Below are 112243 nucleotides of genomic sequence, written 5' to 3'. Positions count from 1 at the left end.
GGTAATTCGTGGAGTAGGCAAAAAAGGCCGGCCCACCTGGCGCTGCTGTCCAACGGGACAGAGGATCGGTGAGCGAAATTTTCTTGGGAAGAGTTTCTGCCAGCGCCTCTTCATCAAGGGCTTCGAGGTACTCGCGCACTGCGCGGCTGCTGAGCTTTGGATCGTTCCAATCGACCTCATCACCCGCCACGCCACGTTGGCGGCTAGCGTCGGCCTTGATGATGCTGGCGTCCACAGCGAAGCCTTCGCCTTTGACCAGTCCGATCGCCATGCAGCGGCGCAGCACTTCATTGAACAACCAGCGGAACAGATCGCTGTCGCGGAAACGTCCATGGCGATTCTTTGAGAAGGTGGAGTGATTGGGTACTTCGTCTTCCAGACCCAACCGGCAGAACCAGCGATAGGCCAAGTTCAGGTGCACCTCTTCGCACAATCGCCGCTCGGAACGGATGCCATAGCAGTAGCCAACGACCAGCATGCGCACCATTAATTCCGGGTCAATCGAGGGTCGCCCGATGGGGCTATAGAAATCCGCCAGGTAGGCGCGCAGATCACTGAGATCCAGGCACTGATCGATGCTACGCAGGAGATGCTGGGCTGGGACGTGATCTTCCAGGTTGAACGAGTAGAACAGGCGATGCTGTCCTCCCGGTAACTGTCCCATCATGCTGTTTGCCCCCACGCTCGCTGACAGAGCAATTTTGCCAACGGCATGGGGTGACAGCTACTTTTTCAACAGAGTCGGCCAGAAGCGGACAGTCGCGCCAGGCAGAGTCGACCCAGAGTTGACGCTCGTTAGTATCAATATCGTGGTCTGCCGATATTTATTGACGAATGCAGGAGAGGTGCGTCCGTGATGAGAGAAAAGGCTGCCGCGAGGTGCTCGCGGTGGCCAAGAACACAGAAATGAGCGTTGATCTGAGCGTTTTGAACGATTGGCGCTTTTATAATCAGCGGAGACTGAAGTCAGCCAGAAATACATGGCTACTTCAGAGGCTCCTCAGGATATGGACTCCATCATCTCTTGGAAATGGTTGCTATCCATTTCGTCAATCCAACTGAATACATCGGTTATAACTGCAACACTTTCGCCAGCGACATTTTCGGCGAAGTTATGATCAGTATCAATGAAGTCGCTATGAGAGTATTGATTAATAAACTTCCTGATCCTTTCTTGTGTGTCTGCATCAAGAATGGCTGATGTACCAATTGCATGATTGAAGAGGCTGGCAAAGTTCCCGCGGTTTTTGGGAAATTTGAATGTAAGAAATGACTCAAGTAGCTTCCTTGAAAGATTGGCAGCAAGAAAATGATCATCGGTTTCTAACGACTCTTGCTTTTTGAGTGCATTTAGCCTGGAAAATATGTAGTGATACTCTGAGTTGTATGCAATCAGCGCTTTGTCAGCATCACTTAGTGTGGAGGATCGTGGCGTGTCGTTGTTGGCGCGCACTATGTAAAATCTAGAATTATTTGTTTCTGCCTTGGTATTGAGGCGCGCTATCCAATCACGAACTAGCTTAAAGAAAGTAAAGTTATGGGTTAACACAAAAAGTTGTGATGCTTTTTCACAATTAGCACGAAGATATGAATATGCATGAAATAAATGGTTTGAGTCGAAGCTGGAGATTGGGTCGTCAATAACGACTATTGTTTGGGTGATATCGTTGTCATTTTCGCTGAGTTTAGTGATGAAATAAACGAATGCTATGGCGGTCTTCTCGCCCTCGCTGAGATTGCCTTTTACATGCTCCGTTTCATTGCGGAGAATCACGTAACCTTTTTTCGCTTGATTGAAGCTTAGTGATAGTTCAGTCCGGCCTAAGAATCTATGAAGCGCCAAGTTGAATTGATCGGCGCCTAGACTTTCATTGGATAGTGAATCTTCTATTTTATTGATTTCGATCCTTCGGGCGTTAATTTTGCTCAACAGCTGCGAGTTGGTACTCATTCGAGATGTGATTTCATTTTTTTTGTTGTGATAGTCGAAGACTGTAATTTCCTTTGTTGTGTAGTGTAGTTCTAGTTGTTTCTTCGCTTTGGTGGTTTCCTGCTTGAAATTCTGCGATTTGTGGTTGTGTTGAAAAATCACATCCGAAATCTTTTGAATAGCATTGTTATGCGTATTGATGGCTAGCTGGCTTACTTTTGTTATTGTGATTGAAGTATCAAGTGGGTTTGAAATCTTCGAGTTGAGCGCCTTCTGCCAATCTTGAATTTCAATATTTAGTGTTTCGATGGCTGTGCTAAATTCGGCACATGCATCAATGTATGGTTGCCTGAGTTCGTCATAAAATTCTGTTTCCGCTGGCAGGGGTGGGGGAGTTATAAATTGAGCTGCGAGCCATGCTTCTGCACTTTTCAGTCTGGACTGGAACGTTTTGTATTCATCATTGAAATGCGCATCGAGTTTCTGAAGTCTTTCTGGCGAAATCTTGTTTCCACAAAATTCACAGTTCCCGACTGAATGTCCTTTATGCAATGCCAATCCGGTTTCCACCCAGGACTTTATATCTGGATTTTCCGCGAGGCGCGTAATTACTTGACTCACAACGCTCGTTTTGAGAATTTCATCAAGGCGCGTTTTTGCCTTGCCTAATATTTCACCGCCAATAGTCTTTGCCTGGAAGTTTATTGGTGCTTTTTGATCAGGCTTGGCGGCTTTAATGAGTTTTAGTATCTGGTCGTCATTAAGTATCGGCTGGCCACCCTGAGTTTCAGCTTGATTCTCTGATATGAATCGTTCAAATTTGCGACGATCATAATTCAGGTAGTAACTATCACTTGTGTCAATTGACTGTAGACTTGTTTTTATATGTCTAGCACTGTCGGTTCCAAATTTCGAAATTGCGGCTTCTAGCTTTTGGATTTCTTGTTGCTCGTTGAGATAATTAGCTTCATCCAATTTGTTTTGGGCGCGAAGAGTTTCGAGTTGCTGGCGCTCGACAATCTTCTCTTTGTCAACTAGAAGGATGCTTTTGACGGCATCGTTCCAGTTGATGTTTTCTTCTATGAAGTCACGATTGAATGTATAAATATTGAGATTGGAAGCGGCTAGATTTGTAGATGTGATCTGGCTGCCGTTATCTAGTTTTAGCGCAAACTCTGCATCTGGAAAAGCGCTACTCAGAGAGCGATTCTGAATTGAACGAAATAGACTGGATAGTGTTGACTTGCCGCTGCCGTTCCACCCGTAGATTAAGTTGTATCGTCCAAAGTCATTAATCTTGGGGGTTGCGATATTTCTGAGAATTCCGTGGTTTTTGATTGAAACGATTTTTTGGACTGGCATGACGTTCCCTGTAGGCAGAGGCAGGTTTGAGTACGGGCGAGCTCCATCGATGACTGCAATAAGACTATGCCCTGGCCGGTGTCTACAAGGTAGTACATAGGGATTTGCCTGGCTACGATCTATGAATGGCGGGGGGTATAGCTAGGCGTTCTGTTCGTTACTATGACGCCTACAGGCGCGACTGCGCTATGCCCCCCCCCTGCTGGTCAGCGACTGCCATGTCACCATCGAGACGGGCTGGCATCTCCACAGGGCAACAGCCGATAAAACGCAAGCTACACTCCGATTTGGGGTTCGTCTCGTCGCGGCTGTTGGCCCCTTCCCAATGATCAATTATTGATGGAGAAAGCCATGGATGCAATCACCTATGCGCATGCACGTTCATATAATGCGCTAAACCCAATTTCCGAGGCTACTAGGATTCTCGCGGATTTAGGCGAAGAAGAAACTGTAGGAAAGCTCTTATCTGTCATTCAAAGGTATAGATTGCAGGGCGAGCTTGGTATTCGCCTGCTGCATAAGCATAATGACATCCTCGACGATGAAATAATGTATGAGAGCGCGTTGTTTGATACTGATGGTTTTGCTCTTGAAACCAAAGCAATACCTAAATCTGAGTGTCAGGCGCTGGTAGCAAACAGCTGGCAATTAACTGGCCACGTGTTTATGCCTGTTGAGTTTTCTGATCCCGCGCTGCTAGTTTGTCCAAGCTTCGATATAGCACGGCATCCCGATGTTTTGCGTGAGCTTGCACAGGTGCTGCATGAAACTGGAGCCGAATACTTATTGGGGCCATGTCTACTGTATGGAACGTTTGTCGAGAGTCACGCCCCGTACCAAGACTCGGCCTTCCTAGAGAAAACAGACACTGAGAACCGTGCCAATGTTGTGCGATATGTCGAAATGAAAGATATTTCTTTCAGAAATAGCGCAAAAACAAAATGGCGGGCGGTGCAAGCAATAGATGATGCAGGAAATTTGTTCTGGACAACTGCATGCAATTGTTTTTGCAGTGTGTTCCCAAGTGGTGGTCATCAAGGTACAACAAGCCACCGCTATACCCCATAAATAAATAAGGTAGTACCCTGGCTTAGCCGGGGGACTCCTTGAGGTTTGATCGTGTGATACGGTCATCGGAAACCTTCTGTCTCGACCAAGCATAACAATCGGGGACAGACCACGATATTGATGCTACCGAGCGTCAGCTCTGCGGCGACTCTGCCTGTCGCAGACTGACTGCTTCTGGCCGAAATTGGTTGCTCTGAACTACAAGCCACATTGTCCGATTTTTGCACGGAATTAATTGACATAAATATAATCGCCAGTTGGAACTACTCAAGGCCAAGCCAGGAGCGTCTTAATTATGCTGGAGTCTAAAATTGATAACCTAGAAGCGCTTGAGATGCACTTTGCTCGATACAGCGCAGGTTATTTTTTTCGCGGACAAGTGAAACACTATGTTGATGATGCAGGCCTAGTGAATATTCCAACGTCATTTAGTCGGCACGGATGCGTGCCTGACATTATGTTTAAGTGGTCTCACTATGCGAAGGCAATGATTAGGGCATTTTCAGGGTCTGGTTACTTTGATATCAGCCTTGAGGTCTCGCAGGCTATTTTGCAGCATTATGGCTGGAGATCATTCTACGTCGATTTAACTAAGTCCCCTCAAATTGCCGCTTGGTTTGCTGCGAATCAGTACGAAGAAAGTCGGTGCATTCATATGGGGGAAGATTTATATGAAGATCCTGTGTGGCTTGTACATAAGGAGGCCAAATACAGCGAAGTTGATGGTTGTGGGCATATTTATACAATCGATCAGCTGGCATTAGAGAGCCTAGAAGTCAAAGTGCATGATCTAACCCTGCTTGGGGGAAGCGAAGGTAGGCTAAGGTTTGAAGCACAACAAGCATGCTTGGCCGGAAATTTAAAGGATAGGCTGCCACCTCAGGCCGTCATATCTCATATTGAGGTGCCTGGCGAAATTTTACGGTCATATTGCAGGAAGCATGGGCTTGACAAAGTTACGGATGTATTTCCTCAAAAGGAGGAAGACTTTATTTTGAATGCGCTGCTGGCTTTACCTTGGGAGCGGATACGGATTGACTCTCCGATCCCTACATTTAAAAGGGGTCTAGAAATACCTGACTATGACACTAAATTTGTAAAGCATCTCCCACCTGAGATTACATTATTTGAAAATTTTTGGGTATCCGAGAATAGAGGGGGGGAGGATAGTCCTTTTAAGTCCCTGACATTCTATAAGCTTCCACAGTTCTCTTACTATGCGAGCACTAATGAAGGTTTTGACCTAAGTCTTGTTGATGAAGCGCTCAAGCGTCATGGTGACTTTGTTATTGAGATAGATGGATTGATCAAGGTTATAGAGGATCAACGGCCCTATGAGTACGAAAAGGGCATTCATGTTTCTATAGATGGGGATGGTAGTATTTCTATTTCTGGGCTTGTCATAGAGCATCCTGGAAATGTAGTCGAGGGTGTCGGGCTAAATCGAGGGTGGTACTACAAGTCACGTGATGAAGGCTGGGAGAAAATCCACCACAAGGAGCAGTGCCCTTGTAACAATGATTTGCGGCATGAACTGCAATTCTCGCTTCTTAGAATGCTTAATGAGGCACTAAAAAATGGAGAATTGGTGAAGGAGGACGCTCTTAGCTATCGGCACACCTCAATATCAAAGCCATAATTAATCTGGCAAATCGAAATTCATGACGGTTTAGCAAGCCCAAATCGCGGAGCAGCAGAAGCGCCTGGAAGCTCTCGAAAGCGACGGGAAGCTGCAAAAAGAAATTGAGTTTGAAACCAAGCTGCGCAATCTCTTGGCAGAATACGGCTACTCCCTGCGTAATGTAATCGCCGTGCTTGATCCGATGGCAGGGAAAAGTGCCGAAGCGCCTGTGAAAGGCGCACGTCGTGAGCGCACTTTGAAACGCTACAAGAACCCGGAAACCGGCGAGGTTGTCGAGACCAAGGGAGGCAACCATAAGGTGCTGAAGGCTTGGAAAGCTGAGTACGGTGCCGACAAGGTCGAAAGCTGGCTGCAATAACTGGTCAGGTTACTTGGGAGGGTCGCATCCGCGGCCCTTTTCTTTTTAGAGAGTCTTACAAAAAGGCATCCACAGGAACACCGAAACGATCCGAAAGTGCACGAATGTGGCGCACGTTCAATTGGCGTTTACCAGCAAGCACCTCGGAAATGACTGACTGGGTAGCGATCTCTGGTAGATCCCCCTGACGCAGGCCATGCTCCCTCATCAGGTAACGCAGCACCTCTGCCCCGCCTGCTTTCGGCAACGGCCGACGAAGCTCGTCGTAGGCTTCAATCATGTCCCCGACACGTGATGCAAGACTAGCCAAAGGGTGATTCTCATCATGGCCCACCAAGCCCAGCAACTCATCCAAGGCCTCGACCAGAGCATCATAGTCGTCCTCGTTCGTTGGCTTGCTCAGCAACGGGGCTACGTAACGCCAGTGCTCGCAGGCCTGCTTGATCAGTTCAGTCATGGTTGCTCGCTCCTCTTGCTGCATTCAGTATGATCCAGGACATGCTGGGTTAACACTTACTGCTATCAGCACGGAACGCTGGCCTCGATCAAGAAGGCTAAGCTTCGCGCCAATTGAGCGCTTAGGAGGTTCAAACGAATGGATTCGAAAGTAGGCACGCAGGAACGCAGCAACCTGCTCGACCAGAGCGAGATATCTGCATACCTATCAGCATTTGGTGACAAGCAAGTATGCATGCGTGAAGCCTTACTACTGCCTTCTGTAGACAAAGTGTACGCTTTGTTAGACGTTAATCTCCGCTCTATGTGGGAGGCGACCAGAGGGTTACGCAAGGGACTCCCGACGAGCAAAACAGCGCTCAAGCACCTATCGAAAGAGGCAGAGAAATGCTCGATCAGAGCACAAGAAAAGTTCATCCGGGCTCTCCCTTTCCCTCGACAGTCAGCTGAGCTCACTAAAGCTCAGATTGAAATGGGCTTTAGCGTTCCTACCATCACAAGCTGGCTCGGCATCCTGGAATTGGGTTGCTCTAACCCCGCAGTTCTGAATTATTGGAAGCACAAGCTTTACGCACTCTCAGATCTCAGTGGGCAAGTGATTCGCTCTTTGCCTAATGTGCGCGACCGGCTCAAAGCGTACGACTCGTCTGAGGTGGTCGCTCAGCTGGGATGTCCAGTAAGCCGCCAATCATTTTCAGACCAGCTTGCGAAGCTGGCCGATGACGAGCTTGCTCGCAGCAAACCTCTCGCTCAACTGATGGCAGCCGACGCTCTAGCGGCGCTGCTCAGGCTGGCCGCGTGGCTTACCGCAGAGTCGCAGGTGGCCAGCTGGGAGGTCGAGGTGCAGGAAGGCACGCAGAATGTCATTTGTGCAGCCTGGGCAATACCGAACTGGTGCCCAACCACTCAGTCATGGTCAAACCCCATGCAAACCGCACTTGAAAAATTAGCAGCCCTTGCAGGCTCAACAAAGAAAAGACCAGGGCCTGTCACTCACCTCGGGAAGCTTTGGGCTGCACATGACGGCATGGAGGCTGGATCACGAATCCGCTTGCTTCGGAATTGGGTACAGCACAAAGGAGGACGACCTTCCTTTCAAATGCTCCGTGACCTCGTGACGATATGTTTTGATTTTCACATCAAGGAAAGGGATGACCTCCCGGCTGACGTCATACCTGCTTATTGGGAGGGGGCCTGCATGCTTCGCTTCGCGGAGACAATGTCGGTCATCATTCGAGATTTGCAGCGCGCTGGATGGCCGAGGGAGCTGGTGACTTCGGTGATGGACGTGTACGCGATAGAGTATCGAACCGCGCGCCATCTTATGGGCAAGCCTATTGAAAATTGAAGGCGCCACTCAGGCGCCTTCAATTCCGATTGCTCAGATTCGATCATCCCAATCCTCAGGGCGATCATCGTACCCTCGGGACTCCCAGTAGGCGTCATTGTTCGGGTTCAGCTGGTTAGCGTGGTTGTCTTGGTCGCTTTTCTGGCTCATGGCCCTCTCCTTTTTGATGATGCCCGCAGGGATTAGCGTGCGGGGCCAGTATCGGGAACGGCCAAGGCGCGAAATAGGGAATTGAAATGGAAATTTCCTGTTCAAGCCCCGCCGCGTAGCGCAGCACAACTTTCATACGCCCCTGATCCTTTGGTGCAGCTGCAATGGGCCCGCCAAGCGAGAACATTGAATCACCAGAAAGACCGGAGTGACCCAACGAACCGGCACGAAAGCGATGCCTGGCTGCCCTGTGAACATAGTGCACTGCTAGCTAAGGCAGGCAATCGTAAACGGTTCAGGCGTGGGCCTCCTTTGGATCGCTCAGGGCCGGTTTGCCTGATGCGACCAGCAGCATTGGATTGATAGCTGCGATCGAGAGCGGCAGCTATCGGCCAAAAGCGACCAGTCGTAACGGGCAATCATCGGCCAACTATTTAGTGCTTCACAATCACCCAGAGCAAGAATAGAGTAAAGATTACTACCTAATAGGTATTCTACTCTACATGAATAGTTGGCTATCTCTGATCATCGCCTTGCCGACCGCTAACGCCACAGAGCGGATGCGTGCCTGGCGTGCCCTCAAGAGCAGTGGCGCAGCGGTACTGCGCGATGGTGTCTATTTGCTGCCTGATACTCCCGCCTGCCGGGAAGCGTTGGAAGCTGTTGAGCGCGACGTGCTGGGTAGCAATGGCACGGCCTTTCTGTTGCCCATCAATGATCCGCAAGGCGAGCGCTTTATCGAGTTGTTCGACCGTAGCGAGGACTACGCCAAGCTGCGCGTCGAGATCGAGGCGTGCCAGGCTCAACTGACTTCGGATAACGCCCTCACTAGCACCAAGCAGGTACGCAAGCTGCGCAAGGCATTTGCGCAGCTTGCGGCCATCGACTTCTTCCCTGCGGCAGCGCGGAAACAGACCGACACGGCCCTCAAAACACTTGAAACGGCCATCAGTCGGGCACTTTCGCGGGATGAGCCGAGCAGTCAGGATCAGCCTATCGAACAGCTGGATCGCCGCGACTACCAGGGCCGCCTCTGGGCTACGCGCAAGCGGCCCTGGGTCGACCGCCTGGCCAGTGCCTGGCTGATTCGGCGCTGCATCGATCCGAGAGCCCGCATTCTCTGGTTGGACACACCGAATGATTGCCCTGCTGACGCGCTGGGCTTCGATTTCGACGGTGCGACCTTTAGCCATGTCGGCAGTCGCGTCACCTTCGAAACCCTGCAAGCCAGCTTTGCACTGGTCGAGCCAGGCCTAAGCCGCATCGCGGCTCTGGTGCATTACCTGGATGTCGGTGGCGTTCAACCCGCTGAGGCTGTTGGCATCGAGCGTGTATTGGCCGGGCTGCGCGAAACCATCCTCAATGACGACCAGTTGCTAACGGCTGCTTGCGCCATCTTCGATGGGTTGCTGGCGGCATTTGTGAAAGAAGAGACCCCTGATGAATGAAACCACACTGCCGCCTGTAGAGCAGGATCTGCCACGTGCCGAGCCTGTCAGTTTGTTCCAGGCTTTTCTGTTCTGGCTCAAGCTCGGTTTCATCAGTTTCGGCGGCCCAGCCGGACAGATCTCGATCATGCACCAGGAGCTGGTGGAGCGTCGGCGCTGGATCTCTGAGCGGCGTTTTCTGCATGCGCTGAACTACTGCATGCTGCTGCCCGGCCCGGAGGCCCAGCAACTGGCCACCTATATCGGCTGGCTGATGCACCGCACCTGGGGTGGTGTGATTGCCGGGGTGCTGTTTGTGCTGCCCTCGCTGTTTATCCTGATCGCGCTGTCGTGGGTCTATATCGCTTTCGGTGATGTGCCGGTGGTGGCCGGACTGTTCTATGGGATCAAGCCCGCCGTGACCGCCATCGTGGTGCAGGCCGCTCATCGCATCGGCTCCCGTGCCCTGAAGAACAACTGGCTGTGGGCGATAGCTGCCGCCTCGTTTGTGGCGATATTCGCCCTCAACCTGCCGTTCCCGCTGATCGTGCTGGTCGCCGCAGTGATCGGTTATTTCGGTGGGCGTTTCGTCCCAGAGAAGTTCAGCATCGGCGGTGGTCATGGCGCGGCCAAGCAGTCTTACGGCCCAGCGCTGATTGATGATGAAACCCCGACACCGGAACATGCGCGCTTCCGCTGGCCACGACTGCTCTTGCTGGCAGCGATAGGTGCAACGCTGTGGGCGTTGCCCATGGGGCTGTTGACCGCTCTATTCGGCTGGGAAGGCACGCTGACGCAGATGGGCTGGTTCTTCACCAAGGCCGCACTGCTGACCTTCGGCGGTGCCTATGCGGTACTACCCTATGTCTACCAGGGTGCAGTCGGCCACTACGGCTGGCTGACCCCGACACAGATGATCGACGGTCTGGCTCTGGGTGAAACTACGCCAGGGCCACTGATCATGGTGGTGGCCTTCGTCGGTTTTGTCGGTGGCTACGTGCAGCAGGTATTCGGTGCCGATCAGGCCTTCTTGGCCGGTGTCGTGGCCGCCAGCCTGGTCACCTGGTTCACCTTCCTGCCGTCCTTCCTGTTCATTCTTGCGGGCGGCCCGCTGGTGGAATCGACCCACAACGAACTGAAGTTCACCGCGCCGCTGACGGCCATCACCGCCGCCGTGGTCGGGGTAATCCTCAATCTGGCGCTGTTCTTTGGTTATCACGTGCTCTGGCCGCAAGGCTTCGAGGGGGCTTTCGACTGGCCTTCGGCGCTAATTGCCCTGGCGGCAGCGGTAGCCTTGTTTCACTTTAAACGCGGTGTCATCCAAGTGCTGATGGCCTGTGCTTTGGCCGGACTGGTGGTACACCTGCTGCAAAACTGAGAGGTAGAAGATGAGCAGAATCTCGATATGCGAACTGGCGGAATGGCAGGCAGCAGATCGGGCGTTCACTTTGCTGGATGTGCGCCGTACGAGCGTGCGGCTTGCCGATGCCGAAGAAATTCCCGACGCACACTGGCGTGATCCCGAGGCTGTCTTCACCTGGAAAGATCAGGTTTCACGGGACAGGCCAGTGATTGTCTATTGCGCCAAGGGGCATGAAATCAGCCAGGGCATCGCCGCCACATTGGAGGCCATGGGCCTGGATGCTCGCTTCTTGATCGATGGCTTTGCTGGCTGGTACGGCGCTGGCCGGCCCACCCGTAGCATATCGAGGTAGTGGATCTCCGCCGATATGACGCGATAGTCGCTGGCACTAGCCGAGCGAGCGGATCATGTGTAGTACGGCCAGATGCCCGGGGTAGAACCAATAACCCCAGCGCTTGACCGGCCAGACCCTGAACTGGCGCAGTCGGCGCAGCAGCCACAACCCAAGCAAGGGTGCGACAAACGCAGTGATCACGATCAGCAAGGTATAGGGCTGCAATTCCCACTCGGCGAGCCAGCGGTTGCGACTATTGGCCAGTACGCACAGTGCGGCAGGCAATAGCCACACAAGCCCTGGGCGCTGAATGGCCAGCAGCAACGCTGCCGGCAGCAGTGCGCCGAAAACGCCGTACATCAGGCGCTCTTGCATCAGCACCGCGACAGTCACGCCGGCCAGAGCCAGGATCAAACCGTCGCGACCACGGTGATGTGCTCCCCAGGTGATAAGCAGGCCCAACAGCAGCGAAGGCATAACGTTGAGCGTGCTGCTGTCGTTAGAAAGCAGGCGATAGGGCAACTCCGAGATCACTGCAAACGCAGTCATCCAGCACATGTAGCGAACGTTGTTATCGGAATACAGCTCACCTGTTTGCGAGCGCGCGACATTGGCGGCGATCCCCAGGCAGAACATTGGAAAGGCTAAGCGCCCAACGATGAACAACCATCCGTTGTCAGGCCAGATGTAGCGCAGGTGATCCAGCAGCATGGTCAGCATCGCCAGCCACTTGATCAGATCCAGGTTGGTGTCGCGCTTCTGCAGGCTCACCCAAACCACCCAAGCGTCATGGCAGCTAGTGCCAGATAGCGAGTGGTCTTAGCCAGCATCACGATCAACAGAAAGCTCCAGAAGGGTTCTCGCATGACACCCGCGACGACTGTGAGTGGATCACCAATGATCGGCACCCAACTGAGCAGCAGTGACCAGCGACCGAAGCGGTGATAAGCCTGCTGAGCCTTTTCCAGTTTGCCCTCGCTGACGGGAAACCAGCGCTTGTGTCTGTAGCGCTCGATAGAGCGACCCAGCAGCCAGTTCAGTACCGAGCCCAGTACATTACCCGTGGTGGCGACCGCCAGCAGCGCCCAGACCGCATAGCGGTCAGTCAGCAGCAACCCGACCAGCACCGCCTCCGACTGCATGGGTAGCAACGTGGCAGCACCGAAGGCAGCGAGGAACAGGCCGAAATAACCGGATAACTCCCACATCGGCTAGGCGTTCAGGCCGATCCAGCCGTGGAAGCCGACGTAAACCCCCACACCAATGATCAGTAGGCTGGACAGGTAAGGAGCGCGACGGGCCACAGCACCCAGCCAGGGCCAACGATTGGATGCCTGGCGTGCGCCGATAGCAGCGGCTGCACCAACGGTAACCAGAGTTATAGCCAGACCGATGCTGAAACACAGCACCAGGACGGCACCCAGGGTGACTTCTTTCACTTGCAGGCAGAGCAGCAGCACGGTGATCGCTGCCGGGCAGGGAATCAGTCCGCCAGTCAGACCGAACAGGATGATCTGGCCGGTGGTGACATTGCGATTGCTGAAGCGTTTACGGATGTCGTTGGCATGCGCTCGCTCATGGGCATCCTGGTAGCCCTCCAGCGACAGCTCTAGCCCCTCCAGCTCGGAATGATCATGCTCATGACGGTGGCTTTGCTCGCGGAACTCCAGGTCATAGTCGTGGGAGTGATCAGCATGGCCGAGGCTCAGGCGCGCAGTGAACTCATGGGGCTCGGGAATATCGTCCAGTGACTCTAGGTAGTCACACCGGTCGACGAAGCGAAACTGCTGGGCCAGGCCATCGGGGCGAGTCGTCAGCAAGCTTACTTCAGCAGCCGGCCAGGCATGACCACTCAAGGTCTTCAGCCGCCAGCGCGGAGGGGCGCCTTCTTCGAAGATCGACAGCTCGATACGCCCGTGCCCTGTGTCGATACGCTGCGTTTCATCGTGGTGGTGATGGTCGTGTTGATGCTCATCACCTTCCTCGAAGCGCCACATCTGCTCGCCACGCCAGGTGCGCCAGAGCATCCACAGGGCGATGGTGATAATGATTACGGCGGACGCTAGCTGGAAATAAGGCTCGGTAGTTTCGGCATCCAAATTCTGCCCCAGGTACATGCCGCCCATGGCCACCAGCCAGACTACGGCGGTGTGCGAAAGCGTTGCGGCAAGGCCTAGCAGAATGGCCTGCTTCACCGTGCCACGAATGGCCACGATAAACGCCGCCATCATGGTCTTCGAGTGCCCAGGCTCCAAGCCGTGCAAAGCACCCAGCAGAATGGCGCTGGGGAAGTACAGCCAGGCCTGCGAGCCCCCCTGTTGCAGCAATTCGGCGAAACTCGACATGGGAGGGGCCTAGAGGTACTTGGTGATTTGCTTGAAGTCTTCGAGTGAAGCGCGCTCGCCTACCGCAAGTGCTTCGACTGTATGTTCCAGACAGTGGTCGATATGGTCTTGGATAAGCACACGCTTGGCCTGGCAGACGGCTTTTTCCACGGCATGTAGCTGCTGAGCAATGTCGACGCAGGCCCGGCTGTCTTCAATCATGGTGACGATGCTGCGCAGGTGGCCCTCCGCACGCTTCAACCTTTTGATGATGTCGCCATGACTTTGGTGCTGGTGGCCGTGTTCGTGATCGCTCATGCCTTGAGTCTCGTGCGTCGATGAATTACGCTCTCATGCTATCCCCCTGGGGGGGATATGGTCAAACCGGCTACCTCTCCATAAAAGCCACTCGCTTAGGCATCGAAAGAACCACAACATGCTCAGCAATCCCATTAGCACCAAGGTGATTTTTGCCCTTGCTCTCGCCATATTGCTGGCTTGGGCCGGGCATACCTCTGCGCTGTTTATGGGATCGAGCCAGCCTTCCTTGAGTGGAAATGACAGTGCTCATTCGCATGCGCATGGTGATGAGACGCAGGCCTGTGCTGCGTACGGGGATCACTGCCACTCGCCGCTGACAGCCGACCACTTGCATGAAACACCGCATCTGACCGCGCTGCTGAGAATAAGCACGCTGCCAGAACGTGCGCAGCCGATACTCGCCCCTCGCTACTCCATTCCTCCAAGCCCGATCTTCCTGATCGAGCGGCCACCGCGCGCCACATTCGTGCTCTGACACAGGCCGCTGTGCGGCCCAAGCCCCCTTTAATTTAGGACTCAACCATGCATTCGCTATCTATGGGCGCAATGGACTCATCTGTCGTGCGTCCGAATCGCTCGTTACTACTGTTGCTGCTTTTCATGGCATTGCTGTTTCTAGGCATGCCTGAGGCGCTGGCCCACGCCGTTGCCGAGGGCGACAAGGGCTTTATTCAGGAAAGCTCCGGGGTGATGGTGCTGCCGTTTATCTACATGGGCGCTAAGCACATGATCACCGGCTACGACCACCTGCTGTTCCTCTTCGGAGTGATCTTCTTCCTCTACCGCCTGAAGGATGTTGGGCTCTACGTCACCCTGTTCGCCGTGGGCCACACAGTTACGCTGTTGTTCGGTGTGCTGGCAGAAATCAGCATCAGCTCCTTTGTGATCGACGCCATCATCGGTTTCTCGGTGGTGTACAAGGCGCTGGATAACCTGGGCGCATTCCAGCGCTGGTTCGGCCATCAGCCGAACACCAAAGCGGCCACGCTGATTTTCGGCCTGCTGCATGGCTTTGGTCTGGCGACCAAGATTCAGGAATACGAGATCTCGGCAGATGGCCTGATCACCAACCTGATCGCCTTCAACGTCGGCGTCGAAATCGGCCAGCTCCTGGCCCTGAGCGCCATCCTGATTGTCATGGGCTACTGGCGACGCACCGCCAGCTTCTGGCGCCATGCATATACCGCAAACGTCGCCATGATGAGCGCCGGTTTCCTCTTGATGGGTTACCAGCTCACCGGCCTGATCGCCTCTCAGTAAGGAATTCTCAGCATGTTCAATACCAAGCTTCCGACCCAAAGCGAATTGCCTACCAGCCGCCAACTGTTGCGCTCCACTGTGATCGCCGTGGGCGTTGCCGCAGCCTTACTGGTCACTGTAGTGATGCCTTCGGAGTACGCCATCGACCCAACGGGCGTTGGCCGCTTACTCGGCCTGACCCAGATGGGCGAAATGAAGAAAACCCTGGCCGAAGAAGCGGCTGCGGATGCAGCGGTTCAACCCGCTGCATCCCCCGTTGTGCAAGCCCCCGTGCCTGTTCAGCCGGTAGTTCAAGAGCAAGTCGCGGCAGTGCCTGTGGCTGAACCAGCCGCAGAGCCACAGCCAGCCCTGAAGTCTGACGAGATAACCGTCACCCTGAAGCCAGGTGAGGCCAGTGAAATCAAGCTGGAGATGCTGAACAAGGCCACGGTCAGCTACGAGTGGGCAACCAATGGCGTACCGGTCAACCACGACACTCATGGCGAGCCTTACAACGGCCCCAAGGGCTACTACCACAGCTACAGCAAAGCCAAGCAGATCAAGGGTGACAAAGGCGAGTTCACCGCCATTTTCGACGGCACACACGGTTGGTTCTGGCGCAACCGCAGCAACCAGGACGTGACCATCACGCTGAAGACCAAGGGCGAGTACCTGAGCGTCAAACGCGTTATCTGAGGCACATAGCCCCTGCGTCAGCCGGCACAGGGGCTTCTACTTTCATGATCGAAACAGAAAGGATTACATGATGAAAAGCACAACTACCCTGAGTCGCTCCCTGCTGTTGGTTTGTCTGCTTGGTCTGCTGTCGGCCTGTGGCGGCGGCGAGCCGGAAACCCAGTCCGAAGTCGAAAGCCACGGTCACGCTCACGACTAAGATCTGAAACGCTGTGTTGTCACGAGCGAGGAGCCTACTTGTTCGTGACAATCAGCAAATGCCTCTTCTTCTCGGCTACCGCTACATCATGCACTTTAGGTGTGACTGCTTTTGGCCGATGGCAGCCTAATGTGGGCGTTGTTGCTAACGGCTAAACTTCGCTAGCCTGAGTAGCTGGGGCATACGCCTATTCGAGGCAATCTCGCCAGGGCCTAGCCTTTTCCTCACGTAAAAACGCCATGCTGTAGACGCCCTATCAGATCCAGGGCTAAGCGAAGCTCAGCATCGCTTCCTGTCATATCGACGGGCTTGCGGCCATTAAGCGCCTTGGCAGGTTTGTTCAGCCACTCGACAGCGCTTTGCTCATCACCGGCAAATAGATCTGTTGCTGCCTTTCTGAGCTCGATCTCTAGCGCTGATCTAACCATCATGAATCCCGCCTTAAGATCCCAGCATTTCCATCAGACAATGCAGCGCAAACGATAGCTAACGAGGTAGCACAACTCAGCTGAAACTAACATCGCTCAGCACCGTCAGCAGCGGCCATCGATCATGGATCCACTCATATTCGGCAGGTGGCGTCGTAGTCACGACATATACCCTCCGCTGCTCCCCTTCGCCAATGACCAGGCACTCTAGCGCAAAGCCCTTTGGGACATCGAACCAGTGCGATGTCCGTTTCTTCTCGCCTGGCCGACCTTCCTTCTCCATATACCTCTGAACCATGCCGAACCCACGGCGGGGCCTGTATTTCTCCCAGCCGCCAGACTGCACGGTGCTGAGCCTTGCCCAGCCGCCCTGAGGGCCGTTTCCTGGCTCCTCCTTCCTCCTGCCCCAAGGAATCCAATCGAGCTGGCCGCTTTCCTCAAGCAGCACCGGAATGGCTGCTTTGGGATTGGGAAAATAGATCTTCCAGACCTTATCGGCCTCACGGGCCTCTACGCCTCCGCACATGCTTGTTACCTCACACTGCTTACGCTGCCTTATGTTCTAGACTCTGCTCGCCAGGAAGGCATTCCCCTCTCGAATGGAGTTCGAAGATGCGGTATCTCCCATACATCGCGATTGCCCTCGCCTCCTCACTGCTCTCTGTTTCCGCCACGCTCTGGCACGCAGCTCCGAAAACTGCCGAATCCTCTCACTCCGTCACACGCCCCCCGCTGAAGGTTGAGCATCAAAACGGGAACCTACTGATTTGGGGCGGCTGGGAAACTACGAAGGGATACCAAGCACCAGGTATCAACGCAGTAGAGATCCGTTGTGATACAGCCAGCTCCCGCTGCGTAGAAGCCTATGCCTCGATCTTGCATCACACCGAGGGAGAGGATCTCGAAGCGCAGGTATTCGACTACGTGGTGCAAAACTGGACAGAGACCGAAATGCTTGCGGTGGCTGGGCAAGCGATGGAGTGTTTAGATCGGAGACTGATCGTTGATCTGGTTGCTCAGCAGGCTCGTTTGGAATGGAGTCCCAGCGCGGAAGCGGGCTGCGAAGGCGACATAGGTGCCGCTGTGCTAAGCGGAGATCCGTTGTAGATCCGGCCGCTTGTCCACCCTGATTGACCTCTCTCAACGGTTCGCGAATACTGTTTGCATATACAGTATTCCTTGGATGTTGCGATGTCATCTCTTTCGATACTGGCCCGGTGCGAACGCCTGCGGGAGCGTCTTCTCACCGATGTGGCCAACGGCCTGCGTATTACTGGCTTTCAGTCACCCGCCGAGGATGAGAAGGACGACGGGCTTTCTCTCGACCTTCTCACTGGCTTGGGGGCGCCTCACGTTTGGGCTGTGCAAGTCTTGGACGATAGTTTGGTCGGCTTCGGCATATTCCGTGGTGATCGGCTGATCGTGAACCGTGCGGCCACTCACCTGGACGAAAGGCTGGTGGTGGTTGACCTTGCGGGAGACTACCGCGTGCGCCTGGTTCAGCGTGACTTGTTGGGGGGCCGCTGGCTGAAAGCAGCTGACCCCACCGTACCGGGCGTACAACTGGACGGCGATGAGATCATCGAAGTTTGGGGTGTCGTCACCTGGGTGGTAAGTCGTGTGGCGACATGAGCATACCGCCGAAAGTATTCGCGCTTATAGATTGCAACTCGTTTTACTGCAGCTGTGAGCGCATCTGTCAGCCGGAGCTCAAACGTAAGCCGGTCGTAGTGCTATCCAACAATGACGGCTGCGTAATTGCTCGCTCAGCCGAGGCCAAGGGGCTTGGTATCGCCATGGGGGCGCCCTACTACCAAGTGCGCGAGCAGATGCGCCGACAAGGAGTGGTGGCGCGCTCCAGCAACTACACCCTCTATGCAGACATCAGCAATCGGGTGATGCGTGTAATGGCTGAGATGCTGCCAGGCATTGAGGTTTATTCCATTGATGAGGCTTGGGGCGACATGACCGGAGTTGCCGACCCGGCTGAGCTGGGCCGAGGCATTCGCAACCGTCTAGCCCATGAAATTGGGATGCCGGTCGGAGTAGGCATCAGCACCACCAAGACGCTGGCCAAGCTCGCGAATTGGGCAGCGAAGAAATGGAAGGCAACTGGCGGTGTACTTGACCTGACCGACCCTATCCGCCAAGAGAAATTGCTTCGGTTGGCTCCTGTGTCGGAGGTGTGGGGCGTGGGGCACCGCTCGGCTGCCAAGCTAGCAGCTCTGAACATTTCTACCGCTTGGGAACTGGCTCAGTTCGATATCGGTACATTGCGAAAGACTTTCGGCGTGACCATGGAGCGCACGGCGCGTGAGCTGCGTGGTGTGAGCTGTATTGGCTTCAATGACGGCCCCCCTCCCAAGGAAGCCATCTGCTCGAGCAAGATGTTTGGAGCGCGTCAGACAGACCTGCCGCCGATTCGGGAAGCACTAGCTGCCTACGTGGCTCGAGCAGCCGAAAAGCTGCGCGGCCAGAACTCGCTGTGCAGCACTATCCAGGTCGGACTCCAGACCCAGCTGGCTGATCGCAATGGGCCACGTTACGCCGATGCCATCACCTTAGCCTTACCCTCTCCAACAGATGACACTCGCGAAATTTTGGCTATGGCCCAATACGGCCTTGGGCGAATCTACCGCCATGGCTACCCTTTCTCGAAGTGTTCCATCTTGCTCATGAATTTAAGTCAGCGCGGCGAGCTGACACCGGATCTATTTGCACCCAAACCACGCCATGGTGCCGAGCGGCTGATGGCAGTTATTGACCAAATCAACCGCAGAGAAGGAAGAGACACTGTGCGTATTGGCCGAGTGCCTGCGACACCGGTTTGGGCTATCCGTCGGGAGATGTTGAGTCAACGGTACACGACGCGCTGGGATGAAATTATTGGCGTGCGAGGATAGTCTTTGAATGGAGGCGTCTTCTTGCGGCTAAGGAAGGACGTTGGTAAATGCTGACAACCCCCCTTTCTTGTAGGCGTCGCCCCGAGACTAAGCTGGCTCTGGGAAGTGCGTGCCGTTCACAGATGCAGTCAGCTAATATCTGCTGAGTTATCTGAGGCCGTGAAGGGAAATCAACATATGGCTACCCAACGCCCGATGCCGAGGCTTGATGCCGCGAAGCTTCGGGAGAACGCGCTTACCTCTATTCGGTTAGGCGTTGAGGACTTCGAGCGCTGCAGACATCCAGCGGGCGATCCAGCGCGGGCGCTCTCGGCAATTCGAAACCTCTTCGCAGGCGTACTGCTCCTATTCAAGTACAAAATCGCTACGTGTGTCGATGACCCCGCTAATGCTGCGGCGCTAATCTTCAATCCACCGGAGGTTTTGCCTCATTCAGATGGGGAAGGGGGTATCGCATGGGTGCCGGTGGGCAAGTTCAGGCCCACCACAATCGATGTGGGAACGATCCAAAAGCGTTTTGAAGCTTTTGAGATAGATGTTGATTGGGATGTGATCGAAAAACTGCAGGCGTGCCGCAACCATCTTGAGCATCTCCATCCCGCTCACACGCTAGGTGAGGTAGCCGAATTCGTGGCGGAGCTGTTCCCGGTGTTACGGGATTTCATTCAGACGGAGCTGGAGGAGTCACCAGCAGCTATCCTCGGGGACGCTTGGCAGCTCATGCTGTTGCATCACAACTTCTTTGTAGACACCACAAAACGATGCGAAGAGGCTTGGTCTGAGGCCTACGTGCCTGAAGGAATGGAGCCTTGGCTGAAGGAGTCTAAGTGCCCGGAATGCGGTTCAACTTTATTAGCGCCTGCGCAAGAAAGTCTGGACGCAGGTGATACTGTTAAACGCAACGATGACCGCTTTAAGGCTATCTGTATCGCCTGTGGATACACAGACTTGGTTGCCCCGCTCATGGTCGTCGCGCTGGAGAACGCCCATAGTTACGACCCGCGTGACGGAGGCGAGGCCAGCCTTGAGGGCTGCAATCAGTGTGGCCGTGGAGCGTTCCTCATCTATGAGCAGTCCTGCCTGTGGTGTGCCGCTGAACTCGAATACACGGAATGCGAGATGTGTGAGGAGCGTCTGGGGCAAGAAGACCAGCACAATGGTGGGCTGTGTTCCTATCACGCTCACTCTTATGAGAAATTCATGCGTGAGGATTGACTCTGCCGTGGAGCGACCTGGCTTAGCACTGCAAACAGCGAAGCACTAAGGAAACTCTGAAGAAGACTTCCTAATTTTGGCAAAATGTCCGGACTCCACCCGCCGAGTTTTCCGATGAAGCAGATGACCTTCGCCGACGCCGAGTACGCCGGCAAGCGCAAACAGACCCGTAAAGAGCTGTTCCTGATCGAGATGGATCAGGTGGTGCCGTGGAAGGGTTTGATTGCCTTGATCGAGCCGCATTACCCCAAGGGTGAAGGTGGTCGTCCGGCGTATCCGCTGATGGCGATGCTGCGCGTACATTTGATGCAGAACTGGTTCGGCTACAGCGACCCGGCCATGGAAGAAGCGCTCTACGAGACGACCATCCTGCGTCAGTTCGCCGGGCTGAGCCTGGAGCGCATTCCCGACGAAACCACCATCCTCAACTTCCGTCGCCTGCTGGAGAAACACGAACTGGCTGCCGGTATCCTGGCCGTCATCAATGGCTATCTCGGTGACCGCGGTCTGTCGCTGCGTCAGGGCACTATCGTCGATGCTACGTTGATCCATGCACCCAGTTCGACCAAGAACAAGGACGGTAAGCGCGACCCGGAGATGCACCAGACCAAGAAGGGTAACCAGTACTACTTCGGCATGAAGGCCCACATCGGTGTGGATGACGAGTCGGGGCTGGTGCATAGCGTGGTTGGCACGGCGGCCAACGTGGCGGATGTCACCCAGGTCGACAAACTGCTGCATGGCGTGGAGAACGTCGTCTGCGCCGATGCCGGTTACACCGGGGTCGAAAAGCGCTCAGAACATGCGGGCCGCGAAGTGATCTGGCAGGTCGCGGCGCGTCGACGACGGCTCGTTGCCACTCGCTCACATCAATCGATGATGGGGATGGGTGATCCTCTGGATGGGTATGCCATTCCCCTAAATAATTTTCGGCACCCATACTCACAGCCCAACGCTTCTTGAGCGCTTCAGCATGCCCACGCTCGACACGCTCGAATCTGAATCTAGTTCTCTTATCGTCTACTTGGGGCATCGTGGCAGCAGTAATCTCGAAATGCTCCCCTCTTCGCAGACCAATCAGAATCCCGCCAGACTCCGGGTCACCCGCTTTCAGCTGCTTATACCGAGCAACAAGCTCAATCACCAAAGCGCTCACTACTACAAGCCGCCCCGACCCCGGATCAATCAGTGCGAGCGGCTGCATACTTCGCAGTTTGCTCTCTGTCTAGGCGAAATCGGCTTCACCTGTTTTCCATTTGCATAGTCCAAAGTAATACTTCGTAAAGTAGGCTTGAATATTCCACTTGACCAATCAAGGGCGATTTCAGCAGCTAGAGCTGCCGCATGCAGTGCAGCAGGCGCGGAGAATGGAACAAGCCAATCTCCGCATGCACCTGCATTCTTCACTTTCATCTCATACTCTCGCCGCATAACCGAAAGCTGGCCGCCTGGTTTAGTATGCTCCAAGCAACTTACGCAGGCTTGTTCGCGTTCATGCAATAAATAGGCTTGAGCACCACAGCCCGCTCCGACAACCCATGAAAATACTATTGGAGGAAGATTTCCGGAAATAAAATTCTCGCCTAAATACTGAGAAAATGCCTCACTACCAGTTGCATCGACGACCAAGTCCACCTCTGAAAAAACACTCAGATTTTTCACTCTATCGCTGTATGCGTGCAACTTCACCTCCGGGTATTTGTTACGTAACTCTAAACTAAGAGCGGAAGCCTTGTCCTGGCCAATATATTCAAAGCCAAGAAAGTGACGCCCCAAATTACCCATAGACAAATCATCATCATCAATAAGTATTAACGAACCACCTAAAAAACCAGCACCAGATTTCACAAGTAAATCTGACAAATATCCACCAATCGCACCACAACCAACTAAAGCAATATTTTTTCCTGCAAGACTTTTATATCCCTCCATAAGATTGCGCGACAACCACGACTCCGCGTCAATCGGAATCGGACTTAGCCGGCTAACCTTTACATTTCTAGGGTAGCTCCGGAGAACAGAACGCATAAACTGATCTGGAGTCCTAGCCTTAACGATTTTATTCACAACAGAAAGATTAAGAAGAACTGCGCAAGAGCAATTAGGTGCCCGAACCAAAAGAAGAACAAGATTTTGGCGAAGCCTGTATGCATCTTTCAGCACAGACATTAGTCCACCATGGGCTTTATAATCTGCAACCTTTAACCACGTAGATAATTGTTGGAGATTAGTGGGCGGCCACTCTTCAGAAACACCAAGCAAAGAAACTGAATCCACGACCCGTAATATCAAGTTTGAATAGGCTTCTTGGCCACCCCAGTTCTCGTAGCGAGCAACTAGAGCCTCTTCGTCGCTCCCCAAAATCCATATTTCCTCGCGAGCATCATTTTTGGGGAGAGTAATTATTGAACAATGCTCATACAGTCCCTCAGATCTTGATTGGGGAATATCAAGAAGTAGATCGCCACCACCCCAATAGACCAAAAATTCATCACGAGTATCTATCAGAGAATCGCCATCGAGAAGTCGTTCGAGAAGCCGCTGGGCTAACTCAAGACAACCTACAACCGCTCCACCAATATTACCTCTCGGAAGATAGGCTTGATCACGCCCCAAGTAACATAAAAATCCATACGGATTAATGTGAGCGCACACCTTTGGCAGCCCTACCGGACGCTCAACAAGCTCAATGGATGGAAGAGAAACAAGTGATACATCCGAAAAATGAATACGGATGGGGACTTCTTCGCCCTTCGGGCGAAGAAGTCCCTTGTATATTGGGTACGGCATACTTTGCTGAAGCTCGTAGCCGTACCCGATTAATGCCGAATGGATCCTACTCAGTTCCACTGTTTAACCCGCCGTCATAATACCGACAGGGGACACTGCTTTCGTCCTCTCTAGAGGAGTGCTTTGAACTGTATCAATCACCACTCGCCCTGGATCGAAGGGCATACGATGACCGAATGCTTCTTGCAGAAGCTTGCATGCTTGCTCCGGAGTACTAGAGCGATAAATTGCCTCGTCCAGTTGCTGTGCTAAACGAGTGAGGCGAGCCACCACGTCGGCACGAATGCCATCCTTATCCAAACGCGCAGCAATATCTTCTTGCTCCTCGATGGGTTTGTTAATTGTCGTGGGGTTCATGACCTTGCCTTGGAGAATTTTGGGCAGTTCCTTTGCAACTTTCAGCAAGGCTAAATCATCGCGTCGAGGTAGTGACACATCGAGCGCTTTCGCAACTGCGACCATCAAGAGAATGGACTTGGGATCCTCACCACTCCATACCTGATTGTCACGCCACCCCTTTATGTAGCGCATGACCCGACGTAACTGCTCGGTCTTTAAAGCAACTTCGGATTCAACCCAATCCTTAATTGGCCGAGGATCATTATCGCGCCAGCCGCGATCTTTGGTGGCCATGAGCACACCATGAGTAGGCATCAAATCCCACTTATCGTCTTCGTCTAGCTGGGCACTCGCCAAGATGCTGTCGAGCGCTTTGCAGACAGCCATCGACCGGATCTCCCTAAGCTTTTCGAACTCAGCATCCGGAATGCTGTAGGCCGGCACATCAATGTGCTTGTCGCCGGCGATCTCAAGGCGCGTGCAATTTGGATTGTCGTCAATGAGTTTCCAACCCTTTTCATCCGCCAAGCCTTGCAGCACTTCTTCAACGCAGGCAAACAAGACATTGCTCATAACAGACGGACGGGCCGCTTCAAGATAGCTAAATGGGAGATAGGTTCCATCGTCGAGATCCGCTTGCTGGGGATCCCGGCAAGGGGAATTCAAGGTCTTGTAAGCCCACGAGCCTTGGGTGAAGAAACGCGGCTTGCGCACCTGTTGCTCACTACCGAGTGCTTTCTGAAGCATGCCGGGTAGCTTAGAACGGAGCCGATCACGTATTTCGGTGCGAGCGCTCTGCATCTCGTCTCGCTCATCGCTGGAAAGCGTCAGTCGGTCTAGGTAGGTGGTCGCGTAAACCGTACTGTCCAACAGACTGTGCAGGTTGAAAGCTGGCATCGACATCGCTCCGTTGACCCAATGACGACACCACTATATGGTGTGCCAATCACGGATGTCTACCACAACATAGGGGGTTGAGATGTATGCCGTTTTCGGCCTGAAAAGCCTTGTGATAGGCGTACTGGCACTGATCCTACTTGTTTTTCTTGGTGTCACCTGGCAGGAAAGGCCCGATGACGTGACGGAGCTCGTTTCGCTCCTTTGGAGAGTCGCCAGTCTTACCATTGGGGCCATATTCCTTCTAGGCAACATCCGTCCAGTGTTTCGCTGGATATGGAAAGCAGCAGAAGCATGCTCTGATAGCTTGTTCCCTGACCTGACCGGCATTTGGAAAGGACAGCTTCGATCCAACATTTCTGTCCATGAAGCGCTTCAGAATGCTGCTAACTCACGTGAGCGGACATTCAATGCTTTTGATCCCAATGACGTTAATAGCGTCGAGCTTGAGCAGTTTGAAGCGGTAATGAGTATTAAAGCGACCCTCAACCGGATCACTGTGAATATGACCGTCCAAGGGCGAAATGGGGAGTCGCGCTCCTACAGTTTGATGTGCAAGCCCAGGGTTTCGGCTCATGACGAACCCCATCGTCTTACCTATGTTTACGTGTCGCAATTGTCTGAACCCTCGGGAGATGACGAGTCGAACCACATAGGAGCAGCCGAACTGGAAGTGCTACGCAAGGACGATCAGCTCATTCTTTCTGGTTTCTACTGGACAGCACGAAACTGGCGTAATGGCCGCAACACCGCAGGAACACTGCGCTTCGTGCGCACATAGCGAATCAGGTCAGCAAAGGCCGACAAAACGTAAAAAAAATTTCAGCGGCACTGCCGTATACTTTCACGCCGAAAAGGAGCCTGTTTATGCCAAAATGTATACGCTTTCGTTCATCAATGACCCTCCTCAACAGCCACCCCCCTTACTACTCGGGCCGCGCAGAAATGTTTACGATTATGGCATCGGCGTTTTGTCAATAAGAAGTTAGCTGGCGCACGGATCTGAGCGGACCGCGCGTTGTTGTCTACCAAGCCGGCCCCCATCACGTACAGGCGTACGCTCAGGGGCTCCGACTTGGCAGACGCCTAGCGCTGCCTCGCTCAGCTTCGCGCTCACACCGAGCTGAAGAAGCAAAGGCGAAATTGCAAATGCGAGGGAACGCTGCGTTCTCATTCGCGAAGTGGAATCACATTGTAGGAGCGAGGGGGGCGCCTAGCCCTTGCTCGCGAAGCGCTATCCGCCAACTCACCACCCGAGTTAACGCATAGCCCGAGGCCACCGCCAATCCAGTCCCCTCGCCCCTCTGGGGAGAGGCCTAGGGTGAGGGGCCGACCTACCAGACAACACAAAGGCCGGGACCAAACTCCCGACCATCCCCTCGCCCCTCCGGGGAGAGGGCTAGGGTGAGGGGCAGCCCCACCAGACAACACAAAAGGCCGGACTAAACCCCGACCTAATACAGAACACCAGGGCGCAGGGCACCACCACCCTCCCCCAACCAAACACCCGCTTTTGCGTGCACACACAAAAGCCCAGAACATTCCCGACCGGCCACACCGGTCCCCAATCAGGAGAAACCGCCATGCTGAGCTGGGACGAATTCGACGAAGAAGAAACCACTACCACCGCCGCGCCCGCAGCCCCACAAGCCGCTGCCACCAGCAACGAAGCCCCCGCCAAGCTCGACCAGGACGCCGCCGGCTCCGTCGAAGAAGCCCGCGCCGTAGCCGCTGACGACTCCGCTGCCATCGCCCGCGCCAAAAAGGCTCTGGACGACCTCGACATCCAGGAAGGCCTGGACGACCTCGAAGGCGCCTCCGCCCGCGTTCACGTCGGCGACAAGCAGATGATCAACGCCCGCGCCGACCTCAACCAGCTCGTACCCTTCAAGTACGACTGGGCCTGGCAGAAGTATCTGGATGGTTGCGCCAACCACTGGATGCCGCAGGAAGTGAACATGAACGCCGACATTGCTTTGTGGAAGAGCAAAGACGGCCTCAGCGAAGACGAACGCCGCATCGTCATGCGCAACCTCGGCTTCTTCTCCACCGCCGACAGCCTGGTCGCCAACAACCTCGTGCTGGCCGTGTACCGCCTGATCACCAACCCCGAGTGCCGCCAGTACATCCTGCGCCAGGCCTTCGAAGAGGCGATCCACACCCACGCTTACCAGTACTGCATCGAATCGCTGGGCATGGATGAAGGCGAGATCTTCAACATGTACCACGAGATCCCGAGCGTCGCGAAGAAGGCCTCATGGGGCCTCAAGTACACCCGCTCGATCTCCAACCCCGAGTTCAACACCGGCACCGTCGAGACCGACAAAGAGTTCCTGCGCAACCTCATCGCCTACTACTGCGTACTGGAAGGCATCTTCTTCTATTGCGGCTTCACCCAGATCCTCTCCATGGGCCGCCGCAACAAAATGACCGGCACCGCCGAGCAGTTCCAATACATCCTGCGCGACGAGTCCATGCACCTGAACTTCGGCATCGACGTGATCAACCAGATCAAGATCGAAAACCCACACCTGTGGGACGCCGCCATGAAGGACGAAGCGACCCAAATGATCCTCCAGGGTACGCAGCTGGAAATCGAATACGCCCGCGACACCATGCCCCGCGGCGTGCTCGGCATGAACGCCGCGATGATGGAGGATTACCTCAAGTTCATCGCCAACCGCCGGTTGACGCAGATTGGCTTGAAGGAAGAGTACCCGGGCACCACCAACCCGTTCCCGTGGATGAGCGAGATCATGGACTTGAAGAAGGAGAAGAACTTCTTTGAGACGCGGGTTATTGAGTATCAGACCGGTGGGGCTTTGAGTTGGGATTGATTTTTTCTACCCAACCACACCGCCAATAACACGTAGCTCATACGGCTTATCTTCGGGCTAAAGGCCTTGCGCAGTCGCAAGGCCTCAAAAACTACTTGAGCTTGACAGCTCAAGCTCAGACCTGACAAACATCAATATTATTACTCAAACTGTATCAACGGGACTGATTTATTTACAGGTCCGCAAACGGTCCAACGAATTCTCGGCCGTACAATATCTAATGCTTTTATAATATTCGCCAAAGTACTTAATCATGAGCTGGAAAGAAAATAGCCATGTTATCACCGCTTCAATAAGCGCAGCAGCAGCGATTGCCTTTGCTATTGGGGTATATGAACAAGCTTTAATCCCAACAAGGATAGCGAGCACTACAAACGAGCTCACCGAAACGAAGAGAAGGCTAGAGAAGATAACGGCAACGAACTTAGAAGAAAAATCTCAACTTGCATTGCTTTCATCTGAACTCAAAAGAACAAAAAAACAGCTAACAGACGCAATCAACTCGGCATTATTTCAGCATAACAATCCTTATCCCAAGGGGGCAGGAAAAGTTCGCATTGGTGACAACGCAAATTCAATTGTCGAAATCTACGAAAAAGAACGAGTTGATACAAAGACACCAAGCTATTACAGCGTAACATTGGAAGGCCTAATTTCAGGCGCGACATATTATTTTAATGAAGACGACAACGAAAAGATAATAACGCACATCTTATTTACATTGAATTACATCCCGCAAGATGACGAAAGCGACCTTTTTTTACAACCATTACTGGAAGAGGCGCTCGGGCAGCCATCTGAACTGTCTCGAGAAAGTTATTTTTTTTGGAAAACCCAAAATACTAACGTTTTCAAAAATTCTGAAAGATCCTACTTAGTAATGGCGCCAGGCTATGTACCGGGAAGCTGGCCGGCTAAGCTGCAAGATGAAGTGATCAATATACTCCAGACATCGGCTAGGTAGACGGAATATCCGCGCGACGTGTCAAGGCTGCGCTGCTTCCTATGTAGTGGTCAACTCATGCCGGACACGGTTTTAAGTTTTCTTCCTTTTTTGCTGGAGCCAACCCATCGTTAAATTGATGAGGGCGGATCCAGTTGTAGCGAGGTAGCCTGGGAGTGACGTGTGGAAAAGGCTTCGCCGTTTTCCACCCTACATGCCGATGCGTCAGGCGAATTGCGTGGGTGCGGTGGCGTAGGGTGGATAACGCTTTGTTTATCCACCGATACGGACTTTCTACCAGCCACACGCTCAAGGATGAGCCGCCATGTCTCGATACCGCCGCGCCCAGGTGCCGGGCGCCACGTATTTCTTTACGGTCAATCTGCTTAACCGCCGCAGCGACCTGCTAGTTCGCCATGTCGACCTGCTACGCGAGACGGTCCGTGCCACGCGCTCGCGTCACCCATTCCATATCAATGCCTGGGTCGTTCTGCCGGACCATATGCATTGCGTCTGGACGTTACCGGAGGGCGACGCGGATTTTTCGCTGCGCTGGAAGGTCATCAAGTTCGCGTTTGCCAGGCGACTACCAAAAACCGAAGTGCTGACGACAACGCAGCTCTCTCGCGGTGAGCGCGGTATCTGGCAACGGCGATATTGGGAGCATCTGGTTCAGGATGAACGCGATTATCGGCATCACGTCGACTATGTGCATTTGAATCCGTTAAAGCACGGTTTGGTGGAGCGCGTCGTCGACTGGCCCTATTCGAGTTTTCATCGGGCGGTCGGGGCCGGTGTTTATACAGTTGATTGGTGCGGTGATGAGGCGCAGGGGTTCGCAGGTGATGCGGGCTGACGCGTGGAAAAGGCTTTGCCGTTTTCCACCCTACGTGCCGATGGGTCGGCGGAGTAAGTGGGTGCGGTGGCGTAGGGTGGATAACGCTTTGCTTATCCACCCAATCGACTTTCCCGCCTGCTCCACGCCAAGGAGCGACCGTTAAAGGCTGGGCGCCGCTTCGCCAGTTGCAGCGAGGTAGCCTGGAAGAAACGCGCGGAAAAGGCTTCGCCGTTTTCCACCCTACGCTCCGGCAACGTCGATGCGTCGACGGTGTGTGCGGTTGAGATGTCGTAGGGTGGATAACGCTTTGCTTATCCACCGATACGGACCTCCCGCCAACACAACGCTCAAGGATGAGCCGCCATGTCCCGCTACCGCCGTGCCCGTGTCCCGGGCGCCACGTATTTCTTCACGGTCAATCTGCTCAATCGTCGAAGCGACCTGCTGGTCCGCCATGTCGACCTGCTACGCGAGACGGTGCGTGCCACCCGCTCACGCCATCCATTTCACATCGATGCCTGGGTCGTCCTGCCTGATCACATGCATTGCGTCTGGACACTACCCAATGGCGACGCCGATTTTGCGCTGCGCTGGAAGGTCATCAAATTTGCGTTTGCCCGCCGCTTGCCGAAAACAGAGGTACTGACAGCAACGCAACGATCCCGTGGTGAGCGAGGGATCTGGCAACGGCGCTATTGGGAGCACCTGATCCGAGACGAGCGCGACTACCGCCATCACGTCGACTATGTCCACCTAAACCCGCTGAAGCACGGCTTGGTTACGCACGTCGCCGACTGGCCTTACTCCAGCTTTCACCGAGCCGTCAGGGCTGGGATTTATCCCAACAGCTGGTGCGGGAAAGAGCTGTCTGTTTCTATGTCCTAAACAAGCCCTACTCTGTGCCCCAATGCCGGACCGCGAGATGCATATTGCAGCTCTCCGCTCGCTCCCGTAGCGTGGCCGCCTTCGAATCGGCTTCAAGGATGACGTGATGCAACAGCGATGGATCGACCAGCCAGCGTCAGATGAAGACGTGTTTGACCGCTTTCTTGAATCATCCAGCGGGTTTCTCGATCAGCATATATCGGTCATTCTCAAGGCCGGCCCACCACTGTTTGGCTTCGCGATATTTGTCTTCTATTTCTACCGCCACCAGTTTTATCCGAGCTTCGATCTGTTTCAATTTTCCTCGCTACTAATCGCCGCGGCCGCTATCGGATTTACCATCATTGGCTTGCTAGTTTTTGCTCTGTTCAGCCCAGGCATATCGATCTACCAACTATTCATCCAGCACAAACATGTAAAAGGCGATCTCAAGTCCTCACTGCCATATCTAGAGGACCGCCGAGGTTGGTGGGTTTTGAAGCTAGGAAGTCTGGTCTTTTGGCTGCCATTCATAGTTTGTACGTTAGGCCTGATGGCGGTGCTGATGCTGGCGCCATCACTATTCCCGTTATCAGTCGTTCTGGTCCCGATAGCGGTAACTCTTTTGTTCGGCCTGATCATCCAAATGGTCTTCGAACTGAAGCCGTTCAGCTTCCTTCGATACATATGGGCGGCCGACGTTGGGGTGATGATTGCGGGCCTTCTGGCGACCTTTACGCTCGGTCAATCCGCTCCGATCATCGAAGGCTATCAGATTGGTGTGTGGAAGTGGGCAATCTACGTAGCTGTAGTTCTAGTCGTTCCACTCATTGCAGCGTTGTGCGCGTTCTTTCTCATTGCGGGTTGGAACGCCGCTTTGCACTTTTCCATTTTCTTCGCACTAGTTATCGCTCTTTACAGTGGTCTGCTAAGGATGGTCTGAAGTAGTCAGGTATTTCTGGCTGACTCCAGCCCTTGCCGATTTCAAAACGGTGATTCGGCTAAAAAACGATCAAATCATCCCCTCTTTCCGGATTTATAGCCGGCGCGAGCACCTCGCGCCGGCCATTTCCCGCATTACAAACGCACCTCTCCTGCATTCGTCAGCAAATGTCGGCGCGCCATCCACAGGTTCGACAGCGCGAACAGTGTCACCAACTGCGCGGTGTTCTTCGCCAGGCCACGGAAGCGTGTCTTCACGTAGCCGAATTGGCGCTTGATCACCCGGAACGGGTGCTCGACTTTGGCGCGCACCTGGGCCTTGGATTTCTCGATCTTGCGCTTGGCTTTGTACAGCGCACTGCGCTTACTCAGCTTCTTGTACGTACTGCGGCGGGCCGCAATCTGCCAGATCACCTCCCGGCCTTCATGTTCCGGGCGTTTCTCTACGCCGGTGTAACCCGCGTCGGCGCCGACCATGTTTTCCTTTCCATGCAGCAGTTTGTCGACCTGGGTAACGTCAGCAACGTTGGCTGCCGTCCCCACCACGCTGTGCACCAGGCCAGACTCGGTATCCGCGCCGATGTGGGCCTTCATGCCGAAGTAATACTGATTGCCCTTCTTGGTCTGGTGCATTTCCGGGTCACGCTTACCGTCCTTGTTCTTGGTCGAACTCGGCGCATGGATCAGCGTGGCATCGACGATGGTGCCCTGGCGCAGCGACAGGCCCCGATCGCCCAGGTAACCATTGATCACCGCCAGAATCCCGGCCGCCAACTCGTGCTTCTCCAGCAGGCGACGGAAATTGAGGATGGTGGTTTCGTCGGGAATACGCTCTAGGTTCAGCCCGGCAAACTGGCGCAAGATTGTGGTCTCGTACAGCGCCTCCTCCATCGCTGGATCGCTGTAGCCGAACCAGTTCTGCATCAAATGTACGCGCAGCATCGCCATCAGCTGATACGCCGGACGACCACCTTCACCCTTGGGGTAGTGCGGCTCGATCAGGGCAATCAAACCCTTCCACGGCACCACCTGATCCATCTCGATCAGGAACAACTCTTTGCGGGTCTGCTTGCGCTTGCCGGCGTACTCGGCGTCGGCGAAGGTCATTTGCTTCATCGGGAAACTCGGGCAACGGGATCGGCGTATTTCACCAGATTCGGGAAGTCTTTTTCAGACCATCCCTAACCACTTTGCCCGATAAGACTGTGCATGCATTGGGGTTGGGTAATTTTCAAGCCGAATCGATTCTGTTCGAACCTGGCTTTTGCGACGATTCAGTGGAGCCTCTGTACTTGGATGGCGCTTGCGCTGTGAATAACATCCAAGTCATATGGGCTCTTGGCGAGACGTTGATCTTGCGGCGCGACGACCGCGTTCTACAAATCCCTTCCAGGTTCGTTCGGGCAATAATCAAACCAGCTGAATAACGCATTGGCTGGCAACGTAGCCTGCAGCAAGGGAAAAGGGACAGATTTATTTCCTATCCCAGCCCGTCCGCATTTGCGCCACACGTTACTCGGCGCCATCCACGGTTTTGCAAGGCACAGCGAGTCCCTTTCTCTTCCCTGGCCAAGAGTGAGGCGCTCGAGGGGCGCAATGCCTTGATATTGGCGACTCAAAGCTGCGGCCGAACGTCAGCCGAGGTGTACCTGCGATAAACAGAGGGACAGACCACATTTCTCAAGATTGGATAGCGCAGCCAGCGTTCTACTCTGCTCAAATTCCTCCAAAGCCCATCAGCGCTCTAAATCGACTTCGAGGAATAAAACGCGTATGGACACCCGCTTTCTAAGCCTCATGGAACTCCAGAACGTCTTTTTCTACCGATTCGTTACGCTCGCCATTTTCGTGGCAGTCGGCGTTATGTTGTTGTTCGCGTTGCCCGACATGAAGCGCGCCGAAATATGGGTAGTTGTTCCGGTGCTTTTCATAATGTGGGGTCGCTTTGCCGTTGAATATGTCCGAGTCAGCAAATGTGGCCCAGCGTTTATCCATAACGATGAGCTGGTGATTACCCGCGACGCGGGTCACCGGCAAATACCCCTGACCCGCATTCGCTCGGTCACCTCCAAACACAGCCTGTTCATGGTGCGCCGTTATCGCTCGTGGACGGATCACCTGGCATTTCTGGAGGTCACGCTGAACAACGGCGAGCGCGTTTACACCCTGGCTGAGAGCAAAGTGTTTGAATACCCGGCGGGCAAGAAAACGCTGAGCGCAATTCAGGCCGCTGTTCTTGCGGCCAAGAGACACAGCCTCACATCACAGCCAAACCATGATGCGGGACTTTCGGTTTAGCGAGGTAGTCTGAAGTAACGCGTGGAAAAGGCTTCGCCGTTTTCCACCCTACTTGCTCACATGTTCCTCGACCCAACTAACAGGTTAGGCACCGCTCGGTGCCCCTAGAACAGCGAGGGAACCCGCCGAGGCCGGCGGGACCCAGGAGTAAGATTCCCTGACCATTCTCAGGGGAAGTCGGCTGGCTCTGCCTCGTAGGCTTTGTGCAGGAGCTCGATAAAAGGTCTTGCCTCTTCAATAGTGTGGGAGGCAATAGCAGTAACGGGAATCCCCGGCGTCCATGAGTTCATCACCGCTGCACCGGAGAGTTCGTTCAAGCTTTCAAGCGTGATGAACTCGTGACGCTGCGGCACCTCGAGGCGTGCAAGTTGACGCTGAACCATGGCCATCATGGTGCCTTTCAGCATTTCGGCCCTAGGCCAGATCACCGTAGCTCCATCCCAGAACACCAAGTTCCAGATAGTGCCCTCACTCAGGTGCCCGCGATCATCGAGAAATGCCGCGTCGTCAAAGCCCTGCCGTATGGCCTGGTGCAGGTAATAGGTCTTGCCTACTTCACCGACATGCTTGATTGCGGCCAGAGGCCTCTGGTGCGCGATGGCACTCAAGCGTAACGGGCCTTTCGGCCCATCAGACGGAGCGGCGGTACGCACGAGCACGCCAGGCTCCAGATCCATGCTATCGGCAGTGAATTCGCCATGGGGAGAGAAGACGGTGACCGTCAGCGACTGGTCTCTCGTCCCCTCTTGAATCGCCATCCGAATGTATGAGCGCAGAAGCGCATCGGACGGCGCCCGGCCAAAGAACTCTAGAGAGGCATTGCGCAGACGGTCGAGGTGAAGATCCAGCGCCTTGACCTTGGCGTCTCTCACCTGCATCGCCGTGAAGTGTGCAAACCCAGCAAAAGCCAGAGGGCTGAGTTGCAAATCGGTGACAGGTTGCCCATTGATGATTGCAGGGTAAGAGTTCGGTTGGGTCGCCATGAGAACAGCTCCTGATGGTGCTCGATTGATCGAGCACCTATCATCGACTCTGACAGCGCTGTCAGAGTCAAGGCGAAACAAACGATGAAAATAGGCGAGCTATCCAAGCGTTCTGGCGTCAGTGTCAGAATGCTCCGTTACTACGAAGGCGAAGGACTGCTGAAACCCAAACGCACAGCCAGCGGCTATCGCGATTATGCCCCGGAAGAATTACGCACCGTCGAGCGCATAAGGTTACTGGGCGCGGCCGGCATGACCCTAGCGACCATATTGAAGTTCTTGCCATGCGTGAGAGGCGAAGGCCTCGCGTTCGAGCCATGTGACGAGCTGCGTAACGTCCTATACGAGCAAATCCGCGTTGCCGATCAGAAGGCAGCGGAGCTGGCTCAAAGCCGAAAGGTTCTGGAGAGTTTTCTGCACGAAGTTGAGCGAGACTGAGCGAGTAGTCTGGAAGAAATGCTTGGTAAAGGCTCCGCCGTTTCCCACCTTCGGCCCTCACGCATGGGCGCTGCAGTATTAAGCAGTCACTTCACACAACCCACCCGGCACCGCCATCACCCAGTCCCTCACCGCCTGAACCGTCGGATCATCCCGCCGTCCCTCCGGATAAACCAGATGAAATGGCTTGCCCTCCATCACCGGCCCAAACGGCTGAACCAGCCGCCCTTCCCTCAATTCGTCCTCGATCAATTGACGACTCATCAACGCCACGCCCTGCGCGCCAACGGCGGCTGAAATGGCGTGGGTCTCGTCGGAGAAGACCAGCCCGGCGCTGACGTCCAGCCCCGGCACGTTGGCCATTTTCTGCCATGACGCCCAGTGAATCGGGGCGGATAAGGCGCGCTGGGCTTGGAAGTGGATCAACGAGTGTTTGGGCAGCTCGGCCACATCATGCAAGCCAAGCCGCGGGCTGCAGGCCGGAACGAACGTGTTGTCGAACAGCTTCTCCGCCACCAGCCCGGGCCAGCGGCCGTCGCCATAACGGATGGCGATGTCGGCCGTTACCCCATCCAGCGCGACGGGCTCATGGGAGGTATGGAAGCGCAGATCGATATCCGGATGGGAGTCACGCAGCATGCAGACCCAGGGCACCAGCCAGCGCACGGCAATGGCCGGTGTGGTGCTGAGGGTGATCGCCTGACGACAGGGTCCCGCGCTGAGGCGTTCGACCGTTGTGCTGATGCTGTCGAACGCCGTCTCAAGCGTCTGGTGCAGCTCACGGCCTTGGGCGGTCAGCTCCAGCTTGCGCGGTTTTCGCACAAACAACGCCACGCCGAGCGATTCTTCCAGCGAGCGAATCTGGTGGCTGATCGCCGTAGCGGTGACGTTCAACTCCTCGGCGGCCTGCTTGGCGCTCTCATGGCGGGCGGCCGCTTCGAAGGCCCGCAGGGCGGAAAGCGAAGGCAATCTTCGGTGCGCCATGGCTGAGTTTTCCTCATCTGTAGCCTAAAGAAATGGTCGTTTGTCGCCCGTAGAGGCTAGACCTAGTCTGGGCCTACCGCGAATGACAGATGAATTCAGTCACAGAGGAGACCCACCATGACGCACCTTCTGCACCTTGATGCCAGCGCCCGCCCCGGCCTCGCCGGTAAAGACAACCACGGCTCCCACAGCCGCAACCTCACTCACCGCTTTGTCAGCCAATGGCAGTCCCGCCGCGCGCAGGACAGCATCAACTATCGGGATATAGGCCAGAACCCGCCCTCCTTCCTCAACCATGACTGGATCGCTTCAGCCTTTACGCCGCCAGAACGTCAGGAGCCCTGGATGAAGGACGCGCTGGCCGAAAGCGACCAATTGGTCGATGAGTTGATCGCAGCCGATGTGCTGGTCATCGGGACGCCGCTTTACAACTTCGGGATGCCCGCGCCGCTCAAGGCCTGGATCGACCAAGTGGTACGCCTGGGACGGACGGTTGGGATCGACGAAACCAAACATCCCGACCCTTACGTCCCATTGCTGGGAGACCGGCCACGGCATGCGGTCATTCTCACCGCCAGGGGCGGCATAGGCTTCGGTCCCGGCGGGGAAATGGCTCACATGAATCACTTGGAGCCGAACCTGGTAACCGCGCTTAACTTCATCGGGATTACTCGCATTCATCAGATCGCGATTGAAGGTCAGGAAACGGGAGGTGACGTGCTGGCGGCCTCGGTGGCTCAGGCGCTACGTCAGGTTGATGTCTTGGTGACTGAGCTTCAGGCAGCCCTTGATGCCAATCCCAAGCCCCTCGTCACCGAACACGTCCCTCGTGCTGCTCCGGCACAAGCTTCGTGAACAAGCGCTGATCGGCCGCCGCCATGAACAGATAGACTGCGGCCCGATTCAGCAATACAAGGAGATTTGCATGGGAACGGACACCCTTAAAGACGCGGCTTACCCGCTTGATCAGGGCTGGGACTTGGACACCGGCTGGAGGGCGGACAGCACCGGCAGCCGCGACTTCAGTTGGATGCCTGATCGTGGCTGGGGCCGCCAGGCCGAGTTGCCGAAGACCAAGCCAGGTAACGGCGGCGCCTCCTTTGCTGCCTGGGAAGAGCATGTCGAAAGCACTCCTGAGCTGTCGGATTGGCCGCCGCCCGACATGCTCAGGCTCCCCGAGCCCCAGCCGCCGGGTTTCTACATCGTGCCGCGCAGCATGTCCGGCGAGCAGGTGCTCGCCAAGTTGTTTGCCGATGCGCCCCATAATCACTTGGTCAGCCGCATCAAGGCGCTAAACCCCACCTTCGCGAAAGGCTTCAAGGCCGGCGAAATGTTCGTCTTGGGTAACCTGATCAACCCGACCGCTTGCCTGCGCGAAGAAGCCGACCTGATGGCGGCTGCCGCCAAGGTTCGTACGGCTTTAGAGCCGCTGAGCGAGAGCGAGGCGGATTTCATGGCGAAGCATCAGGCCGAAATCGCCTTGATGGTCGGTGGTGCCAGCCAGTCGCTAGGGCTTGGCACCGACATGCTAAGCATGGGTTTGAAGCAGATCGATGGCACCCTGCGCGATATCGAATTCCTGCACCAGCGCGAATTCACCACGCATGGCCACCTGCAAAGTCCGCAGTTCTTCGCTTCGCGCCAACAGCTGTACCGCCAACTCGACAACCAGTTGAAAGCAACCTTCCTCGGCAAGCAGCTGGGCCTGGGCAGCTACCCGACGCTGCGCCAAGACCTAGGCATTTCCACCCGCAGCCTGGTGCACCACTGGAGCAAAGGCGGCGCACCGGGCCAGATTCCCGGATACGCGACGCATATGGATAAAATCGCGAAGGCGGCGAAGTACCTTAAGAACGGCACCTATGTTGGTATTGCCTTGGGCGGTACGGCCTCCGCTTTGAAAGTCCAAGAGGTGTGCCAAGCAGGCGAAACCCAGGCGTGTCAGAAGGTTCGTTTTACCGAGACGGGAGGGTTTGCTGGAGCGCTGGGTGGTGGGGCGCTCGCCATGGCTCTAACTAGTCCCGTAGCGGGATCTATTTGCGTTGCACTCGGAGTAGCCTCAGGCGGCCTCGGCGGCGTTGTTTGCGGGCTGGTAGTGGTTGGAGGAGCTTCGGTGGCGGGTGGGGCTGGGGGCGCCGCAGGTGGCGAGTGGATGGGGGAATTCATGTACGAGCAGACCAAGCCATGACTGAGTTCTGGAACTCTTGGTGGGCATTCTTTTTTATGCTGGCCCCCTTCGTAATCGGCTCTTTGGGCATGGCCATGATTCTTGTCATGGCATACCAAAATCTGGACATGATCCTCGACACGTTTCCAAACAGTGAATACGTCCAAAGACAGAAAATGCTATGGGGCAATAGCGGTCTTTACTCGCGATTTATTCTGACCAGCAGTTTGGCAGCGGTGGCCCTGTTGCCGAAAGGCCACATTAAACGCGGAGAGCTTGATGAGAATGAAGTACGAAACCTGCCTCACTTCATCAAGCGCCGAATGCTTATCGCCTGGTGGCTTTGCTTTGTCGGCATGGCGTGGCTGTGCCTGGCGGTTGGCCTGCTAAAACTCACCGGAAACTGAACGCATCAGTCCGGCGGCTTGTTAAACATGCTTCCTTCAAGTACGCGAGATAGCCCTAGAAATGACGCGTGGAAAGAGCACGGAATGACTGCATGGACAGCGCTTCGCTAATTACTCGAATATGCGAGGATCGACCTCCACGCCACTGGCCGATCAACGCACCCCTGAGCGACTCCGTCACGCTCGATTTTAGGAGTTCAGAAATGAAAGCCCTTCCGATCCTGGCCCTCGTCCTGCTAGCGCCCTTGGCGCACGCTCAAGAGCTAAGCGTCACACTCAATGGCCTTGAGCATGACAATGGCCAGGTTGCCGTGGCGGTGTACGCCGACCCGAAAACCTTCCGCAAGGACGACCAGGCTTTCGCCGCGCAGAAGGCCAAGGCTGAAAAAGGTGCCGTAACGCTGGTATTCAACGATGTGCCGCCCGGACGCTACGCGGTGCTCGCCTACCATGACGAAAACGACAACGGCAAAATGGATCGGCGTTTCGGCATGATCCCCACGGAAGCCTATGGACTGTCCAACAATCCCAAGGTGATGGGCCCGCCTTCTTTCGAAGATAGCGTGTTCGAAGTGACCGTTGACGAGCCCGCCAAGGTCACCCTGGAGATGCGTTACTAGGAAAACCACTTTCACGCCACATTGCACGGCTCGACTGCGGCCCCCCCTTCCAACCCGCTCGGTGCGCATCGATCGGTACAATGCGTTCTTTGCCATACCGTCCCGGAGCCACCTCGCCTATGTTCACCCTCGCCCACCTGGACACCCCGCCACCGGAATCGATGAAAAGCCAGGTGCTGCAGATGGTGGTGGACTACCTCGGCGACATCAGTCCGGTATCGCTCACATCCAGCAACCCGCTGTATCAGCTGTATCAATACGTGGTGGGTTTCGAGGTGCATCGTTATCTGGACAGCATGGACGGCGCGCAGGCGGGCAAGCCCAAACTGATCATGGCGCTGGATGCTGACGATCCGGGTCTCCTGCTCGGCTTCGCTCTGTATCTGCCGTATGTGGACGATCCCGATGCCTGTACGCTGATCTATCTGGCGGTGCAGGCCAGCCATCGCCGGCAGGGCATCGGTAGGGCCATGGTCGAAGAGATGGTGGCGCGCTATCCCCATGCGGAAGTGGCGTGCGTGGCCGGCAAGGTGCCGTACTTCGAAGCGTTGGGCTTTATGCCGTTGGTGGCTCGCGGCCCGCAAGTAGTGTTGAACACTCGGAGCCAGCCGTCAAACGGCATGTTGGCGGTGCAGGATCTGGAGCCGATCTTCCAGTCAAAAGAAGTGCGGCAAATTCACAGCTATCTCGTGAAACAACACGGTGAAAAAGCCATGAGCGACGCGGAGAAAGAGCGCGATGGCCTGCTGGATAAGCTGGCCGAGCAGGCGCAGCATTTAGTCCAGGCATACTCTCCAGCTAAGCGCTTGCATTGATCAACCTGAAGAAATCGTTGCGGTCCGCGCTACGTAATCCCGATGCCGACAAGACGAGCCACTCCGCGAGGTCAGTAGCGAGTCAGGTCACCGATGAATGAATGCCGGATACTGGCGTTAGAAGTATGTTGGGCGTAGCGCAGTCTGATAGCGCACTTGCATGGGGTACAAGGGGCCGAGACGTTCTAATCACTCCATCCTCGCGCCATGTTGCGCCGTGCATCAAATCTTCACACAGGCAAATATCGCGTTCCCTGAAGTCCCGTTCCAAGGAACGATCCTTTCGTAATCGTGCTCTAGCACATGAACATCGAAGTACGGCTTTAACAGCTCGATCAATTCCCCAAAACTCACGGCCACCATGCGGTGTTCGTCGAGCCATACCTGGCTTTCATCGGCGATCAATTTTTCGATGCGTAGCTTTAGCGACTGCTGCTCGCCAGCGCCGGCGTAGTACCAACCGGAACTGAAGTTGAACACGCCGTCTGGGTGACTAGCGGTGTGCGATACGAATGAATCATTGTCGATGGCGTGCTTGTCGACGGCGTTGAAGCAGAAGAGCCCATCGTCGGCCAGTGCGGCATGCACGCTGGCTATACAGGCTTTCAACCGCTCGATTCCTGCGCTGTAGTGGATGGAATACAGAAAACAGGTGATCAGGTCGACCGGGCTTTCCACCGTGAAGCCACACATATCTTGTAAGGAGAACCGTGCTTCCGGGCAGCGAATAGACGCTCTGTCCAACATGGGCTGGTTGATATCTAACCCGCTGCTTTCATAGCCCGCATCGATGAAATGGCGCACATGCGGCCCGGTTCCGCAGGCCAAGTCCAGATGCCTCTTTCCCGCATTACCGAACAATTGCTGGAGCCGTTGGATACAGTGGCTTTGCGCCCGATAGTCGATATCGGCACACATCAGATCGTAGTAACCCGACAGATCGGTATAAATGGCGAGCATGGTGGCCCTGAAGTTTGAGCTGGAACGTTGAGGGCGCGCATCATATCCGGGCTGTATGGAAATCACCCCTCATCGCGGGCGGAAAAACAGCCGGAATTCCGACAATCGGTCAATACGCCCTTAAATAACCAGTCGTTCAGCCTATTTCCTTCTCTGGTCAATCCTCAAGAATCCGACTTCCCACGACTCAAAGGATTCTGAAAATGTTCATGCGCTCCCTTCTCGCTGCCGCCGTGTCCCTTGTCTTAGCCGGGCAGGCTCAGGCTGTTGATCAAACGGCTTCCATTGAGCAAAACGGAAACAACAACACCGCAGAGGTCACTCAGTTAGGCGGCACCTATATCTGGACGGAACTGACTCAGAACGGCGATTCAAACGAAGCAACCGTCACTCAAGCCGGCACCAACGTGTCGGTCGAAGCGACACAGCAAGGCGTTGCGAACCATTTGACGACCACCCAGGAAGGATTTGGGACATGGGTTCGGTCTCACCAGGAAGGCGAAGGCAACCTGCAAAGCATCGTTCAGCGGTCCGAAGGCGGGGTAACGGCGTACGTCTATCAATACGGGGTCGATAACGAGGCATATGTTGTACAGAACGACGGCGATTACAACGATGGCAGGATCAACCAGCATGGCCAGCAAAACGTGCTCCGGCTGGAGCAGACCTACATTCTGAACAGTCTCGACGCCACACAGGAAGGGACTCGCAACCTGGCTAATGTTCGCCAGTCCGGCCATGTAACAGCCCAGATCAATCAAACCGGCCTGGCAAACGAAGTAGATCTTCAACAAGGCGCGTATTCGCGGGCGAATGCCGTCATCAGTCAGACAGGGGAGTACAACGAGGCGAGCGTTAGCCAATCGGAGGGAAGTTATGACTCAAGTAGCGATCTGTATCTGACTCAGACTGGAGCAAGTAACAAGGCTGACGTCTATACAGGCACGGCTGAGGGTCTATTGGATTTCACCCAAATTGGTACGGGTAACGAGCTGATCGCGCGTCAAGGCGTCCGCAACGGCAGCGTTACCGGTATTTCCAAGGGAGACTACAACGAAGTCTTCTTCGTCCAGACGGGTGACGGCAACTCACTTGACCTGGCTCAAAGTGGCTCGGATAACGTGATTGAAGCGTTTCAGATGAAAGATGGGGCTTCAGGAGACGTAGGCATCATCGATCAGACCGGCACCGGCAATTACGCGCGCTTGACCCAAGGAATAGACAGCCTTGGCAGCGGTATGGACACTGCGGCAATCATGCAGAACGGGATGAACAACAGCGCGACTGTCACCCAGCGTTAGTAGGCCTTTGTAGCCCGAACGGCCTTATTCTGCCGGAACGTAAAGCGCCCGATGCACCGCATCGGGCGCTTTCGTTACGAAGCGCCTGTGACGCGCATGCAAAGGCAGCTGCGTCCTCCACGGCTGCGTGAGCCTCTCTGCCCATGCAGCGTTGACCGCAACGGCTCCTGTTCGCGTCTGCAAGGAGCGACATCGCTACATCAATTCGTGCCTGGCCCGAGCCGCGAACGAGACATGTCCGTATACTCGCCGCTTCCCGCGAGTCTTCCGTGAGCAGCACACTGTGAGCAACAAACGATATGCATGCATTGGCCTGAGCAACCCGAAATCGCCGTCCAATGTGGGAGCGATCATGCGCGCGGCGGGCTGCTATGGCGCCGCCTCGGTGTTCTATACCGGCACCCGCTATGACCGCGCGAAGGATTTCATCACCGACACCAAAAAGGTCCATCAGGACATTCCGCTGATCAATATCGATGACTTGCGCAAGATCTTGCCGCTCGGCTGTGTGCCGGTGGCGGTGGAGCTGGTCGAAGGCGCGCGTTCCCTGCCTGAGTACACTCACCCTGATCGCGCCCTGTACATCTTCGGCGCCGAGGACGGCTCGCTCAGCAAAGAGATCCGCGACTGGTGCGAGGACGTCGTCTACATCCCCACCAATGGCTGCATGAACCTCGCAGCGACCGTTAACGTGGTGCTTTACGACCGGCTGGCGAAAGGCAACAACACCCGCTCCGGCCCCGAGTTCGGACGCCAACCCCAACAAACCACTTAGCTCGCCGAACATTCCGGCGATAGCCGGCTGCGTTCAGGCCTGCCCGTTCGATCCCGCAAGCGTGCGTAAGCACAGCTGCTCCATGCAGCCGGCCCATTCGTCGATACGCTCCGGCTCGAGCTGCACCAGCATGGCGTAGCGGCGCCCACCCCAGACCGACAGATGAAGCGCCTCCAGGGTCGCGGCATCCGGGCGTACAGGCAGATCGGTCGCCGCGTCGATGACGCGATGCCAGGCGCCCAGTAAGTCTTCATAAACCCGACGCTGGTGTTTGGGCTCTGCAACCAGCGCTTCCAGCTCAAGCATGTCCGGATGAAACCAGGGCAGATGCGGTTCGACGCCAGCGAGCAATCGCACCAATCGCTGGATTCGCACCGGCCAGCCGATCGCAGCGGGCTTCACTGCATGCTCGTCGATTGCATCAAGCAGCTGCTCGATGCAATACCGCACGTAGCCCGAGTGCAGCGCCTGCTTGCTGGGGAAGTAGTCGTACAGGGTGCCGATCGCAACGCCGGCTTCAAGCGCAACGGCACGGGTCGTCAGTCGAGACCAGCCATCGCGCTGCCAGATCCGAACATAACTGTCGTAAATCGCCTGAACCGTGAACTTGGCGCGCGCCTGGATAGGCCGTTTGAGCGGCTTGGCGCTCGGCAATCGTGTGCTCATGAAATCCGAACCCGGCGGTAAAACGAAAGGGCTACAGTCGATGCCATCTCAATATGTCCCCAAGGTGCCATCGATGAGCGTCATTCACCAGCTGCAAAACAACAAGCGAAGCATGGAGCAAACCCGCATTCAGACCCAGCCCATGCCCAGACTGAAGGCCGGCGAGGCTCTGTTGCGAATCAGTCGACTGGCGCTGACCACGAACAACGTCACCTACGCGGCCTTCGGCGAAACCCCGCACCTGCGCTACTGGGACTTTTTCCCGACCGGCGATGCCGAGTGGTTCCACATGCCCGCGTGGGGGTTCGCCGAGGCCGTCGAAAGTACGGTCGAGGGATTGGCCAAGGGCGAACGCTTCTATGGCTTCTGGCCGATCGCCAGCCACCTCGTCATGCAGCCGGTGCGGGTCAGCGAACGCGGCTTCTACGACGGCGCCGAACATCGTCTCGCGCTGACCTCGGCGTATAACCAGTACCAGCGCATCGGCACCGACGCTGCATATCGCGCCGAGAGCGAGAACTACCAGATGCTGTTGCGGCCGCTGTTCATCACCTCGTTCATGCTGGCCGACTTCTTGGAGGACAACGGCTTCTTCGGCGCGCGGCAGATCGTGATATCCAGCGCATCGAGCAAGACGGCGTACGGCACGGCGTTCTGCCTGCAGGACAACCCGGCCGTGACGATGATTGGCCTGACCTCTCCCAGCAATACCGACTTCGTGCAAGGGCTGGGTTGCTATCGCCAGGCGCTTGGCTACGACCAGCTCGGCTCGCTGGACCCAAGCGTGCCAACGCTCTACGTGGACTTCTCCGGCAGCAGCGGGCTTCGCCAACAGATCCACGCACATTTCAAAGACACCCTGGTGCATGACTGCTATGCCGGATCGGCCCAGAACCAGGACTATGCCGAGCTCGACCAGACGCTGGCCGGCCCGCCGCCACAGCCTTATTTCGCGCCCTACCAGATCAAGAAACGCAACGCTGATTGGGGCGCTGCTGAGGTCACCCGCCGTTTCAACGAGGCGCAGCTGGCCTTTATCGCTCGGGTGAGTGATGCGCAGCAGCCATGGATGCAGGTGAACGAGCATGCCGGCCTGGAAGCCGCTCAAGCGCTGGCCGAATCGCTGATAAAAGGCCATATCAACCCGCTCGCGGGGCACGCGGTGGTACTCGACTGAGCCCGCCTTCGGGTTTCACATGCAGCGAAGAATGAATGCTTACAGCCGTGGCGGTGTCAGCTCTCCGCTCACGGCTTGCACGCTCCCACGCCTGCGCGAGGTTCGCCGCGGCTGCAGCTGATCCAGCGCCGCGGAGTTTTGCCTGGCCCACTCGTAGATCAACTCGATTGGCTGCACCATGAGTTTGCCCAGCGGCGACAGCGCATAACTCACCGCGGGAGGCACCGAATCGAGGGTGTGCCGCTCGATCAGCCCGCTCTCCTCCAGCTCCCGCAGCGTCTGAATCAGCATCTTTTTCGAAACACCCGGCACGCTCCGATGCAGCGCCCCACTGCGGGCAATGCCGTCATGTCGCGCATGAAGCGTATGCAGAATCATGCTGGTCCATTTGGTGGAGAAGATTTCCAGCACGCGCCGCGGGGCGCAGTCTTCACGCCATTGTTCTTCGTCAGAGCCCGTGTTCATGGGGATGGTTACCATTTGGTGCCGACTTGGATCGGCATTTTCGAGTGGTTAAGGTGCAGGCCTGTTTCATTGTGTGAGGGTCTGAACATGACAAATCAAGCGCTGGTGGTCGGGGCGAGTGGAATCGTTGGCTCGGCGGTTTCGCGCCTACTGGCCAAAGAAGGCTGGGCGGTCGCCGGGCTGGCGCGCCGCCCCAACGCCGAGGTGGGTATCACGCCGATAAGCGCGGACCTGCTGGATACATCGTCGCTAGGCTCGGCGCTGAGCGGTCTTGCACCCACGCACGTGTTCCTGACGACCTGGGCGCGCCAGGCCAGCGAAGCGGAGAATATCCGCGTCAACGCGCAGATGGTGCGTAATCTACTCGAAGCTTTGCGCCCGGCTGGCTCGGTTCGCCATGTCGCACTGGTGACGGGCCTCAAGCATTACCTGGGTCCGTTCGAAGCCTACGGCAAGGGCTCGCTGCCACAAACACCCTTCCGTGAAGAACAGGGGCGGCTGAACGTCGAGAACTTCTACTACGCACAGGAAGACGAGGTGTTCGCCGCGGCAGCCCGCGACGGTTTCAACTGGAGCGTTCACCGGCCCCACACCGTGACCGGTATTGCCGTCGGCAACGCGATGAACATGGCGACCACGCTGGCTGTCCATGCTTCCATCTGCCGTTTTACCGGCCGACCTTTCCGCTTTCCGGGCTCGGAAGTGCAGTGGAACAGCCTGACCGACATGACCGACGCGGGTCAGCTTGCCAGGCATCTGCGCTGGGCCTCGACAACGCCTGCGGCGGCCAACCAAGCCTTCAACATCGCCAACGGCGATGTGTTCCGCTGGAAGTGGATGTGGTCGCGCATCGCCGAGTGGTTCGATATCGAAGCGGCGCCCTTCGACGGCCAACCCGCACCGCTGGAACAGCAGATGGCGAACGACGCCGAGACCTGGGCAGACATGGCGAAACAGTTCAACCTCGCCGAGCCGGATATCGGCAAGCTCATTTCGCCGTGGCACACCGATGCGGACCTCGGTCGTCCGATCGAGGTCGTAACGGACATGTCGAAAAGCCGCAAACTCGGGTTCCTCGATTACCAGGCGAGTGACGAGGCCTTCTTCAAGGTCTTCGCCGATCTGCGTGCGAGCAGACTCATCCCCTGAGTGAAGGCGTCAAAGGAAGCCTTCCCAGGCGAGCCGGATCACGGAGGCGAGCCCTTGTGGCTTTCCTCAGTAGGCCGACCTTCCTTAATTCAAAGGAACCGGCCAGCCGGAATAGACGCATCGAGCAGTACGGCGATGCTCGCAGTACGGAAACTGGAATTCCCTTTGTCGCGTGTAAGTGATATCACGCAGCCATCACAAAAAGGATGGCGAGATGAAACCAAGGATCCGCGCGATACCCTTCATAACCGGTGCAGCTCTTGCGCTGGCTCTTTTTGCTCTTGCGCCTTCCGGCACCAGCCAAATCGCCGAAGCCGCCTCGTGCGGCCCAAGCGGAGCGAACTTGCAGCAGGGACCACGGGGTGGCTGCTTCTACATAAACCGAAACGGTAATAAAACTTACGTGGATCGCACTTGCTGCTAAAGGAATCCACACCTGGCAACGCCTGAGCTAGCCTGAATCGACGTGCTCCCTAGGCGGCCGAACGGCCCTAGCCACACTCTTCCCCTATTCAGGTGTAACTACATGACCATTGCAGAAGCCTGTGTCCTTGTTGCTTGCCTTCTTCCCCTTGCCTGCGCATGGATCGCCAAGTCGAAAGGCCTCGGTAAACCGCGCCGCGACGGTGGCTTCGACAATCACAGTCCACGTCAATGGTTGGCCAGTCTGGAGGGATGGCAGGCTCGAGCAAACGCCGCGCAGTTGAACAGCTTCGAAGCGCTGCCGATCTTCATCGCCGGCGTTCTGGTGGCCGAGCACCAGCAAGCCTCACAGCCGCTGATTGATGGCCTTGCCGTTGCCTTCGTCGCGGCCAGAGTCGGCTATATCGGCGCTTATCTTGCCGATTGGGCTAACGTGAGGTCGGTGCTCTGGGCGCTGGGACTCGCCTGCTGCATCGCCCTATTCTTCATCGGGTAAGCGGTAAGCCCTCTGTCTGGCCGCGGTGGCGCATTGGTCGCGCTACCGAGCCCCAGCAGCAAGCACGACGCTACGGAATAATCCCTCCAACAGCTGGTTGCGCACGAACAAGCCCTTGACGCCAGCAAGCGCCAAAATCTGGCACATTTGGTGAACAACGGCACCAGGCAGTGGCCAGGCACGCTACCGGAACAGTACGCTTCAACCCCCTCTCGATGATCGCCCCAATGAACGCCCAACAATCGTTTCTGCTTCGTTACCCATCTGCCAGCCTGTTGCTCATCCAGTTACTGGGCATCGTGCTGTATCCCTTTCTCGACGAGTTGCCGCGCGGTCGGGCGATTATGGGGACGTTCGGTATCGTAGTGCTGGTGGCGGCGTTGCGTATGGTGCGGCGCAGTCCGCTGATCCAGTGGGTGGCCTTCACGCTGGCGGCGTGCATTCTGGTGTTGACCATCATCGGAGAAGTGCGCGGCGGGCCGGAGTTGAGTCTGACGCTGGCCGCGCTGGAGGCGGCTTTCTATTTCTATGCAGCGGCCAGTCTGATCGCCTACATGATGGAAGATCAGCGCGCCACTACCGATGAGCTGTTCGCGGTTGGAGCCACCTTTACGCTGCTGGCCTGGGCCTTCGCCTACAGTTTCATGGTCTGCCAATTGTTGCTGCCGGGCAGCTTTACCGCGTTGCTTGATCCCGAAGCACCGCGCACCTGGCTGGAGTTGCTGTTTCTAAGCTTTTCCATCCTCTCGGGCGTCGGCATTGGTGACATTCTGCCGATCACGCCGATGGCGCGGGCGCTGGTGATGCTCGAGCAATTCGCAGGAGTGATGTACATCGCGCTGGTGGTCTCGCGCCTGATCGGGCTGACGATTCGGCGCTAGTGCCTCTGAAAAACGAAGAGCGGACATGGCGTCTGGCACACCGGTACTCAATTGATAGCCCTTTGTTTTAGCCGGGCCGTTTGGCACCCAAGAGTATCGCCATTATCACCATACCCATCCCCACGAGATGTCCGAACGACAATAATTCTCCCAGAACAAGAAAACCAACCAGCGCCGCGCTGAGTGGCATCAAACCCGTGAACAGGCCTGCAATATTAGCGGGCACCTGTGAAACGCCTCTATACCAGAGCAGAAAGGACAATACGCTTGCGGTAAGTGAATAAAACACAACCCAGCCCCAAAGTTCCCATCCAGGCCCAGCCCAAGCAAAGTTCATAGCTTGCACAACAGCCAAAGGAGCGAACAGGAAGAAGCCTACAATATTTACGCCAAAGGCCATGCTCCAGGGATGCACCGTAAGAGATAAGCGCCGCGAGAAGACTGCAAATAACGCCTCGGCTAAAACGGCTCCCAGGACCAATAAATTGCCCAGCACATTGCTCTTTCCAGAAAGATCCGCATCCTGCAGGTTCAGCACGGCTATTCCTACCGCGGCAAAAACAACAGCCACTATTGCATGACGGCTGAGGCGCTCGCGAAGCCATAGCCATGCCAATAATGCAATGAGCGACGGAAGAGCGCTGGTAATGATTCCAGCACTCGTGGCAGTGGTGTAAATGACGCCATAAAGCATCAACAAGCTAAACAGGAAACACCCAAAAAAGGACTGAAGGAATAAACCCCGCCACGCAGGCCTGTCCAGGCCTTGACGAAATGATGGGCGGAACATTCCCGGAAGCAGAACGATACTTGCAATCAAGAAGCGCATCGCCGCAAACAGAAACACCGGCAGTTCAGTAACGATCAGTTTTCCTATGCCGATATTGCTGCCCACCATGCACATCGACAAACCGAGACATAAGTACGCGAACAAAGGCACCCTGGATGAATCGTTGTGCATTTCTTGCTTTCTGTCCTATGACCTTCTGCGTATCACGAGGAATGAAGACATCGACGGCGCAGAAGGACCCTTCCTTCCCATCACATCAATGCACCCTGAACAGCGCCGTCCAGTCGATGCCGCCATCGCGCTGCGGATCGACCGCAAAGGCTGCCCCCAGCTCGCTGAATCGCGTAGTCATTAGGCGCACTTCGGCGCGATAGAAGTTGATCGACTCGACGAGCCGGGCCTCCTCGGCAGCACTGGCAGCACCAGCGCATACCAGCCCCAGCACCGACAAGGCGAGACGTACAAGCGATGACTCGATGCGCATGGATAAGCTCCCAGACCTGACCGCCCAATGACGCCTGTACTGTGCACCTGAACCAGGCTGAGTTTGCAATGGTTCACGCATTCTGGAACGGGTAGCGTCCAGGCGAACCCTTGCGTATCAAACCACTATCAGCTGCCCGACCTGGCACGCGTCTTGAGCAGCGACAGCAGTACACCGCCGGCCAGCACCAGAGCGTCACGCTGAGCGACAACAACGCGGCACCTTGAAAAAGCCATGCAGGAAGATCTTGCCGCCGATGAAGATCAGCACGATTGCGAGTGCGTACTTCAGATACACGAAACGGTGCATCAGGGCCGCGAGCGCGAAGTAGAGCGCGCGCAACCCGAGAATGGCGAAGATGTTCGAGGTATAGACGATAAACGGACCCTGGGCAATGGCGAACACGGGCCGGCACGCTGTCCAGGGCGAATACCAGATCCGCTGTGCAGGCGCACCAGAAAACGCCCCTCGTAAAGATCGCCGGTCACGCGGATGTGCCGGCGCAGGAATACCAGCAGTCGATTCTGCGTTAGCAACGAATCAATGGCGTGGGCAGCGGATCGATGCCATGAGAACGTGCATCCCGATTTTCCGCATCCAGCGCGCTGACGAAGGCAGTCCTCTCCTGCAATCGCTGCCAAAACGCCTCGGTGAGCGGTTGAAACTGCGGCCTTAGTCCGAGGAAGTCAGCCAACATCAGCGCGTAGCCGACAGCGATGTCGGCGTTACTGAATCTGTTCTGACAGAGGTATTGATTACCTGCCTGCAGGGCGTTTTCAACTCCACGCAAGCGGCCCAGGAACCAACGCGTGTAGTCCTCGACAACCTGGGGTTGCCGTCGCTCGGAGGGTTCGAAGTAGGCGTAACGGAGGATTAGTGTTTGAGGAAAAGTCAGCGTCGCATCGGCCGCGCTTAGCCAGTTCAGGTACTGACCATAATCGGCCTCGCCTTTATCCACCGACAACGCACCACCGCCGTACACCTGACTGAGGTACTCGCAGATAGCCGCCGACTCGGTTAACACGCCATTGCCATCGACAAGCGCAGGGACCGTGCCCAGCGGGTTGATATCAAAGAACGCTTTGTCATGCAGACGAGGCGGAAACGCCATAGTTGCCAGCCGGTAATCCAGCCCGAGTTCTTCCAGCGCCCACAACACACGAAAAGAGCGGGCGCTAACGCAGTGGTACAGGGTGAGTTCAGTCATCGTCGCCTCGGCTCGTCGTTCGAGTGCATGGCCGAAACAGCCAGAAGGGACCAGTGTGCCGTTTGACAGTCGTCGTCTCGCTGTTCAGCACCACTCAGGGGACTTCTAGTAGGATTATTGGCGACCGACGAGCGCCGGCCAATGTCGAAAGGCTCCAACCGTTGCGAGCGCTTAGGACAACGAACGATGCCGATTCGAACACATGCGGTTCCCTGGCATCAAAAGCCCCGGCGCAACCACCGCATCAACCATTGAATTGATTGATGGCAATGTGGCACTCCGCTACAGTCGCCAGCACACCTGCAGGGACGGACCGATGCTTAGGATCTGTTCCCGTTTCGTACGCGGCCGCGCCGGAGCCTGCGTCCCGCGCCTTGCCTGGCAAGATTTGGCGCAGCAACGCGGCTAGCGACGAAACAGGAACAGACCCTAATGGAAGCCTCGCCGGACAGGGTTTCGGAGGAATCACCATGGCTATCGGACAGCGTGTGTCGAACGATGAAGTTGTTACCCAAGCGAGCGAAACCATCAGGCGAGCGGACCCGGCATTTGACCATGGATGGAGCACCGCTCGGATCCGCGCGCAACTGGTGCCGCCGCGAATATGGGTGCTCTTGTTATCGGCAACCGTCATCGCCATTGCTGGCAATGCATTGACGATCGAAGGGTCAGCAGAGCATTCCGCGTCCGCCAAACCCTTGCCTGTGCTGTTGATGATGACCGAGAAGCCGGTACGCCATACCAGCCCATGACGCTGGCGTCTCGCTGACCATCAGCTGACGCCTATGCGTAGTGGTTATGGCCAACAGCGCGAAACCACGCAAGCTGTCACGCTTGCTTCATCATTACCAGCACGAAGCCCACCACGATTCCCGCCAGCGCGATCGCCCAGCCAATCCGGTGCGCATGGTTCTTTTCTGCCTGCCGGACGGGGTCCACGGGCTTTTTCTTTTTCACGATTCACCTGCCTTTCGATCAATCACATGCATGCCTGAAGCGCACGCCTCGCTGCGCGCGCCTTTTTAGGCCGTGGGGATCGAATTGTCCAGCAGCTCGCCTAGAACAGACCGTCGGTTTCCGTTGCGGACGTTCAGCCGAGCGGGCTTTCGCCGGGATTCGGCTCGTCCTTCGGATCAGTGCCCGCTTCCGGCTCGGTGTTTTCTCCCGACTCGGGCACATCGCCATATTCATCAAAATCCGGCGGAGTCAGGCCATCCTTGAGCGGGTCGTTTGGATCGATCATGTCAGCGGTCCTCATCACGATGAAAAGACCAGAGTGGTCATCCATTGGAGTACGCGAGCTGCGCCAATGTTCGCGGCGAGCGCCAACAGAGCTGATAGATGTGCGAGTCCTCTCCATGTACTCGTAACCACGTACCTGGATTCCCCTCCAGCCGCACTAAACCGTATGTCGGCGATGATCCCAACAATGAGAACCAGTACCGCAGACGGAGAACTAGCCAGCATGGGTGATGGCAATATGACGCTAAACTCCGCCGCGCCCAAGGATGGCTAAAGGATCACTCCACAGAGAGCGCCGACGATCATCCACGGCAAGCCAACACTTTCTGCAAATCTCAAGGATGCTTCATGATCAAGTTGAAATACCTGGCCGCTGCGCTGATGGGGCTGGCGCTGACCGGCTGCGTCTCCTTTACCCCATCCGGGCCTATCGGGCTGCCTGCGCAAGTCCTCGAACACTCGGTGCCTGCCGGCGCAATGCTCAAGGAGGTGGAGGTTTCCGACACACGGCTGAACGAAACCCAGCGCCGAAACATCAGCAATACGCTGACAGCGCAGATTGCCCAGCACATCGAGCGCGGCGAATACTTCGAACGCATGATCAGCTTCCCCGCTACCCTGGGCGAGCAAGACGTCCAGCTGCAATTCAATTTCACCTCGCTCAAGGGCAAGCGCACGCCGCATCCCGGCTACTTTCCGGGAGCGCTGCTGACGCTGACCGTATGGATCTGGGTCAACGGCCCCATCTACGTGGACAAATATGACCTCGCAGCCGAGCTGGAGGTCGTCGACGCCGCCGGTAAGCAGGTGGCGCTTTCTCAGAAGACGCTGGCACGCAATCAGAACACCGGTCTGTGGGATTACGACTACTTCAATACATCGTTGGGCTCGCGGCAGCTGACCGAGTTAGTCGAACAGCTGCTGCATGACGCCACTCAGCAACTTGCACACTGACAAGGACGCCCACATGAAAGCGTTGATAGCCCTTCTCGCCATTACCGCATCCCTGACCTTGCAGGGTTGCATGACGTACTCCCACAACACCTTGCCTGACGTTGAACAATGGCCACTCGCCGAATCGGCTCAGACAAAACCGACCGCATATATCAACGTTCAGACCGAGTACTCGGTGAACGGCACGCCCACGGCGAGCAATCCCGACATTGCCAAGCTGGAAAACCTCGTCAAACAGTCGTTTACCGACAGCGGGCGCTTCTCCCGAGTCAGCACCGAACAGGAGGCCTCGGATCTCTATGTCACGGTGACGCTGCGCAATCAGGAAACCGCCAATCTCGGACTAGCGGTGTTAACCGGCGCCACCTTATTCCTGGTTCCAGGCACCTTCGACAACACCCTGATCATGGACATGATGTTCCGCGATGGCGGCGGCAAGAAGCTTGGCCGGGTACAGAAGCAGGAAACGCTGACGACCTGGATGCATTTATTTCTGATCTTCGCTTTGCCATTCAACGAGTCGGCCGATGCGCTATTGACCGAACTCACGAAGAGCAATCTGGAAGAGGCGGCAAGCAAGGATCTGATCTGATCAGGCAACGCCGCTAAGGGACGCTGCCGGGCCAAGGATGGCCCCACAAGTGGTTCTGAGTTCGACTCAGCGCGACAGGTAGCGCAGGTCGGCTCAGCCCCCGAGTCGCTTTGCACATCACTGCCTGCCAAACACTCCCAATAATCCCGCATCGCTTTGCGGATCGACCGCATAGGCAGCGCCTGGCTCGCTGAGTCGCGAGTTCATCACATCGGCGTAATGCTCTGAGCTGGCTAGCCAGCCTTCGACCACCTTGCTCTTCGGTCCATCGCTGCAGCGATGTTTTGCCCTATCTGGGTGCCGCTGTGACCCGCCAGCTCCACCCGATCGCCAGGTGTACGGCCATCGTTGTCGAGCAGGTTGAAGAAGTTGCGAAAGTGCGTCTCAAGTCGAGCCGCCAGCGACCGCATACCGGCGCAACCTGTCCTCAGCTGTAGCTGAGCCTATTGCCTCGTCGGCATGCCACCAATCTATAATCATTCTTATTTGCACCGGATTCCTTCGTAATGCTCTCTTCCGCCGCCCGACAGATTCTTGCAATCGAAGACGACCCGGTTCTCGGCACCCACCTGAAAACATCCCTGGAAAGCCGTGGCTTTCAGGTCACGCTCGCCGATGACGGGTTGACCGGCCTGACCTTGGCCAGCGAGTCGGCTTACGACTTGATCCTCCTCGACGTGATGCTGCCGGAACTCAGTGGCATGGAATTACTGACCCGGTTGCGGGCGCAGCGCCGTACACCCGTGCTGATGATGTCCGCGCTGGGCAATGAAGAGCATCGCATCCAGGGCTTCGATAGCGGTGCCGACGACTACCTGCCCAAGCCGTTCAGCATCGAGGAATTGCAGGTGCGCATCGCCGCCATCCTGCGCCGTGTGGCGTACGAGCGCAGCGTGCAGCCGGCGGCGAACGATGAGTCGATGCGCTTCGACGACCAGCGCTGCGACCTGCGTTACGAGGGACGCTGGGTCGGCTTGACCGGCACCGAGTACCGGTTGTTGAAGGTACTTCACGACGCGGCTGGCGAGGTGCTGAGCAAACCCTTCCTGTACCAGCAGACGCTGCGCCGCGGTTACTCGCAGCATGATCGCAGCCTGGACATGCACATCAGCAACATCCGCCGCAAACTGGCGCGCGAGCAGGTCACGGCATTGCGTCTGGAGTCGGTATGGGGCAAGGGTTACGTGCTGGAACTGCAGGCCGACTAATGCCCAACCGTCATTCGCTGTTCTGGCGTCTAGTGATACTGGTCGCCGGGTTTTGCCTGTCGATGATCTGGGTCAGCGGTTATGTCGATCAGAAGGTTGCGTACCACAGCTCCTTCTTGTCAGCGCAAGCACTGGAAACCCTGGACGGCTACGCTAAGCAGGCTCATGTTGCGGCCCGCCGAGGCCCCGCCGCGGTGGATAGCTGGATCGCCGCCTTGCAGCAGGACGAGCCTGGGCTGGCGATGGTCGTGGATCGTCATCATCAGTCGCTTGGCGACCGTGAATTGGATGAGCGGGAGCGCAGCCTGCTGCGCTTCGCCCGGCCATACGATAGTCCCATGAGCCGGCGCGCCGGACCGCGCCCAATGATCGCCATTCCCTTCAACGGAAGCGGCGACCAGTTGGTCATGCAACTGCCCGAACGCCTCAGTCCCTGGCCTCACCAGGCCCTGCTGATCGTCCTTATCGTATACCTGCCCCCCGTGGTGTTGTCGGTCCTGTTCGGCTGGCTGCTCTACCGGCTCCTCATATCCCCCCTCGACCAGCTGCGCCGGCAAGCCAATACGTTGCGCGGCAGCCGCCTGAGCTCACTGCTGCCGCTCGCGCTAACCCGCCGCAACGACGAGCTGGGAGAGCTTGGCCGCTCGCTCGAATATCTGACCCGGCGCTTGCACGACTCGATCCGCCAGCAGCAACAGCTATTGCGCGACCTGTCCCACGAATTGCGAACGCCATTGAGCCGACTTCGGGTCGCCTGCGAAAGCGACCTGCCTCAAGCGGTACTGCGCGAGCGCGTGGAGCGAGAAGTCTCAGGCATGCAGCGCCTCGTCGACGACACGCTGGAGCTGGCCTGGCTCGATAGCGAGCAGCCGCAGCTCGAGCGAGAAGCTGTCGATGTCGAGTCCCTGTGGAACCTGATCTGCGAGGACGCCTGCTTCGAATCCGGATGGCCTAGAGCGCGCCTTCACAGCGATATCCCAGAAGACTGCCAGGTTTTCGGCAACCTCAACGCCTTGGCCCAAGCGATGGAGAATGTCCTGCGCAATGCCATCCGACATTCTCCAGCCGACGGCACCGTACGCTTAACCGCCTGCCGCGAAGAGGCCCACTGGCGTCTTTGCATCGACGATCAAGGCCCCGGCGTACGGCAGGATCAGCTAGACGTGATGTTCCGCCCGTTCTCTCGCCTGAGTGCCGCCCGGCCGGGTGGCGATGGCTTCGGCCTGGGTCTCGCCATCGCGCGCGGCATGGTGACACTGCAAGGCGGCCGCATCTGGGCGGAAAACATCCATCCAGGCCTGCGAGTGAATTTTGTTTTGCAAGATGTATAGATTGTAAATGCGCTTTACTCTCAGTTGAGAATGACTAGCATTCGTGTGCCTGCGCAACTCGACCACATCTGCGCAGGCTGACGCACGCTTAGTTATCCGTTCCCACAGCCCAGCCCTGCCGTTGATCCAGGCACGTTAGGCACGCCCTGCAATTACGGGCCGGGGGATATTCGAACAACCAGAGATAAAGACATGCCCATCGTCAAAAGCCCGTTCATCACAACGCCACGTCCCACGTTCCAGAAAACCCTCATCGCCGCCGCGCTGGCCTCGTTGGCGTGCTCGGCCTCCGCACAAGAGCGATTGGAACTGGATTCGGTTGTAGTTTCCGCCTCGGGCTTCGAGCAGAACATCAAGGATGCTCCGGCTACCATCTCTGTCATTACCGCAGAAGAACTGAAGAAGCGCTCCTACACGGATATCACCGATGCGCTGAAGAACGTTGCCGGTGTGCAGATTTCCGGCGGTGGCGTCGAGCAATCGATCATGGTCCGTGGCATGACTTCGGCCTACACCCTCTTCCTTATCGATGGCCGCCCGGCCCAAGGCAACGATGCCTTTTCCGAGAGGGGATCACAGGCCGGTACGCCGATCAACTTCCTTCCTCCGCTCGAGTCGATTGAGCGAATCGAGGTCATTCGTGGCCCGGCGTCCGCTCTCTATGGCTCCGATGCCATGGGCGGCGTGATCAACATCATCACCAAGAAAGTATCCAACGAGTTGACCGGCAGCATCACCGCCGAATACACCACGCCCGGCAGCGGCAACAAGCTCAACGAAGATACCGTTCAGACCAGCGCCTATCTGAACGTACCGCTGATTGAGGACGTTCTGGGCCTGCAGCTGACCGGAGCTTTGCACAATCAAGACGAAAGCAACTTCGTCGGTGGAGGCGACAGCGCGGCCACCGATCCCAAATACGAAAAGCGCAATGCCGGCGCGAAACTCTCCTGGAATCTGAACGACCAGAACGCGCTGACGATAGGGCACACCTACACCAAACAGGAGCGTTGGCATAATCCGGGCAGAAGTCTCGCCGAGCAAACCGAGGCAGGCGTCGACATAGAGCCGACATACAGCGAGTCAATCAAGCGTAACTACTTCATCGACCATGAAGGGAACTACGACAACCTTCTGCTGAAGTCGTACATCAACTACGACCACTCGGAAAACCCGACCACCGCAAACGCCGAGACCGGCAAAGGCATCGACTACGAGGTCATCACGGCCAACACGCAGGCGACCTACTTCCTCGGCGCTCATGCCATCACGGGCGGCTTGACCCACAAATACGAAAACCTGGAGCACAACTCCAATGGCTTGCGAGAGCCGGTAGTTGCAGATGCAAATGCCACGGTTGAGATGGATCGTTATCAGAACTCCATCTTCCTCGAGGACAACTGGAATCTGACCGAAGATTTCATCCTGACCCTGAGCGGACGCTACGACGACAACCAGGCATTCGGTGGTCAGTTCAGTCCAAAGGTCTATGGCGTCTACCACCTGAACGAAAGCTTCACCATTAAGGGTGGTGTCACCACTGGCTACAAGGCGCCTGACCTGCGCTCCAGCGCCACCGATTTTGGCTCCACGTCCATGGGCGGCGTGATCATCGGCAACCCCGATCTAACGCCGGAAACCAGCGTAAACCGCGAGATCGGCATCGCCTACGAAGATCAGGACCTAGGCCTGCTCACCACCCTGACGGCCTACGTGATCGACTACGAGGACAAGATCAACCGTACCGGCCGAGTCTGCCTGCAGAACGAGCCCTGTAATTACAACGGCACGGATTATCCTGCTCACCCGTTCGGCTACACCGCCTACGAGAACGTGGACGAGGCGGAACTGCGCGGCATCGAGTGGACCCTGGACTATCGCCTGCTCGACAACCTGAATTACCGCCACAGCTACACCTATACCGAGACCGAGCAGAAATCCGGCGACTTCAAAGGCGAGCCGCTCAACGATATAGCCAAGCACATGTTCAACGCCTCATTGGACTGGCAGGCCACCGACCGGCTCAATGCCTGGACTCAGTACAACTATCGCGGCAAGACCTCCGGCCGTTGGCAGACCGGTACCAGCGGTTCCAGTACCAATGGCATTCGCTATCCGGCCTACAGCTTCGTGGACGTCGGCGTGGCGTTCAGAGCAACGGACGACCTGAGCCTGAAAGCGGGCGTCTACAACATCGGCAACAAGGAAGTTTCCACCGATGGGGATTACGCCTACAACCTGGACGGCCGACGCTTCATCTTCTCGGTGACCCAAGCGTTCTGATCGGATGAAACGATGCTCCCTGGCGGCTCTATCCGTCAGGGAGCGTTCGTGTGTATGGAATGCGCACGAGGCGCAATCGGACCCGCTCCGGTCGGTCGGACAAGAGGCCAAGCAACATGACTAGAAACGATGGCTATGTGATGGATGTGGCCTACCCGCCGCACTTTCATAAGGAAATCCAACCTGTCTGGCTGACCAGTCTGGTTCAATTCCTCGGCTCGGCGGCGCCCGACATTTCCAAGCCTTACTCCTACTGTGAATTGGGCTGCGGTATGGGTATCAACCTACTCATTGCCGCAATAACGAACCCGCAGGGGCAGTTCGTAGGTGTTGATGCCAACGACAAAGCGCTGCACATCGCGCGCTCGGCCGCGGCAGCAATGGACGTCAAAAACATCCGTTTCGTCCAGGCTGATTTCGCCCAGTTTACTCAGAGCAACAACCTGTTCTTCGACTTCATCGTCAGCCATGGCGTCTGGTCATGGATCGCGGAAAGCCAGCAGAAAAGCATCCTGCAATTGGTAGCGAAGTCGCTCAAACCCAAAGGGTTGTTCTATCTGCACTACATGTGCCACCCAGGCGCGACTCAAATGATGCCGGTGCAGAAGCTGCTGAACGACCTGGCTCGACAGTTACCGGGTTCCTCGGAGCAGAAGCTTCAAGCTGCGCTGGATTTCGTCTGTGAGCTGGACGTCGCCGGCACTTTCATAGACCAGCCCAACCTGAGCGAAAAGATAAAGTCACTCAAGCAGAAACCTGCTTCTTATCTCGCCCACGATTTCCTGACCGACCATTGGACTCCACAGCACTCGACCGATGTTCATCAATCGGTGGCACAGGCCGGCGTCACCTATCTAGGCAGTGCCAACGCCTTCGACAATCTGGACAGCCTGTCCGTACCGGGTGCCGTACAGCCGCTTCTCGCAAAGCTGGCCTCGCCAGCACTAAGGGAAACGGTCAAGGACCTAGCCAAGAATCAGCATCAGCGCAGCGATCTGTTTCAGCGTGCTCCAGTACGCCTGAACCAGCAGGACGTTCTACAGCAGGTCGATGCGCTTCGGTTTCAGCTTATGCCCCAAGCGCCACGCTCAGGCGCGCTGTCTTTCCAAACGCCAATCGGGGAAATCCAAGGCCCCGGCGACATCTTCTCTCCTCTGCTGGAAAAGCTAGCCGAACGACCCGCCACTTTTGCCGAGCTAAGACAGTTGCCAGCCTTTACCGAAAAGCTCGGCACGCTATCGCAAGCGCTACAGATGTTGATGTGGCAGGGCCATATCCATCCCCAACGTCCGGATGGCCTCAGCTGCACTGAGCAAGTGAACAAGCTGAAGGCCTGGATCGAACGGAGCCAACTGAAGTTGAACGTTGTTGAGGACTGCGGAACAGCCATTCACCAGCCGACCGGCAACTCATGAACAACCATGGCGCGACACACCGGAGCGTTCGTTTCGGTCCTTACACCTCGCCCCACTCCACCTCCACGTCCTGTTCCAACATGAAGAGAACGCACCGATGAAAGCCCCTTCACAACCTTGGCCGGTAGTATCGCGAACCCTCGCGGCCGTGCTGGGCGGCTACGTGTTCACCTACTGTTGCACGGCGGCACTGGCGCGCCTGCTTCCCTTGGCAAAATCCGATGCGGTGGTAGTCGCGACGCTGGCAGCTTTCATTATTTATACGGCGGTCATCCTCTGGGCTTTTGGCTGCCGCAGCGCATGGCGTGCCTGGGCGGCGCTGGCATTCGCGGCGCCCTTGGCGGTCGTCGGCTTCTGGCCACAGCTGCTGGAGCGCCTCGGATGAAACACAAGACCGTCACGCAATCCATGTCCTGGCTGCACACCTGGTGCGGGCTTTTGCTCGGCTGGGTGCTGTTCGCTATTTTCCTCACCGGCACCCTGGCGGTGTTCGATAAGGAGATCAGCTGGTGGATGCAGCCGGAGCTGACCGACCAGAGCCAGTCGCCTGCAGCTGCCGCCAATGTCGCTCAGCGCTGGCTGATGGAACACCACGCCGATGAGTCGAACTGGAACATCAGCCTGCCGACCGAGCGTTCGCCGGACCTTGGCGTATCGGTCGGGGAGCGGCGGCGCGGTGCCGGTGGCACGCAGTTGGACCCGCTCACGGGCGAGCCGATCGAGGCGCGGGAAACCATCGGCGGCAACTTCTTCTTCCATTTCCACTACACGCTGCATATGCCGCGACTGCTCGGTATCTGGGTGGTGGGGTTCGCGGCGATGGCGATGCTGGTGGCGCTGATCAGCGGGATCGTCATCCACAAAAAGATCTTCAAGGAATTCTTCACCTTCCGCCCGGCCAAGGGGCAGCGCTCGTGGCTCGACGGCCATAACGCCAGCGCCGTCCTGCTGCTGCCGTTCCACCTGATGATCACCTACACCGGACTGGTGATCTTCTTCCTGATCTACATGCCTGCTGCGGTCGATGCCCTGTACGACGGCGATCGTCAGGCTTACTTCCGCGAGGCGCAGCCAGCCCGTGCTGCCGAAGCGCCGCGCGGTGAAGGTCGCGGCAGCAAACCCGTCCAGGCACCAGCAGCGCCTATGCTGGCGTTGGACGAGATCGTCAGCCGTGCCGAGGCGCACTACGGTGCAGGCATGATCGGTGGCCTGGCCGTGAGCAACCCTGGCCGAGCCAATGCTCAGGTCACCGCGCGGCCGGTGCTGGGCAATCGCATGGAGCTGACGAAGGGCGAAGGCATGGTCTTCAACGGCGTTACCGGTGAGCTGATCCAGGCGCCAGAGCCGTCGCGTGCCAGTCAGCTGACCCAACGCGTGATGGCGGGTCTGCATTTCGCCCAGTTTGGCGGTTACCCGATGCGCTGGCTGTATTTCATCTGCGGCCTAGTCAGCTGCGCCATGATCGCAACAGGGCTTGTGCTCTATGCGGTCAAGCAGCGCAAACAGGCCAAGGCCAACGTGCAGTTTCTGCGGATGGTGGAGAGCCTCAACGTAGCCGTGGTGGCCGGACTTTCGCTGGCCTGCGTCGCGCTCTTGTGGAGCAATCGCCTGCTGCCAGCTGAGTTGGCCAATCGGCAGGATTGGGAGTTGCGGCTGTTCTTCAGTATCTGGGCCTTGAGCTGGCTGCATGCCTGGGTACGCAAGCCATTGCAGGCATGGCGCGAGCAGCTCTTCGCCGCCGCGGCGTTGGCGATGACCCTGCCGCTGCTGGACCTGATGACAGCCAACATGGAGCTGGACGGCATCCGGTTGTCTGTCCTCGCGGCCGTGTTTGCGATGGGCCTGCTGTCCGGCTGGACCGCCTGGAAAATCCCTACGATCGTCGCCGCGAGAAAAGCTCGCCAACCCCAGCTCGCTCGCCCAGTTCCGGGAGTCTCGTCATGAACGGTTCATCAGCCCTGCTCGCCAGTCTTTTGTTGGCCTACGCCGGCATGCTCGGCTTCTGCCTGGGCAAGGAGCGCCATTGGAAGCAGTTGGTCAATTCTCGCGTTCCCGCTCAACTGCGTCGCCTCTGCTTTCCGGCGGGAGGCCTGCTGCTCGGCCTTGCCGTGTATACCGCAACCCGCGTCTGGCCGGGCGGCATGGCGCTGGTTGGCTGGTTCGGCCTGATCTCCCTTGCCGGCTTCGCCTTGCTCCTGCTGATCCCCTACGCCCCTCGCTTGGCGACTGGGTTGCCGGCGATGGGCACTCTGCTTTGGGCCGTTGGGGCACTGCTGTGATTTCCTGCCCTGCCTCGCTAAGGCGACCGGCGCTCTCGCAGGCGTGAATACGAGCATTACGTTCGCCTTTAGCCTCGTCCTCAGACCGCGAGTCCCGACGCGCCTGCGTTCATGACCTCTTTCAACGAAGCAGATGCGCTGTGTAACGTGGCGGTCTCTTGCCTTAAGCTGCCGGCCATCTCACGTCTATTCTGTGACCGTCATGACCCAGCGTGCCGTATCGCCCTTCCAACTACTCATTCTCGTGCTCTCGATTTACGTGTTGGGCGCATTGATCGCCGACGTCCTGTTCGACCTGCCGCCCGACGTATCTGAGTTGCTCAGTTACATAGACAACATTGTCTGCCTGTTCTTTTTCATCGACTTTGCTAGACGTCTGCAACTCGCGGAGGATAAATGGCGCTTCATGCGCTGGGGCTGGATCGACCTCCTGGCCAGCGTACCGGCGGGCGGACTGCAAGCGTTCAAGATGGTGCGCGCCGTGCAGGTGTTGCGTGCGCTGCGTGCGATCAAGTCGACCCAAATGATCTGGCGCCTGCTGTTTCGCAACCGTGCAGAAAGCATCGTCGTGTCCGCCGCTACGGCCACGTTGCTACTCGTGGCATTCGGTGCCATCACTATGTTGCTGGTCGAGGCGCCTAACCCGCAAAGCGCTATCAATACGCCGGAAGAAGCGCTCTGGTGGGCCTTCGTGACCGTCACGACCGTCGGTTATGGCGACTACTACCCGGTCACGACCCAAGGCCGTATCGTGGCGGTGCTGCTAATGGTGTCCGGGGTTGGCCTGTTCGGCAGCTTCGCCGCCTATATCGGCTCGCTGTTTATCGCCGACAAGCATGATGAAAACATCGAGCAGCAGGAAGCGGACCGAGCCGTGCTGCACAACCTGCTTGAGCAGGTAGAAAAATTGACCACCGAAGTCCAGGCTTTACGAGGGCAACTGGAGGAACGGGGACAGCCGCCACGGAAGTAATTGTCAGTGGCACCGGTAGCACTCTTGGCCTGTCCGCCCAGGCTACCGCCGATCCTGAAGACCGGCACAATCCGCGATACGTACCGAGCGTGCGGTAACGTCCGACGCGATCTCCCGCGTCAACCTCTCGAAAACGCCCGGCGGCCAAACCCAAACCGGCCGTAAGCCCTTACAATGCGCGACTTTCGATTCACACCCGGTCCGCGCTCATGTCCCTACCCCAGCATCACCTCGAACTGCTCAGCCCCGCGCGGGATGTGTCCATTGCCAAGGAGGCCATCCTGCATGGCGCCGATGCGGTGTACATCGGCGGGCCGAGTTTCGGCGCGCGGCACAACGCCGAGAACAGCGTGGCGGACATTGCCGGGCTGGTGACCTTCGCTCACCTGTTCCATGCGCGGGTGTTCGTCACCATCAACACAATTCTTCATGACGATGAGCTGGAAGCGGCTCGCGCGCTGATCTGGCAGCTGTACGAAATCGGCGTCGATGCGCTGATCGTGCAGGACATGGGCGTGATGGAAATGGACATCCCGTCGATCGAGCTGCACGCCAGCACCCAGACCGATATCCGCACCCTGGAGCGGGCCAAGTTCCTCGACAAGGCCGGCTTCTCGCAGCTCGTCCTCGCACGAGAGTTGAACCTGCAGGAAATCCGCGCAATCGCTGATGAAACCGACGCCGCCATCGAGTTCTTCATCCATGGCGCGCTGTGCGTGGCGTTTTCCGGGCAGTGCAATATTTCTCACGCGCAGAACGGGCGCAGCGCCAACCGCGGCGACTGCTCCCAGGCGTGCCGCCTGCCCTACACCCTGAAAGACGACCAGGGCCGCGTAGTCGCCTTCGACAAGCACCTGCTTTCGATGAAGGACAACAACCAGAGCGCCAACCTGCGCGCGTTGGTCGATGCCGGCGTGCGCTCGTTCAAGATCGAAGGGCGTTACAAGGATGTGAGCTACGTGAAGAACATCACTGCTTACTACCGCCAGCGCCTCGACGAGATTCTCGAAGACCGCACCGACCTGGCCCGCGCCTCCAGCGGCCGCACCGACCACTTCTTCCTGCCGGACCCGGACAAGACCTTCCACCGCGGCAGCACCGACTACTTCGTCACCGACCGCAAGATCGACATCGGCGCTTTCGACTCGCCGACCTTTACCGGCCTGGCCGTGGGCGAAGTGCTCAAGGTCGGCAAGCACGACCTCACCGTCCAGACCCGCGAGCCGCTGTCCAACGGTGACGGCCTGAACGTGCTGGTCAAACGCGAAGTGGTGGGCTTTCGCGCCAGCGTGGTCGAGCCTATTAAGCAGTTCGAAGAGGACGGCCAGGCTTTCTGGCAATACCGTGTCGAACCCAACGAAATGCCCGCCGACCTGCGCCAGCTGCGGCCGAACCATCCGCTCAATCGCAACCTGGACCACAACTGGCAAAACGCGCTACTGAAAACCTCCGCCGAACGCCGCGTTGGTGTGCGTTGGCTGGCCAAACTGCGTGCCGATGAGCTCGAACTCCACGTCACCAGCGAAGAAGGCGCCTATGCCACCGTCTCGCTGGCCGGTCCGTTTGGCGAAGCGAAGAAGCCTGAGCAGGTGCCCGGTCAGATCGCCGACCTGCTGAGCCAGCTGGGCACGACGATCTACCACGCCGAAGAAGTGGACGTAGATGCGCCGCAGGCGTTCTTCATCCCCAACTCGCAACTCAAGGCCCTGCGCCGCGAAGCCATCGAGGCGCTGACCGAGGCCCGTGAAGCGATTCGTCCGCTGGGCAGCCGCAAGGCCGTCAGCGTGCCGCCTCCGGTTTATCCCGATTCTCACCTGTCCTTTCTCGCCAACGTCTACAACGCGAAGGCCCGCGCGTTCTATCACCGCTACGGTGTGCAACTGATCGACGCGGCCTACGAGGCCCATGAGGAAACCGGTGAAGTGCCGGTGATGATCACCAAGCACTGCCTGCGTTTCTCTTTCAACCTATGCCCGAAACAGGCCAAGGGCGTCACCGGCGTTCGCACCAAGGTCGCCCCGATGCAGCTGGTGCATGGTGACGAGGTGCTGACTTTGAAATTCGATTGCAAGCCTTGCGAGATGCACGTGATCGGCAAGATCAAAGGCAACATCCTCAACCTGCCGCAGCCGGGCAGCGCCGCCAGCGTGGTCGGGCATATCACGCCGGACGACCTGATGAAGACTATTCGCAGCAAGCCGCGCGCCTGATCAGGCCCTCCGGCAACGACGGCGCATCGAGGTCTGAACTTCCGGCAATATGGTTGTCTGCTGTTCAACCTCCGCGGCAAGCGCAGCGGATGGCGAGATATGCCCCGGCAGCGCGGCAATGCGATTCGCGTGCCCGCTCATATGCAGACAAGGATCGAACATGCTTCACCGCTGGATCATCGCCGTATCACTCGCCGCCGCGCTTGCCGGCTGCTCGACGTCGCCGCTCAGAGGTCCCGCCACGAGCCCATCCCCTCAGTCTGCCGCAGGCGAGCACATTGGTTCGGGAAAGGCCTCGTACTATGGCAACCAGCACCACAACAAGCTGACCGCCAGCGGCGAGCGCTTCGATCAGACGGCTCTCACCGCCGCCCACCGCACGCTGCCCTTCGGCACGAACGTCCGGGTCACCAATACTCGCAACGGCAAGAGCGTGGTCGTGCGCATCAATGACCGCGGCCCCTTCGTGCGTGGGCGAATCATCGACTTGTCGAAAGCGGCCTTCGAGCGCATCGGCAACACGCGGTCCGGCATCATCCGGGTGCGCCTCGAAAGGGTCGACTGAATCGGACGGGGCGCCTCCGAAGCGCCGCATCTGGTCGCATTCCGGGAGTTCTCATAGCACCGCTCAGCTTCAGACATTTCGGCCAGCGTGCTGTAGCGCTTGGGGTCACGGTCGACATCCGGTGACGGTAATGGCCCGCCTGTGTGTCTGGTCAGCGTTCGTTTCAACCAAGATCGAGAGATCGCAGTAAAAATTAAAGCCATCGGTGCGCGTTAAGAATCGCCATGGCGTGCCGATAGAGATGCACGTCAATCCACCATGGTGCTTCCATGTTCAACGGCTATCTAAAAAAACAACTCCAAGAACAAAGGGCGGAGCTGTCGCTGCTGCGTCAGCTCCATGAGCAGATGGAAAGCACGATGGCGTCGATCACCCTCGACCCCGATTTTCGTATTGCCGCTCTGAACCAAAGGTTCGCTCGCACGCTCGGTTACAACGTCGAGCAACTGAAGGGTCGCGCGATGGCAGACATCGTGCCGCCTTACGTGAAAAATTTGCCGTGCTTTCATAACTTCCGCGCCGCGATAGCCAAAATGACCCCCATCAGCGATGACTACCGCTACCTGCGCGCCGACGGCAGCCTTGCGTGGTTGCATGTCGATTGGTATCCCATCGGGAACGAACACGGCACCCTGCTGAACATTCGCGGCATTGCCCGTGAAGTGACCAAGGAGTTGCAGGTGGCGAAGGAGAACGAAGCGTTCATCAACGCGCTTCTTCGCTCCACCGCGGTCATCCAGTTCAATCTGGACGGCACCGTAATTACCGCCAACGATCAGTTCCTGCAGGCGATGGGTTACTCGCTCAAGCAAGTCGTGGGCAAGCATCACAGCCAGTTCTGCACTGCAAGCGAGGCCGGATCGCAGCAGTACAAGGCCTTCTGGCAGACGCTCAACCGCGGCGAGTTCGTTGCCGACCGCTTCAAGCGGGTCGACAGCCAGGGCCGCGACGTCTGGCTCGAGGCGAGCTACAACCCGGTACACGACACTGAGGGCAAGCTGTGCAAAGTGGTCAAGTTCGCCAGCGTGATCACCGACCAGATTGCCCGCGAAGAGGATGTTCGGGGGGCGGCCGGCATCGCCTATGACGTGTCCAGGCAGACCGACACCAGTGCCGAGCGCGGTGCCGTGGTGGTCAAGGACACGGTCGCGACGATGCAGCGCATCGCCGAGCAAGTGGAATCGGCCACGCAGGGCATCGAGGCCCTGGGCCAGCAATCGCTGCTTATCAGCTCGATCGTGCAGACCATCAGCGGTATCGCTGCCCAGACCAACCTGCTGGCGCTCAACGCGGCCATCGAAGCGGCACGCGCCGGGGAACAGGGTCGCGGTTTCGCGGTGGTCGCCGATGAGGTTCGCCAGCTGGCAGGCCGCACCAGCGCAGCCACGGAAGAGATCGTCAGCGTGGTGCAGAAGAACCAGTCATTGGTAGATGAGGCCGTACGAGAAATGGCCAGCAGCCGAGAGCAGGCCGCCCAAGGCCTGTCACTGGCCAATCAGGCCGGCGCGGTGATCGTTGAGATTCAGGACGGTGCCAAGCAGGTGGTGAACGCTGTCGGACGCTTCGCGAAGGAGCTGAATTAGTCCTCAGCTGTGATGGGGCGGATGCCTTCATCCGCCTCGTTCATGCGATCAGAGCGCAGCCTTTTCTACCGGCCTGGCGAAACGATAGGTCGCCAAGCAGCACAGCACGACACCACTCGACGCCAGCAACCCACCGACAATGCCCACATTGCTCAGGCCCAGATGGACGGTAACCAGGCTGCCGAGCAGCGCGCCGCCGCCGATTCCGACGTTATAGATGCCAGAGAACATGGCCATGGCGACGTCGGTCGCATCGGACGCTAGATTCAGCACCTTCGCCTGCAATGCCAGGCCAAAGCACATCCCGGCGATCCCCCAGACCACCACCAGCGCGCCCAGCAGCGAACTGTCGCGTGAAGCCGGCAGTAACAGCAGCAAACACGTCGCCATCGCTGAGATCGCGGCGACCAGAAAGCCCCTCGGATAACGGCCGCTGTAGCGACTGAACAGGAACGAACCAAGAATGCCGGCGCCGCCAAACAGCAACAGCAATACCGTCGTCATGTCACCGCTCAGGTGCGCGATATTCTGCGCAAAGGGTTCGATATAGGTGTAGGCCGTGAATTGCGCGGTGATCACCAAAGCGGTCAGTACGTAGGCCGCGACCAGCGCCGGGCGCTTGAACAGCACCGGCAGGCTGCGCAGCGAACCGGAATTCTGGCTCGGCAGCAGCGGCAGCGTCCGCGCCAGGCAGAGCGCCACCAGCGCCGCGATCACGCCAATCGAGAGGAATGTCGTGCGCCAGCCCAGCGCTTCACCCACCACACGACCAAGCGGAATGCCCAGCACCATCGCCAGTGCACTGCCGGTGGCCAACAGGCCCAGCGCCTGTGCCTGCTTGCCTTGTGGCGCAACGCGCACGGCCAGTGATGCAGTGATCGACCAGAACACCGCGTGCGAAAGCGCGATACCAATACGGCTGATCATCAGCATGCTGAAGCTCGACGCCACGCTGGACACCAGATGGCTGCCGATGAATACCGCGAAGACGACGATCAGCAGCCTGCGGCGTTCGACGTTGCGCGTCAGCAGCATCATCGGCAGCGACATCAGTGCCACCACCCACGCGTAAATGGTCAGCATCAGACCGACCTGGGACGGCGGCATGTCGAACGAACCCCCGATGTCGCTGAGCAACGCGACCGGGACGAACTCGGTGGTGTTGAAAATGAAGGCGGCCAGCGCCAGTGCGATGACACTGAGCCAGCTCCCGGCGTGGGAGTGTTGCGATTCGTTCATGTGGGCGATGTCTTGATGCGACCAATCGGCAACCGCAACGCGCCTTTTTGAAAAGCTATGTCTGTTGGCGCAAAGGCCCGAGCGACGTTCCGCTTCAGCCCACCAACGCGGTCAGCGTGGGCTAAAGCCCACCCTACAAGGCTCGGAGCCTTCCCAAACCAATTGGCAACAGACATAGCCTTTTTGAAAAAGGCACACCACAGCGTGACGAGAGAGAATTCAGGGGTGACGGTCGTGCTCGATCACCACAACGCACCCGGCCCGCGAGCTTCGAAGAAGTGCGGGCGGCAGCGGAAACGATTGAGATACGAAACAGGACAGTCGGAGCGGCGCGGATTCTACGCCCGCGCCGTGCCGATGTCAGGCCGCAAAAACCATCTGCGACGAGCGGCCGCAGCCGCGGCTCGCTAGCGTCGCCAAAGGCTCGCCCGGCCTTGAACGTTCGAGGCCGTTCGATACGCGTATCACTCGGCGAAATACGCCTGCGCGCGCTCCGCTTCTGCGGCGGTGGGCTTGTAGTTGATCCACTCGTCGCTCTCGTTCTTCTTGTAACGCACGACACCCTGCGCCACATCGAACTCGTAGAAGGGATAAACCTCGCGCAGGTTGTAGAACGCAGCCGGGGCGAAGAAGAGGATGTCAGCGGCCAGATAGCCACCGTTGAACTTGAGCGGAATCAGCCCGTACATGGGCTCCATGCCATCCTGCGTGGCGCGGAAGCGGTACTGGCCGAAGCTGGTGGTTTTGTAGGTTTTGCTGACCGGGTTTTTCAGCACCAGCGGTGCATCGTCATTGATCTTGACGCTGAGGCTCGGATCGCTGGAACGCAGCGAGGTGGTGGCGGAACAGGCGGACAGCAGCGCAGCCATCAGCGGCAGCGCCAGGAGTTGCTTGGCTTTCATGTTCAATCCCTTGCAGGTGGTAGGCGTGGACGACCTAGACCGGCCCTACGTTGGGGTCCGGCGGCCATCCTTGGCGGGCGGCACTATAGGACACTGTTTGCTGATGGCCAAGCGCCCTCGGTCTGGGTTTCGTAGGGCGCGCTTCGCGCACCGCCGGCTTCGGTGTATCCGGTGCGCGGAGCGCACCCTACGTGGCCAAGGTGGCACCGAACGGAGCGGCATCATCGCTGATTGGAATGTAGGGTGCGCTTCGCGCACCGCCGGGCTTCGGTGTATCTGGTGCGCGGAGCGCATCCTACTTGTCCTAGACGAAACCTTTTTTGATCACTGGCCATGCGTGTACCACTCGGCATCCAGCCGAAACTTTCCAGCCCGCCATCAGCCGTACCTACAGAACCCATTCACACCGGAGAAGGTATGGCTTACCCGAAGATCCCCGCACAGAAGCAGGACCGCCAGCCCGGCTTGGAGAGCGAGATGCAGCCGCCAGCCGAGTTCATCCGTGACAGCTACAAAGGCAGCGGCAAGCTGGCCGGCAAGGTGGCGCTGATCAGTGGGGGCGACAGTGGCATTGGCCGCGCGGCGGCGCTGCACTTCGCGCGCGAGGGTGCTGACGTAACGATCATGTACCTCGACGAACACGAGGACGCCGCAACAGCCAAGCGCATGGTGGAAGCCGAAGGGCAGCGCTGCATCACCCTGCCCGGTGATATCCGCGACAGCCGCTACTGCAACGATGCGGTCAGGCAGACGATCGAAGCCTTCAGCCGGCTGGACGTGCTGGTGAACAATGCCGGACGCCAGGAAGTACAGACGCGGCTCGAGGACATCACCGACGAGCAGTGGGAGAAGACTTTCGCCACCAACATTCACGGCTATTTCTATCTCACCCGTGCCGCCCTGCCCCACCTGAAAGCCGGCGCGTCAATCATCAACACAACTTCGATCAATTCCTTCATCGGCAATCCGATGCTGGTCGACTACACCGCGACGAAGGGCGCCATCGACGGCTTCACCCGAGCCCTGTCGCAACAGTTGATCGAGCGCGACATTCGCGTCAACCAGATCGCTCCCGGCCCGATCTGGACGCCGCTGCAACCGGCCACCATCGGCAAGCACGATCCCGAGATGCTCGAAGGCTTCGGCAGCCAGATGCCCATGGGCCGTTGCGGTCAGCCTTCTGAACTGGGCCCGGCTTACGTTTATCTTGCATGCGAAGACTCGTCCTATGTCAGCGGCCAGACCATTCACATCAATGGCGGCAAAGTGGTGAACGGCTGAGGTTCGCCATATCGAACGCAGCCTGGCCGCACGAACCGAGGTGAAATCATGACTCAGATTCTCATTGCCGCCTTCGACCGCTACGCCGAAGCCGAGCGCGTCAAAACCGAACTCCTGAGCAAGGGCGTGCCCAGCGACGACATTCAGATATCCGCATCCTTCAACCCCGCCACGGTCGACAGCAGCCGGGTGGAAGTCGTCGGCGAAGAACCGGACAAGGACGCCACGGTCGCCGACAAAATTGGCAGCTTCTTCCAGAACGTCTTCGGCGACGATTCGAGCAAGCACGCCGGTCGCTACCCAGAGGCGGCTCGTCGTGGTTCGACCATTGTCACCGTCACGCTGGACGACGAAGGCCAGATATCGATGGTCGAGCAGCTGATGGAGCGAAACGGTGCGATCGATATCGACGAGCGCAGTGCCGGCTGGGGCGACGATGACACGACGCCCGTCACGGCCAGCACCGAAACCCTGACGACTGGCTACCCGGACGCCACATCCATCAGCGTCGACGAACGCGAGCTGAATGGAATGGCCACACCGGACCGCGGCGCGGACGATGGCTCGATTCCAGGCCGCGCCGAAAACGAAAAGGCCGAGCGTCGTGACAACACGGCCGGGCGGGTGCGGATCATTCCGCGGTAACGCGCCGCCGAAAGTGCATCACGCTCATTGCGCCATGAACACCTCATCGAGCAGGTCGTTCATGGCCTCGAAAGCGCGCTTCGCCACCAACGGGTTGTACTCGTTGCGGCCCGGCACCTTGGCATAGGGGTCGGTAAACGAATGCACGGCGTTGCCATAGCTGACCATTTGCCAGTCGGCATCGGTGGCTTGCATCTCGGCGACGAAGCCATCGACTTGCTCCTTCGGCACAGCCGGATCATCGGCACCGTGCAAAACCAGCACAGGTGCCTTGATCTGCTTAGCGTCATCGGGGTTAGGCGTGTCCAGGTTGCCGTGAAAGGAGACGAAGGCGTCCAGATCGGCACCAGAGCGGGCCAGTTCCAGCACTGCGCCGCCACCAAAGCAGAAACCGATCGCCGCCATCTTGCTGGTATCCAGCGCTACGTCCTGCTGTGATTTGAACGCATCGACCGCAGCCTGGGCGCGCTTGCGCATCAGCGCGCGATCACCGCGTACCGAGGTGGCGGCCGCCTTGGCTTCATCCGGACTCGATGGCCGTACCGCCTTGCCGTATAAATCCGCCATGAACACCACGTATTTCTCCCCTGCGGCGCGCGCGGCCTTCTCAGCCGAACGCTCGGTTACCCCTAGCCAGTTGGGCACCATCACCAAACCAGGGCGCGGCGTGGTCACCGCATCGTCGTAAACCAGTAAGCCCTCGAAGGCTTCGCCGTCGATTTCATAGGCATGGGGCTTGACCACCACAGCGGCTTCGGCAACGCCGACCATCCCGGCCAGCGCCAGGGCAATGCACGTCTTTTTCATGGGTTTCTACCTGCGAAGTGAGACGACTTTTCAACAGTAGCGGAAAAAACCCACCGTACAGGCGGACCCTACTTCAGGACCGTTTCGGTTTGTGTCGTTGGCGCCCGTTGCTTGGGAGGCGCCCCTGCAGCGCCAGCGCATTGGCCGTCGCTGCCCCACTGGCCGTGTTGTCGAAGATGCACCAATTAGCAACGCCGTCCGGCTGATCAGCTAGGCGGTCGGCCAGCGAATCGAGCCAATCGGCAGCGTATGAGGAATGGTAGATGCGCGGCGAGCCGTGCAGCCGGTAATAGCGAAACCCCGCCCAGCCGCCCGGCTCGGCCGCTTCGGCAAAGGGCGCGGGATCGGCAGCGACGTGGGCGATCTGCGCCTGCTGCAGCAGCGACTCGGCATCGAGCCAGCTACGATGGCGAGGCTCGATGGCCACCGGCCCGTCGTGGCGGGCTCTCAATGCAGCGAAAAAAGTACCGGCGCTCGCAGAGTCATAGGCCAGCAAAGGCGGTAATTGCACAAGCAGGCAGCCCAATTTCTCGCCCAGATGGCCGCACTCGTGCAGGAAACGTTCGAGCGGTTCTTCGCAAGCGATCAGCCGCCGCTCGTGGGTGACCTGCTTGGGCAGCTTCACGCAGAAGCGAAACGCCGCCGGCACGCTTTCGGCCCACTTGGCGTAGGTGGCGGGTCGATGGGGGCGATAGAAGGAGCTATTGATTTCCACCGCTGGAAAACGATCAGCGTAGCGCTGCAGGTGCGTGCCCTCGTCCGGGAATGCTGGCCACTGCTCGCGCGGCAGGCTCCAGCCCGCCGTGCCGAGAAATATGGAGGTGTCGAAGTCCTTCACTGTGAGGTCCCGCCGAATGTTGGCTCTTACAGATGACCATCGCGCATGCCGGCTTGATCCTCCGGCGCTAATCGACCCTAGCGTGCCGATTGCGTGCCCGACTGGACCGGCAACCGCTTGAGCAACCATTTACGCGCCGGCACCACGGCATGCTCCTGAGCCCAGACGCAGAGCACCACCGTCAAGATCAAGTAGAGCGGATAGAACAGCAGTGACAGCGGTTGTTCTCCGGCCCGGACGGCGCAATCGGCCCAGGTCTCGAAGCAGCTGGACGAAGCGACGCCCAGCAATTTTTCCGAACGAGAAAACAGGATGAACGCCGGTACATGCAGCACGAACAGCGGCAGCGATGCCGTTCCTAGACGCTGCGACCAGCGATTCACGCGGGCGCTGCCTGGCGTGGCGATCAGCGCAAAGAGGTAGACCAGCGCCAATTGCGAGGGCAGCAGCAGCCCGTTGTGCAGCAGGAAGTACCAGAGCTTTTCTCCCTTCAGCAGCCAAATGGCGGCGATGAAGCAGGCCAGCACGAAGCCTGCCAGCGCCAAACGACTGCCCGGCCTCGGCACGCGTCCTTGACTCTGCATTTCGCGGAACACCCCATACAACAAGATGCCGGCGAGAAATTCCGGCAGGCGCAGCAAGGGCATGCGGTGCAGCATGCCGGTATAGGGAACACCATATTCCTGCTGCTGAATCACCCAGAGCGGCGGGATCAGGTAGATCGCCGCGATGACCGCGAGCCAGAGTGCCTTGTGCCGCAACCGCATCAGCCGCGGCGCCAGCAAAGGGAACGTCAGATAAAAGAAGAACAGCGTGGAAATCGACCACAACGGTGGGTTGAAGGTCAGGTAGTAAGGATTCCATGCCTGCAGCATGAACAGCTGCAGGACGAAATTGAGCAACAGCTCGCCATTGCCCATGAAGTGCTCAAGGGCCTCTCTGGACGCCTCGCCCAAATCCTCGTTGGTGTCGTAAACCACGAAACGCAGAGTCGCCTTGGCGTCGTCCGGCGGGATACCGAGTTTGGCGATGATGAACAACACCACCGCCGTCAGTCCCAATGAAAACAGGTGCAACGGATAGAGATTGGCGAAACGCCGGCTGAGGAAGCTGCGCCCCGGTTCGCGCAGTTGTCCTTGCTGACAATAGACATGGGCCAGCAAGAAGCCCGACAGCACAAAGAAACTGCTGGTCGCGAAGAACCCCACCCCGGTCAGGTCCGACAGCCACCAGGGCCGCTGTTCCTCGGGATACACATGGATCGTGTGAAAGAACACCAGGTATATGCCGAGCGAAAATCGCAACCACTCGAGCCCGATGAATTTTTCCCTGCTGACTTGCTCCATGCGTTGCTCCTGCTATGCGGCGACCACGTGCCGTCCGCAAATAGGACGTTCCGTTGCAGGCAGTCGTTCGATATCCGCTGAGCATTCGCGCCGCAGCCGGCTTGGATAGGCGACACGGCACGTCGCACAACGCCGTCATCCGAAAGATCAATATTTCGTCACGTATGCGTCGGGCACGGGCCGGAGCGATGCAGGTCCAACCATGACCAATAACCGGCAGAGAGGTCCGCTAACCGTGTTGTTCCGAGCCAAGCCCCAGCTACGAACAGGTATCGCAACGCCCTTGCTGATGGCAATGGTCCTGCTTGCATCGCCACTGCGGGCGGTGGCGCAGGACGGTTTCAGCTGGACGGAAAACTTCCTCGAACACATCGCCAAGGTCGATGCGAGCACCTCGGGCGAGCTGGGCATCTACCTCAAGGATCTGGATACCGGCGTGTCGGCCTCCTACCACGGCGAGGAAGCCTGGTACCTTGCGTCCACGGTCAAGGTCCCGGTGGCCATTGCCGTCATGCGTCGCATCGATCAGGACACCCTGAGCCTGGACAGCACCGTGCGCTTGCTGGAGTCGGACTACGTCGACGGCGCCGGACCGACCAAACGACACGCACCGGGAACCTCGCTCAGTGTCCGTTACCTGATGGACCAGATGCTGATCCACAGCGATAACACCGCAAGCGACATGCTCATCCGCCTGGTCGGCCTCGACGCGGTCAATGCCGTGACCCGCGAACTGGTGCCGGAAGGCCTCGGCCCGATCACCACCCTGGCGGGTGTGCGCAGGTTGATCTACGGGGAACTACACCCCTCTGCCCGCCTGCTCTCCGGCAGGGATTTCCTTTCGCTCAAAGCGCAGCGCAGCGAAGCCGGACGCCTCTCGCTTCTGGCCAGCCTGCTGGGCGTCCAGCAGAGCGCGTTCACCAAAATCCCGCTGCGCGAGGCCTATGAACGTTATTACGCGACGCCCTTCAATTCGGGCACGTTGCAAGCCTATGGCGATCTCCTGTCCGCAGTGGTGGAAGGTAAGGCGCTGAGCCAAGCCAGCACCGAATACCTGCTCAGCGTGATGAATCGCGTGGCCACCGGAGCCCAGCGCATCAAGGCCGGATTGCCGCCGACGGTCGGCTATGCGCACAAGACCGGCACTCAGCTCGCCCGTATCTGCGATGCCGGCGTGATCGCGCCGCCACCCTTCCGCATAGCCGACCCCGCCGGACGTATCGTTGTGATCGCCTGCGTGCGCGGTGCTGCATCCACCGCCAAGGCCGAACGCGCGTTGCGCGGCGCGGGCGAAGCGATAACCGCCTCTGGAGTGCTTCGCCTATGAAACCAGCCCCGCTCGCGCGCACCGGAAAATTGCTCGCCCTACCGGCCTTGGTAGGCCTCGGACTGGCGCTCTGGGCGTATAAGGAACAGGCCTATTCGGAGTCCTGGCGCAACGCGCTGGAGCAGGACATTCGCCAGATCGACGAACAGAGCCCAGGCAATCTCGGCGTTTACATCAAACACCTAGGTGACGGCGAGGCACTCGACTACGAGGCGGACCGCTTCTGGTACCTGGGGTCGGCGGTCAAGGTGCCGATCGCCATCGCGGTCCTGCAGAGCGTCGACGAAGGCGAGCACAGCCTCGACGAGCAGATGAGCCTGGAAGCCACGGATAAGGTCGACGGCTCCGGCGATCTGGTCTGGCAGGACGAAGGCGTCGAGTATTCGCTGCGAGCGCTGCTGAATGAAATGCTCATCGAAAGCGACAACACGGCCGCCAACATGCTGATCCGGCTCATTGGCGAGGATGAGCTGAACGAGCGCACACGCAAGAACATGGGCGGCAAGGGCTTTGAACGCATCACCGACTTCACTCAGGTGCGGCGGGACGTCTATGGCGAGCTGCATCCCGGTGCGCATGAACTGGACAACATCGAACTGGTGAAGCTTGCATCGGCGCCCTTCAGCGAGCCGCGCTACGAGGCGGTCGCCAACGCCCTGTCGCTCTCCGAAAGCGAGCTGAAGGCCGACAGCATGGAGCAGGCTTATGAGCGCTATTACGCGCGCAACCTGAATTCCAGCACGCTGGAAGCCTACGGCACGCTGCTGGAGAAACTGGTCGAAGGCGATCTGCTTTCCGAGTCCAGCCGGGATCTGCTGTTCAAGGACATGAAGCTGGATCGGTATGACGCCTACCGCCTCGAAGCCGGCCTGCCCAGCGATGTGCCCTTCATCCAGAAGACCGGCACGCAACTGGAACGCGCCTGCCACGTAGGCGTGATCGAACCCCTGGCGGAAAAGCAGGCGAAGACCGTCATCATCGTGGCCTGCGCCGAGGCCCTGGACGAAGCCAAGGAAGCCGGAGCGGCCTTCGAGCGCTTGGGCGAAGCCATTACCCGAGTGCTGCTAAACAAAACCGAGTGATGGCTGATGGTTCCGCCGCTCCCGCGCGGCTCAACCCAAAAGCTTCGCCCCGAGAGCAGGCCTCCCACAAAAAGCAATGCGCACTGCCACAGCCCCACGCCGATCCGCTTTCGTAGGAGGCGCGACCTCGCGGCGAAAGCGTGCCCTCATCCAGCGCAAAAGCCAAAGCTTCGCCGCGAAGTCCCACAAGAAGCGAAAGCACACTGCCACAGCCCCACGCCGATCCGCTTGCGTTGCTGATCGTTGAATTGAGATCCACGCGAATGCAGAGCAATTGATCGGAAGTTCCCATCGGGTTGTCCATAATGGGGCAGCTGAACTGATCAGAGAGGCGTCGATCATGCGCAAGGCCGAAGTCAAACACCGCAACTCCCTCAAGCTGGAGCGACTGCAGCGCTTCCTGACATGGGCCTCGGAGCGCCATCCCGACTTCGTGCCGAAGAAGAACCATCAGGACAATTGGTTCAGCACCTATATCGGTCATCAACCGCCCGAGATCGGGCGCGCGGCGCGGTTGTTCTGGCTCGGACTGGACGAGCCGGCGGTCGATGCCAACGTCGAGGGTGCCGATCCCCAGAGCCTGATCGGCCGATTGCTCAATCGCGATCTGAACGACTACAGCTGCAACGTCGACATCTTCGGCGTCGAGAAAACGCTCGACTGCGGTCCGCTACAGAACCTGCTGGAACCCGAGCTCGTGCTGCGCATCCCTGACAGCACCTCCATCGACGAATTCGAAGCCAACGTGGACGACGCCATCGAAGCACGGGTCCGGGACCGTCTGCATGTGCTGGAGCGCCCCTTCGCCAGCATGAGCGACGAGCAGAAGACGCGCGTTCTGGATCGCTTGCCGACAAAACTCTCCCGGCTCGATGACTTCGCCGCCAAGGCCGTCGATATCCTCAACGAGGTGAAGCACGAACTGCGTTATGTCGTGGAACTGCGCCACTGCGACGTCGCGCTGGACCTGCAGCGGCGCATTCCCGGTGGCCAAGGTCAAGTGCTAAGCGAACAGGACGTGGCCGAACTGAAGGCGCAGGATCGTCAGGATCTGCTGGCCAAGTTCGAGACGATGATCGAGGAAGCCGGCGACTTCGACCTGCAGCTGCTGGGCGAGAAGCGGCTGACAGAAGTGTTCATGATGGAGCCGAAGAAACTTCGCCGGACCATCCGCTTCGCCCGCCAGGACAACAAGGAAAAGATGGCCTTCGCGGTGCTGCTGGAAAACAACCCGCGCTTCGTGCACTACCACAAGCTCTACGCCGCGCGGCGCATTACCCGTACGTGGACCGCCCTGCTCGGCCCGACCAATAGCGGCAAGACGCACCAGGCCATCGAGGCGATGACCGGCGTCGAGCACGCCATCTATCTTTCGCCACTACGGCTGATGGCGCTGGAAAACCAGGAACGCATCGAGTCCATGGGCGTGCCTTGCTCGCTGGTCACGGGCGAAGAGGAAATCATCCGCGAAGGCGCCACGCATTACTGCTGCACGGTCGAAGAGTTCGCCCGCTTCCGCCATCAGCCCTGGGATGTGGTGGTCATCGATGAAGTGCAGATGATGGCCGACTCGCAGCGCGGCTGGGCCTGGGTCGATGCACTGGTCAGCGCCTATACGCCAGAGCTGATCATGACTGGTCCGGAGCTGATCCAACCCTCGCTGAAAACGCTCTGCGACCTGTGCGATGACGAATTGGTGGTCAAGCGCACCAAGCGTCTGTCGCCGGTGGAAGTGGCGCGTCGCTCGACCACGCTCAAGCAGCTCGACGAAGGCTCGATGCTGGTCGCCTTCAGCCGCAAGACGGTATTGGAACTCAAGGCCATGCTGGAGATGACCGGCAAGAGCGTCTCGGTGGTTTACGGCGCGCTGTCGCCGGAAGTGCGCCGCGAGCAGGCACGACGGTTTCGTGAAGGCGAGGCGGACATCATGGTCGCCACCGATGCCGTGGGCATGGGGCTGAACCTGCCGGCGCACACGCTGTGTTTCTACACCGATGAAAAATACGACGGTATCCAGAACCGTCAGCTGAAGGTGCAAGAGGTCAAGCAGATCGGCGGGCGCGCCGGGCGTTTCGGCCATCACGACAGCGGCCTTATCACTGCGCTCGATGTGCAGACCCTGCAGTCGATCAAGCGTCTATTCCATAGCGCCGACCTGCCGGTGGATTTGTCGCAATTCCAGGTACGGCCATCGATCGAACATCTGCAGGCCATCGCCGAGCTGATGGACGAGCCCAGCCTGCTGCGTGCCTGGCTGACCTTCAATCGCAACATCAACTATGGCGAGGAATTCATCTCGGTGCTGCCGGACGAGCTGGCCGAGTGGATCAAGCTGATCGACGATCCGACCATCGACTTACCGCTGCGCTGGATTTTCGCCTGTACGCCGATCCGCGGCGGCCTCGACAGTCCCGCCAGCATCTTCGCCCAGCAATGGCTGAAGAAGGTTGCGCAGAACAAGGAAATCCCACTGCCGCGACTGATCATCGATGCCGACCTGGCGACATTGGAAAGCTCGCTGCACGTCATCGAAACCTACCTGCACCTGGCGCGAACGCTGCCGGCGCACTTCCCGACGCTGGAACAGGCCGAGGAGCACCGCAGCCTGCTCAATGGCGCGATCACCCGCGAGCTGTCGCGCCAACGCAAGCCGCGCAGCAGCGACCGCCGCCGCCTCTCAGGCGAAACCCGAAACTGCAAGCAGTGCGGCAAGGCCATGCCAATGGCCGAGCGACAATTTCGTTTGTGTCAGAACTGCTTTCAGGAACAGCGAGCCAAAGAGCAGCCAAGCGCCAAACGGCGCGCTCCAAAGCGGGTAAAAACGTAGCGAGCCACGGCCAAGCGGGCGCCCCATCAGCTCAAATGATTTATGAGCCGTAGGGTGCCCGCTTCTTTGCTTTGGCTGTTAACGATGTCCTCTGCGCCAGTCACGACGCTCCACTGGGACCATGACGTACTCGACGCGTTTCGGCCGGTACTTCACTGCACGGGGCGCATGCCGATGGTGATGGACATGACGCTTCGGCTGGTGCTGATAACGGCGAGCATGCCGATGGTCGTGACGATCATCGGAATCCTTCGCTAGCACCGCCACCAATACCGCCCCAACTGCCGCACCGGCCAATACGGGAACCACAACGTTGCGATCGGCCGCCGAAGCCGCACTGGCTGTGATCAAGCAACCGGCAAGCAAACCAATCTTGAGTATGCGACAGAACATGGCTTTCTCCTTCTACGAGTGGGCTCGTTGCCCACAGCCATCAAACACCGCCGCTCGGTCAAGGGGCGTCAGGCAGGTGTAAACAACGCGTAAACAGCCAATCAGAAGAGCGAATCATCGAGTCCGGGGCTGTCTCATATGAACGATGGACGCAGCGTGCGGAGGCACCCATGCACGATACTTACGACCTGAAACGATTCGTCGCCGCTCAAGACAGCATCTACGACCGCGCCCTGGCGGAATTGAAAGCCGGTCGTAAACAGAGCCACTGGATGTGGTTCGTCTTTCCACAGATCGCCGGGCTCGGCCATAGCGACATGGCACGACGCTACGCCATTTCCAGCACAGACGAGGCGCTCGCCTATCTGCAGCATCCGCTGCTGGGAGCGCGGCTGGAGGAATGCGCGCAGGCGATGCTGCAGCACACTGATCGTCCGGCGCGGCAGATTCTCGGTTCGCCCGATGACCTGAAGCTACGTTCGAGCATGACGCTGTTCAGCAACGTCGCACCTGAGCGGACCATCTATCGTCAGGTCCTGGACGCTTTCTATGGCGGCGAGGCAGATCCGGCGACGTTGGCCAGACTGCAACGCTGAGCGTTGTCAAGCTCTAGCATGTGATTGTCAGAGGCGATTGCACTGCCGGTATGCCATCAGGGCTTTGCTGCGCGGAGCGCACCCTACAAGGGTCTCGTACTCCGTAGGGTGCGCTCTGCGCATGGCCAGTACCCCACAGTTCGCTTGGCTGAACGTCCGTTACGAGAGGCGGCTTTGCCTGTGAGAAAACTCTTCTGGTAGCTCTCCATGCGATGGTGCATCAGCGTTGCGCCGCGCTGAGGCCACTCGGCGTTGAGGTTCCGCACTTCTTCGCACTTTGCCGCTGGCTAGCCTGCGCCGGCTGATGGCGACAACGGATCTACCGCTCCGTTCGCTACCTTTTCGATGAAATGTTCAAGTTTTTACTTTGACAGCACCAAACTTTGACTTTAAGTTTTCGCTTCCGAACATTTCCGAACCCACGCAGTATTCGGATTATAAAAACAACAGTCTCCAGAAGAGGTTCTGCGCATGAGTAACCCGTCCACCCCGACGCTACGGGGGCAATGCATCGCCGAATTCCTCGGCACCGCTCTATTGATCTTCTTTGGCACCGGCTGCGTCGCCGCGCTGAAGCTTGGCGGTGCTGATCTAGGCCTTTGGGAAATAAGCGTTATTTGGGGAATCGGCGTCAGCATGGGAGTGTATCTCGCAGCCGGCGTGTCGGGCGCTCACCTGAACCCTGCCGTGTCCATCGCGCTCTGGCTGTTCGGCACCTTCGAGCGCAACAAGGTGCCCGCGTATATCCTCGCCCAGACGGCAGGCGCATTCTGCGCCGCTGCGTTGGTTTACGGACTTTACAGCAGCCTTTTTTTCGATTTCGAACAAGCCCAGCAGATGACGCGCGGCAGCCTCGCCAGCCTTGAACTCGCTTCGGTGTTCTCCACCTACCCTCACGCGTCCCTGTCCATCGGCCAGGCGTTTCTGGTGGAAGTGGTGATTACCGCTATTCTGCTGGGAATGATCATGGCGCTGACCGACGACGGTAATGGCCTGCCCCGCGGCCCGCTGGCTCCGCTGCTGATCGGCCTGCTGATCGCGGTGATCGGCGGCGCGATGGGCCCGTTAACCGGCTTTGCTATGAACCCGGCACGGGATTTCGGACCGAAGCTGATGACTTTCTTTGCCGGCTGGGGCGAGGTTGCCTTCACTGGCGGGCGGGACATTCCCTACTTTCTGGTCCCGCTGATCGCTCCGGTGCTGGGCGCCTGCATCGGCGCCGCAGGCTACAAGGCACTGATCTGCAAGCATCTCCCGAATCTGGGCTCGGGCGCTTGTGCTGCACCTGAGCCAGATCACGAAGCCAAGCGTTACAACAAACACGATGCCACTGCCCAAGAAGCTCGTTAAGGAATCGACATCATGAGCAACCCGAACGACAAGCAATTCATCGTCGCCCTCGACCAGGGCACCACCAGTTCCCGTGCCATCGTGCTGGACCGCAACGCCAACGTGGTCACCATCGCCCAGCGCGAGTTCGCGCAGATCTACCCGCAGCCGAGCTGGGTCGAGCATGACCCGATGGAAATCTGGGCCACCCAGAGCGGCGTCTTCGTCGAAGCCTTGGCTCAGGCCGGCATCACCAACGAGCAAGTGGCGGCCATCGGCATCACCAACCAGCGCGAAACCACCATCGTCTGGGACAAGCTCACCGGCAGGCCCATCTATAACGCCATCGTCTGGCAGAGCCGCCAGAGCACGCCGATCTGCGATCAGCTCAAGCGTGACGGCATGCAGGAGCACATCCGCAAAACCACCGGCCTGGTCATCGATCCCTATTTCTCCGGCACCAAGATCAAGTGGATCCTGGATCACGTCGAGGGCAGTCGCGAACGTGCGCGGCGTGGTGAGCTTCTGTTCGGCACCGTCGATTGCTGGCTGATCTGGAAGATGACCCAGGGCAAGGCCCACGTCACCGATTACACCAACGCCTCGCGCACCATGCTGTTCGACATCCACAAGCTGGACTGGGACCCGGTCATGCTGGAGGCGCTGGATATCCCGCGCGAAATGCTGCCCGAGGTGCGCTCCTCCTCCGAGATCTATGGTCATGCCTATCTCGGCTCCGGCCAGAGCACCGGCATCCCGATTGCCGGTATCGCGGGCGATCAGCAGGCGGCGCTGTTCGGGCAGATGTGCGTCGAGCCGGGCCAGGCCAAGAACACTTACGGCACCGGCTGCTTTCTGTTGATGAACACCGGAACCAAGGCCGTACAGTCCGAGCACGGCCTGCTTACCACCATTGCCTGCGGCCCGAAGGGCGAGGTCAATTACGCACTGGAAGGCGCCATCTTCAACGGCGGCTCCACCGTGCAGTGGCTGCGCGACGAGCTGAAGGTGATTAATGATTCGCTGGATTCCGAATACTTCGCCACCAAGGTCAAGGACAGCAATGGCGTCTATCTGGTGCCTGCCTTCACCGGCCTCGGCGCGCCCTACTGGGACCCTCGCGCCCGTGGCGCATTGTTCGGGCTGACGCGCGGTGTGAAGGTCGACCACCTCATCCGTGCCGCGCTGGAATCCATCGCCTACCAGACCCGCGATGTCCTCGATGCCATGCAGCAGGACGCCGGCGAACGTCTGCGCTCGCTGCGTGTGGACGGCGGCGCGGTAGCCAACAACTTCCTCATGCAGTTCCAGGCCGACCTGCTCGGTACCCATGTCGAACGCCCGCAAATGAAGGAAACCACCGCCCTCGGCGCTGCCTATCTGGCGGGCCTGGCGACCGGCTTCTGGAGCAGCCTCGATGAGCTACGCAGCAAGGCCACCATCGAGCGGGTCTTCGAACCGGCCTGCGATAACGAGCAGCGCGAGGCACTTTACAAGGGTTGGAAGAAGGCTGTAGACCGCACTCGAGACTGGGCAGAGGACTAAATCAAACCGGCATTGCCACTCGAAGGCGCCGGCCCGGATTCGTTTCCGCGCCGGCGCCGCTATTCACAAACGAACAATTCTTTAATCGGAGACCAGACTGCGGCATGCTTCCGGCATATCGATAAGAAGGAAGCCTCCATGAGTCTGGCCCCACGACAGCAGAGCATTCTCGAACTGGTGCGCGAACGCGGCTACGTCAGCATCGAAGAGCTGGCGCAGCAGTTCGCGGTGACGCCGCAGACCATCCGCCGCGATATCAACCAGCTCGGCGAAGCCGGCCTGCTACGCCGCTACCATGGCGGCGCCGCTCACGATTCGAGCGTGCAGAACACCGCCTACACCCAGCGCGCCCGACAGATGCGCGACGAGAAGCGCCGTATCGCCGATGCCATGGCCGCGCACATTCCCGATCAAGCTTCGCTGTTCATCAACATCGGCACCACCACCGAAGCCATCGCCCACGCGCTTCTGAATCATCGCGACCTCAAGGTCATCACCAACAACCTGCATGTGGCGAGCATCCTCAGCCCCAAGGAAGACTTCGACGTCCTGATCGCTGGCGGCAACGTGCGTAGCGACGGCGGCGTGGTCGGCCAGGCAACCGCCGACTTCATCAGTCAATTTAAAGTGGACTTCGCCCTGATCGGCATCAGCGGCATCGACGAGGACGGCACCTTGCTGGACTTCGACTACCAGGAAGTCCGTGTTTCCCAGGCCATCATCAACAATGCCCGCAAGATCTTCCTCGCTGCGGATTCGAGCAAATTCGGCCGCAACGCCATGACCCGCCTCGGTTCGCTGGAGCAGATCGATGTGCTGTTCACCGAAGCCCAGCCGCCGGAAGCCTTTGTCGACCTGCTCGCGCGCCATGACGTGAAGCTGGAAGTCACGGGGTGATCGTCGTTTAGCAAAGGCCGGACGCCTGAGCCTGGTGGGCTGAAGCCCACCCTACGAAGCCGGTGGGCTGAAGCGGAACGTCGCCCGGCTCACCCTGCGAAACTGCCATGGCCTCACCCTCGCCATGCACCGAGCCACCGTAGGGTGGGCTTCAGCCCACCAAGAAAAAAACACAGCTCGATCCGTACAACCTCAGCCCCAACAAGCAGCTCACTTCTGTTCGTTTATTTTCTTTTGATATAAGAAGTGAACATTCTATCTGGAGAGAAGAACTCTTCTACGCTACGATGTTCACATTCGAAAAATAGATATTCGTTTTTAGGAGAACACCGTGACCGACACCGACCGCCCCGTCTCCGAGCTCTATGACATCGCCGTTATCGGCGGAGGAATCAACGGCGTCGGGATCGCCGCCGATGCGGCTGGGCGCGGGCTGTCGGTTTTCCTGTGTGAGCGCGACGATCTTGCCAGCCACACATCATCGGCCAGCAGCAAGCTGATCCACGGCGGCCTGCGTTATCTCGAACATTATGAGTTCCGCCTGGTACGCGAGGCACTGGCCGAACGCGAGGTGCTGCTGCGCAAGGCGCCGCATATCGTCAAGCCGATGCGTTTCGTCCTGCCCCATCGCCCGCATCTGCGGCCCGCCTGGATGATTCGAGCCGGGCTGTTTCTTTATGACAACCTCGGCAAGCGGGAACAACTTCCCGCCTCGCGCGGCCTGCGCTTCGGCGATGAAAGCCCGCTGAAACCGGCGATACGGCGCGGTTTCGAATATTCCGATTGTTGGGTCGACGATGCACGACTGGTAGTGCTCAACGCCATGGCGGCGCGCGAAAAAGGCGCGCACATCCATACCCGCACCCGCTGCCTGAGCGCCAAACGTGCCGGCGGTATCTGGCATGTCGAGCTACAGCGCCAGAACGGTACGCGCTTCTCGCTGCGCGCCAAGGCACTGGTCAACGCGGCGGGCCCTTGGGTCGCGCAGTTCATCGGCGAGAACCTGCAGCAGCGCTCGCCTTACGGCATTCGTCTGATTCAGGGCAGCCACGTCATCGTGCCCAAGCTGTACGAAGGCGAGCAGGCGTACATCATGCAGAACGAGGATCGGCGCATCGTGTTCGCCATCCCATACATGGGTCGCTACACCATGATCGGCACCACCGATCGCGAGTATCACGGCGATCCGGCCACGGTCAGCATCAGCGAAGAAGAAATCGCCTACCTGCTGGGCGTGGCCAATGCGCACTTCCGCAAGCAATTGGAACCCAAGGACATCCTGCACACCTTTGCCGGCGTTCGCCCACTGTGCGACGACGAGTCCGACAATCCCTCGGTCGTTACCCGCGATTACACCCTGTCGCTGGAAGCCGAGCAGAAGCAGGCGCCGTTGCTTTCGGTGTTCGGCGGCAAGCTGACGACCTACCGCAAACTGGCCGAATCGGCGATGGAGCACCTTGCGCCGTTCTTTCCGCAAATGGGCGAGCGCTGGACAGCGAAGGCCAGCCTTCCCGGTGGCGAAGGCATGGACTCGCCGCAAGCATTGGTCGAAAAGTTGGTCGCCAGGATCGAAGGCATCGACTTAGACCTGGCTCGGCGATGGGCGAATCTTTACGGCAGTCGCGTCTGGAAAATGCTTGGCGAGGCTCGCTCAGTCACTGAGCTGGGCGAACTGCTGGGCCAGGACCTCTACACGCTGGAAGTTGAATATCTGCACCAGCAGGAATGGGCAAACTGCGCGGACGACATTCTCTGGCGCCGCACCAAGCTCGGCCTGTCGTTCACGACTGACGAGCTTGCGCGATTGCGCCACTATCTGGACGCCCGGCCTGCGCCAGCGAAGGCAACGGATATGGATGCGGCCTGATGGCCGCAGCATTTCGAATCACCGCCGATTGCGGTAGGCTCAGCCCCTTCTCAAGACGGAGTAACTCCCCATGGCCCGAGCCACTGCCCGCCACATCCTGGTTCCCACCGAAGACAAGTGCAACGAACTGAAAGCTGCCATCGAAGGCGGCGCCGATTTCGCTCAGGTTGCCAAGGACAATTCCACTTGCCCATCCAGCCGTCAGGGCGGCGACCTGGGCTCGTTCGGTCCGGGCCAAATGGTCAAGGAATTCGACACCGTGGTGTTCAGCGCGCCGCTCAATGTCGTGCAGGGCCCGGTGAAGACCCAGTTCGGCTACCACCTGCTGGAAGTGACCAGCCGTCAGGATTGATCCTGCCGCCCCCGCGCTACGGCGCCGGGGGCTCCCTCCTCCAGCTCTCCACAGCCTTTCTCTGCAACGTCCAATCGATCGTCAGGTCTTGCCCGCGGGCAACGTGCCGACGTTGCCACATGCGTCAAGCTTCGTGGCGGAAGCGTCCGGTCAGGCTATTCAAGCCGCACATGCTCTGCACCGCACTGTCGATCTGGCTCAGCGCCTTATTGCATGGTTTCGATCCGCGACCACCGCGAAACACGCCCGTGATCACCGGCGCGGACCGTTTCGATGGCGGCATTACAGCCACGGGCTATGCTCAGAAAGAGCTACTTTCATCCACCCTGAGGGGAGCGATGTGATGTTCCACGTAACGCGCATAGGCGACAAACGCATCGACGTCGATTTTTCCGGCAAGCTCGACAGCAATGAAATGCGCTTCGCGCTCGATGAGCTGATGCGCAAATCAGAAGGCATCACCCATGGCCAGATGCTCTATCGCATCGGCGACTTCGATCTGCCAACGCTCGGCGCCGTCGGTGTCGAGCTGTCACGGTTTCCGCAGCTGTTTCGCTTCATCCGTCGCTTCGACCGCTGCGCCGTGGTCAGTTCTAGAGAGTGGGTGCGCAAGGCCAGCGAGATCGAAGGCGCGCTGATCCCTGGCCTGACGATCAAGGCATTCGATGCGCACCAGAGTACCGAGGCGCATAACTGGCTTGAGGGCCTGCAATAGCCTGCCGGTATCTCAACGCGGCGTGCCGAAGACTTGGGTCCAGTAACTGATGGCAGCGCTGTCCGGATTCGTCGCGTATGCGGCGCCCATCTCAATGAAGTCCGCCCGCATTATGTTGCGGCAGTGCCCGGGGCTGGCCAGCCAGCCGGCCACGGCCTGCTCCACCGAGCCTTGGCCTGCCGCAATGTTTTCACCGACCCGGCTCCACGCGTAGCCTGCGCGGTTGGCTCGATCACTGACCTGGCTGCCATTCGACGCCCGATGGCTGAAGAAGTCCTGATTGGCCATATCGCGACTGTGGGCCAGCGCAGCCTCGGCAAGCCGATCATTCCAGCGCAATGCCGGCACCGCCTCGAATGTCTGACTGCCACAGGTTCGCGCTTGCGCGCGGGCTTCGTTGACTTGTTTCAGAATCTTCTTCCCTGCTTCCCGCCAGTCACCTAGATCCGGCGATAGCAAAGGCTTGGCAAGCAGCACCTGCCAGGTACTCCCCTGCCTGGAGACACCGATTTCCGCGAACTCTTCGCTACGCAGCGCGCTGCAATAGCGTTGCCTGAGCGCATCCATGGCGGCTTGCGCGCTCGCAGGACCGGATATCGAGACCGCTTGTAGTTTCGCCGGACGATAGCCGGACGTCGGCAATGCACGTTGCAGCTGCGCCCCGCTGGTCGCTGGAGCCACAGCCAAGGCATCAGCGGGGGCAAGCGGCCCTACCGCGGAGCCTTTGGCACCGTCGCATGCCTGTTCGGTATCGCGGAAAGCGTTGATCAAGCCAATCAGGGCTTCCGGTTCATCCGCGCTTATCTCGCCCGCGAACAACGCAGTGAGCAGCAGCAATGGGCCGGCCACCTGGGTCAGCGCTCGATGCTTTCGAGCTGGGGTGATTAATGGCGATCTGGAGGCTGTCATGGCAACACTTCGCTCCGGTTTGGTCTTGCCCCGACAACACGGAGCCTGACATGGGGTCGTTAGTCTGCTGACCACAGCCAGCCGAGAGCGATCCAGGCGAGCAAGCGAAACAGGTCCTCGACATGCGATCATCAGCCCGGCAAAACCGAACGCCACGTAACCGCATTCACCGATTCCGAACCACACCCAGCCATGACCCTGTCCGATTTTCTGCTGTTCGCGCTGCCTGCGATCTTTCTCACCGGGCTGTCCAAGGGTGGCTTTGGAGGCGCTCTGGGCGGGATCGCCGTGCCGCTGCTGGCGCTCGCTATCTCGCCGAAACAGGCGGCGGCTGTAATGCTGCCGATTCTCTGTCTGGCTGACGTGGTGGGTCTGAAGGCCTATTTCGGCAAATGGGACATCCCCAATCTCAAGGTCATGCTGCCCGGCGCGCTGATCGGTATTGCCCTCGGCTCGCTCACCTTCGGCATGCTCGACGAGCGGATGATCGGCCTGATGATGGGGTTCATCGCCGTGGGTTTCGTGGCGCTCGGGCTGATCACTAACAACGACAAACCCCGCCCCCTACAACGCGGGCGCGGCACCCTGCTTTCGTCGGTTGCCGGCTTCACCAGCTTCGTCGCGCATGCGGGCGGACCGCCGATCCTGATGCATCTGCTACCGCAGCAACTGGACAAGCTACGCTACGTCGCGACCATCAACCTGTTCTTTCTGATGACCAATGCGATCAAGCTGATTCCCTACGCCGCACTCGGCCAGTTCAACCGCGAGAACCTGCTACTGAGCCTGGCGCTCGCGCCCATCGTGCCGTTCGGCGTCTGGGCCGGGCTTTGGCTGCACAAGCGCATCGATCCCACCTGGTTCTACCGGATCGCCCGCATCGGCATGGCGCTCGCTGGTTTGCAGCTGATCTGGAAGCATCTCTGAAGCCGGACCGGCATACCGCTGGCGCACCAGTGCTGAACGATCACAGCTCACCCCAGTCGGAAATAATGTACCCACTGCAACAGGAGTCATCCTCATGCTGAAGTTTCTGGGCAGCACAATCGGCATCATTTTTCTGATCGGTCTGTTGGTGGTGATCGGTTTGTTCATGTTGGTGTTCTAACCACAACGGCTACCAACAGGCGCACAAAAAACAGTTCGGCAATGCCGCTGTGTCGAACTCACCAGCCGTTCTCGATCATGCCGCCGGGCTTTCTGGCGGCATGGTCGTTTTTGCACTGAGCTCGGCGGGCATCGCTTCCGACCTACGGAACCGAATGACTTGACCGAGACGATGGTCCAAACAGCACCTACACCAACCGAGGATGATGAAATGGGTCTGTTCGACAAGATCAAAGACAAACTGGGCTTGGGCGGCGTCAGCAACGAAGCGCACAAGCCTGCCGCGCCGAATTCTGGCGTCAACCAGCATGCCACTGACACGGTTGTCGACTCCAACCGCCCGACGACAGCCAACAACGCAACCACCACACCGCCCGGGGCCAGCGCATCGGCAACGGGTATGGCTGGCACCGCCGGTACGGTCGGCGGACCTAACAGCGTTGTGGATGTCCCGGCGAAGCTCGACGGCATGGCGGCGAATTTTCCGGAGCAGCTGAACTGGCGCACCTCCATTGTCGACCTGCTCAAGTTGCTAGGCCTGGACAGCAGCCTGGAGTCGCGCAAGGAACTCGCTACCGAGCTGGGTTGCCCGCCGGACAAGATGGCCGACTCGGCGCAGATGAACATGTGGCTGCATCGCGCCGTGATGCACAAGCTCGCGGAACACGGCGGCACCGTACCGCCCGAATTGCGCACCTGATGAAGAGTTCGTTCCCACGCGCCAGCGTGGGAACGCAACCCGGACGCTCCTGCGTCCGAAACCTCAACCGTCCAATGACGGCCCGATCATCTCGGCCAATTGCGGATAGACGCCGGGGCAGGCGACGAGGTAAGGATTGCCAAGCAGCAGTCCGTCGTTGCGGAAGAAGTCGTTCCCTCGTCCACCCGCTTCCTTGACCATCACCAGCCCGGCCACGCAATCCCAGCTCTTGAGCTCGGTCTCGTAATAGCCGAGCAAGCGACCCGCCGCCACATAGGCGGTCATCAGCGCACCAGAGCCGTTGCGAAAGAACATGCCGCCCGCAGCCAGCAGCTTTTCGAGGAAAGGAATGAAGTGTTCCTTGCCGCGCGGGTGAAAGGTCCCGGTGGCAGTCACGCCTTGGCCTACATGAGTGGCATCGCTCGCCTTCAAGGGCCTGTCGTTGACGAACGCGCCCCGGCCCAGACAGCCATGGAACAGCTCGTCATGATTGGGATCGGCGATAGCGCCCAGGTGCGGTTCGCCGTCGATCAGCAGACCGATCGACACGCACCAGTTGTGCAGGCCGTTGACGAAACAGGCCGTGCCGTCGATGGGATCAATCACCCACACGCAGCGGGCGCCGAGTCCAGCGGAACCGCTCTCCTCGCCGAGAAAACCATCCTCGGGAAAGCGCTCGGTCAACCGACCGCGAATGAAGCGTTCGATCTCTTTGTCGGCGACGCTCACGACATCCTGCAAGTCGTCGCCCTTGTGCTCGACCGTTAGCGCGTCGCGCTTGCGGTAGTACTCCATTCCCAGCTGTGCCGCCTCGAGAGCAAGGGCTTTGGCGCAGGCATAACGCGCGTCGATATCGAGTGGTTGCTCGGAACTCATGGCTGTCCTATGAACGGTTGCGCACAATCGCGCGGGGAGCAGGATTTTAATGAATCACGCTATACGGGCATACCACGCCGCAGCCCTTCTCAGTCACAGCGGCGCCATTCCGTCTGGCGCAATTGCGCCAGACGGAAGCCTGGAGGCGGCTCAGCTTTCGTGTTCGCCGCTGCTGTAGGTCGGCCCCGCCAGGTTTTCGCCCGGCGCGGCACGCCCTTCCAATGGCGGCAGCGCCTTGACCTTTTCGATGTCCACGCCGACGCCCTCCGCCAAGCGCTGGCCGTAATCCGGGTCGCAATGCCAGAAGTGCCAGATCATGCGCAGACAGATTTCCTCAGGGCATTCCTTGAGGTCGGCGGTTATGTTGGCGATCAGGTCATCGCGCTCCCAGCCCTCGAAACTGCGGTAACGCTCGCCGGCCTGGTGATAATCCGCGGCAGCCTTGGTCGTCTGATAGCGCCCCAGATGCCCTTCGACCCATTGGTGATAATCCTGTGTAGCCTTGGGCGCTTCCTTGAGTCCACCGACAGAGCTGGGTTCGTAATTGATGTGGGGATTACCGCCGCCATCGACGAAATGCGCCATCTGCCCGTCGCGCTGGTTGGTGGCGTACGGGCATTTGGGCGCGTTGATCGGCAGCTGCAGATAATTCGCGCCGACGCGGTAGCGCTGGGTATCGGAATAGGACAGGGTCCGACCTTGCAGCATCTTGTCATCCGAAAAATCGATGCCGTCCACCAGGACGCCGGTACCGAAGGCGGCCTGCTCGGTTTCGGCGAAGACGTTCGACGGGTTGCGATCAAGCACCAGTCGTCCTACCGGGAGCAGCGGGAACTGGTCCTCGGGCCAGCGCTTGGTGTCGTCCAGCGGGTCGAAGTCGAGCTCATCGTGCGGATCGTCGGACATGATCTGCACGGCCATTTCCCACTCGGGATAATCGCCGCGCTCGATGGCGTCGTAGAGGTCGCGGGTGGCGTGGCCGACGTCTTTCATCTGGATTTCAGCAGCCTGCTGGGAGGTGAGGTTCTTCACGCCGAGCTTGGGCTCGAAGGAGAACTTGCAGAGCACCGCCTCACCCTTATCGTTGACCATTTTGTAGGTATTCACACTCGAGCCCTGCATGTGCCGGTAGTCGGCAGGGATGCCCCAGGGACTTTTGACCCAGGTCACCATGTGCAGCGCTTCGGGATGGTGCTGAACGAAATCGTAGAAGCGCCAGGCTTCCTGGCGGTTGGACACGGGATCGGGCTTGAAGGCATGGATCATGTCCGGAAACTTGATCGCATCGCGGATGAAGAACACCTTGAGGTTGTTGCCCACCAAGTCCCAGTTGCCGTCCTCGGTGTAGAACTTGATGGCGAAGCCGCGCGGGTCACGAGCGGTTTCCGGTGACTCCTTTCCACCAATCACGGTGGAAAAACGCAGGAAGACCGGAGTACGCCCGCCCGCCTTGGTCAGCACCTTGGCGCGCGTATATTTGCTGGCCGGCTCGTCACCGATCTTGCCATAGGGCTCGAACCATCCATGCGCCGCGGTACCGCGCGCGTGCACGACGCGCTCGGGGATTCGCTCGCGGTCGAAGTGGGTGATCTTCTCGATGAATTGATAATTTTCCAGCGTCGCCGGGCCACGCTCGCCGACGCTGCGCAGGCTCTGGTTATCGCTGATGGGATGGCCCTGACGGGTCGTGAGTGTGTTGCGTTGATCAGTCATAACGGCTCCTGGACAAGTCTAGGATGGGCGCTTCTTTAGGTAAACGGGGTGCTGCAACAAAACCGTGAGGCTGTTTACGCCGCCGTCCGCAAGCCCCTCAGGGCTGCTTCTGCTCTTCGTGCAGTCGAGCGTTGAGTTCATCGACGATCGGTACCCACTCAGCATCGTCTATCCATTCTTCCGTCAGGAATGCACGCTGCGCGTCGCTCCAAAATGGCGCTTCGGTCAATTTCATGTGGTTGGGTAGCGGGGCGTGGCTGGCGATGAAATCATCGATGCTGGCCGGGTCTGACGGCAGGCCCAGCTGCTCGAACAAGGTGCGCATGTCTTTGTTGGGAAGTTCCATCAAACGGCTCCTCTGCCTGATCGTTTTGCTGCCTATCGGGGCAGGCGATGCTTTCAGTAGAGGCATTCGAGCAAGCAACAGTTCAACAGATGAAACGTCGGGAACAAGCAGGAAGAAAAAGAACGGGCCTAGCCGAAAGCGAGGCCCGTCACGAATTCAAGCCACCTTATCGAACAACTGTCTGCCTTGGTTCAGGGATTGATCCACAAGCCACTTGCCATGGGCAATGGACGCCCGCTGCGCTTTATCGAGTTCCGCCATGAAGGCGTGCCCGACCGGGAGCGCCATGCGCCGGCTGGTCTGTCCTTGCGGGTTTGTGATTCGGCAACCGCCCGCCCAGGGCGTCGGCGTGCCGGGGTGCTCCATTACCTCGGCGGTAATGATGTGATCGCGGTATTCGCATTGCATCATGGTCATGGTGCCACCTCCTGACTGATGGCCGTGGCAATTCCTAAGCGATGCCGCCACGCGCCAATTGCCCCCCCTCTCGTCAAGGTCCGCCACGAGCTTAGCGCGCCGGTCGTCGGCGGTCCTCGTGCGATACCTTCAATGGGTATAGCACAGGCACAGGAGATCGATAGGCCCGGTGGTCGCGCTATTGCCGAATAGGATCAGGTGGACCGAGCGGTAACTGAGGCAAGGAGCAGGCATCGCGGAGCGATGCCTGCTGTTTCGATGGCGGCCATGCGATCGGGCTATGCCAAATTCACATGGCACGGCTGGTTTCAGGAGGTACGCAGTTGCTCATCGGCAAGAAAGTCCGCCTCCAGCAACGCATCCCTGTCCTGTACTTCGAGGGTTTCGCCTTCGATAGGCGTCGGCGCCGTTGCGCGTTTGCTGCGCAGTTTGCCGAATTGATGCTTGAGGGCGTTGTTGAGCTTGTCGACGGCGCCATCGACGGCCAATTCCAGCGAAGCCGCCTTGTGCGTGACGGAAATCGGCTGCTGACCTTTCGGCCGGGCCTCCATCTGGCAGCGCTTGTCCTGCGCGCCGGCCTTGGCGCCGTTTTCGTCGTTCAGGTGCACCACGACGCGGGTGACGTCGTCGTCGAATCGATCCAGCTTGTCGGCAACAGCGCCACTGACCCAGCCTACGAGACGAGCGCTTCCTTCGATGTGTTTATCGCTATGTACCTGGATTTGCATATATTGCTCTCCCTTCAACGCGATCTGGTAAACCACCGTTCAGCTGCAACGGTCAGGACTAGCAATGCCACCGTTGGCGATATTAAGCAAGGCCAACGCAACGGCATCGGAAACTCGACCGATGCGTTTTCGGCACGGCGACACGTTGCCAGCGAAGCGCGTAGGCTCAAGGGAGAGGGTCGTAGCGGAGTGCTGAAGTACGTACAGTCAGCGTGCTCGTTGAGCGATCACTGACCGGCGGACAGCTTCTTCTTCGGGTAGATGTCGTAACGGCTGGACTTACCTTCCAGGCTGTAGCCCGGCTTGGGGCCGTCTATTGCGGGCGCCTTGCGCGGCCGCTTCACCACCACGCGGTGGCTGGCCAGCGCCAACGCCTGTTCCAGCAGCGTACCGGCGTCCAAGTCGTCACCGACGAAGGGCCGAAACAGACGCATTTCCTTTTTCACCAGCGCGCTCTTTTCCCGGTGCGGAAACATCGGGTCAAGATAAATGACCTGGGGTGGCTCATCCTTCCACTGCTTCATCAAATCGATGGCGTTGCCACGAAGCAGGCGCATGCGCGTGACGATCGGACGCACCTCGGCATCGTCTCGCGCTCGCGCCAGACCATCCTCCAGCAGTGCGGCGATCAATGGTTGACGCTCGAACAGCACCATTTCGCAGCCCAGCGTCGCCAACACGAAGGCGTCGCGCCCGAGCCCGGCGGTCGCATCCAACACGCTGGGCCGAATGCCGGGCTGAATCCCGACCGCCTTGGCAATCATCTGTCCGCTGCCACCACCGAATTGCCGACGATGCGCGGCGCCGCCTTCGACGAAATCCACTCGCACCGGCCCCGGCGCCTGCGAGCCGAGCAGCTGCAATTGCAAACCGTCCTCGCCTAGCTGCAGGGCGAATTCCGCCTCGTCCGCTTGCGTCGGCAAGTCCAACCGCGACGCCCAAGCGTGCGCCTGCTCGACGAACTCGGGGGCAAGGGCTTCGACACGGACCAACGGGGATGAGGCAGTCATACGGAGCTCGGAAGACAGAAACGCCGCATTTTGCCAGAGGCGATGCCGACACGCCTCAGCGGCACATGCCGAAACCGCCCATATCGACATGAAAATGATCGTGATGCGCTGCGTTGTATTCGGGGCTCAGGGTGATCTTGAACGCATCGCAGGCAGCTGCCTTTACCTGGCGAAGGAAGCGCGCCTTGTCGTCGTCGCCGTTCCAGTCGCGCGCGACGGTTATGCGTGTGCCGTCCTGCAATCTGAACCCGGCCAGATCCAGCGCGTTGGCGGACGCGTGCTGGCTGCGCCTGTTGCTACGCGCGATATTGCGGCAGGCAAAGCTGCCGAAGTGGTCGACACGCACCACCGGCTGGCCAAATACCTGCTGCGCCGCTGGCTGCAGTCCATGCCGCTCGAACAGCGCATAGGCCGCGGCCAGCGGGCAGGTCGCGAGAAACGCGCCATTGAAGCGCACCGCCGAGCCGGTAACGCGCACGGCGTTTTCCACCGGACAGCCAGGTTGCGGCGTGCTGTCAGGAACTGCCACGTAATCCAGATCGGAGGTGGTCAGCGCCTGTTCGCAAAGCGCGCGGTCGCTCTGCAGGCGCTGCAGCTTGTAGGGCGTCAACAGGTTCGGCGTCTCGCGAATATCCAGCGGTGCCCAGGGATTCCACTTCGACGGAACGTCGACGTGACCGCGCCACACCGCGTAAACGAACCCGGCGAGCGCGAGCAGAAGCAATAGGAAGAAGCGGCCAAACGTCATGCTGGCTTTGGCAACGCGAGCGATTCAAGGTTGCAGGGCGGCTTCGTCACGCAGCGCCGCCTCAGTCGCCAAGCAGCGACAGCTGCGACTCGCTCTGCATCGCAGGCACTGCCAGCGGCGGCAGACCTGGCAAGCGCCGCGCGAGCTGATCATGGAAGCGCATGGCCAGATCCGGCGCCAGACGGTTATCCGGAGTATGCAGATAGACATGGGGCTGCTTGCCCGCCTCGATCCAACCCGCCACCTTGTCCAGCCAAGGCGTGAGAAAGGGATCGTTCGCCTCCAGCTCCGGATGTCCGACAAAGCGTACCTGCGGGAACTGGCTGAACGCCGCGGGCCGCACCGGCAGCCGTGGCTTCTTGCTTTGCGCATGCAGCAATGCTGGATCGCGTGACCGGCAGCTGAACAGCGCACGGGTGTCCATGCAGATACGCTCCACGCCCCGCCCGTGCAGCAACCGATTCAGCGCGCGTTCCTCCTCGCCCTTGGCGAAGAAGGCGGTGTGGCGCACTTCCACAGCAAGCGGTCGATTCAGGGTCTCGATCACCTGCGTCAGCTCACCCAGGCGAGCCGGGCCGAACGTGGCCGGCAACTGCAACCAGAACGGGCTGACTCTTTGGCCCAACGGCGCCAGCAGCGAACGGAACGACAAAACCAGGTCCAGTACGTCACGAAGATCCGACGCTTGACTGATCTCGCGCGGCAGCTTGGCGCAGAAGCGAAAGCCTTCAGGCATCAGCGCCGCCCAGCGCTTGATCTTTTGCTCCGACGGCCAGGCATAAAGCGTCGTGTTGCCTTCCACGGTGTTGAACACCGAGCAATAACGCGCGAGGAATTCGGTCGCAGGCAATCCCAGGGAATAAAGCGATCCACGCCAGGGAGGCTCGTTCCAGGAAGGGCAGCCGAGAAAATAGGGAAGATCCACGCGATGCGCGACGCCTTAGGCGTAGATATCCAGGCCGAGTACTTCGTGCGCGTCGAGATCGGCACTGAAGCTCGCAGTGGTGCCATAGCTCTGCAACGCTTGGGTGGCACGGCTGGTCAACGGACGCTCCATCATGGCTTCGAAGCGCGACGGCATGAAATCGCCGGGGACGGCCGAAATGTAGTCGGTAGGCTCGTTTTGCGGGCGGCGTGCGAGGTGTTCGTAGGTGCTGTCGGCCTGCTCAGCCGGGGAAATGCTGGATCGACGCGCCTGCTCAACCGCCTTTTCGCTCTCGCGATAAGGCACCGGCACGTTTTCCCGCTGGGGAACGTACTCGATGGGATAAGCAGAAGGGGCGAGACCGTTGAGGCGCATCATTCACCTGTACGAAGTGAGTCGACTCTAGCGAGCCGCCTCGGGATTGGCAACGCCGTCCGTCACCGCGCAGCCTTTGGCGTCGCGACGTTGTCACGCAAGTAGATCGGCTGGGCCTGATCGGCCTCCACCGCTTCCCCGCGCTGCCAGCCGAAACTGGCCAGGTGCAGCAAATCTTCTGCATGCGGCAGCAGCGTGGTATCGACCGCCGCGGGTTGTACGGCAAGGCGCTCGGCATAGCGCCAGCCCGTGCCAGCGCCGAACCAGTTGCCGGAGCCATCACGCGGCAAACCGACTTGTTCCGGAGGCAGTACGGCTTCAATCCCGGCCAGCTGCATCTCGCCTTCATGGGCGCGATAACAGCCCCAATAAACTTCATCCATGCGCGCATCGATGGCGACCGCCACCTGCTCGGCGCCATGCTCGCGATACGCACGCTGAGCGATCGTAGCGAGTGTCGAAATCGGCAATACTGGACGCTCCAGCGCGAACGCCAGCCCCTGTACCACGCCAACCGCGATCCGCACGCCGGTAAAGGCACCGGGGCCACGACCGAACGCCAGCGCATCGACGGCCGACAAGGCAATCCCCGCCTCAGCCAGCAGCGTCTGGATCATGGGCAGCAGCCGTTGCGCATGCAGCCGCGGAATCACCTCGTAATGGCTCAGCACGCGGCCGTCATGCAGCAGCGCAACGGAGCAGGCTTCAGTGGCGGTATCCAGGGCCAACAGCGTGGTCATCGGCAGTTCCGGTCAGTCGAAAAAAGGCGGCGATTGTAGCAGCTGCGCCATGCCAGATTCCTTATGGACAACTCGGCTCGGCGTGAATGCGATACGAACGAAAACGGCCCGCAAGCGGGCCGTTCGGTTTGCCTGGCTAGATCAGCTGAGCGCAGCCAGCACCTTGGCAGTAATCTCTTCCACCGAGCCGACACCTTCGACGCGGCTGCACTTGGGCGTGCCTTCAGCTGCTTCGAGGTTCTGGTAGAAAGCCACCAGCGGCTTGGTCTGCGAGTGGTAGAGGCTCAGGCGGTGGCGGACGGTTTCTTCCAGATCGTCCTTGCGGTGAACCAGCTCTTCACCGGTGACGTCGTCGACGCCAGCCACCTTCGGCGGGTTGTGCTCAGTGTGGTAGATGCGACCCGAAGCCGGATGCACGCGACGACCGGACAGGCGACCGACGATTTCTTCATCATCCACCGCGATTTCCAGCACGTGGTCCAGCTTCACGCCGGCATCACGCAGCGCTTCGGCTTGCGGAATGGTGCGAGGGAATCCATCGAAGAGGAAGCCGTTGGCACAATCGGACTGCTGCAGACGCTCCTGGATGAGCGCGATGATGATCTCATCGGACACCAGACCACCACTGTCCATCACGTCCTTGACCTGCAGGCCCAGCGGCGAGCCCGCTTTGACCGCTGCACGCAACATGTCACCGGTGGAAATTTGCGGGATGGCGAACTTCTCGGTAATGAAGCGGGCCTGTGTGCCTTTCCCGGCACCGGGTGCTCCCAGCAGAATTACGCGCATGGATGAGTCCTCAAGTTTGCAAAGGGATACCGCCAGCGGTCGAACGACCGCAACCCTGCCGCTGGCGAATCAAAGATTCTGGTCTGTCGCCATGCGACAAAAGGTTGAACACGATACACAGCGCACAGAACGCAGACAAGCGGCGCCCATGGCCTGCCCCTGGCGACCTTCGCTCCGGCCAATGGAGACGGAAAACCGTCGCCATCGGCACGAAACGACATCGGACCGACCGTCCCGAATGAACCTATCCGGTGTTGCGCAATCCCGCTGCAATGCCTGCGACGCTAACCAACAGAGCTTGCTCCAGCGGGCTTTCCGCCGGGGTCTGTTGCTGTCGCGCACGGGCCAGCAATTCGATCTGCATCAGATGCAGAGGATCGAGATAAGTGTTGCGCAGACTGAAGGCTTCGAGGGTCGTAGGACTGTGCGCAAGTAGCTCGGACTGGCCAGTCACACGCTGTATGGCCGCCACAGCCTGCGACAATCTGTCACGCAAATCGCGACCCAGCGACTGTAACTGCGCCTCGACCAACCGCTCGTCGTAGCGACTGGCGATTTCCGCATCTGTCTTGGCCAAGACCATCTCAAGCATATCGATGCGCGTGCTGAAAAACGGCCAACGCTGGCGCATCAGCCTCAGCCGATCGCCTTCGTCACGCTCCAGCGCGGTCTCTAGCGCGTGCTCCCAGCCCAACCAGGCGGGCAACATCAGGCGCGTCTGGGTCCAGGCGAATATCCACGGAATCGCACGCAAGCTCTCGATTCCGCCTTCTCGACGCTTCGACGGTCGGCTGCCCAGTGGTAGCCGACCCAATTCCTGCTCGGGCGTGGCCTGGCGGAAGTAGTCGACGAATTGCGCATGATCGCGTACCACGCCGCGATAGGCCTCGACGCCTGCAGCAGCCAGCTGATCCATGGTTTCGCGCCAATCCGGCTCGGGCATCGGCGGTGGCAGCAGGGTCGCTTCCACGACCGCAGCCAGATACAGGCTGAGATTTTGCTCGGCGATATCCGGTAGCCCGAACTTGAAACGGATCATCTCGCCCTGCTCGGTAGTGCGGAAGCGCCCCGCCACCGACCCGGGCGGCTGGGACAGGATCGCCGCATGAGCCGGCCCGCCGCCACGGCCAACCGTGCCTCCACGGCCATGGAACAGCAGCAACTCGACCTGATGCTCGCGGCAGATGTCGACGAGGCGTTCCTGCGCGCGGTACTGCGCCCAGGCCGCCGCTGTGGTTCCGGCATCCTTGGCCGAATCCGAATAGCCGATCATCACTTCCTGCGGGCCATGCAAGCGCTGGCGATAACCTGGCAGACCCAACAGCTGATCAATGGTAGGGCCGGCATTGTTCAGGTCATCGAGCGTCTCGAACAGCGGTACGACGCGCATCGGCCGTTGTAGGCCGGCCTCTTTCAACAACAACTGAACCGCCAGCACATCCGACGCGCCGCGAGCCATGGAGATGACATAGGAGCCGAGCGACGCACCTGGCGCCTGCGCTACCACGCGACAGGTCGCCAGCACTTCGGCGGTCTCCTCCGAAGGCTGAAAATGTGGAGGCAGCAACGGACGGCGGTTGGTCAACTCGCGCTGGAGGAAATCCAGGCGCTGCTGCTCGTCCCACTGGTCGTAATGACCTATGCCCAGATAATCGGTAATTTCCGCCAAGGCGGCGACGTGCCGAGCCGAGTCCTGACGGATGTCGAGGCGCACCAGAAACAACCCGAACGCGGCAACCCGACGTAGCGTATCGAGCAAAGCGCCGTCAGCGATCACACCCATGCCGCACGCATGCAACGAGTGGTAGCAGAGTTCCAGCGGCTCGCGCAGCTCGCGATTGTCCTGCAGTACCGCAGGCGACGCCGGCTGCTGAGCGCCACCGGCCCAGTCGCGCGTCGCCTGCAGCCGTCCGCGTAGCCGCTTGAGCAGTGCACGATAGGGCTCGGCCGACTCGCCGCTGTGACGCAGCAGCTCTTCACTGGCGGTCTGCATCGACAGCGCGGTGATCAACCCCTCGATATCGCGCAGGAACAGATCAGCCGCCACCCAGCGCGCCAGCACCAGCACCTCGCGGGTCACCTTCGCCGTCACGTTGGGATTGCCGTCGCGATCGCCGCCCATCCAGGAGGCGAAACGGATCGGCGCGGCGTCCAACGGCAGGTGCAAGCCGGTGCTGTGGCACAGCGCCTGATCGGTTTGTCGCAACACATTGGGCAGCGCCTGCCAGAGCGAGTTTTCGATAACAGCGAAGCCCCACTTCGCCTCCTCCACTGGAGTCGGTCGGCTGCGGCGGATTTCCTCGGTATGCCAGGCCTCGGCGATCAATCGCTGCAGACGCAGCTCGATCTGCGCCAGCTCCGCCGCGCCGAGGTCGGTGTGGTCACGCGCCGCCAGCTGTTCTGCGATGGCGTCGTATTTCTGGATCAGGGTGCGCCGCGACACCTCGGTCGGGTGGGCGGTCAGCACCAGTTCGATATCCAGCCGGCCCACTTGCCGCGCCACGAATTCCTGAGCGAAGCCTTCGCCCTTGAGCCGCTCGAGCAGCCCGCTCAGCACACCGGCCTCGAAAGGCGCCGGCTCGCCGGGTCGGCGACGCCGGATCTGGTGATACTGCTCGGCGATGTTGGCCAGATTGAGGAACTGGTTGAAGGCTCGGGTCATCGGCAGCAATTCATCGTCAGCCAGCCCGTCAAGGGTTTCCTGCAGCAACCGAGCATCGTCGATCGACCCACGGCGCGCACCTTTGGCACCTTTGCGGATGCGTTCGATCTTGTCGAAGAAGGCATCGCCGTGCTGCTCGCGAATGGTATTGCCCAGCAGCTCGCCGAGCAGATGAACGTTTTCGCGCAGTCGCGCGTCGATCTTCGCCATGTTCCTGTCTCCCGGGTCGCATCACCGAAAGCGCCTTTCGATATGCGACCGATTGCTGAACGGCTACCTGTTAGAACCCTCCAAACAGAGTGCCCAGCGTATCCGTCGAAGACAAGGCGTAGCGAAAACTGCCAGTTCGACGGCCGCTCGCATTTCACCCAGATATCGCTCGCCACGGCGGGCTAAGGATGGAGTCAATGAAAATCTCAGAACTGGTCCGTGAGTGGGAAAGCAGTGCCACTGGCCGCATGAGCAGCACGCAGTACAGCATTCCCCTGGACGTCGAGAGTGCCGCACGGCTGGCGGCCTTGGCGGAGATGTACCCCAAGCGCAGTACCGAAGAGCTGCTTGGCGAATTGGTCGGCGCCGCGCTCGAAGCCATCGAGACGACCCTTCCCTATCAACAGGGCGCCAAGGTCATTGCCACCGATGAGCAAGGTGATCCGATCTACGAGGACATTGGCCCGACACCGCGTTTCCTTGCCCTGTCGCGCAAGCATCTCGAGCGCTTGCTCGCCGAGCAACCGGAGCATTCCTAACGCTGCTCAGATGGCACCGTTACTCAGCGGCAAACCCGTTCACAAGCCTGCAAAGAGGCGACGCTCACCTGCGCGTCGCCCTTTGTCGACCGCACTGAAAAGCTGCTGAAAAGCCCTATCCAGAGGTTTCGTTTGCATATGCGCTGGAACGATTAAGCGCCGCTGGCCTCACAAAAACATGCCCGTCGTGATTGGCGGACCCTTGACTAAGGGCCGCTGCGGGCACTGTTCCCTGATCTTCAACTGGAGACTGGCCATGAAAATGAACACTATCGAAAGCCCTCTATTGCGATCTCAGTTACCCAAGCTGGCAGCCGTTGCATTAGGCGGTCTGCTGCTGGTTGGTTGTGCAGGCAATCCACCGAACGAGCAGTTTGCCGTGACCGAATCCGCGGTGCGTAGCGCCGTGAGCGCAGGTGGCACCGAATACGCCGCCGTTGAAATGCGCAACGCGCAGGAAAAATGGAAGCAGGCCGAACTGGCCATGCAGAAGGAAAACTACGACCAGGCGCGCAAGCTGGCCCAGCAAGCCGAGTGGGATGCACGCGTCGCCGAGCGCAAGGCCCAGGCCGCCAAGGCGCAGAAGGCTGTGGAGGACGCCAATCGGGGTATCCAGGAGCTGCGCGAAGAAAGCATGCGCGGCACCCAGTGATCACCCTTCATTCCCACGCCTTCAAGACAGGATGATTCGTTATGAATAAACTACTGACGCTCCCTACCGTGCTGGCCATGACCATCGGCTTGGCCGCCTGCTCCTCGCAACCCAACCAGAACCTCGAACAGGCGCGCGGACAGTATTCGCAGCTACAGGCGGACGCCCGCTCCGCCACTCTGGCAGCGCTGGAAACCGAAGACGCCGGCAAAATGCTGGAGAAGGCCAACCAGGCCTACCTGAACGATGCGGACGAAGAAAAGGTGGATCAGCTCGCCTATCTGACCCAGCGTCGAATCGAGCTCGCCGAGCAGACCATCGCTCTGCGTACCGCCGAGCAGGAAATCGAGAAAGCCTCTGCCAAGCGCGCCGAAGCCCGCCTCGAATCGCGCGAGCAGCAGCTCAAGCGCCAGCAGGACGAAATCCGCAAACTGCAGCAGGATCTACAAGCCAAGCAGACCGAACGCGGCACCCTGGTGACCTTCGGTGACGTACTGTTCGACCTCGACAAGGCGGAACTCAAGCAGTCCGGCATGCGCGGCGTGCAGAAGCTCGCCGAATTCCTCAACGACAACCCGGAGCGCAAGGTCGTGGTCGAGGGCTACACCGACAGCACCGGCGCGGCCAGCTACAACCAGCAGCTCTCCGAGCGCCGTGCCCAAGCCGTTCAACGCGCCCTGACCCGTGCGGGCGTCGATCCACAGCGCATCCAGACGGTTGGTTATGGTGAAGAGTATCCGGTGGCAAGCAATGGCTCGACTTCTGGCCGGGCGATGAATCGCCGCGTAGAGGTGACGATTTCCAATGACAACCAGCGCGTCGCGCCACGTTCGTCCATGGAATGATCCCCTTTTGCCTGACTGTACGCCCGCCCTCGTGGCGGGCTTCAGGCTGCTGATACGTCTTAGCTTCGCCCCACTCCCCATCAAGCGCTAAGCCGTGTGCGGCCAATGCGCCCAGATTGCCTTCCAAGTGTGCCGCTCATACATATATGTAGCCGGGCTCAAGCGACTCGTCACCTGTTTCGAAGCTGGCACTGTTCGCTCAAGACGTTACCGAACGCATCGCCAAGCATCACTGCTGGGCTGCCGGTGCCTCGCTCATCGGCACCTGCTGCCCCATGCAGCGGATCGCACGCTTGCGGTTGTCTACCAGCACACCGGTCAGCCCCTTCTGCTCGGTGTCGAAAAGCACCAGAACGCCGTCGATGCATTCGGCCACCTGAGCCGCCGGCTTCAGCGAGACGCGATAGTCTTCGCCGGGAATAGTCTTGAGCATGGTGTAGTCGGCCAGCAGCAGGGCGTCCTCCGGCTTGGCCATATGCACGTAGCCATAGTAAGACAGCACCGCGACGGTACCAATGACGCTGCCGATCGCGGTGAGGATCAGCGGGATGGGGTTACGTTCGGACATGGACGGGTTCGCCTGATCAAAGAGGCGGCATTGTCGCAAAATTCCCAGCCTTGGGTGAAAGCACCGATCGGGCGCAGAGCGCTGTCTTGGCAGGTCCGTCTGCCGCTCGCTCAGTAACCGCGCTGAATATCGATGACACCGCTGATGGCCTGCCCCTGCTCCAGCGCAGCGATTTTGCTGGCGATCTGCGCAATGGTCGCTTCGCGCAGGGTCCGCGCCGAGACATGCGGGGTGATGGTCACCTGCGGCATGTGCCAGAACGGATGTGTCGTCGGTAGCGGTTCTTCACGGAACACGTCGAGCACCGCGCGGGCAACGCGGCCTTCTTCGATGGCGCGGCAAAGATCCTGATCCACCAGATGCTCGCCGCGACCGACGTTGATCACCACCGCATCAGGCCTCAGCTTCGCGAGCAGCGAGTAGTCGATTAAGTCGCGGGTACTGTCGGTCAGCGGCAGCGTATTGATCATCACACGGGTTTCACCGAGAAAGCTGTCCAGTTCGGCCTCGCCGGCGAAGCTGCGCACGCCCTCGATGTCGTACTTGGAGCGCGCCCAGCCGCACACGGGATAGTCCAGCCCGGCCAAGGTGCGGGCGACGCGCTGGCCGATATGGCCGAGCCCGAGCACGCCAACCGGCCATTCGCTGCGCTCGATCGGCCGGCGCAGTTTCCACTGCCCTGCGGCTTGCTGCTGGCGGTAGGCGTCCATGTCGCGGCTGATGCCAATGACGTGATACGCAACGTATTCGGCCATCTGCACCGACATGCCGGCGTCTTCCAGGCGCACCACGGGAATGTCGCGCGGCAGGTTCGGCACGCGCACCAGCGCATCCACCCCGGCGCCGAGATTGAAGACGGCCTTGAGCTGCGGTTCCTTGTCGAACAACGCCGTCGGCGGATGCCAAACGATGGCGTAGTCGGCACCGTAACCCGGGCTATCCGGATGCCAAACCTGAATCTCAGCGTCTGGAAGATGCTGCTTAATCAGGTTGGTCCAGCGCTCGGGCTTGGGATCTGCGGCAACGAAGAGGATTTTCACGGACGCTCTGCCTCAAAATTATTGGAAAGGGTGCCATCTGCCGCAGATGCTATATCGCGTAGACGTGACCGTTGGCTTCAAGCAGGCGCAACAGCGCCGGCCAGGTCAGCTTGGCTGCTTTGCCCAGTTCGGCCGATTGCTGGCGAGTGGTCTCGATGGCAGCGGCGGATGGCTGATAGGTCGGCCCGCAAGATTGTGCACGCACCTGAATCTCGCAAGCCTTCATCAGGAAATACAGGTAAGTGAAGGCTTCGGCGACGGTGCTCCCCGCCGTAAGCACGCCATGGTTGCGCAGGATCATCATCTGCTTGTCGCCAAGATCGCGGATCAGCCGTTCGCGCTCGCTCAGGTCCAGTGCCACACCCTCGTAGTCGTGGTAGCTGATGTGATCTACGCAAAGCATCGCAGTCTGGCTCAGCGGCAGTAGGCCATCGCGGTGCGCCGAGACCGCCGTGCCGTCGGCTGCATGCAAATGCATAACCGCGCTGGCATCCTCACGGCCCATATGGATAGCGCTGTGGATGGTGAAGCCAGCCGGATTGACCCGGTGCAGGCTGCCGCTCTGGACGATCTGTCCGTCGCTGTCGACCTTCACCAGCGACGAGGCGGTGATTTCCTGAAACAGCAGGCCGTACGGGTTGATCAGGAAATGATGTTCTGGCCCCGGCACGCGCGCAGACAGATGAGTGAAAACGAGATCGTCCCAGCCGAAGTGCGCCACCAGCCGATAGGCCGCGGCAAGGTCCTTGCGAACCTGCCATTCCGCGTCCCGATTCGTCGAAGTTGGATCTTGCATAGTCTTCTCCATTGGATTCGAAAGCGCATAGGCATGACTCGCAGCCGGGGCTGTTTGGTCAGGCCTCCTGGGCACTGGCGTGCTTGCGATTTTCTTCTTCCTGCAAGGCGCGCCACATCAGCTTGCCGGTGGACGAGCGAGGCAGCGACGCGACGAACTCGACATATACCGGTGCCTTGTAGGCCGCCATCTCCGCCTTGCACCAGTCGATGACGTCCTGTTCGCTGACCAGCCCGGCCTGACCGTCACGCAGCACAACGCAGGCCTTCACCGTCTCGCCGCGCTTCGGGTCGGGGCGCGAGATGACGCAACATTCCTGGATCGCCGGATGACGGTACATCAAGCTTTCGACCTCTGACGGCCAGACCTTGAAACCCGACGCGTTGATCATGCGCTTAACGCGATCGACCATAAAAAAATAGCCGTCCTCGTCGTAGTAGCCCATGTCCCCGGTACGGAAGAAACGCTTACCGTCCAGCTCGATGAAGGCACGTTCGGTCTCTTCTGGCCGGTTCCAGTAACCGACGAACACCTGCGGACCGTGACTGACGATCTCACCTACCTCGTTGGGGCCGAGTTCACGTTGCGTAGTCAGGTCGATAACCCGGCTATCCACGTCGAATACCGGAATGCCGAGGCACTGCGCCTTGGGTTTCGCCACCGGGTTGATATGGGTGGCGGCAATGGTTTCGGACAGACCATAGCCCTCGATATAGCGTAGGCCGGTGAGCCGGTGCAGCTTCTCCTCTACCGCCTTGGGCATCGCCGCCCCGCCGCCGCCGACGCTGACCAGGCTGGACAGGTCGTACTGTTCGAGATCCGGATCGGCGAGAAAGTCGATGGCCATGGTGGCGATATTGACCCAGCCGGTTACCGCGTGGCGCTCGATCAGTTTCGCCGCCACCTTGCGATCCCAGCGGGTCATGATAACCGCGGTGCCGCCGTTGTAGATCGGCCCGCTCATGGCGCCCTGCATACCGGTGACGTGAAAATACGGCAACGTCGCGAGAATCACCGATTCGCTGGTGCTGTTGGTCCAGACCACGCGATGAATGATGGTCGCCATCGCCGAGCGATGGGTGTGCATGCAGCCCTTCGGCGCGCCGGTAGTGCCGGAGCTGTAGGGGAACACGCACAGATCGTCCGGGCCGGCGGTGTGCGGACCGGGCGTATGGCCCGCATCCAAGGCATCGCGCCAGCCGATGCCGCCGGCGAAATCCGGTGCGATCGCCGCGGCCTGGACCTCGGCCGGCAGCGCGAGGTCGGTGGGCTGCCGGATATAGTCCGAATAGGCAGCGACGATCACCTGGCGCAGCTGTGCAGTGCCAACCAGTGATGAAATGAAACCGGTCAGCTCCTGTCCGCAAAGGCAGACCGCCGCGCCGGTATCGTGCAGGTAGTGTTCAAGCTCGGCGGTGTGGTTCATCGGATTGACCGGCACCACCACCGCGTCCGCACGAAGAATCGCGTAGTAGGCGATGGTGAACTGCGGCGAGTTCTGCATATACAGCAGGACACGATTACCCTTGGCGACACCCAGGTTCTGCAGGTAGCCGGCCAGCGCCTCTACTTCACGCAGCAGTTCGGTGTAGGTAATCAGGGTGTCGTAATAGACGATGGCCGTCTTGTCCGGGAAGCGCCGGGCGGAGATCTCCAGATTGGCGAACAGGCTGGTCTCCGGCACCGTCAGGTGTTTGGGCAGATCCTCGGGCCAGACTGCGTGATGACGAGTGAACATTACAGAACTCCTGAATCCATATTAGAGGCCAGTTCGGCCATGGCCCGTTCTTCGCCCCAGTCGAGCCAGCCCTGGGTGTCGCGCAAGGGTGTGATGGCGATGCGTTTCTCGCGCAGCGCCGTGACGTCCGCCTCAGGCGCAACGATGTGCGAGGAGGAATGCTCGAAGCCAAGCCACCAATACGGCAGACCTCGACCGTCCCGGCCGGCCTGCAGGCGCGGCTTGGTAATTGAGCCGCGCGACTGTTGGGTCATCCGCATATGGCTGACCGCGTCGGCCGAGCAGGCGGGAAAATTCACGTTCCAGCAACAGCCGCCTTCCGCGCGGCGCATCCAGAGTTCGCGGATCGTGGTTTCAGCGTAGGTTTTGACACAGGACCAATCGATATCTGTGCGATCAAGAAAGGCCTGGCTCAGGCCGATGGCCGGCAACCCCAGCAGATCAGCGCTAAGCACCGCACCGATGGTTCCTGAGTAAGGCACCGAGTCGCCAATATTCGCCCCGCTGTTGACGCCAGAGAGCACCAGATCGGGCGGCGAATCCTGCAGCCACTCGGCCATGGCGAACATCACGCAGTCGGACGGCGTACCGGAAACGGCGAAGCGCCGCTCGCCGTGGCGATACACCCGCAGCGGCGAATGCACAGAGATGCCTTGGCCGGTGCCGCTCTGGTCGTGCTCGGGGGCCACCACCCAGACTTCCTCAGCCAGTTGCGCAGCGATCCGTTCGAGCAAGGCCAGCCCCGGCGCAGCGATGCCGTCGTCGTTGGTCAGCAGGACGCGGCGCAGCAATGGACCGCTCATACCGATTCTCCCCTGTCGCCGCGCTGGGCGATGCGCCAGCCAGCTTCTGCAAGCAAACCGGCGCGCTGGCCGACCTGCAGCGCATCGGCATTGCTGGCATTGCCCTGCAGCGCACGGGCGTAAACGCCTTGCAGAATCGCCGCGAGACGGAACAGCGAAAACGCCACGAAGACATGCCACTGCGCGACATCGGCGCGTCCGCTTTGTTGGCAATAACGTTCCAGTACTTGCTGCTCAGACGGAATACCTTGCGCCTGTAGGTCGGTGCCGACCAGTCCACGCAAGCCATCCACACCGGCTGGCAGGTGATAGGGCAAGCAGAAATAAGCGAGATCCGCGAGCGGATGGCCGATGGTGGACAGTTCCCAGTCGAGAATCGCTGCGACTTTTGGTGCTCCAGGTTCGAAGATCAGGTTACCGAGACGGTAGTCGCCATGGGCGATGGCGCACTCGTCGCGCTGCAGCACCTGTTCGGGAAGCCACTGCATCAACCGCTCCATCGCCGGCATGTCGCCCGTGCGGGAGGCCTGATACTGGCCGGACCAACGCTTCACCTGACGGGCGAAATAGCCTTGGGCCTTGCCGAAGTCGCCAAGCCCCACCGCCTCGACGTCGACCTGATGCAGCTCGGCCAGGGTGTCGATAGCCGCCAGGTGGATCGCCTGACGCTCCTGGACCGCCAGCTCCTCCAGCGCCGGATGACTGAAGATTCGCCCCTCGACGTGATCCATCAGATAGAAGGCCGTGCCGATGACGCTTTCATCCTCACACAGCAGATGCACATGCGGCACAGGCACGCGGGTGTGTTCGGACAACGCGCGAATCACCTTGTATTCGCGTTCAACCATGTGCGCCGAGGGCAGCACCTGGCCCGGTGGTTTCTTGCGCAGCACATATCTGCGCCCCGCCGTCTCCAGCAGGTAAGTGGGGTTGGACTGGCCGCCCTGGAATTGCTTGATGCTCAGACCGTCATCACCCAGCTGCGGCAGATGCAGGCGCAGATACCGAGCTAGCGCGGCCTCATCGAAACGATGCGCCGGGAGTACGTCGATCAACTCGGGGGCATTCATCGACGGTTCCTCAACATGCGGTTTCGCCGCCATCCGCGACGATTACCTGACCGGTGATATAGGCACTGGCAGGCGCCGCGAGAAAGACCGCGAGCCCGGCGATATCCACCGGCTCGCCGATACGGCGCAGCGGGGTTTTCTCGGCCGCCCGACGAACCCGCTCCGGATCGTCGAGCAATGCCTTGGCGAAATCGGTACGCACCAGCCCCGGCGCGATGGCGTTGACGCGGATGCCCTTCGGACCCCACTCGGCAGCCAGATTGCGCGCCAGCGCCGCTTCGGCCGCCTTGGATACACCGTAGGTGCCGATCACCGTATTGCCTCGCAGTCCGGCGATGCTGGAGAGCATGATTACCGCGCCCTCGCCACGTTCGGCCATTTGCGGCAGCACCATATTGGATAACCAGAAGGTGCCCTTGACGTTGGTGTCCATGATCTTGTCCCACGCATCATCGGTCAGCTCGCTGGTCGGACCATAGACCGGGTTGGTCGCGGCGTTGCAGACCAGCACATCGATGCGCCCCCAGGTTTGCAAGGTGGTGTCGACCAACCGCTGCAGGTCTTCCTTGCGGCCCACGTGGCAAGGCACCGCAATGGCTTCGAAGCCCGCGGTATTCAGCTCGGCGGCCACCGCCTCGCAGGCATCGGCCTTGCGGCTGGAAATGACGACTTTCGCGCCGCAACGGGCCACCTCTTCGGCAATGGAGCGACCAATGCCACGGGTGGAACCGGTGATCAACGCCACCTTTCCGGACAAATCGAATAACGGATTGGTCATGACTGCATCCTTCTTGTAGGTTTTGTAGGAGGCTCAGCGCTTTTTGGAGTAGTTCTGCAGTTCCAGTTTGGCGATGGTGTCCAGATGCACCTCGTCCGGGCCGTCGGCCAGCCGCAGGGTACGTTGGTGAGCCCAGGCCGCCGCCAAGAAGCTGTCCTGACAAACACCTTTGGCCCCATGTACCTGAATCGCGCGATCCAGCACGCGCAGCGCCATGCTCGGTGCGGCCGCCTTGATCATGGCGATCTCCTGCCGCGCCACCTTGTTGCCGACGGTGTCCATCATGCGCGCCGCCTTGAGCGTCAGCAGGCGGGTCTGTTCGATCTCGATGCGAGAACGGGCGATATCCTTTCGAATCGAGTCGAAGTCGGCCAGCCGCTTGCCGAAGGCCACGCGGGAATGCACGCGCTCGCACATAGCCTGCAGCGCGCGCTCGGCCACTCCGATGGTGCGCATGCAGTGGTGGATGCGGCCTGGGCCGAGACGTCCCTGGGCGATTTCGAAACCACGGCCCTCGCCAAGCAGGATGTTGCTGGCCGGAACGCGAACGTTGTTGTAATGAATTTCGGCATGCCCATGAGGCGCGTGGTCGTAGCCGAATACGTGGAGCGCCCGCGTGATTTCAACGCCGGGCGTGTCCAGCGGCACAAGAATCATCGACTGCTGGCGATGGCGCTCGGCAGTGGGATCGGTCTTGCCCATGACGATAGCGATCTTGCAGGTGGTTGCCATCGCGCCGGACGACCACCACTTGTGTCCGTTGATCACGTACTCGTCGCCTTCGCGGCGAATCTCGCACGCGATGTTGGTGGCATCGGACGATGCCACGTCAGGTTCGGTCATGGAGAAGCAGGAACGTATCTCGCCATTGAGCAGCGGCTTCAGCCACTGTTCCTGCTGCTCCGGCGTGCCATAGCGCGTCAGCACCTCCATATTCCCGGTGTCAGGGGCCGAGCAGTTGAATATCTCGGCGGCGCCGTGCGAGCGACCCATAATTTCGCACAGGTGGGCGTACTCGAAATTGGTCAGCCCGGCACCGAATTCGCTCTCCGGCAGGAACAGGTTCCACAGCCCCTCTGCGCGAGCCTTGGCTTTGAGTTCTTCAAGGATCGGCGGTGGCGCCCAACGATTTTCGGCGGAAGCCGTCTGCTCGTGGAATAGATGCTCGTTGGGATAGACATGTTCGTCCATGAAAGCCGTGAGCTGTTCATGGAGCTGTAGCGCTTTACCGGTCAGTTCATACATCGCCGTTTCCTTCTTGTTGTTGTGCCTGCGATCGACAAAGCCTCCCGCACTGAATCGCATAGCGAATCCTGTCGACTGATTTTCAACAGCCTGTCTCTTTTTGAAGCTGGCATGCCAGAAACAACGCGTCAATTCGAAATCTAGTTCCATTGAGCAAAATTATGATGAATCACAACCACAGGCGTCTAAAGTCAATATCGAAGTGCCATGAGACTTGATAGCCGACAGGGTCGGTGATCATCAGAAACAAAAAGTGCACGGATAGCGTTCTGCCAGCGGTTGAAAATGCCGTGCGCTATGCTAGTTTTCCGATTACTTTTGTAAAAACAAGTTTTGCTCTGCGGAACATAAAGACATAAGCGCAATACAAATGGCCGTCAGCCAATTACAACAAGAGGACGCGTTATGACATCCATGCCCCTGCTCAGAAAACTCCTTCAGGCCAGCTTGGTGGCGTTAGCCGCCGCCATCGCTCTCCCGCAAATGGCTGCGGCGCAAGACGTGACGAAGTGGCGCGTTCAATCACATTGGCCGAGCGCCAGTAGCTCTTTCGAAGACAGCCTAGTGCGTCTGAAAAATGAAATTGAAAGAC

At 58.8% G+C, this 112243-nt stretch carries 114 protein-coding genes and 7 pseudogenes (2 of these 121 running past the window's edge); 68 read left to right on the top strand and 53 right to left on the bottom strand.

Annotated elements, in window-relative coordinates; all coding sequences use genetic code 11:
* Window positions 1–667 (bottom strand): annotated as a pseudogene (locus GYM54_RS20645) (IS1182 family transposase); it reaches 703 nt to the left of the window's first position.
* Window positions 668–1000: 333 nt separating this feature from the next.
* Entirely contained in the window at window positions 1001–3292 is a 2292-nt protein-coding gene (locus GYM54_RS20640) for an AAA family ATPase (RefSeq protein ID WP_197444498.1), read from the bottom strand.
* A 351-nt stretch (window positions 3293–3643) separates the two neighbouring features.
* On the opposite strand from GYM54_RS20640, the gene GYM54_RS20635 reads away from it, so the two are divergent.
* The 3 genes from GYM54_RS20635 to GYM54_RS20625 all read left to right on the top strand — a co-directional run bounded on the left by GYM54_RS20635 (window position 3644) and on the right by GYM54_RS20625 (window position 6360).
* Complete coding sequence (locus tag GYM54_RS20635) at window positions 3644–4360, top strand: hypothetical protein (RefSeq protein ID WP_197444497.1); 717 nt, start codon at window positions 3644–3646, stop codon at window positions 4358–4360.
* 295 nt (window positions 4361–4655) lie between these two features.
* Window positions 4656–5999 (top strand): FRG domain-containing protein, encoded by a 1344-nt coding sequence (locus tag GYM54_RS20630; RefSeq protein ID WP_197444496.1) that lies wholly within the window; start codon window positions 4656–4658, stop codon window positions 5997–5999.
* A gap of 43 nt (window positions 6000–6042) precedes the next feature.
* Window positions 6043–6360 (top strand): histone-like nucleoid-structuring protein, MvaT/MvaU family, encoded by a 318-nt coding sequence (locus GYM54_RS20625; RefSeq protein ID WP_197444774.1) that lies wholly within the window; start codon window positions 6043–6045, stop codon window positions 6358–6360.
* A 55-nt stretch (window positions 6361–6415) separates the two neighbouring features.
* Here GYM54_RS20625 and GYM54_RS20620 read toward each other — a convergent pair whose 3' ends face one another.
* A complete protein-coding gene (locus GYM54_RS20620) occupies window positions 6416–6817 on the bottom strand; it encodes a type II toxin-antitoxin system HigA family antitoxin (RefSeq protein ID WP_197444495.1) in 402 nt (133 codons plus the stop codon).
* Window positions 6818–6955: 138 nt separating this feature from the next.
* On the opposite strand from GYM54_RS20620, the gene GYM54_RS20615 reads away from it, so the two are divergent.
* The 4 genes from GYM54_RS20615 to GYM54_RS20600 all read left to right on the top strand — a co-directional run bounded on the left by GYM54_RS20615 (window position 6956) and on the right by GYM54_RS20600 (window position 11456).
* The gene (locus GYM54_RS20615; RefSeq protein ID WP_179484620.1) at window positions 6956–8164 is read left to right on the top strand and encodes a hypothetical protein; all 1209 of its coding nucleotides are present in this window, start codon (window positions 6956–6958) and stop codon (window positions 8162–8164) included.
* A 653-nt stretch (window positions 8165–8817) separates the two neighbouring features.
* On the top strand, window positions 8818–9762 hold the full coding sequence (locus tag GYM54_RS20610; protein WP_042924881.1) for a chromate resistance protein ChrB domain-containing protein: 945 nt from the start codon (window positions 8818–8820) through the stop codon (window positions 9760–9762).
* Complete coding sequence (gene chrA / locus GYM54_RS20605; RefSeq protein WP_125862890.1) at window positions 9755–11119, top strand: chromate efflux transporter; 1365 nt, start codon at window positions 9755–9757, stop codon at window positions 11117–11119. Before GYM54_RS20610 ends, chrA begins: the two co-directional genes overlap by 8 nt.
* Before the next feature lie 10 nt (window positions 11120–11129).
* Window positions 11130–11456, top strand: coding sequence for a rhodanese-like domain-containing protein (locus GYM54_RS20600; protein ID WP_125862889.1), 327 nt, complete (start codon window positions 11130–11132; stop codon window positions 11454–11456).
* A gap of 36 nt (window positions 11457–11492) precedes the next feature.
* Here the strand turns inward: GYM54_RS20600 and GYM54_RS20595 are convergent, their stop codons facing one another.
* Genes GYM54_RS20595 through mreA form a run of 4 tightly spaced genes read right to left on the bottom strand, consistent with a single transcriptional unit; the run spans window position 11493 to window position 14080 of the window.
* A complete protein-coding gene (locus tag GYM54_RS20595) occupies window positions 11493–12218 on the bottom strand; it encodes a TraX family protein (protein ID WP_081262884.1) in 726 nt (241 codons plus the stop codon).
* Window positions 12206–12646, bottom strand: a complete 441-nt coding sequence (locus tag GYM54_RS20590; RefSeq protein WP_042924888.1) for a YqaA family protein — start codon at window positions 12644–12646, stop codon at window positions 12206–12208. The genes GYM54_RS20595 and GYM54_RS20590 overlap by 13 nt, the downstream gene beginning before the upstream one ends.
* Before the next feature lie 3 nt (window positions 12647–12649).
* Window positions 12650–13783 (bottom strand): nickel/cobalt efflux protein RcnA, encoded by a 1134-nt coding sequence (locus GYM54_RS20585; protein WP_042924890.1) that lies wholly within the window; start codon window positions 13781–13783, stop codon window positions 12650–12652.
* Window positions 13784–13792: 9 nt separating this feature from the next.
* Window positions 13793–14080 (bottom strand): metal-sensing transcriptional repressor MreA, encoded by a 288-nt coding sequence (gene mreA / locus GYM54_RS20580; RefSeq protein WP_042924893.1) that lies wholly within the window; start codon window positions 14078–14080, stop codon window positions 13793–13795.
* Between the two features lie 118 nt (window positions 14081–14198).
* Here mreA and GYM54_RS20575 point away from each other — a divergent pair, with 118 nt between their 5' ends.
* From GYM54_RS20575 to GYM54_RS21830, 4 genes are all read left to right on the top strand, one after another.
* Window positions 14199–14558 (top strand): hypothetical protein, encoded by a 360-nt coding sequence (locus GYM54_RS20575; RefSeq protein WP_042924896.1) that lies wholly within the window; start codon window positions 14199–14201, stop codon window positions 14556–14558.
* 47 nt (window positions 14559–14605) lie between these two features.
* Window positions 14606–15343: a HupE/UreJ family protein gene (locus GYM54_RS20570; RefSeq protein WP_125862888.1), complete on the top strand. Its 738-nt coding sequence runs from the start codon at window positions 14606–14608 to the stop codon at window positions 15341–15343.
* Window positions 15344–15355: 12 nt separating this feature from the next.
* Window positions 15356–16018, top strand: coding sequence for a transmembrane anchor protein (locus GYM54_RS20565; RefSeq protein WP_125862887.1), 663 nt, complete (start codon window positions 15356–15358; stop codon window positions 16016–16018).
* Between the two features lie 70 nt (window positions 16019–16088).
* Complete coding sequence (locus tag GYM54_RS21830; protein WP_256044860.1) at window positions 16089–16217, top strand: hypothetical protein; 129 nt, start codon at window positions 16089–16091, stop codon at window positions 16215–16217.
* A gap of 224 nt (window positions 16218–16441) precedes the next feature.
* Here GYM54_RS21830 and GYM54_RS20560 read toward each other — a convergent pair whose 3' ends face one another.
* A complete protein-coding gene (locus GYM54_RS20560; protein WP_231752127.1) occupies window positions 16442–16648 on the bottom strand; it encodes an antitoxin Xre/MbcA/ParS toxin-binding domain-containing protein in 207 nt (68 codons plus the stop codon).
* Window positions 16649–16721: 73 nt separating this feature from the next.
* The gene (locus GYM54_RS20555) at window positions 16722–17171 is read right to left on the bottom strand and encodes a hypothetical protein (protein ID WP_197444494.1); all 450 of its coding nucleotides are present in this window, start codon (window positions 17169–17171) and stop codon (window positions 16722–16724) included.
* An 86-nt stretch (window positions 17172–17257) separates the two neighbouring features.
* Between GYM54_RS20555 and GYM54_RS20550 the strand changes: the two genes are divergently transcribed.
* From GYM54_RS20550 to GYM54_RS20530, 5 genes and pseudogenes are all read left to right on the top strand, one after another.
* Window positions 17258–17752, top strand: a complete 495-nt coding sequence (locus GYM54_RS20550; RefSeq protein ID WP_231752126.1) for a hypothetical protein — start codon at window positions 17258–17260, stop codon at window positions 17750–17752.
* Between the two features lie 84 nt (window positions 17753–17836).
* Window positions 17837–18277, top strand: a complete 441-nt coding sequence (locus GYM54_RS20545) for a LexA family transcriptional regulator (RefSeq protein WP_197444493.1) — start codon at window positions 17837–17839, stop codon at window positions 18275–18277.
* Window positions 18274–19548: a translesion error-prone DNA polymerase V subunit UmuC gene (gene umuC, locus GYM54_RS20540; protein WP_197444492.1), complete on the top strand. Its 1275-nt coding sequence runs from the start codon at window positions 18274–18276 to the stop codon at window positions 19546–19548. The genes GYM54_RS20545 and umuC overlap by 4 nt, the downstream gene beginning before the upstream one ends.
* A 177-nt stretch (window positions 19549–19725) precedes the next feature.
* Window positions 19726–20763: a hypothetical protein gene (locus tag GYM54_RS20535; protein ID WP_197444491.1), complete on the top strand. Its 1038-nt coding sequence runs from the start codon at window positions 19726–19728 to the stop codon at window positions 20761–20763.
* A gap of 114 nt (window positions 20764–20877) precedes the next feature.
* Window positions 20878–21606, top strand: a pseudogene (locus GYM54_RS20530) (IS5 family transposase); the annotation flags it as partial.
* A 61-nt stretch (window positions 21607–21667) separates the two neighbouring features.
* On the opposite strand, the pseudogene GYM54_RS22175 reads toward GYM54_RS20530, so the two are convergent.
* The 3 genes and pseudogenes from GYM54_RS22175 to GYM54_RS20515 all read right to left on the bottom strand — a co-directional run.
* Window positions 21668–21967 (bottom strand): annotated as a pseudogene (locus GYM54_RS22175) (hypothetical protein); the annotation flags it as partial.
* On the bottom strand, window positions 21949–23553 hold the full coding sequence (locus GYM54_RS20520; RefSeq protein ID WP_197444490.1) for a ThiF family adenylyltransferase: 1605 nt from the start codon (window positions 23551–23553) through the stop codon (window positions 21949–21951). The pseudogene GYM54_RS22175 and the gene GYM54_RS20520, both read right to left, overlap by 19 nt.
* 63 nt (window positions 23554–23616) lie before the next feature.
* A complete protein-coding gene (locus GYM54_RS20515) occupies window positions 23617–24789 on the bottom strand; it encodes a cyclic GMP-AMP synthase DncV-like nucleotidyltransferase (protein ID WP_197444489.1) in 1173 nt (390 codons plus the stop codon).
* Between the two features lie 82 nt (window positions 24790–24871).
* On the opposite strand from GYM54_RS20515, the gene GYM54_RS20510 reads away from it, so the two are divergent.
* From GYM54_RS20510 to GYM54_RS20485, 6 genes are all read left to right on the top strand, one after another.
* A complete protein-coding gene (locus GYM54_RS20510; protein ID WP_197444488.1) occupies window positions 24872–25570 on the top strand; it encodes a hypothetical protein in 699 nt (232 codons plus the stop codon).
* A gap of 802 nt (window positions 25571–26372) precedes the next feature.
* The gene (locus tag GYM54_RS20505; protein ID WP_197444487.1) at window positions 26373–27626 is read left to right on the top strand and encodes a ribonucleotide-diphosphate reductase subunit beta; all 1254 of its coding nucleotides are present in this window, start codon (window positions 26373–26375) and stop codon (window positions 27624–27626) included.
* A gap of 253 nt (window positions 27627–27879) precedes the next feature.
* Complete coding sequence (locus GYM54_RS20500) at window positions 27880–28590, top strand: hypothetical protein (RefSeq protein WP_197444486.1); 711 nt, start codon at window positions 27880–27882, stop codon at window positions 28588–28590.
* A 304-nt stretch (window positions 28591–28894) separates the two neighbouring features.
* Window positions 28895–29425 (top strand): transposase, encoded by a 531-nt coding sequence (locus GYM54_RS20495; protein ID WP_197444485.1) that lies wholly within the window; start codon window positions 28895–28897, stop codon window positions 29423–29425.
* Between the two features lie 345 nt (window positions 29426–29770).
* Window positions 29771–30292: a transposase gene (locus GYM54_RS20490; protein ID WP_197444484.1), complete on the top strand. Its 522-nt coding sequence runs from the start codon at window positions 29771–29773 to the stop codon at window positions 30290–30292.
* Between the two features lie 106 nt (window positions 30293–30398).
* Window positions 30399–31214: a hypothetical protein gene (locus GYM54_RS20485; RefSeq protein ID WP_197444483.1), complete on the top strand. Its 816-nt coding sequence runs from the start codon at window positions 30399–30401 to the stop codon at window positions 31212–31214.
* 134 nt (window positions 31215–31348) lie between these two features.
* Here GYM54_RS20485 and GYM54_RS20480 read toward each other — a convergent pair whose 3' ends face one another.
* A complete protein-coding gene (locus tag GYM54_RS20480; protein WP_003296471.1) occupies window positions 31349–32329 on the bottom strand; it encodes an IS5-like element ISPst5 family transposase in 981 nt (326 codons plus the stop codon).
* Between the two features lie 657 nt (window positions 32330–32986).
* Here GYM54_RS20480 and GYM54_RS20475 point away from each other — a divergent pair.
* Window positions 32987–33511, top strand: a complete 525-nt coding sequence (locus GYM54_RS20475; RefSeq protein ID WP_197445380.1) for a hypothetical protein — start codon at window positions 32987–32989, stop codon at window positions 33509–33511.
* Window positions 33512–33678: 167 nt separating this feature from the next.
* Here the strand turns inward: GYM54_RS20475 and GYM54_RS20470 are convergent, their stop codons facing one another.
* Window positions 33679–34494: an aminotransferase class IV family protein gene (locus GYM54_RS20470; protein ID WP_197445381.1), complete on the bottom strand. Its 816-nt coding sequence runs from the start codon at window positions 34492–34494 to the stop codon at window positions 33679–33681.
* Between the two features lie 84 nt (window positions 34495–34578).
* On the opposite strand from GYM54_RS20470, the gene GYM54_RS20465 reads away from it, so the two are divergent.
* Window positions 34579–34932 carry a MerR family transcriptional regulator gene (locus GYM54_RS20465; RefSeq protein ID WP_197445382.1) on the top strand — a complete coding sequence of 118 codons (354 nt, stop codon included), beginning with the start codon at window positions 34579–34581 and terminating at the stop codon, window positions 34930–34932.
* A 78-nt stretch (window positions 34933–35010) separates the two neighbouring features.
* Here GYM54_RS20465 and gcvA read toward each other — a convergent pair whose 3' ends face one another.
* Window positions 35011–35916, bottom strand: a complete 906-nt coding sequence (gene gcvA / locus GYM54_RS20460; protein WP_197445383.1) for a transcriptional regulator GcvA — start codon at window positions 35914–35916, stop codon at window positions 35011–35013.
* A 117-nt stretch (window positions 35917–36033) separates the two neighbouring features.
* Between gcvA and GYM54_RS20455 the strand changes: the two genes are divergently transcribed.
* The 5 genes from GYM54_RS20455 (at window position 36034) to GYM54_RS20435 (ending at window position 39925) form a co-directional block, all read left to right on the top strand.
* Window positions 36034–36771 (top strand): FMN-dependent NADH-azoreductase, encoded by a 738-nt coding sequence (locus GYM54_RS20455; RefSeq protein ID WP_197445384.1) that lies wholly within the window; start codon window positions 36034–36036, stop codon window positions 36769–36771.
* A gap of 70 nt (window positions 36772–36841) precedes the next feature.
* Window positions 36842–38104 (top strand): hypothetical protein, encoded by a 1263-nt coding sequence (locus GYM54_RS20450; RefSeq protein ID WP_197445385.1) that lies wholly within the window; start codon window positions 36842–36844, stop codon window positions 38102–38104.
* A complete protein-coding gene (locus GYM54_RS20445; protein ID WP_197445386.1) occupies window positions 38101–38490 on the top strand; it encodes a hypothetical protein in 390 nt (129 codons plus the stop codon). The genes GYM54_RS20450 and GYM54_RS20445 overlap by 4 nt, the downstream gene beginning before the upstream one ends.
* Window positions 38491–38693: 203 nt before the next feature.
* Window positions 38694–39110 (top strand): DUF2141 domain-containing protein, encoded by a 417-nt coding sequence (locus GYM54_RS20440; protein WP_197445387.1) that lies wholly within the window; start codon window positions 38694–38696, stop codon window positions 39108–39110.
* A 119-nt stretch (window positions 39111–39229) separates the two neighbouring features.
* Complete coding sequence (locus GYM54_RS20435; RefSeq protein WP_197445388.1) at window positions 39230–39925, top strand: GNAT family N-acetyltransferase; 696 nt, start codon at window positions 39230–39232, stop codon at window positions 39923–39925.
* 222 nt (window positions 39926–40147) lie between these two features.
* Here GYM54_RS20435 and GYM54_RS20430 read toward each other — a convergent pair whose 3' ends face one another.
* Window positions 40148–40885, bottom strand: a complete 738-nt coding sequence (locus GYM54_RS20430) for a class I SAM-dependent methyltransferase (RefSeq protein WP_197445389.1) — start codon at window positions 40883–40885, stop codon at window positions 40148–40150.
* A 203-nt stretch (window positions 40886–41088) separates the two neighbouring features.
* Between GYM54_RS20430 and GYM54_RS20425 the strand changes: the two genes are divergently transcribed.
* Together GYM54_RS20425 and GYM54_RS20420 are read left to right on the top strand one after the other, a co-directional pair.
* Window positions 41089–42186 (top strand): hypothetical protein, encoded by a 1098-nt coding sequence (locus GYM54_RS20425; protein WP_197445390.1) that lies wholly within the window; start codon window positions 41089–41091, stop codon window positions 42184–42186.
* A 283-nt stretch (window positions 42187–42469) separates the two neighbouring features.
* Window positions 42470–42961, top strand: coding sequence for an RNA methyltransferase (locus tag GYM54_RS20420; protein ID WP_197445391.1), 492 nt, complete (start codon window positions 42470–42472; stop codon window positions 42959–42961).
* Window positions 42962–42994: 33 nt separating this feature from the next.
* On the opposite strand, the gene GYM54_RS20415 is transcribed toward GYM54_RS20420, so the two are convergent.
* On the bottom strand, window positions 42995–43627 hold the full coding sequence (locus GYM54_RS20415) for a TetR/AcrR family transcriptional regulator (RefSeq protein ID WP_231752197.1): 633 nt from the start codon (window positions 43625–43627) through the stop codon (window positions 42995–42997).
* Window positions 43628–43700: 73 nt separating this feature from the next.
* Between GYM54_RS20415 and GYM54_RS20410 the strand changes: the two genes are divergently transcribed.
* Window positions 43701–44804 carry a DUF2855 family protein gene (locus GYM54_RS20410; RefSeq protein ID WP_197445392.1) on the top strand — a complete coding sequence of 368 codons (1104 nt, stop codon included), beginning with the start codon at window positions 43701–43703 and terminating at the stop codon, window positions 44802–44804.
* A 39-nt stretch (window positions 44805–44843) separates the two neighbouring features.
* Here the strand turns inward: GYM54_RS20410 and GYM54_RS20405 are convergent, their stop codons facing one another.
* Window positions 44844–45269 carry a helix-turn-helix domain-containing protein gene (locus tag GYM54_RS20405; protein ID WP_181101535.1) on the bottom strand — a complete coding sequence of 142 codons (426 nt, stop codon included), beginning with the start codon at window positions 45267–45269 and terminating at the stop codon, window positions 44844–44846.
* 87 nt (window positions 45270–45356) lie between these two features.
* On the opposite strand from GYM54_RS20405, the gene GYM54_RS20400 reads away from it, so the two are divergent.
* A complete protein-coding gene (locus GYM54_RS20400) occupies window positions 45357–46418 on the top strand; it encodes an SDR family oxidoreductase (protein ID WP_181101536.1) in 1062 nt (353 codons plus the stop codon).
* 184 nt (window positions 46419–46602) lie between these two features.
* Here the strand turns inward: GYM54_RS20400 and GYM54_RS20395 are convergent, their stop codons facing one another.
* Window positions 46603–46854, bottom strand: coding sequence for a hypothetical protein (locus tag GYM54_RS20395; protein ID WP_181101537.1), 252 nt, complete (start codon window positions 46852–46854; stop codon window positions 46603–46605).
* Between the two features lie 90 nt (window positions 46855–46944).
* On the opposite strand from GYM54_RS20395, the gene GYM54_RS20390 reads away from it, so the two are divergent.
* Both GYM54_RS20390 and GYM54_RS20385 read left to right on the top strand, forming a co-directional pair.
* Window positions 46945–47337 carry an MAPEG family protein gene (locus GYM54_RS20390; protein ID WP_181101538.1) on the top strand — a complete coding sequence of 131 codons (393 nt, stop codon included), beginning with the start codon at window positions 46945–46947 and terminating at the stop codon, window positions 47335–47337.
* Window positions 47338–47564: 227 nt separating this feature from the next.
* A complete protein-coding gene (locus tag GYM54_RS20385) occupies window positions 47565–48218 on the top strand; it encodes an ion channel (RefSeq protein ID WP_131648135.1) in 654 nt (217 codons plus the stop codon).
* A 67-nt stretch (window positions 48219–48285) separates the two neighbouring features.
* Here GYM54_RS20385 and GYM54_RS20380 read toward each other — a convergent pair whose 3' ends face one another.
* The 4 genes and pseudogenes from GYM54_RS20380 to GYM54_RS20365 all read right to left on the bottom strand — a co-directional run bounded on the left by GYM54_RS20380 (window position 48286) and on the right by GYM54_RS20365 (window position 50699).
* Entirely contained in the window at window positions 48286–49179 is an 894-nt protein-coding gene (locus GYM54_RS20380) for a DMT family transporter (RefSeq protein ID WP_197445393.1), read from the bottom strand.
* Window positions 49180–49264: 85 nt separating this feature from the next.
* A pseudogene (locus GYM54_RS22170) lies at window positions 49265–49363 on the bottom strand (CAP domain-containing protein); the annotation flags it as partial.
* 257 nt (window positions 49364–49620) lie between these two features.
* A pseudogene (locus GYM54_RS20370) lies at window positions 49621–50025 on the bottom strand (TerC family protein); the annotation flags it as partial.
* Window positions 50022–50699, bottom strand: a complete 678-nt coding sequence (locus tag GYM54_RS20365) for a glutathione S-transferase family protein (RefSeq protein ID WP_197445394.1) — start codon at window positions 50697–50699, stop codon at window positions 50022–50024. The pseudogene GYM54_RS20370 and the gene GYM54_RS20365, both read right to left, overlap by 4 nt.
* Before the next feature lie 470 nt (window positions 50700–51169).
* Between GYM54_RS20365 and GYM54_RS20360 the strand changes: the two genes are divergently transcribed.
* Window positions 51170–51451, top strand: coding sequence for a hypothetical protein (locus GYM54_RS20360; RefSeq protein ID WP_197445395.1), 282 nt, complete (start codon window positions 51170–51172; stop codon window positions 51449–51451).
* Between the two features lie 76 nt (window positions 51452–51527).
* Here the strand turns inward: GYM54_RS20360 and GYM54_RS21820 are convergent, their stop codons facing one another.
* Window positions 51528–51656, bottom strand: coding sequence for a hypothetical protein (locus GYM54_RS21820; RefSeq protein ID WP_256681110.1), 129 nt, complete (start codon window positions 51654–51656; stop codon window positions 51528–51530).
* 133 nt (window positions 51657–51789) lie between these two features.
* Window positions 51790–51942 carry a hypothetical protein gene (locus GYM54_RS20355; RefSeq protein WP_181101542.1) on the bottom strand — a complete coding sequence of 51 codons (153 nt, stop codon included), beginning with the start codon at window positions 51940–51942 and terminating at the stop codon, window positions 51790–51792.
* 347 nt (window positions 51943–52289) lie between these two features.
* Between GYM54_RS20355 and GYM54_RS20350 the strand changes: the two genes are divergently transcribed.
* Together GYM54_RS20350 and GYM54_RS20345 are read left to right on the top strand one after the other, a co-directional pair.
* Complete coding sequence (locus GYM54_RS20350; protein ID WP_197445396.1) at window positions 52290–52895, top strand: hypothetical protein; 606 nt, start codon at window positions 52290–52292, stop codon at window positions 52893–52895.
* 13 nt (window positions 52896–52908) lie between these two features.
* Complete coding sequence (locus tag GYM54_RS20345) at window positions 52909–53487, top strand: hypothetical protein (RefSeq protein ID WP_197445397.1); 579 nt, start codon at window positions 52909–52911, stop codon at window positions 53485–53487.
* Window positions 53488–53604: 117 nt separating this feature from the next.
* Here GYM54_RS20345 and GYM54_RS21815 read toward each other — a convergent pair.
* Window positions 53605–53888 (bottom strand): annotated as a pseudogene (locus GYM54_RS21815) (CAP domain-containing protein); the annotation flags it as partial.
* A gap of 105 nt (window positions 53889–53993) precedes the next feature.
* On the opposite strand from GYM54_RS21815, the gene GYM54_RS20340 reads away from it, so the two are divergent.
* From GYM54_RS20340 to GYM54_RS22160, 12 genes and pseudogenes are all read left to right on the top strand, one after another.
* A complete protein-coding gene (locus GYM54_RS20340; RefSeq protein WP_181101545.1) occupies window positions 53994–54695 on the top strand; it encodes a response regulator transcription factor in 702 nt (233 codons plus the stop codon).
* Window positions 54695–56026 carry a sensor histidine kinase gene (locus tag GYM54_RS20335; RefSeq protein ID WP_197445398.1) on the top strand — a complete coding sequence of 444 codons (1332 nt, stop codon included), beginning with the start codon at window positions 54695–54697 and terminating at the stop codon, window positions 56024–56026. The genes GYM54_RS20340 and GYM54_RS20335 overlap by 1 nt, the downstream gene beginning before the upstream one ends.
* Before the next feature lie 192 nt (window positions 56027–56218).
* On the top strand, window positions 56219–58309 hold the full coding sequence (locus GYM54_RS20330) for a TonB-dependent receptor domain-containing protein (RefSeq protein WP_197445399.1): 2091 nt from the start codon (window positions 56219–56221) through the stop codon (window positions 58307–58309).
* Between the two features lie 116 nt (window positions 58310–58425).
* Window positions 58426–59724: a class I SAM-dependent methyltransferase gene (locus GYM54_RS20325; RefSeq protein ID WP_197445400.1), complete on the top strand. Its 1299-nt coding sequence runs from the start codon at window positions 58426–58428 to the stop codon at window positions 59722–59724.
* Window positions 59725–59821: 97 nt separating this feature from the next.
* Window positions 59822–60109 carry an iron transporter gene (locus GYM54_RS20320; RefSeq protein ID WP_197445401.1) on the top strand — a complete coding sequence of 96 codons (288 nt, stop codon included), beginning with the start codon at window positions 59822–59824 and terminating at the stop codon, window positions 60107–60109.
* On the top strand, window positions 60106–61668 hold the full coding sequence (locus tag GYM54_RS20315; RefSeq protein ID WP_197445402.1) for a PepSY domain-containing protein: 1563 nt from the start codon (window positions 60106–60108) through the stop codon (window positions 61666–61668). Before GYM54_RS20320 ends, GYM54_RS20315 begins: the two co-directional genes overlap by 4 nt.
* A complete protein-coding gene (locus GYM54_RS20310) occupies window positions 61665–62003 on the top strand; it encodes a DUF3325 domain-containing protein (RefSeq protein WP_181101550.1) in 339 nt (112 codons plus the stop codon). Before GYM54_RS20315 ends, GYM54_RS20310 begins: the two co-directional genes overlap by 4 nt.
* A gap of 202 nt (window positions 62004–62205) precedes the next feature.
* The gene (locus GYM54_RS20305) at window positions 62206–62976 is read left to right on the top strand and encodes an ion transporter (RefSeq protein WP_197445403.1); all 771 of its coding nucleotides are present in this window, start codon (window positions 62206–62208) and stop codon (window positions 62974–62976) included.
* A gap of 209 nt (window positions 62977–63185) precedes the next feature.
* Entirely contained in the window at window positions 63186–65186 is a 2001-nt protein-coding gene (locus tag GYM54_RS20300) for a U32 family peptidase (RefSeq protein WP_197445404.1), read from the top strand.
* A gap of 160 nt (window positions 65187–65346) precedes the next feature.
* On the top strand, window positions 65347–65751 hold the full coding sequence (locus tag GYM54_RS20295; protein WP_131648121.1) for a septal ring lytic transglycosylase RlpA family protein: 405 nt from the start codon (window positions 65347–65349) through the stop codon (window positions 65749–65751).
* 269 nt (window positions 65752–66020) lie between these two features.
* Window positions 66021–66794 (top strand): annotated as a pseudogene (locus tag GYM54_RS22165) (PAS domain-containing protein); the annotation flags it as partial.
* Window positions 66777–67334, top strand: a complete 558-nt coding sequence (locus tag GYM54_RS22160; protein ID WP_257626600.1) for a methyl-accepting chemotaxis protein — start codon at window positions 66777–66779, stop codon at window positions 67332–67334. The pseudogene GYM54_RS22165 and the gene GYM54_RS22160, both read left to right, overlap by 18 nt.
* Before the next feature lie 48 nt (window positions 67335–67382).
* Here the strand turns inward: GYM54_RS22160 and GYM54_RS20285 are convergent, their stop codons facing one another.
* Together GYM54_RS20285 and GYM54_RS20280 are read right to left on the bottom strand one after the other, a co-directional pair.
* A complete protein-coding gene (locus GYM54_RS20285; protein WP_131648119.1) occupies window positions 67383–68573 on the bottom strand; it encodes a sugar transporter in 1191 nt (396 codons plus the stop codon).
* Window positions 68574–69037: 464 nt separating this feature from the next.
* On the bottom strand, window positions 69038–69475 hold the full coding sequence (locus GYM54_RS20280; RefSeq protein WP_131648118.1) for a hypothetical protein: 438 nt from the start codon (window positions 69473–69475) through the stop codon (window positions 69038–69040).
* Between the two features lie 417 nt (window positions 69476–69892).
* On the opposite strand from GYM54_RS20280, the gene GYM54_RS20275 reads away from it, so the two are divergent.
* Both GYM54_RS20275 and GYM54_RS20270 read left to right on the top strand, forming a co-directional pair.
* Window positions 69893–70756 carry an SDR family oxidoreductase gene (locus tag GYM54_RS20275; RefSeq protein WP_197445406.1) on the top strand — a complete coding sequence of 288 codons (864 nt, stop codon included), beginning with the start codon at window positions 69893–69895 and terminating at the stop codon, window positions 70754–70756.
* 48 nt (window positions 70757–70804) lie between these two features.
* Window positions 70805–71401 carry a hypothetical protein gene (locus GYM54_RS20270; RefSeq protein WP_197445407.1) on the top strand — a complete coding sequence of 199 codons (597 nt, stop codon included), beginning with the start codon at window positions 70805–70807 and terminating at the stop codon, window positions 71399–71401.
* A gap of 24 nt (window positions 71402–71425) precedes the next feature.
* On the opposite strand, the gene GYM54_RS20265 is transcribed toward GYM54_RS20270, so the two are convergent.
* The 3 genes from GYM54_RS20265 to GYM54_RS20255 all read right to left on the bottom strand — a co-directional run bounded on the left by GYM54_RS20265 (window position 71426) and on the right by GYM54_RS20255 (window position 74392).
* Window positions 71426–72172, bottom strand: a complete 747-nt coding sequence (locus GYM54_RS20265) for a dienelactone hydrolase family protein (protein ID WP_374105202.1) — start codon at window positions 72170–72172, stop codon at window positions 71426–71428.
* Between the two features lie 109 nt (window positions 72173–72281).
* Complete coding sequence (locus GYM54_RS20260; RefSeq protein ID WP_231752199.1) at window positions 72282–73046, bottom strand: DUF72 domain-containing protein; 765 nt, start codon at window positions 73044–73046, stop codon at window positions 72282–72284.
* Between the two features lie 77 nt (window positions 73047–73123).
* Entirely contained in the window at window positions 73124–74392 is a 1269-nt protein-coding gene (locus GYM54_RS20255) for an acyltransferase (RefSeq protein ID WP_197445410.1), read from the bottom strand.
* Window positions 74393–74681: 289 nt separating this feature from the next.
* On the opposite strand from GYM54_RS20255, the gene GYM54_RS20250 reads away from it, so the two are divergent.
* The 3 genes from GYM54_RS20250 to GYM54_RS20240 all read left to right on the top strand — a co-directional run bounded on the left by GYM54_RS20250 (window position 74682) and on the right by GYM54_RS20240 (window position 79628).
* Window positions 74682–75719 (top strand): serine hydrolase, encoded by a 1038-nt coding sequence (locus GYM54_RS20250; protein WP_231752200.1) that lies wholly within the window; start codon window positions 74682–74684, stop codon window positions 75717–75719.
* A 29-nt stretch (window positions 75720–75748) separates the two neighbouring features.
* Window positions 75749–76801: a serine hydrolase gene (locus tag GYM54_RS20245; RefSeq protein ID WP_231752208.1), complete on the top strand. Its 1053-nt coding sequence runs from the start codon at window positions 75749–75751 to the stop codon at window positions 76799–76801.
* Window positions 76802–77141: 340 nt separating this feature from the next.
* Complete coding sequence (locus tag GYM54_RS20240) at window positions 77142–79628, top strand: helicase-related protein (RefSeq protein WP_197445412.1); 2487 nt, start codon at window positions 77142–77144, stop codon at window positions 79626–79628.
* A gap of 78 nt (window positions 79629–79706) precedes the next feature.
* On the opposite strand, the gene GYM54_RS20235 is transcribed toward GYM54_RS20240, so the two are convergent.
* Window positions 79707–80021 (bottom strand): hypothetical protein, encoded by a 315-nt coding sequence (locus GYM54_RS20235; protein ID WP_197445413.1) that lies wholly within the window; start codon window positions 80019–80021, stop codon window positions 79707–79709.
* 170 nt (window positions 80022–80191) lie between these two features.
* Here GYM54_RS20235 and GYM54_RS20230 point away from each other — a divergent pair, with 170 nt between their 5' ends.
* From GYM54_RS20230 to GYM54_RS20200, 7 genes are all read left to right on the top strand, one after another.
* On the top strand, window positions 80192–80617 hold the full coding sequence (locus tag GYM54_RS20230) for a DUF1810 domain-containing protein (RefSeq protein ID WP_197445414.1): 426 nt from the start codon (window positions 80192–80194) through the stop codon (window positions 80615–80617).
* A 471-nt stretch (window positions 80618–81088) separates the two neighbouring features.
* Window positions 81089–81967: an MIP/aquaporin family protein gene (locus tag GYM54_RS20225; RefSeq protein WP_197445415.1), complete on the top strand. Its 879-nt coding sequence runs from the start codon at window positions 81089–81091 to the stop codon at window positions 81965–81967.
* 12 nt (window positions 81968–81979) lie between these two features.
* Window positions 81980–83491 (top strand): glycerol kinase GlpK, encoded by a 1512-nt coding sequence (gene glpK / locus GYM54_RS20220; RefSeq protein ID WP_131648108.1) that lies wholly within the window; start codon window positions 81980–81982, stop codon window positions 83489–83491.
* Between the two features lie 138 nt (window positions 83492–83629).
* The gene (locus GYM54_RS20215; RefSeq protein ID WP_197445416.1) at window positions 83630–84388 is read left to right on the top strand and encodes a DeoR/GlpR family transcriptional regulator; all 759 of its coding nucleotides are present in this window, start codon (window positions 83630–83632) and stop codon (window positions 84386–84388) included.
* A gap of 331 nt (window positions 84389–84719) precedes the next feature.
* Window positions 84720–86255: a glycerol-3-phosphate dehydrogenase gene (gene glpD, locus GYM54_RS20210; RefSeq protein WP_197445417.1), complete on the top strand. Its 1536-nt coding sequence runs from the start codon at window positions 84720–84722 to the stop codon at window positions 86253–86255.
* Window positions 86256–86325: 70 nt separating this feature from the next.
* A complete protein-coding gene (locus GYM54_RS20205; RefSeq protein ID WP_131648105.1) occupies window positions 86326–86607 on the top strand; it encodes a peptidylprolyl isomerase in 282 nt (93 codons plus the stop codon).
* Between the two features lie 343 nt (window positions 86608–86950).
* Window positions 86951–87322: an STAS/SEC14 domain-containing protein gene (locus GYM54_RS20200; RefSeq protein WP_197445418.1), complete on the top strand. Its 372-nt coding sequence runs from the start codon at window positions 86951–86953 to the stop codon at window positions 87320–87322.
* Between the two features lie 12 nt (window positions 87323–87334).
* On the opposite strand, the gene GYM54_RS20195 is transcribed toward GYM54_RS20200, so the two are convergent.
* Window positions 87335–88231 carry a CAP domain-containing protein gene (locus GYM54_RS20195; RefSeq protein WP_197445419.1) on the bottom strand — a complete coding sequence of 299 codons (897 nt, stop codon included), beginning with the start codon at window positions 88229–88231 and terminating at the stop codon, window positions 87335–87337.
* A 192-nt stretch (window positions 88232–88423) separates the two neighbouring features.
* Here GYM54_RS20195 and GYM54_RS20190 point away from each other — a divergent pair, with 192 nt between their 5' ends.
* Entirely contained in the window at window positions 88424–89158 is a 735-nt protein-coding gene (locus GYM54_RS20190; RefSeq protein ID WP_197445420.1) for a sulfite exporter TauE/SafE family protein, read from the top strand.
* Window positions 89159–89549: 391 nt separating this feature from the next.
* A complete protein-coding gene (locus GYM54_RS20185) occupies window positions 89550–90038 on the top strand; it encodes a DUF3597 domain-containing protein (protein ID WP_197445421.1) in 489 nt (162 codons plus the stop codon).
* 63 nt (window positions 90039–90101) lie between these two features.
* Here the strand turns inward: GYM54_RS20185 and GYM54_RS20180 are convergent, their stop codons facing one another.
* The 12 genes from GYM54_RS20180 to ppc all read right to left on the bottom strand — a co-directional run bounded on the left by GYM54_RS20180 (window position 90102) and on the right by ppc (window position 101577).
* On the bottom strand, window positions 90102–90914 hold the full coding sequence (locus tag GYM54_RS20180; protein WP_197445422.1) for an inositol monophosphatase: 813 nt from the start codon (window positions 90912–90914) through the stop codon (window positions 90102–90104).
* A gap of 150 nt (window positions 90915–91064) precedes the next feature.
* The gene (locus GYM54_RS20175; RefSeq protein ID WP_197445423.1) at window positions 91065–92627 is read right to left on the bottom strand and encodes a catalase; all 1563 of its coding nucleotides are present in this window, start codon (window positions 92625–92627) and stop codon (window positions 91065–91067) included.
* Window positions 92628–92724: 97 nt separating this feature from the next.
* Window positions 92725–92973: a DUF2789 domain-containing protein gene (locus tag GYM54_RS20170; protein WP_131648098.1), complete on the bottom strand. Its 249-nt coding sequence runs from the start codon at window positions 92971–92973 to the stop codon at window positions 92725–92727.
* 156 nt (window positions 92974–93129) lie between these two features.
* Complete coding sequence (locus GYM54_RS20165) at window positions 93130–93390, bottom strand: hypothetical protein (protein WP_131648097.1); 261 nt, start codon at window positions 93388–93390, stop codon at window positions 93130–93132.
* A 308-nt stretch (window positions 93391–93698) separates the two neighbouring features.
* Entirely contained in the window at window positions 93699–94118 is a 420-nt protein-coding gene (locus GYM54_RS20160) for an HPF/RaiA family ribosome-associated protein (RefSeq protein ID WP_131648096.1), read from the bottom strand.
* 227 nt (window positions 94119–94345) lie between these two features.
* Window positions 94346–95128, bottom strand: coding sequence for a class I SAM-dependent methyltransferase (locus tag GYM54_RS20155; RefSeq protein ID WP_181101575.1), 783 nt, complete (start codon window positions 95126–95128; stop codon window positions 94346–94348).
* Window positions 95129–95183: 55 nt separating this feature from the next.
* Window positions 95184–95876, bottom strand: a complete 693-nt coding sequence (locus tag GYM54_RS20150) for an extensin family protein (RefSeq protein ID WP_197445424.1) — start codon at window positions 95874–95876, stop codon at window positions 95184–95186.
* Window positions 95877–95937: 61 nt separating this feature from the next.
* Window positions 95938–96801 (bottom strand): DUF72 domain-containing protein, encoded by an 864-nt coding sequence (locus GYM54_RS20145; protein ID WP_197445425.1) that lies wholly within the window; start codon window positions 96799–96801, stop codon window positions 95938–95940.
* A 15-nt stretch (window positions 96802–96816) separates the two neighbouring features.
* Window positions 96817–97179 carry a hypothetical protein gene (locus GYM54_RS20140; RefSeq protein ID WP_197445426.1) on the bottom strand — a complete coding sequence of 121 codons (363 nt, stop codon included), beginning with the start codon at window positions 97177–97179 and terminating at the stop codon, window positions 96817–96819.
* A gap of 59 nt (window positions 97180–97238) precedes the next feature.
* A complete protein-coding gene (gene tsaB, locus GYM54_RS20135; protein WP_197445427.1) occupies window positions 97239–97916 on the bottom strand; it encodes a tRNA (adenosine(37)-N6)-threonylcarbamoyltransferase complex dimerization subunit type 1 TsaB in 678 nt (225 codons plus the stop codon).
* A gap of 141 nt (window positions 97917–98057) precedes the next feature.
* Window positions 98058–98705, bottom strand: a complete 648-nt coding sequence (gene adk, locus GYM54_RS20130) for an adenylate kinase (RefSeq protein WP_131648090.1) — start codon at window positions 98703–98705, stop codon at window positions 98058–98060.
* 244 nt (window positions 98706–98949) lie between these two features.
* Window positions 98950–101577 (bottom strand): phosphoenolpyruvate carboxylase, encoded by a 2628-nt coding sequence (ppc, locus tag GYM54_RS20125; RefSeq protein WP_197445428.1) that lies wholly within the window; start codon window positions 101575–101577, stop codon window positions 98950–98952.
* A 197-nt stretch (window positions 101578–101774) separates the two neighbouring features.
* On the opposite strand from ppc, the gene GYM54_RS20120 reads away from it, so the two are divergent.
* The 3 genes from GYM54_RS20120 (at window position 101775) to GYM54_RS20110 (ending at window position 103613) form a co-directional block, all read left to right on the top strand.
* Window positions 101775–102116 carry a pilin assembly protein gene (locus tag GYM54_RS20120; protein ID WP_197445429.1) on the top strand — a complete coding sequence of 114 codons (342 nt, stop codon included), beginning with the start codon at window positions 101775–101777 and terminating at the stop codon, window positions 102114–102116.
* 256 nt (window positions 102117–102372) lie between these two features.
* Window positions 102373–102768, top strand: a complete 396-nt coding sequence (locus GYM54_RS20115; protein WP_177493016.1) for a DUF4398 domain-containing protein — start codon at window positions 102373–102375, stop codon at window positions 102766–102768.
* A gap of 41 nt (window positions 102769–102809) precedes the next feature.
* Window positions 102810–103613: an OmpA family protein gene (locus GYM54_RS20110; RefSeq protein WP_197445430.1), complete on the top strand. Its 804-nt coding sequence runs from the start codon at window positions 102810–102812 to the stop codon at window positions 103611–103613.
* A gap of 229 nt (window positions 103614–103842) precedes the next feature.
* Here the strand turns inward: GYM54_RS20110 and GYM54_RS20105 are convergent, their stop codons facing one another.
* The 8 genes from GYM54_RS20105 to GYM54_RS20070 form a co-directional block, all read right to left on the bottom strand.
* Entirely contained in the window at window positions 103843–104181 is a 339-nt protein-coding gene (locus tag GYM54_RS20105; protein WP_131648086.1) for a hypothetical protein, read from the bottom strand.
* 110 nt (window positions 104182–104291) lie between these two features.
* Window positions 104292–105221, bottom strand: a complete 930-nt coding sequence (locus GYM54_RS20100) for a glyoxylate/hydroxypyruvate reductase A (RefSeq protein WP_197445431.1) — start codon at window positions 105219–105221, stop codon at window positions 104292–104294.
* A 49-nt stretch (window positions 105222–105270) separates the two neighbouring features.
* Complete coding sequence (locus GYM54_RS20095) at window positions 105271–106017, bottom strand: class II aldolase/adducin family protein (protein ID WP_197445432.1); 747 nt, start codon at window positions 106015–106017, stop codon at window positions 105271–105273.
* Window positions 106018–106075: 58 nt separating this feature from the next.
* The gene (locus GYM54_RS20090; protein ID WP_197445433.1) at window positions 106076–107755 is read right to left on the bottom strand and encodes a long-chain fatty acid--CoA ligase; all 1680 of its coding nucleotides are present in this window, start codon (window positions 107753–107755) and stop codon (window positions 106076–106078) included.
* A complete protein-coding gene (surE, locus tag GYM54_RS20085) occupies window positions 107755–108558 on the bottom strand; it encodes a 5'/3'-nucleotidase SurE (RefSeq protein ID WP_197445434.1) in 804 nt (267 codons plus the stop codon). The genes GYM54_RS20090 and surE overlap by 1 nt, the downstream gene beginning before the upstream one ends.
* The gene (locus GYM54_RS20080) at window positions 108555–109628 is read right to left on the bottom strand and encodes a phosphotransferase (protein WP_197445435.1); all 1074 of its coding nucleotides are present in this window, start codon (window positions 109626–109628) and stop codon (window positions 108555–108557) included. The genes surE and GYM54_RS20080 overlap by 4 nt, the downstream gene beginning before the upstream one ends.
* A 10-nt stretch (window positions 109629–109638) precedes the next feature.
* Window positions 109639–110406 carry an SDR family NAD(P)-dependent oxidoreductase gene (locus GYM54_RS20075; RefSeq protein WP_197445436.1) on the bottom strand — a complete coding sequence of 256 codons (768 nt, stop codon included), beginning with the start codon at window positions 110404–110406 and terminating at the stop codon, window positions 109639–109641.
* A 33-nt stretch (window positions 110407–110439) separates the two neighbouring features.
* On the bottom strand, window positions 110440–111651 hold the full coding sequence (locus GYM54_RS20070) for an acyl-CoA dehydrogenase family protein (protein ID WP_197445437.1): 1212 nt from the start codon (window positions 111649–111651) through the stop codon (window positions 110440–110442).
* Window positions 111652–112056: 405 nt separating this feature from the next.
* Here GYM54_RS20070 and dctP point away from each other — a divergent pair, with 405 nt between their 5' ends.
* Window positions 112057–112243: the 5' end (the start) of a TRAP transporter substrate-binding protein DctP gene (gene dctP / locus GYM54_RS20065; RefSeq protein WP_197445438.1), read on the top strand. It continues 851 nt past the right edge of the window; only the first 187 of its 1038 coding nucleotides appear in the window; its start codon is at window positions 112057–112059; the stop codon falls past the right edge of the window.

The sequence above is a fragment of the Pseudomonas sp. MTM4 genome (assembly GCF_019355055.1).
Lineage (GTDB): Bacteria > Pseudomonadota > Gammaproteobacteria > Pseudomonadales > Pseudomonadaceae > Stutzerimonas.
This window is presented reverse-complemented; position numbering and strand designations above follow the sequence as displayed.

Coding starts and splice junctions, on each gene's coding strand:
- GYM54_RS20640 (WP_197444498.1), bottom strand. CDS start 3,292: ATGCCAGTCCAAAAAATCGTTTCAATCAAAAACCACGGAATTCTCAGA.
- GYM54_RS20635 (WP_197444497.1), top strand. CDS start 3,644: ATGGATGCAATCACCTATGCGCATGCACGTTCATATAATGCGCTAAAC.
- GYM54_RS20630 (WP_197444496.1), top strand. CDS start 4,656: ATGCTGGAGTCTAAAATTGATAACCTAGAAGCGCTTGAGATGCACTTT.
- GYM54_RS20620 (WP_197444495.1), bottom strand. CDS start 6,817: ATGACTGAACTGATCAAGCAGGCCTGCGAGCACTGGCGTTACGTAGCC.
- GYM54_RS20615 (WP_179484620.1), top strand. CDS start 6,956: ATGGATTCGAAAGTAGGCACGCAGGAACGCAGCAACCTGCTCGACCAG.
- GYM54_RS20610 (WP_042924881.1), top strand. CDS start 8,818: ATGAATAGTTGGCTATCTCTGATCATCGCCTTGCCGACCGCTAACGCC.
- chrA (WP_125862890.1), top strand. CDS start 9,755: ATGAATGAAACCACACTGCCGCCTGTAGAGCAGGATCTGCCACGTGCC.
- GYM54_RS20600 (WP_125862889.1), top strand. CDS start 11,130: ATGAGCAGAATCTCGATATGCGAACTGGCGGAATGGCAGGCAGCAGAT.
- GYM54_RS20590 (WP_042924888.1), bottom strand. CDS start 12,646: ATGTGGGAGTTATCCGGTTATTTCGGCCTGTTCCTCGCTGCCTTCGGT.
- GYM54_RS20585 (WP_042924890.1), bottom strand. CDS start 13,783: ATGTCGAGTTTCGCCGAATTGCTGCAACAGGGGGGCTCGCAGGCCTGG.
- mreA (WP_042924893.1), bottom strand. CDS start 14,080: ATGAGCGATCACGAACACGGCCACCAGCACCAAAGTCATGGCGACATC.
- GYM54_RS20575 (WP_042924896.1), top strand. CDS start 14,199: ATGCTCAGCAATCCCATTAGCACCAAGGTGATTTTTGCCCTTGCTCTC.
- GYM54_RS20570 (WP_125862888.1), top strand. CDS start 14,606: ATGCATTCGCTATCTATGGGCGCAATGGACTCATCTGTCGTGCGTCCG.
- GYM54_RS20565 (WP_125862887.1), top strand. CDS start 15,356: ATGTTCAATACCAAGCTTCCGACCCAAAGCGAATTGCCTACCAGCCGC.
- GYM54_RS21830 (WP_256044860.1), top strand. CDS start 16,089: ATGAAAAGCACAACTACCCTGAGTCGCTCCCTGCTGTTGGTTTGTCTG.
- GYM54_RS20560 (WP_231752127.1), bottom strand. CDS start 16,648: ATGATGGTTAGATCAGCGCTAGAGATCGAGCTCAGAAAGGCAGCAACA.
- GYM54_RS20555 (WP_197444494.1), bottom strand. CDS start 17,171: ATGTGCGGAGGCGTAGAGGCCCGTGAGGCCGATAAGGTCTGGAAGATC.
- GYM54_RS20550 (WP_231752126.1), top strand. CDS start 17,258: ATGCGGTATCTCCCATACATCGCGATTGCCCTCGCCTCCTCACTGCTC.
- GYM54_RS20545 (WP_197444493.1), top strand. CDS start 17,837: ATGTCATCTCTTTCGATACTGGCCCGGTGCGAACGCCTGCGGGAGCGT.
- umuC (WP_197444492.1), top strand. CDS start 18,274: ATGAGCATACCGCCGAAAGTATTCGCGCTTATAGATTGCAACTCGTTT.
- GYM54_RS20535 (WP_197444491.1), top strand. CDS start 19,726: ATGGCTACCCAACGCCCGATGCCGAGGCTTGATGCCGCGAAGCTTCGG.
- GYM54_RS20520 (WP_197444490.1), bottom strand. CDS start 23,553: ATGCCGTACCCAATATACAAGGGACTTCTTCGCCCGAAGGGCGAAGAA.
- GYM54_RS20515 (WP_197444489.1), bottom strand. CDS start 24,789: ATGCCAGCTTTCAACCTGCACAGTCTGTTGGACAGTACGGTTTACGCG.
- GYM54_RS20510 (WP_197444488.1), top strand. CDS start 24,872: ATGTATGCCGTTTTCGGCCTGAAAAGCCTTGTGATAGGCGTACTGGCA.
- GYM54_RS20505 (WP_197444487.1), top strand. CDS start 26,373: ATGCTGAGCTGGGACGAATTCGACGAAGAAGAAACCACTACCACCGCC.
- GYM54_RS20500 (WP_197444486.1), top strand. CDS start 27,880: ATGAGCTGGAAAGAAAATAGCCATGTTATCACCGCTTCAATAAGCGCA.
- GYM54_RS20495 (WP_197444485.1), top strand. CDS start 28,895: ATGTCTCGATACCGCCGCGCCCAGGTGCCGGGCGCCACGTATTTCTTT.
- GYM54_RS20490 (WP_197444484.1), top strand. CDS start 29,771: ATGTCCCGCTACCGCCGTGCCCGTGTCCCGGGCGCCACGTATTTCTTC.
- GYM54_RS20485 (WP_197444483.1), top strand. CDS start 30,399: ATGCAACAGCGATGGATCGACCAGCCAGCGTCAGATGAAGACGTGTTT.
- GYM54_RS20480 (WP_003296471.1), bottom strand. CDS start 32,329: ATGAAGCAAATGACCTTCGCCGACGCCGAGTACGCCGGCAAGCGCAAG.
- GYM54_RS20475 (WP_197445380.1), top strand. CDS start 32,987: ATGGACACCCGCTTTCTAAGCCTCATGGAACTCCAGAACGTCTTTTTC.
- GYM54_RS20470 (WP_197445381.1), bottom strand. CDS start 34,494: ATGGCGACCCAACCGAACTCTTACCCTGCAATCATCAATGGGCAACCT.
- GYM54_RS20465 (WP_197445382.1), top strand. CDS start 34,579: ATGAAAATAGGCGAGCTATCCAAGCGTTCTGGCGTCAGTGTCAGAATG.
- gcvA (WP_197445383.1), bottom strand. CDS start 35,916: ATGGCGCACCGAAGATTGCCTTCGCTTTCCGCCCTGCGGGCCTTCGAA.
- GYM54_RS20455 (WP_197445384.1), top strand. CDS start 36,034: ATGACGCACCTTCTGCACCTTGATGCCAGCGCCCGCCCCGGCCTCGCC.
- GYM54_RS20450 (WP_197445385.1), top strand. CDS start 36,842: ATGGGAACGGACACCCTTAAAGACGCGGCTTACCCGCTTGATCAGGGC.
- GYM54_RS20445 (WP_197445386.1), top strand. CDS start 38,101: ATGACTGAGTTCTGGAACTCTTGGTGGGCATTCTTTTTTATGCTGGCC.
- GYM54_RS20440 (WP_197445387.1), top strand. CDS start 38,694: ATGAAAGCCCTTCCGATCCTGGCCCTCGTCCTGCTAGCGCCCTTGGCG.
- GYM54_RS20435 (WP_197445388.1), top strand. CDS start 39,230: ATGTTCACCCTCGCCCACCTGGACACCCCGCCACCGGAATCGATGAAA.
- GYM54_RS20430 (WP_197445389.1), bottom strand. CDS start 40,885: ATGCTCGCCATTTATACCGATCTGTCGGGTTACTACGATCTGATGTGT.
- GYM54_RS20425 (WP_197445390.1), top strand. CDS start 41,089: ATGTTCATGCGCTCCCTTCTCGCTGCCGCCGTGTCCCTTGTCTTAGCC.
- GYM54_RS20415 (WP_231752197.1), bottom strand. CDS start 43,627: ATGAGCACACGATTGCCGAGCGCCAAGCCGCTCAAACGGCCTATCCAG.
- GYM54_RS20410 (WP_197445392.1), top strand. CDS start 43,701: ATGAGCGTCATTCACCAGCTGCAAAACAACAAGCGAAGCATGGAGCAA.
- GYM54_RS20405 (WP_181101535.1), bottom strand. CDS start 45,269: ATGAACACGGGCTCTGACGAAGAACAATGGCGTGAAGACTGCGCCCCG.
- GYM54_RS20400 (WP_181101536.1), top strand. CDS start 45,357: ATGACAAATCAAGCGCTGGTGGTCGGGGCGAGTGGAATCGTTGGCTCG.
- GYM54_RS20390 (WP_181101538.1), top strand. CDS start 46,945: ATGACCATTGCAGAAGCCTGTGTCCTTGTTGCTTGCCTTCTTCCCCTT.
- GYM54_RS20385 (WP_131648135.1), top strand. CDS start 47,565: ATGAACGCCCAACAATCGTTTCTGCTTCGTTACCCATCTGCCAGCCTG.
- GYM54_RS20380 (WP_197445393.1), bottom strand. CDS start 49,179: ATGCACAACGATTCATCCAGGGTGCCTTTGTTCGCGTACTTATGTCTC.
- GYM54_RS20365 (WP_197445394.1), bottom strand. CDS start 50,699: ATGACTGAACTCACCCTGTACCACTGCGTTAGCGCCCGCTCTTTTCGT.
- GYM54_RS20360 (WP_197445395.1), top strand. CDS start 51,170: ATGGCTATCGGACAGCGTGTGTCGAACGATGAAGTTGTTACCCAAGCG.
- GYM54_RS20355 (WP_181101542.1), bottom strand. CDS start 51,942: ATGATCGATCCAAACGACCCGCTCAAGGATGGCCTGACTCCGCCGGAT.
- GYM54_RS20350 (WP_197445396.1), top strand. CDS start 52,290: ATGATCAAGTTGAAATACCTGGCCGCTGCGCTGATGGGGCTGGCGCTG.
- GYM54_RS20345 (WP_197445397.1), top strand. CDS start 52,909: ATGAAAGCGTTGATAGCCCTTCTCGCCATTACCGCATCCCTGACCTTG.
- GYM54_RS20340 (WP_181101545.1), top strand. CDS start 53,994: ATGCTCTCTTCCGCCGCCCGACAGATTCTTGCAATCGAAGACGACCCG.
- GYM54_RS20335 (WP_197445398.1), top strand. CDS start 54,695: ATGCCCAACCGTCATTCGCTGTTCTGGCGTCTAGTGATACTGGTCGCC.
- GYM54_RS20330 (WP_197445399.1), top strand. CDS start 56,219: ATGCCCATCGTCAAAAGCCCGTTCATCACAACGCCACGTCCCACGTTC.
- GYM54_RS20325 (WP_197445400.1), top strand. CDS start 58,426: ATGACTAGAAACGATGGCTATGTGATGGATGTGGCCTACCCGCCGCAC.
- GYM54_RS20320 (WP_197445401.1), top strand. CDS start 59,822: ATGAAAGCCCCTTCACAACCTTGGCCGGTAGTATCGCGAACCCTCGCG.
- GYM54_RS20315 (WP_197445402.1), top strand. CDS start 60,106: ATGAAACACAAGACCGTCACGCAATCCATGTCCTGGCTGCACACCTGG.
- GYM54_RS20310 (WP_181101550.1), top strand. CDS start 61,665: ATGAACGGTTCATCAGCCCTGCTCGCCAGTCTTTTGTTGGCCTACGCC.
- GYM54_RS20305 (WP_197445403.1), top strand. CDS start 62,206: ATGACCCAGCGTGCCGTATCGCCCTTCCAACTACTCATTCTCGTGCTC.
- GYM54_RS20300 (WP_197445404.1), top strand. CDS start 63,186: ATGTCCCTACCCCAGCATCACCTCGAACTGCTCAGCCCCGCGCGGGAT.
- GYM54_RS20295 (WP_131648121.1), top strand. CDS start 65,347: ATGCTTCACCGCTGGATCATCGCCGTATCACTCGCCGCCGCGCTTGCC.
- GYM54_RS20285 (WP_131648119.1), bottom strand. CDS start 68,573: ATGAACGAATCGCAACACTCCCACGCCGGGAGCTGGCTCAGTGTCATC.
- GYM54_RS20280 (WP_131648118.1), bottom strand. CDS start 69,475: ATGAAAGCCAAGCAACTCCTGGCGCTGCCGCTGATGGCTGCGCTGCTG.
- GYM54_RS20275 (WP_197445406.1), top strand. CDS start 69,893: ATGGCTTACCCGAAGATCCCCGCACAGAAGCAGGACCGCCAGCCCGGC.
- GYM54_RS20270 (WP_197445407.1), top strand. CDS start 70,805: ATGACTCAGATTCTCATTGCCGCCTTCGACCGCTACGCCGAAGCCGAG.
- GYM54_RS20265 (WP_374105202.1), bottom strand. CDS start 72,172: ATGGTCGGCGTTGCCGAAGCCGCTGTGGTGGTCAAGCCCCATGCCTAT.
- GYM54_RS20255 (WP_197445410.1), bottom strand. CDS start 74,392: ATGGAGCAAGTCAGCAGGGAAAAATTCATCGGGCTCGAGTGGTTGCGA.
- GYM54_RS20250 (WP_231752200.1), top strand. CDS start 74,682: ATGGCAATGGTCCTGCTTGCATCGCCACTGCGGGCGGTGGCGCAGGAC.
- GYM54_RS20240 (WP_197445412.1), top strand. CDS start 77,142: ATGCGCAAGGCCGAAGTCAAACACCGCAACTCCCTCAAGCTGGAGCGA.
- GYM54_RS20235 (WP_197445413.1), bottom strand. CDS start 80,021: ATGTTCTGTCGCATACTCAAGATTGGTTTGCTTGCCGGTTGCTTGATC.
- GYM54_RS20230 (WP_197445414.1), top strand. CDS start 80,192: ATGCACGATACTTACGACCTGAAACGATTCGTCGCCGCTCAAGACAGC.
- GYM54_RS20225 (WP_197445415.1), top strand. CDS start 81,089: ATGAGTAACCCGTCCACCCCGACGCTACGGGGGCAATGCATCGCCGAA.
- glpK (WP_131648108.1), top strand. CDS start 81,980: ATGAGCAACCCGAACGACAAGCAATTCATCGTCGCCCTCGACCAGGGC.
- GYM54_RS20215 (WP_197445416.1), top strand. CDS start 83,630: ATGAGTCTGGCCCCACGACAGCAGAGCATTCTCGAACTGGTGCGCGAA.
- GYM54_RS20205 (WP_131648105.1), top strand. CDS start 86,326: ATGGCCCGAGCCACTGCCCGCCACATCCTGGTTCCCACCGAAGACAAG.
- GYM54_RS20200 (WP_197445418.1), top strand. CDS start 86,951: ATGTTCCACGTAACGCGCATAGGCGACAAACGCATCGACGTCGATTTT.
- GYM54_RS20195 (WP_197445419.1), bottom strand. CDS start 88,231: ATGACAGCCTCCAGATCGCCATTAATCACCCCAGCTCGAAAGCATCGA.
- GYM54_RS20190 (WP_197445420.1), top strand. CDS start 88,424: ATGACCCTGTCCGATTTTCTGCTGTTCGCGCTGCCTGCGATCTTTCTC.
- GYM54_RS20185 (WP_197445421.1), top strand. CDS start 89,550: ATGGGTCTGTTCGACAAGATCAAAGACAAACTGGGCTTGGGCGGCGTC.
- GYM54_RS20180 (WP_197445422.1), bottom strand. CDS start 90,914: ATGAGTTCCGAGCAACCACTCGATATCGACGCGCGTTATGCCTGCGCC.
- GYM54_RS20175 (WP_197445423.1), bottom strand. CDS start 92,627: ATGACTGATCAACGCAACACACTCACGACCCGTCAGGGCCATCCCATC.
- GYM54_RS20170 (WP_131648098.1), bottom strand. CDS start 92,973: ATGGAACTTCCCAACAAAGACATGCGCACCTTGTTCGAGCAGCTGGGC.
- GYM54_RS20165 (WP_131648097.1), bottom strand. CDS start 93,390: ATGACCATGATGCAATGCGAATACCGCGATCACATCATTACCGCCGAG.
- GYM54_RS20160 (WP_131648096.1), bottom strand. CDS start 94,118: ATGCAAATCCAGGTACATAGCGATAAACACATCGAAGGAAGCGCTCGT.
- GYM54_RS20155 (WP_181101575.1), bottom strand. CDS start 95,128: ATGACTGCCTCATCCCCGTTGGTCCGTGTCGAAGCCCTTGCCCCCGAG.
- GYM54_RS20150 (WP_197445424.1), bottom strand. CDS start 95,876: ATGACGTTTGGCCGCTTCTTCCTATTGCTTCTGCTCGCGCTCGCCGGG.
- GYM54_RS20140 (WP_197445426.1), bottom strand. CDS start 97,179: ATGATGCGCCTCAACGGTCTCGCCCCTTCTGCTTATCCCATCGAGTAC.
- tsaB (WP_197445427.1), bottom strand. CDS start 97,916: ATGACCACGCTGTTGGCCCTGGATACCGCCACTGAAGCCTGCTCCGTT.
- adk (WP_131648090.1), bottom strand. CDS start 98,705: ATGCGCGTAATTCTGCTGGGAGCACCCGGTGCCGGGAAAGGCACACAG.
- ppc (WP_197445428.1), bottom strand. CDS start 101,577: ATGGCGAAGATCGACGCGCGACTGCGCGAAAACGTTCATCTGCTCGGC.
- GYM54_RS20120 (WP_197445429.1), top strand. CDS start 101,775: ATGAAAATCTCAGAACTGGTCCGTGAGTGGGAAAGCAGTGCCACTGGC.
- GYM54_RS20115 (WP_177493016.1), top strand. CDS start 102,373: ATGAAAATGAACACTATCGAAAGCCCTCTATTGCGATCTCAGTTACCC.
- GYM54_RS20110 (WP_197445430.1), top strand. CDS start 102,810: ATGAATAAACTACTGACGCTCCCTACCGTGCTGGCCATGACCATCGGC.
- GYM54_RS20105 (WP_131648086.1), bottom strand. CDS start 104,181: ATGTCCGAACGTAACCCCATCCCGCTGATCCTCACCGCGATCGGCAGC.
- GYM54_RS20095 (WP_197445432.1), bottom strand. CDS start 106,017: ATGCAAGATCCAACTTCGACGAATCGGGACGCGGAATGGCAGGTTCGC.
- GYM54_RS20090 (WP_197445433.1), bottom strand. CDS start 107,755: ATGTTCACTCGTCATCACGCAGTCTGGCCCGAGGATCTGCCCAAACAC.
- surE (WP_197445434.1), bottom strand. CDS start 108,558: ATGAGCGGTCCATTGCTGCGCCGCGTCCTGCTGACCAACGACGACGGC.
- GYM54_RS20080 (WP_197445435.1), bottom strand. CDS start 109,628: ATGAATGCCCCCGAGTTGATCGACGTACTCCCGGCGCATCGTTTCGAT.
- GYM54_RS20075 (WP_197445436.1), bottom strand. CDS start 110,406: ATGACCAATCCGTTATTCGATTTGTCCGGAAAGGTGGCGTTGATCACC.
- GYM54_RS20070 (WP_197445437.1), bottom strand. CDS start 111,651: ATGTATGAACTGACCGGTAAAGCGCTACAGCTCCATGAACAGCTCACG.